Consider the following 115,343-nt stretch of genomic DNA (forward strand, 5'->3'; position numbering starts at 1 on the left):
TACTTGGCGTAACTCATTGAAATGATTAATTAACAACCACGCATCCGCACCCATTGCATACAAACGCATTAGCTGATATTCACCGCCGGTTGAGCCCGCCACTTTTTGATATTGTGCGGATGTAGCTTCTTTGAAGAACGGAATATCACTAAATTGTACGCCATTCATTTGTGTTACATATTCAGCTGAATTACTTGCTGAGTTCGAGCGTGAACTTGCGTAGATTTTTAAATTTGGCGCACTATTGGCAAGATAACCTTTAATTTCAGCCAATTCATCAGGTGATGCAACGGCATAAAGTGCGGTTGAATTTGATGCATTTTCTTGTAAGAAATAAGGCACATCCGCCGGTAAATTATAGTAGCGAATATTGGCATCCGTGGAAGCTAATTGCTGCCAACGCACATTAAAGGCATTGCCCACGCGCTGACCTAATTCATTTTGTGGCATAGCGACAACAGGGGAGCGAACGCCATCATTCCACATTTTGGTTGCAGCTGATTCCGCTTCATCTTCCGGCGATAAACCGTAGTAACATATTTGATTAATTGCACGGGCATTTGGTGTGGCATTTAATGCCAATACATCCATACCTTGTACTGATACAGGGTTGTTAATGATTGATTCGACATTTTGTTTTAAAAGCGGACCAACTAAGGCTTTCACACCGGCTTCTTTTGCCTGTGCGGTGATTTCATCGATTGAGTAGATAGCAGAATCAAAAATTTGCACAGGAATAGTGGAATTACCTTTAGCATCATTAAAACCGGATAAAATGGTATTACCTAATATTTGACCATCACCGCTGATTGGTAAAACTAAACCGATTTGCGCAAGATTTGTTTGTTGGAAATTTAACAAACTTTGTAATTCTTTTGGAAAAAGGGTAGCTGCCGCATGATTTGGATAAGCATTTTTCCAATTTTGTAGGGCTTGGCTTAATTGAACGGGCTGACGAATATTGTCGTTATAGGCTTTAATTAAAGTAAGCCAGCCACCTAATGCCACATTGCCGTCATCCAGTGCATTGTTGATCACGCCTGTATTTGCCGCACGTAATAACGCCCAAGTTTTATCCACATTGTTTTGCCGACGTTGTACATCGGTGAGATTTTCATCCATTTTGATGCGCGCTTTTACTGCTTCAATCATATCTTTACGATTTTCAAAAACAGTTGCTTGCGTTTCATAATAACGAGATTTTTGAGAGACACTTAGTTTATTTAAATCAATTAAACGCAATTGGCTTTCCGCTACTTCATTTGCCCCTTTGGCGGCTGAAAGACGGGCTTCAATTAATGTGCGATCAAGTTTTTGTGCATCATTTAATTCGCCTAATTCAGATAATATTGCCTCGGATTGGGCAATTTTATTCTCTACAATAAATGCACGTGCAGCGAATAATTTATAGGTTTCTTTATCTTCAACATTCTGGGTTTGTTCTAATTTGTTCATATAAAATTCAGAACTGGCATTGGCATCGCGTTGAAGTGTTTCAGTAAAGCTGCTGCCGAATAAATTGGAACAGCCGGCTAACGCGACGGATAATAAAATTGGCATTAAACGTTTTTTAAAACCTGCGCCTTGTAATAGAATAGACATATTCGCTTTTGCTCCATTATGAATGAGTCAATAATGGCGTGATCTTACTTATCTCAAACCTTAAAAGCAAACAAAATGAATAATGTAACCGGAATTTTATATATTGTGGCAACACCGATTGGTAATCTACAAGATATTACTCAACGTGCTCTGGAAACCTTTTCCCAAGTGGATTTAATTGCGGCAGAAGATACACGCCACAGTGGTTTATTGCTCAGTCACTATGGCATTAAAAAGCCGTTTTTTGCGTTGCATGATCATAATGAGCAAGAGAAAGCCTCTGTTTTGGTAGAAAAACTGAAACAAGGGGTGAATATTGCATTAATATCCGATGCCGGTACACCTTTAATTAGCGATCCCGGTTTTCACTTAGTGCGTCAATGTCGTGAAGCGGAGATCCGTGTAGTTCCTTTGCCGGGAGCTTGCGCGGCAGTTACGGCACTTTGTGCTTCTGGTATCGCCTCAGATCGTTTTTGTTTTGAAGGTTTTTTACCGGCGAAAAGTAAAGCGCGTAAGGATAGATTGGAAAACATTGTGGAAGAAGACCGCACTTTGATTTTTTATGAATCTACCCATCGTATTTTGGATACCCTTGTAGATATGCAAGAGGTACTTGGTCAAGATCGTTATGTTGTATTGGCGCGAGAGCTCACTAAAACGTGGGAAACTATCGTTGGTGATACCGTGAAAAATTTACGTCAATGGCTAGTCGAAGATCCAAACCGGACCAAAGGTGAAATGGTATTGATCGTAGAAGGCAAACCTAAACAGGAAAATGAGACAGAGTTCGCCCCTCAGGCAATTAAAGCCCTCACCTTACTTACACAAGAGTTACCCCTTAAAAAAGCGGCGGCGATTGTGGCGGAATTATATGGTTATAAGAAAAATGCCCTATATCAATTTGGTTTAGAGCATTTATAAGCGATTTTATTTCACAAAACTGCACGGTATTATGTAATAGTTGCACAAAGCTGGTTTTTGTTGTGGAGACACACGGCGTGTGCCCTATATTTTGTTGAAATTTCTGTTTTTGTGCATTTGTTACATAATACCGAAAACTCGCTGTTTTTTGACCGCACTTTTAGATAAATTTTATAGACATCGTCTATTTACGGAGAAGAATATGTTAAAACAGGTTTCGGAAAGCTTACTAACTCCAAGCCATTTATCCACGAAAGAATTATTGAATATTTTTGATGTAATGTCGCATCGCAATATTGATTATGCCGATTTATATTTTCAGCTCAGTCAAGATGAAAATTGGGCGTTGGAAGACGGCATTATTAAAGAGGGCGGCTTTCACATTGATCGTGGGGTAGGGGTACGTGCCGTATCTGGTGAAAAAACCGGTTTTGCTTACTCAGATCAAATCAGTCTTGCCTCACTGCAACAATGTGCCAATGCGGTGAAAGGGATTGCGCAAAGTAAACAAGGCAACATTATTGTGCCAAATGCACTCAATGCCGTAAGTCCTATAATGCGTTATGCTTCCATTAATCCGTTGGAAAGCCTTTCTAAAGAAAAGAAAATTGAATTATTACATTTGATTGATCGCACTGCTCGAGCGGAAGATCCGCGTGTAACCCGTGTTTCTGCCGGTTTAAGTGCTGTTTATGAAGAAGTATTGGTGATGGCAACGGACGGCACATTGGCGGCAGATATTCGTCCACTGGTACGTTTGTCAATATCTGTGTTAGTGGAAGAAAACGGTAAGCGTGAACGTGGAAGTTGCGGTTCAGGCGGACGTTTTGGATTGGATTGGTTCTTTGAGACCGTTGATGGTGATATTCGGGCAGTAAATTTTGCGAAAGAAGCGGTTCGTCAAGCTTTGGTAAATTTAAGTGCTATCGCTGCACCGGCTGGGTTAATGCCTGTTGTATTAGGCGCAGGATGGCCGGGGGTGTTATTGCACGAAGCGGTGGGGCATGGCTTGGAAGGGGATTTTAATCGTAAAGAGAGTTCTTTATTTACGGGTAAAATAGGCGAATTAGTTACCTCTCCACTTTGTACCATTGTGGATGATGGTACGATTGCTCATCGTCGTGGCTCTATCACTATTGATGATGAAGGTGTACCAAGTCAATGTAATGTACTCATTAAAGAGGGTATTTTGCAGGGTTATATGCAAGATAAAACGAATGCACGTTTAATGGGCGTGAAGCCTACCGGTAACGGTCGTCGTGAGTCTTACGCTCATTTACCGATGCCTCGTATGACAAACACTTATATGTTGGCGGGGCAGAGTAAATTTGAAGATTTAATTGCTTCGGTGGATCATGGTGTTTATGCACCGCACTTTGGCGGCGGTCAAGTGGACATTACTTCAGGTAAGTTTGTATTTTCCACCTCGGAAGCCTATCTGATTGAAAAAGGGAAAATCACTAAGCCGGTAAAAGGTGCAACGCTAATCGGTAGTGGCATTGAGGTGATGCAAAAAATCTCTATGGTTGCCGATAAAACCGAGTTGGATTTAGGTATTGGTGTTTGTGGTAAAGACGGACAAAGTGTTCCGGTCGGTGTAGGACAACCGGCATTGAAAATTGATGAAATCACGGTAGGTGGTACAAATTAATTCTAAAAACAACCGCACTTTTTGTTTAATTAAAAGTGCGGTTAATTTTTCCATTGGATTTCATTGTCCTAAGTTTATAAGCCCAAATTAATTTATAAAAAATCGGATAAAACCGTGAGGTTTATCCGATCTTTGTTTAGACATACTTTAAAGGATTAATTATGCCCAATATTTGTCAATTTCGGCCCGAATAGCTTCTGCGGTTGCTTTGCCTTTTTCTCCGACTAATGCTCTGCCGGCAATAAAGGCTTTAGCATTTTTGATCTCTTTGAATAAATGAATATCTTCCGGCACAATACCACCGGTGATGGATAGCTCTAGTCCTAGAGCAGATAATTTTTTCATTAATTCAACATCTTCTGATGTCCAACCTTTACCGGCTAATTCTGCATCGCGTGAACGGTGGTAGATTGCTTGTTTCACACCCAACTCAACCCATTCTTTAGCATCTTTTTCCACAGTCCAATTACCGTAGATCTCAATTTGAATTTCTTTTTTGATTTTTAATTCAGGGTGAGCGGCATTGAATTCATCTGCCACTTTTTTGCAAGCCGCTTTGGTGGCTGGGTGAGCTGCCGCAGAAACTGTCAGCCAGTCTGCCCCGGCTTCAAATGCCATTTTTGCTAAGATTGCGCCACCGTCAGTCGTTTTTAAATCGCAAACAATAATATGGTTTGGATGTAAAGCACGCAAAGTACTGACTGCTTTCATTCCTTCCGCACAGGCGAGAATAGTACCGACTTCAACGATCTCCACTAAATCTTCTGCTTGTTTAGCATCGGCAACAGCTTTTTCTAGAGAAAGAGAGTCAAGCGCAATTTGTAATAATGGTTTGGACATAGTGATTATTCCTTTTGTTAAATTGAAATAGGGGAAAGTGCGGTCAATTTTAACCGCACTTTTATTCAAATAAGATTAGCCGTTTAATACTTTATCAATCGCAGCATAGACTTCATCAGCACTGTTGCAGTTGCGGAAACGGTTTAAATCTACACCATCATCACTATCCGGATCATCAAGCACTTGAGTAATTTCCATTAGGCCTTGCATATGCTGATCGGAATCGCTACCCGCAAGAGTAATCAATACATAGACCGGTTCATTTTCACCGTCAAAATAAATCGGCTCTTTTAAGGTAACTAACGCAAATGCTGTTTTAATTACCCCTTCCTCCGGACGGGCATGAGGCATGGCAAGACCTGGTGCAAGAATAATGTAAGGCCCCATTTTTTCGATATTGCTGATAATTGTATCGTAATAACGGGGTTCAATAGCTCCTGAAGCCTCCAATAAATCCGTACCGATTTTGATCGCCGCTTTCCAATCTGAGGCGGTTTGATTGAGTTTAATGGAATTGTTAGCGATAAGCGATTCTTTTAACATATTAATGTCCTTAACTATGTAGTATGAAAGTAGCGCGGTAAATTTTCACCGAAAATCAACCGCACTTTATGGGGGATTATTTATTATTTTGGAATTTGTTAATCAATTCGATTAATTCATCGCCAAAAGAGTTCGGGTTAAGCATATTTTGTACACCTAATACAAATTTACCTTCGCCCACTTGAATTTCACCGGATAAATGTTTAGACGAAACAATAATATCCGTGCTATCTAATTTACCTTTATAGTCTGTAACCGCACAAGAATCCATAATGTTTGGAATACCACGTTTATCTAAATAGCCTTTGATCTTCATTTTCATCATCATTGAAGAACCTTGACCTGAACCACAGACAGCAAGAATACGAACCGGTTTAACCGTTTCATCGGAAACGTCGTCATTTTTGACCGCACTTTGAGCCGCTTGTTCTTGGGAAACGATCTCTTCCTCGGTTTCATCAGCGCCATAGCCGTCCATTTGCTCAAGGGTTTTACCTGCTGCCGCAGCCGCTGCTTCAGCAGCACGCAATTTTTTCGCGGCAAATGCCATGTAAGTGAATGCAGCCGCTAAGATGACAAAGAAGAAGAACGGAATGCTGACGATACCTTGTAATATCGGTGGGAAGAATAACGCCCAGTCAGCCATACCCATCCAACCATTAAAGGTTGCTCCCTGGGTTGAGAGTAAATGAATAACCCATGCTGAGCCCAATACTTCAATAATCCCCATTACGAAACAGATTTTCATCACTGCACGCCATCCACCGAAATGGTTGGCAAACACACCGATAGTCGCATTAGAGAAGAACATAGGGATGAAACCCGGAATAATTAATACGGACGCATCAAAACCAAGTAATAGGCCGACAGCAACGAATTGACCGATTGCCCCCCACATAAAACCGAATACCATGGCATTTGGTGAGAAAGCATAAATCGCCGCACAGTCAATGGCCAAAACCGCATTAGGAATGACACGCTCGGAAATACCTTTGAAGGCTTCAGATAATTCGGCAACAAACATCCGAACCCCGATAACAATCACTTGAATAGCAACAGCAAATTTTAATCCTGTCTCGAAAATATAAATTGTCCAGTGTGTTTTGCCGGCCATGGTTTGCAGATTATCCAGACCGAAAGAGAGTAAGATAATGCCGAAAAATACGGTCATAACCAATACAGTCGCAGAGATACTATCGTGGAAAATATGGAGCCATTTTGGTAATTTCATATTATCAACGCTGTCTTCTTTGTTACCGAGTTTTGGTGCGAGTTTAACGGCAATCCAAGAGGCAATTTGTTGTTGGTGTCCGATAGAAAAACCGGCTCCGCCCGTTACGGCTTGAGTCGGTTTATACATAATGTTAGAGGAAATTCCCCAATACAATGCCATGATGATTGCCGTATAGATGATGGTTTCCATCATTGATGCACCAATGAGCATATAGAATACGGCAACCAAACCTGCTTGTTGGAACATAATATGCCCGGTGAGCATAATAGTACGGATACCGGTAAAGCGTCTGAATACTACAAGCAAGATATTTAATGCCAATGCGAGTAAGACGGCATAACCTACCCAAGCATAATTGTCCGCCATTGTTTCAATGGTCGCTTGCATACTGGTGTAAGGGTCAATGACTGCACCGGTTAAACCGTGATATTCGGATAATTTTGCAATAATTGGTTTAAAACCTTTTACTAATTCGCCGGCTCCCACTTGAACGAGCATAAAACCAACAATAGTCTTAATCGTTCCTTTAATAATGGTTGTTGTATCCTTACGTAGAAGAATATAGCCAATACAGGCAACAATACCTAGTAATAGCGGTGCTTTATTAAGAACCTGATCCCTAAAAATAATAAATAGATCTAATAACGTTTCCATAACAGAACCTCTGTTGACCTTGATTTAAATGGAAAATACTTAGTGTTTGAATTCGTTCCGAATCATCTCGAAAAAGAAATCGCGCAAATAATAGCAATTATTTTTGATTAAAAAAGATTTTATTTGAAGATTTGTGAGCGATATCACATTTTATTTTTTTCATCTTGATAGATATTTTATTTTTTATAAAACCCTTTTAAATTTAAGTTTTTTATTATGTTATAAGAATGATATTTATTATAAGAAAAAATAATTTAGATCTTGATCACAAATTACAGAAAAAAACGTTTTACAAAATAAAATGATTTGATATGATTTATTTTGATTTTTTTTGTGAGCAAAAGGAGTTAAAAATGAGCAAAATTCAAGAAATTACCCGTGAAAGTTGGATCCTTTCTACTTTTCCTGAGTGGGGAACTTGGTTGAATGAAGAAATTGAGCAAGAAGTTGTGCCGGAAGGTAATTTTGCCATGTGGTGGTTAGGCTGCGTAGGGGTTTGGATCAAAACTCCGGGCGGAGCGAATCTTTGTATGGATTTATGGTGTGGTCGTGGTAAAAGCACCAAGAAAGTGAAAGATATGGTGCGTGGTCACCAAATGGCAAATATGGCTGGTGTGCGTAAATTACAGCCTAACTTACGTGCAGCACCGATGGTGTTAGATCCATTTGCAATTAATGAGGTGGATTTTATCCTTGCCTCTCACTATCATAGTGATCATATTGATGTGAATGTTGCGGCAGCAATTGTAAATAATCCAAAACTTGACCATGTAAAATTTGTTGGTCCGTGGCATTGTGCGGAATTATGGAAAAAATGGGGTGTGCCTGAAGAGCGTATTATTATTGTAAAACCGGGCGATGTAGTGAAATTAAAAGATGTGGAAATCCATGCCCTTGATTCTTTTGACCGTACTTGTTTAGTCACTTTGCCGGTTGAAGGAGCAGAAGAACAAGGCGGTGAATTGGCCGGTCTTTGTCCGTCAGATGAAGAAATGGGACGTAAAGCAGTAAACTATGTGTTCAAAACACCGGGTGGTAATATTTATCACGGTGCGGATTCTCATTTCTCCATTCAATTTGCTAAACATGGTAAACAATTTGATATCGATGTTGCACTTAACAACTATGGTGAAAATCCGGTCGGTATTGCTGATAAAATGACTTCTGTTGATTTATTACGTATGGCGGAAAGCTTACGTTGTAAAGTGATTATTCCGGTTCATCACGATATCTGGACAAACTTTATGGCAAGTACTGATGAGATTATCCAATTGTGGAAAATGCGCAAAGAGCGCTTGCAATATAAGTTCCATCCGTTTATTTGGGAAGTGGGCGGTAAATATGTTTATCCACGTGATAAAGATTTAATTGAATATCATCACCCGCGTGGTTTTGATGATTGTTTTGAGCACGAACCGAATATCCAATTCAAATCAATGTTATAACAAAAAAAGCCACCTTTTGCTTGAAGGTGGCTCGTTTTTTGTTCATTATTCGCATCAGAGAAATAGCAAGGAAAATATAATGAACGAAAATTACCGTCACAGACGACTTTTACAATTGTTACTTGAGAAAAAGGCGCTGTCTACAACAGAAATAGTGGAACAACTTGAGATTTCACCAGCTACAGCAAGACGGGATATTAATAAGTTAGCCCAACAAGGTCGATTAAAGAAAGTGCGTAATGGTGCGGAGTCAATACAGTCCTCTCCGATAGACTATCAATATAGTGCAGCAATCAATAATATTGATGAAAAGCGGCGTATTGCTCAAGCCGCAAGCCTGTTATGTCAAGAAGGTGATTCAGTTATTTTAACTTGTGGCTCAACAATGCAAATGTTGGGTGATCATTTATGTGGAAGAAAATTGCAAATCATCACAAACTTCATTCCTCTTGCCAATAAATTGATCGAAAATAACCATGAAGATATTGTGATTATGGGAGGGCAGTATAACCGAAATAAGGCTATAACCCTTTCTCTTAATCAAAATGAAAGCCCTTATGCTGCCAATATAATGTTTACCAGTGGGAAAGGTTTTACAACCGAAGGATTGTATAAAACCGATATGATCATTGCTAATTCAGAACAACGCTTATCTGCAAAGGCGGGTAAATATGTGGTGTTACTGGATAGTGCAAAATTGGGACAGCAAGTCGGTATGCTATTCACAAAATTACAGGATATTGATTTATTAATTACCGGTAAAAATGCAGAACCTGAGTTTATTCAATTATTACAAGAGAAAGGTTTGTCGGTAATGCTTGTTTAAATAATTCAATACAAAGATTTGTAAATGAAAGAATATTCACTATATTCACAATCGAACATATTATTTATAGCCCAACCCCTGACAGGAGTGTTCAGTGAGAAAACATAAACTCGGCATTTATGAAAAAGCCCTACCTAAAAACATTAGTTGGCAAGATCGCTTGTCTATTGCAAAGGCTTGTGGTTTTGACTTCGTTGAAATATCTATTGATGAAACAGATGAACGTTTGGCTCGTTTAGACTGGAGTAAAAAAGAGCGGTTAAAATTAGTGAAAGCTATTGTGAATACAGGGGTAACTATTCCGTCTATGTGTTTATCCGGTCATCGCCGTTTTCCTTTTGGCAGTCACGATGAAATGACCCGCCAAAAAGCCTATGAAATTATGGAAAAAGCGATTCAATTTGCTGTTGATGCGGGGATTCGTACTATCCAATTAGCGGGTTATGATGTTTATTATGAAGAACAGGATGAAGGCACGCTTCAACGTTTTCAGCAGGGGCTAGAGTGGGCGGTAGAACTTGCAGCCAGCAACCAAGTTACCCTTGCAGTAGAGATTATGGATACCAAATTTATGAGTTCAATTTCCCGTTGGAAAAAATGGGATGATATTATTAAATCGCCTTGGTTTACCGTTTATCCTGATTTGGGTAATCTTTCCGCATGGAATGATAATGTTGCCGAAGAGCTCAAACTCGGCATGGATAAGATTTCCGCTATTCATTTAAAAGATACTTATAAGGTCACTGAAACCTGTGCCGGTCAGTTCCGTGATGTGCCGTTTGGTGAGGGCTGTGTTGATTTTGTCACTTGTTTTAAAACCCTTGCCGAACTAAATTATCGAGGTGCATTTTTAATTGAAATGTGGACGGAAAAAGCGGATGAACCTATTGCGGAAATTATCAATGCCCGTCGTTGGATCGAACAAAAAATGAAAGAAGGAGGTTTCCAATGTTAAAAGAGTTAAGAGAAAGGGTGTTAAAAGCAAATCTTGAGTTACCAAAATATAAATTAGTCACTTTTACTTGGGGCAATGTGAGTGAAATTGATCGTGAGAGCGGTTTGGTGGCGATTAAACCTTCGGGGGTTGAGTATGATTTAATGACTGCTGATGATATTGTGATTGTTGACCTCAATGGTAATCGAGTTTGGGGTGATAAAAAACCTTCTTCAGATACACCGACCCATTTAGAGCTTTATCGCCAATTTAAGGATATTGGCGGTGTGGTGCATACTCATTCTCGCCATGCTACCGCTTGGGCGCAAGCCGGTGAAGATATTCTCGCTTTAGGGACAACGCAAGGCGATTATTTCTATGGTTCTGTACCTTGTACCCGCAGAATGACACCGGAAGAAATTGCTGGTGAATATGAATTGGAAACGGGAAAAGTGATTGTTGAAACCTTCCGCAACCGCAATATTAAACCGAAATCCGTACCCGGTGTATTAGTTCACTCTCATGGTCCTTTCACTTGGGGAAAAGACGGCTTTGATGCCGTGCATAATTCTGTTGTATTGGAAGAAGTAGCGTATATGAATTTTGTCAGCCATCAAATTCGCCCGAATATTGGCTCAATGCAACAAGAATTGCTTGATAAGCACTATCTTCGTAAACACGGAAAAAATGCGTATTACGGACAATAATATTTGTTGAAAATAAGGCGGTTTTTAACCGCCCTTTTTAATCTAAGAGGGATAAAATGAATTATAAAGTCGTTGCCTTTGATCTTGACGGCACATTATTAAATTCTGAAGGGCGTATTCTGACAGAAAATAAATCGGCAATTCAAGCCGCCATAAATAAAGGGATTAAAGTGTTATTGGTGACAGGCAGACATCATACCGCCGTAAAACCTTATTATCATGAATTAGCTTTAGATACGCCGATTATCTGTTGTAACGGCACCTATGTTTATGATGTAGCGACGGATTCCACGCCTTTTTCCAATCCGCTTTCCAAGCAGCAGGCACAATTAATTTATGATGTGGCAGAAAAACATCATTGCCACTTACTAATGTATTCCCGAGATTCAATGAATTATGCGCAACTTAACCCGCATATGGAAAAATTTCTTAAATGGGTGGAAACTTGCCCTGCGGACGTGCGTCCTGACGTACGTAAAGTGGACAGTATTCAAGAGGTGATTGATCATCATAATCCAATTTGGAAATGTGTTATTAGCGCAGAGAATAAAGAGATTATGAATCATGTAGTGAATGAACTGCCGATTTCTCAATTTAGCTGTGAATGGTCTTGGATAGATCGTGTTGATATTGCCAATGCCGGGAATACAAAAGGCGGAAGATTGCTTGCTTTATTAAAAGAGTGGGGAATTGATCCGAGAGAAGTGATAGCATTTGGTGATAATCATAATGACATCAGTATGTTAAGTGTCGTTGGCTTAGGTGTCGCAATGGGCAATGCGGAGGAAGAAGTTAAATCACAGGCAAAATTGGTGACAACATCAAACAATGAGAGTGGTATTGCACAAGTATTAAGAGATACCTTATCACTATAATTTGAGGTTTTAACCTCTCAGAATAAAGGACTTCCATTAAAAAGTGCGGTCAATTTTGACCGCACTTTGAGTAGATATCGGTATTATGCAGCAAATGCGCAAAAGTGCGGTTGATTCTTCTGCTGTTTTATGTTGAGTACTTAGGTTGTTTAAACACCGTCACTTCAGGTACAACTCCCGTATATTTTTCTGCTTGCACAATGCAAGTATTCGGTGAGTTACCTTGCGCTAATTTCGATGTACCTTCATCACGGGTCAGTACGTTCGGGCTACCATTTTTGCACAGTGGTTTTTCACTTTCGCCCGGATCGAGCGGATCATACCACGCACCTTCATGTAATCCTAGCGTGCCTTTAATAATGCCTTCGGTCACGACTGCCCCCGCTAATACCTGACCTCGTGTGTTATGAATACGGACAATATCGCCATCCACAATACCGCGTGCTTTGGCATCTTCAGGGTGAATCAATACGGGTTCGCGATCATTAACCGCATATTTTTGGCGCAATGAGGTATGGGCCAATTGGCTATGTAAACGATAGTAAGCATGAGGCGTGACTAATGCAAGCGGATAGTCTTCCGTGCTATTACCGGCAAATTCTTCCGGTTCCATCCAGGTAGGATGACCTTTGCAATCGTCATAATTCATCTTCGCTACAACATCAGAATAAATTTCAATTTTGCCTGATGGTGTGCCAAGCGGATTGAGCAACGGATCTTCACGGAACTCTGCATAGCGCACCCATTTTTTCGCTACTTCATTGGCCTCAAACATGAAAGGTTTATTTTCTTCCCAGAATCGTTCAAAACGAGGCATAGCAACACGGTTGTTACGTGCGGCGGTGAAGGCGGTTTTATAGAAACCTTCCAGCCATTCCATTTCCGTTTTGCCTTCTGTAAATTCCGCTTCTTTACCTGCGCGTTTAGCAAGTTCGGCAAAAATATCGAAATCGTTTTTCGCTTCAAATTGCGGTGGCACCACTTGTTTCATTGGATATACTGCAAACATAGAGTAATCGCCCCCCATGGTTAAGTCATTGCGTTCGTAACTGGTGGTGGCCGGCAATACAATATCTGCCATACGGGCAGTTGGAGTCCAGTTGACTTCATTGACGATAACGGTTTCCGGCCTTTGGAAGGCTTTGACTAATAAATTTGTATTTTGGTGCTGAGTAAATGGATTACCACCTGCCCAATAGACGACTTTAATATTCGGATAAGTGATTTTTGTCCCATTGTAATCAATGGTTTTGCCTGGATTGAGTAAGGCATCGGCAATGCGTGCCACAGGGAAGGAAAATTTTGCAGCGTCATCCAACCATGTTTTATCACCTGTTCCGCCGGCAGGTGTCGCACTGATTGAACCAATTGTACCACCTGTAGCGGTTGGTACACCACCATTTGCATAGTGATAGCTAAACCCAAAGCCGCCACCCTGTAAACCGATTTGTCCCAACATTGACGCAAGGGTCACTAACATCCAATGGGATTGTTCGCCGTGGCGTTGACGCTGAATTCCCCATCCGCCCATCAACATTGTGCGTTTGCTTACAAAGTCCTTGGCTAATTGTTTAATGATTTCCACCGGCACAGCGCAGATTTTGCTTGCCCATTCTGCCGTTTTAGGTTGACCATCTGTTTTACCCAATAGGTAATCTTCAAATTTGTTGTAACCTGTGGTGTATTTTTTTAAGAAGGCTTTATCGTGTTTGTTTTCGCTAACCAATGTATGGGCGATCCCTAGCATTAATGGCACATCAGTTGCGGTATTCACAGGAATCCATTCTGCGCCAAGCATTTGGCAAGTTTCATTTTTTATCGGATCAATACAGATAATTCGTTTACCTGTGGCTTGGAATTTTTTGAAATATTCAATGCCTTTTTGATCTGAAGACATCCAAGCAATACGTAAGGTAGTGAGCGGATTCGCTCCCCAAAGCACAATAATATCACTACTTTCTAGTAACACTTCCCAGCTGGTTTGCTGTTCATAGACTTCAATAGTGCCAAGTACGTGAGGCATAATCACTTGCGCAGCGCCGGTAGAGTAGTCACCCTTATAACCGACAAAGCCGCCTGTTACATTCATATAACGTTGTAGCAATGTACGAGAGGCATGAAGGGCGCCACTACTAAACCAACCGTAAGAACCTGCATAAATAGCACTTGCGCCATGCTGTTCACGTACTTTATGAAGTTGATTATGCACGAGATCGAGCGCCTGTTCCCAAGACACACGCACCCATTCATCACGCCCACGCATTGTGGTATCACTGTTCCCCGGATTTTCTAAATAGCCTTTGCGTACCATGGGGTATTTCACACGGGTTTCGCTATAAAGCTGATCTGCCACCACGGTTTGTAATTCATTAGGAATAGCAGGTTCAATCGCAGCTCCGGATTTTACCGCTTTGCCATCTTGCACGACCACACCAATCGGCCCCCAGTGTGCGGCTGTTACCACAGTTTTTAATTCAGGCTCTGAAGCGACCGCACTTTTAGATAACACTGCCCCCACCATACCACCGGAAAGTGATGCACCTGCTACGCCAAGAGATGTATTTTTTAAGAAATCACGGCGTTGTTGATTGATATTATTCTTTTTCATTTCGACCTCGTTTTAGCTATTAGAAGTGCATTATTTCGTCACCATATCTTTGGCATTACGTTGTAAATAAATGGTTAAAGCGCGTACTTCATCTTTATTCATAGAAGTACGGTCTTTCATGGAATTCACCACGCCAATCCACTGGTTCGCTGTATAGTGATCGGCACTAATCGCAGCGTGGCAACTACTGCAATTAGCTTGATTTAATTGACTGCCGTATTGATTAAGTGCGGTCAAATCTGAGGACATTTTCTCTTTTGGCACAGAAGTGATAAGGCTCACTTCTTTCCAGTCGGAATCTGTGACTTCATCATGTTTGGTTTGCAACACTTTCATACCTTTACGTGCATCTTCATCTACTAATGCCACGGTAATGCGTTTGCCAAGCTCTTGATAAACCACAGAATCCGCACTGACTTGTTGCCAGCCGTGTAGCATCCCTACTAATTGTTCACCCTTCTCCTGCCAATTGGATATTTCTGCATAAGGCATTAGACGAATATCGCCGCCCTGTTCGCCTTGTGCCGAAGTCATCGCGGTAGAATAAATAGGTGCTTGTTGGATAATATTTCCGCCTAAATTGGTGGTTGATTGTCCTGCTGTATCACCATGATTTTCAGGCAAAAAATGGACGATACCTTTGTGACAATCAATACAGGTCTGTCCATTGGTTTTCGCGCTTATATGGGTTTCTTTTGCTAATTTTGGTTGTGCAGAAAGTTCCATTGCATCAAAACTGTGGCAGCTACGGCAAGTTTCGGAATCCGTTGCTTTCATTTCATCCCATACGCGCTGTGCCATTTGTGCGCGATGAGCCTCATATTTTTGTTTAGAGTTCAATTTGCCTTGCATTTCATACCATACATCTTTTAGTGCGATAATTTTTGCTTTCGTATAGTGCCAAGTTTCTTGTGGAACATGGCAATCAGAACATTCTGCTCGAATGCCCTTTGCATTAGCAAAGTGAGTTGAACCTTCCCATTCTTGCTGTGGATGGCTCATGGAATGACAGCCCACACAAAATGCTGTTGAGCTGGTTTTATGCATAATGGTTTGCATTCCCCACAATGCCAAAGCACCTATCCCCATGAGACAAAGTGCGGTCATAATTTTGGTCGTTTTTGACATAAATACTCCAACTTAGTAAAAAATAGCAAAAGGATAACTATTAATAGTTATCTGCATTTTAGAGAAATTAAATTAATGAGTAATGATCTAAGTCAAGGAATAGGAATATAAGAGGATTTTGGGGTGCTTTTATATCAAATCTTTATATATAACTTTTTATAATGTTATGAATATAAAAAGTGCGGTCAAAAACGTAAGAGATTTTGACCGCACTTTGAAATTACTTGAATGAAATTAGATTATTTTGCTGCTTTCAATTCTTGATAGTATTGTTCGTAGTATTGAATTGCATCACCTACGTCATCTTGCCAGTGGCTGTTTTTTAATATTTCAGCTGTTGGGTAGATTGACGGATCTTCCGTAATTTCTTTTGGTAACGCTTTTTTCGCTTCAATATTTGCTGTTGGGTAACCAATGGCTAATGTTAATTTTTCAGCCGCTTTTGCTCCTAACATATAGTTGATTAGTTTGTGTGCGCCATCCGGATTTTTAGAGGTAGCAGGAATAGCCAGTGTATCTACCCAAAGTACAGGACCTTCTTTTGGAAATACCATATTTAAAGGTGCTTGTTCTTTTTTAGCGATACGCACGGAACCGTTCCATAACTGACCGACTTCTACTTCACCGGAGATGAAAGAGTTTGCTGGATTGTCAGAATTGAAAGAAAGCACATTTGGACGTAATTTCAATAACTCTTCGTAGGCTTGCTTGATAATAGCCGGATCTTGGGTGTTTGGATCTTGACCAATTTTTAACAATGCGATGTTAAATACTTCACGGGCATCGTCTAATAATTGGACTTTGTTGGCAAACTCTGGTTTCCATAAATCTCCCCAAGAAGTGAAATCTGATCCTTTGTAGGCATTGGTATTAAATGCAATCCCCGGTGCGCCTAATAATTGAGGAAGGGAGTATTTATTTCCTTTATCGTAAGGTTTATTGAGCCAATCAGGGTCTAATTCTTTAATGACAGGCAATTTACTGTGATCAAGTTCTTTTAACATACCTTCACGTGCCATTTTAGACACGAAGTAATTTGATGGTGCAATAACATCATAACCGCCGCTCTCACCTTGGGTTTTGAGTTTTGCATACATGGTTTCATTTGATTCAAGACTTGAAACAATCACTTTGATGCCGGTTTCTTTGGTGAAATCATCTAAAAGGCCATCCGGCACATATTCAGTCCAAGTATATAAGTACACAGTATCATTAGCAGTAGCCGGTGAATTTGCATTTTCAGACTTGTTTTCTTTGTCATTACAAGCTGTTAAAGTTGCAGCCACTAAACCGGCAGTAATTAAACCTGCAAATTTTTTCATTTTTGTTTGTTCTCCGTAAAAGAGGGGTAAAAAAACCACCCACAGGAATTGTAGGTATAAAAAAACGCCTTGATTGTGCGTCAAGGCGTATTCTATTTGATATTACAAGGTTTGTGAAACCTTTTATGGTGTCTTAGTAATTATTTTTACGCGTAATGAGTTGGCTTAAAATCACCAGTACTAATGAAAGTACAATCATAATGGTGGCCAGTGCATTCACTTCAGGCGTGACACCGGTTTTTACCAGTGAGAAGATACGCAATGGTAAAATTTCATAGCTGACACCACTCACAAATGAGGAGACGACAACATCATCCAGTGAGATTGTAAAACTTAATAACCAACCTGAAACTATTGCAGGCAATGCAAGCGGGATAATGATTTTGCGTAAAATCGTCAGTTCGCTCGCTCCCAAGTCTTTTGCTGCCTCCAACATTCTAGAATCAAATCCATTTAAGCGGGAGAAAATTGTTACAGTAACATAAGGTAAACAGAAGGTGACGTGCGCCAAGAGTAATGACCAGAAACCTAATGAAATCCCTACAACCATAAACAATGCTAACAAAGACACTGCCATAACGATATCCGGCGACATCATTACGATAAATAACATACCGCTCACTGCCTGTTTACCACGGAAACGATAGCGATACAAAGCGATTGCAGTTAAGCCGCCTACAATAGTTGCCAAAGTTGCTGCAAAAAAGGCGATAGTGACGGAATGAATTGCTGCCTGAATTAAGGTATCGTTATTAAATAAACGTTCGTACCAGTTCCAACTGAATCCTTTCCAGCTCAAACCGTAACGATCGGCATTGAAAGAATTGGTTACCAAAATGATGATTGGGATATACAAATAAGCGTATACCACAAACATAAAGATATTACGTAGTAAACGGCTCATTATTCCAACTCCACTTTTTTGTTTAGTAGTTTATTTGCACGGTAGTAAACGAAAATAAGCAATGCCATCAAAATCGTTAAACCGATACTGATTGCAGAACCGAACGGCCAGTTTCGGGAAATTAAGAATTCGCTCTTAATTACGTTCCCCACTAACAGGACTTTCGCACCGCCCAATAAATCTGCAACATAGAACATTCCCATTGCAGGTAATAGCACCAATAAGCAACCTGCAACAATTCCCGGCATTGTTAATGGTAAGATTACTCGGAAGAAACGTTGGAAAGTATTTGCTCCTAAGTCTCTTGCTGCCTCTAATAAACGTCCATCTAATTTTTCAATAGCGGAGTAGAGTGGCAAAATCATGAACGGTAATAATAAATACACGAGTCCGATGACAACCGCGATCTCTGTATTTAAAATACGGATCGGCTCACTCAAAATCCCCATATCCATGAGCATCGTATTTAACACGCCTTTTACGCCAAGGAATATTTTCATTCCATAAATGCGAATCAGTGAATTTGTCCAAAATGGTAACACCACAAGAAACAATAAGAGCGGTCGATATTTTGGGTGAATTTTGCTGACCATAAAGGCGAACGGATAGCCAATCAGTAAGCAAATAATCGTTGCAATCCCCGACATATACAAAGAATTCCACACGACCTGAGCATAAAGCGGATTAAACAGGTTGATGTAGTTATCAAAGTTGAATGGCAGGGCATAGAAGTTGCTACCATCTCGGGTTAAAAAACTTACCACTAACACCAATAAGTTTGGAATCAGTACAAAGAAGATTAGCCAAGCGAAGATAATTGCAACAGTAATTTTCTGAAATTTGTTATTAATTATCTTCATCGTTGAGTACAACCTCCCAACCTTCGTGCCATGTAATGCCTACACGTTGTCCCACACTGTGATCCATGTGCGGATCGTCTTCATTAAAGAACTCGCTCACAATTACACGCATTGCGTTATGGTCAAATTCTACGGTAGATTCTAATGTCATACCTTTGTAAGTGCGGTCAATAATATGTCCGATAATCGCCTTAGACTGTTCATTTTCATCGAGTTCTTCAATAACAATATCTTCAGGACGCAGAAGAACTTGAAGTTTTTGATCTTTTTCTACTGGCATATCGGTATAAATATCACAGACACGGCCTTCTACATTTGCCAGTACCACATTCTCGGATTTTCGTTCAATCACGGTTGCGTTAAAGACATTAATTTCACCAATAAAACGTGCCACAAACAAGTTTGCCGGCTCTTCATAAATTTCACGTGGCGAACCATCTTGGGCGATTTTACCTTTACGCAACAACACGATGCGATCAGACATAGTGATTGCTTCTTCTTGATCGTGGGTGACAAAAATAAAGGTGATACCTAATTGGCGTTGCAATACTTTGAGTTCGTATTGCATTTGTTTACGTAGTTTATAATCTAGAGCAGATAAGGATTCATCTAACAATAATACTTTCGGTTTATTTACAACTGCACGGGCAATGGCAATACGTTGTTGCTGACCACCTGATAATTGGGTTGGCTTGCGATCAGCCATTTCTTCCAATTGCACCATACGCAAGGCTTCTAGCACACGAGGTTTAATTTCAGCTTCGGGCACTTTTTGCATACGTAAACCAAAAGCTACGTTCTCAAAAATAGTCATATGCGGGAATAGCGCATAACTTTGGAAAACGGTGTTAATGTGACGCTTTTCAGCTGGCACATCGGTGATGTCTTCACCATCCAAAATAATATGACCTGAGTCTAATTCTTCTAGGCCTGCTAACAAACGTAATACTGTTGTTTTACCACAGCCTGAAGGACCAAGAATAGTTACGAATTCACCATTGTTAATGGTTAAGTTGAAGTCGTTAATGATGGTATTAGAACCGTAAGATTTTTTGACTGAACGAAGCTCAATAATAGGCTTGTTTTGAACCGGATTTTCCACTAGCTTTGGTTTTCTCCCTAATTTCACCAATAAGTTGGTACTGAGTAGAAATAAAGACCTGCAAAATTGCAGGGACGACATAAAAAACAAGCGCCTATGATATAGTGAATTGGTTACAATGAAAAGGATTTCATACACTTGAAAGTAAAAAAATTATTAGGGGAAAAATAAGATTAAAAATCCACCATATTTCCTATTTTATGGTTTGATTTTTTGTTGATTACCAGCTATCTTGTTGAAATCCATAACAAAAAAATGACTAAAATAAGAAAATGTAAATTTTGTCTTGATTTTGTAAAGATTTGTAAATATAATCATCGGCGTTTTATCGAGATTCCTTTTGATAAAGCTAAACTTTAGAGATTTTATTCATAAATTCCTTTTTTGTCCCCTGTTCAGGCAGGGGATTTTTTTGTGTGTTTTTGAAAAAGGTAGAAAAAATAACCGCACTTTGATTTTTTCATCAAAAGTGCGGTTAAATTTTCCGTAATTTTATTGATTAGGGAGTGATCCTGAATTCCAACTTTGAGCTTCTACAGGTCGTTTAATTTGCAATAAAAAACGCTGATTTGCCGGCGCTTGAGGCTGAACAACTGTGCTTGACGGGGTAGAGAATGAAATTCCACCTTTCAGCAGCTGTTGAACACTACCGGTGTTAAATTCCGCACCTTTCCAACCCAGACTTAAATCATAGCCGGATGATACCCAAAATTCAGAATTTTTACGCACTAAATGTTGATATTTTGGTGTTATAGCAATATGGATAAGTACTCGATCGCCTAAACTATTGAGATCAAATTTACGTATCGTACCGACTTCGACACCACGATAAAGTACGGGTGAGCCTTCTGTTAAATTCATTGCATCATTTGTTTCAAGAATAAACGGCACGCCGCTGCTGTATTTATTGCGACTCGGCGAAGTTTGTGTAAGATTAAATTGGGTTTTAGTTTTGCCTTTTCCGACTTCCACATCAATATAGGGCTGCAATAAACTCTCTAAGTTTTCAATTGCGCCGGCTGAAATCTGTGGTGAAATAATCTTAAAGGTTGAACCTTCTTTGGCAATCATTCCCATATAATTCGGGTTGATAAGCGCTTGTGCGGTAATTTTACGTGATTTGGGATCTAATGTGATATTTTCTACTTCACCGATGGATAATCCTAGATAACGCAAGCTCATACCTTTGCTCAAATTTGTCGCATCATCTGTGAGCAGGGTAATGGCTTGCCCGGCAGATTTTGCTCGCAGCTCATTTGGATACAATGTTTTATTTTTTCCTGAGCTACTGTTATCAAAACTAATTGCGCCTTTTAATGAGCGGGCAATCGGTGTTGCCTGAATACTAATACCTTTTGGGGTAATATCTACTTGTGCAGCGCTTTCTACCCAAAAGACACTTTTATCCGTAAGTAAATGCTTATAAGGCGGATAAATATAGACATCTACATTGAAATGGTTGGTCTGAGGTTGGATATTAGTAATTTTTCCTACTTCATATTGACGATATAGCACAAGAGAGCCCTTACTGATGCTCGGTAAAGTTGAAGTTTTCAAGGTAATATCAGGTTCGACTAAATTTCCTGTAATACCGGATTCTGCATTTTGTGTATCTTTGTAAAGAGGATAACTTTTGAGTGCATCACCCAAGCCCTTTTTCGCAATAATGCGAACACCTCCTTGCAGCCATTTTTCCGGATGGGCCGATTCAAAACGAACACCGTCTATACCTAGATTTACGTCAAAGTTTGAGGCTGCCACAAAAAGTGTATTTGGGTTAATTAAATTCCGATACGTAGAACTAATGGCTACTTGATATTCTACGCCTTCTACATTAATTTTTTGTTTAACAATTTCACCGATTGCAATATTGTTGTAATACACGGACTGACCTTCCGATACACTGTAGCTTTCCGGCGCTGTGAGTGTAATTACTAGGGTATTTGGCGCTTTCAAGAGTAATTCGTTTTCTTTAATAACATTAAATTGCAATTTTTCTGTTCCATCACCCGGAATGATCTCAAAATAATCGCTACGGAAAAACCGCTGCGGATCGGATAAATCAGCCAAACTCGGTTTTTTACTGCGAAAAACAATATGGGTATTGGTTTTCAATAAATTTACTTGGTTCGGATCAATAAGTAATGTGCCTGTTAAAATGTCTTCATTGTTTTCTGCGATAGTCAGTGCCGAAAGTATGCCAACTTTATGATCTTGATAATATACATCCGTACGTCCTGCTTCTAAACCTGCTATATTTGGAAGCGTGATACCGACTTCAATACCACGTTTAGCGTCTCGTAAACTTGCATAGAGTGTATAAGCTGTGTTCTCGGTCGCACTTTCGCTGTTGGTTGGAGAATCGAAAGAAACGGCACCTTGTACAACAGCATTTACGCTTTCCATACTAAAATTTAAACCGGCAGGGCTAATATTTGCGGTCACACCGCTAATATTCCAAAAGCGAGAATCTTTTTTCACAAAATGCGAATATTCTTTGTCAATGACGACATCAATTTCGACTTTATTATTTTCATTAAAGCGATAATCATAAATTTTACCGACGGGCAATTTTTTGAAATAGACGGAAGAACCGATAGAAATTGACCCTAAATCATCAGCAACTAAATGGATCAATAAATCACCGGGGGAAACTTGGGCAATAGGACCTTTTTCTTGGGCAATAAATTGATCTTCGGTATCACCATCACCCGGCTGTAGTGTAATGTAGTTTCCTGAAACAAGAGAGTCTAAGCCTGAAATACCGGCAAGTGAGACGCTTGGCTTTACAATCCAGAATTTTGTATTTTCACGCAATACATCGGTTGCTTCTGGGTAGATATTGGCGATCACTTCTACTTTCTGCATATTATCAGTAAAGTTTACTTTTTTTACTACGCCTATTTGTAGCCCTTGATAGCGAATAGGTGTTTTATCCGCGACCAAGCCTGAACCGTTTGTAAAGGTAATTTTGATCGTTTTACCTTGTTCTTCGATAATTTGGAAGAAAAGAATCGCACCGATACAAAGAGCGATAAAAGGTAATAACCAAAAAGGCGAAACTTTTCGATTTTTGCGCAAAACGGCTTGAATCGTTTTATATTGTGAATCAACGTTTGTGGCATGGTTCGTTGAATGTTCATTATTCGGTTGTTGTTTTTCAGTCATAAATTTTCCAAATAAGTCGACTATCAAATTGTGAAGTTGAAATCATTGTGAGAAAAACTGCAGCGCCAAAGTAAAAAGCTGCGGGCCCCACTGTGAAATTAATAATTTGTCCACGTGTAACAAGTGACATCATTAAGGCAAGAACAAATAAATCAAGCATAGACCAACGTCCGATAAAATGCACGATATGTAATAAGCGCATTTGCCATTTAATAGAGTGTTGCCATTTGAAATGCACACTGGCAAGCAAATATAGCATAATAAAAATTTTACTAATTGGCACAAAAATACTGGCAAAAAATACAACAAAGGCGACAAAATAGCTCTTCATTTTAATGAATGAAATCACGCCGGACATTAACGTATCCTCGGTTAAAACACCCGTTAAGTAAACACCGGATATCGGCAATAAGTTTGCCGGAAAAAGCATAATAATACCGGCGATCAAAGTTGCCCAAGTACGCTGTAATTTTATTGATTCGGGGAGATCTAAGCGTGAGTCACAGCGAGGACAAACAGAGTTATGATTTATATGTTTTATGTCTGAATGGGGGAACGAATAGTTGCAAGCGGTACATAATTCAATTTTCTCTTTCATTGATGAGTGAATATGGTTATGTTCAGGATAGAATTCGTCCCACAATTCATTTAAATTAATTTTGATAAACAATAAAGTGGTTAAAAGAGCGGTCAGTATAAATGCTGATAAATAGACATCAATTTCCAATGTGGCGTATTCGCGTACCTTAAACATTGATACGCCTAGTGCCACGAGATAGACATCAAACATCACCCAAGGCTTAATGTAGCTTAAAAAAAGTAAAACATTACGTGGTCGAAGATTAAGTAACTTAGCAAACCATAGCATTAAAACTAAAATAGCAAAAGAAATCGGCATTAATACGGCACAAATAAATACTAAAAAAGCTGTGTATTGATAGCCCGAAGTTGCCATTTTCCAGATCCCTTCCCATACAGAAGCATCAACTTTTACACCGAGTAAATCAATGCTCAACAGAGGAAATTTCAAAGCAAAGGGCATTAGTATAAGAATTGACAGTGCAATCATCGCACAACGATGTAATGACCAACGATTTGTTGTGCTTAGTGTATGATGACAGCGAGGACATTCTGCATGTTCATTTTGAGGCAAAGGATAAGGTACCGAGACGACTTTATCGCATTCACTGCAACGAGCGATTTTATTATGGATATTCGTAAAATTCGGTGTGGTTGTCATAATAATGTTTTTGTTTTTTGTTATATATAAAAGTGCGGTCAAAAAGATTAATTATTTTATCCTTATTCCTCTGCGTTTGTGAAGTTTAAATGAACAGACGTTTATTGAAATTGATAGGGTAGTGAACAACTTCATTCCTAAACTTGCTTGGGACATTGTCAAGTCTTATAAAAGTGCGATAAACTATGGGAGTTTTTTATTTTCAATTCTAGGACAAAAACAAAAAATGACAGATTCTCAACTTGATGTTCAGCAGACTGAAGAAGCATCGCCAAATCTACAAAAATTGACGAACAATAAGGAAATTATCGCTTATTTAGCAGAAAAATTTCCACTTTGCTTTATTTTAGAAGGTGAGGCAAAACCCCTAAAAATCGGTTTATTCCAAGATTTAGCTGAGGCTCTAAAAGAGGATGATAAGGTAAGTAAAACACAGTTACGTCACGCTCTTCGCCAATATACCTCAAACTGGCGTTATTTACATGGCTGTCGTGAAGGGGCTGAGCGTGTGGATTTATATGGCAATCCGGCAGGTGTGTTGGATGCCGAACATGTTGCACATGCAGCAGAGCAACTCGCTGAAGCAAAAGCAAAATTTGCAGAAAAACGCAAAGCGGAATTAGCTGAGAAAAAAGCTCAGCAAAAACGCCCGCCGCGTCGTCAAAATAATTTGAAATCGCCACGTAAACCTAAGCCAAAGGTTGAGTTAAGTGCGGTTGATTTATCCACACTTTCTAAAGGAGCAGTTGTTAAGGTAAAAGTAGGCGAGCATGCTAAACGGGGTATTATTGTCGAAATATTAAAAGATTCAGCCCGTGTGGAACTAGAAAACGGCTTAGTAATGAATATTGTGGCTGATCGTTTATTCGCATAATCATAATATTGAGATTTTATCGGGAAAGATTAAATGAAATTGATAATGACCAAAAATATTTTAGCAACTGCTGTATTAAGTGCGTTGTTCCTTCATTCTGGTGTGGGATTTGCCGTCGAATCTAAGTTAAAGTTAGCTGATATTCAAACTCCTTCTGCGACGGAGGAAAATCAACTGGCGGCAAAACGTGCGACAACACGCTTAACGCAGTCTCATTATCGAAAATTTCAACTTGATGATGCCTTTGCTGAGAAGATCTTTGATCGTTATATCAAAAGTTTGGATTATAGCCGTAATACTTTTCTACAATCGGATGTGGATGCATTACGCCAGAAGTATGGAGAGCAGTTGGATGATCAATTGAATCAAGGTGATCTTTCAGCTGCCTTTGCAATTTATGATTTAATGATGAAACGTCGTTATGAGCGTTATGTCTATGCGCTTTCATTATTAGATAAAGAGCCGAATTTAAACGGTAAAGATCAAATTGAAATTGATCGTGAAAAAGCGGACTTTCCTAAGACGGAAGAAGAGGCAAACCGTCTTTGGGAAGAACGTGTAAAAAATGATGTGATCAATTTAAAACTAAAAGATAAAAAATGGTCGGAAATTAAAAATAAATTGGCAAAACGCTATAATTTAGCGATTCGCCGTTTAACGCAAACGAAAGCAGACGATATTGTTCAAGTGTATTTAAACGCTTTTGCACGTGAAATTGATCCACATACCAGTTATCTTTCACCACGCACCGCAAAAAGTTTTAACGAAAGTATGAATCTTTCATTAGAAGGAATTGGGGCAACGTTGCAGTCAGAAGATGACGAAACCAGTATTAAATCTCTTGTTCCCGGTGCACCGGCGGAGCGCAGCAAAAAATTACAAGCCGGCGATAAAATTATTGGTGTGGGACAAGAAAAAGGTGAAATTGAAGATATCATCGGTTGGCGTCTGGAAGATATTGTTGACAAAATTAAAGGAAAGAAAGGTTCTAAAGTTCGTCTTGAGATTGAACCCGCCAAAGGTGGAAAATCGCGTATTATCACCTTGGTGCGTGATAAAGTACGCATTGAAGATCAAGCTGCTAAACTAACTGTTGAGAAAGTAGAAGGGGAAAATATCGGGATAATTAAAATTCCAAGTTTCTACATTGGTTTAACGGAAGATGTAAAAAAATTATTGGTTAAGGCAGAGAAAAAACACGTTAAAGGTTTGATCGTCGATTTACGTGAAAACGGTGGTGGTGCTTTGACGGAAGCCGTGGCACTAAGCGGTTTATTTATTACCGATGGTCCGGTGGTTCAAGTTCGTGATGCTTATCAGCGTATCCGTGTTCACGAAGATGATGATCGTGCAGAGCAATACAAAGGGCCGTTATTAGTCATGATTAACCGTTTTAGCGCTTCTGCTTCAGAAATCTTTGCAGCAGCAATGCAAGATTATAATCGCGGTATTATTGTTGGACAAAATACTTTCGGTAAAGGAACTGTTCAGCAAAGTCGTTCATTGAATTTTGTTTATGACCTAGATCAAACACCTTTAGGTATTTTACAATATACTATTCAAAAATTTTATCGTATCAATGGCGGATCAACACAATTAAAAGGTGTTTCTGCCGATATTCAGTTTCCTGAAGTTATTGATGCGAAAGAATATGGTGAAGAAAAGGAAGATAATGCACTTCCTTGGGATAAAATTCCTGCATCTACTTATTCTGAAACGGGCAATGTGCGCCAATATATTTCAGAATTAGAGAAAAAACATCAAGCTCGTATTGAGAAAGATCCGGAGTTTATTGGGTTGAATGAAGAATTAAAAATTCGTGATGAACGCCGCGATCGCAAGTTTATGTCTTTGAATTATCAAAAACGTAAAGCTGAGAATGATAGCGATGATGCGAGACGTTTGAAAAGTATCAATGATCGTTTTAAACGTGAAGGGAAAAAATTGTTAAAAGATATTGATGCTTTACCTAAGGATTATGAAGCGCCGGATTTCTTCTTAAAAGAAGCTGAAAAAATTGCTGCAGATTTGGTGAAATTAAGTGCAAAACAAGAAAAATTAAATGCACAAACTCAGCAAGAAGCGAATAAAACAGAAATAAAAAAATAATAAATTTTGACCGCTCTTTGAATAAAAGAGCGGTCTGTGTTGTAAATCTTTAAAGGAACTCTTATGTTAAAAGGAACAATTAAGATCACGCAGGCATTATCATTATCAATGTTAGTATCTGGTTGTGCATTAGCTGATTGGGCTAAAGATACACTTTCACATTCTGGTCCTCCAGCGGTTGATATGTCAAAACTTTCTCCTGAAGAACGTGCTAAGTTAGAAGCGGAAATTAAAGAGGATCAAGCCCGTCTGGACGCAGAAAAGCAAGCGATGCTTGAAATGTCTCTTACCCACGAAGTCGGTGAGAAAAATTTACAATTTAAGCCTGTTCTCGCGAAACTTTATGCTGATAATAAATATGCTTTATTATGGCAGGATAAATCTGCAGAAAAACAATTTTTGCGTGAATATTCTGCAATGATTGCGAGCGGTATTTCTAAGCGCTCGGCTAAGTCTTTAGAGAACTTAAGTCAGGCTGAGCAGAACGGCGGTTTAGCATACGATGTTCTTTTGAGCGATGCATTTTTAGACTATATGTATTACAGTAAAAACATAAGCCAGCAAGCGCAGCGTTGGCTGTATGGTTCTAATTCATATAAACCTCAGGCTCCAAGTGACGAGCAAATTCAGCAATGGTTAAGTGCGGTTAAAAATAACGATGTTTTAACTTATGTGGAAAGTTTATCTACCGATAATTCCCATTATCGACAAACTATTCAAGCACTGTCGTCAATGATTTCCGCTTCCGGTTTAACGCCGACCGGTAAAAAATTGGCGATTAATGCGCAACGTTTACGTGTCATTCCTGATTTTCATAATGGTATTTTCGTGAATATTCCAAGTTACCAGTTACAATATTATCGTGATGGGCAATTGATGCTGGAATCCCGTGTTATTGTTGGAAAAGATCAACGTCGTACACCGGTCATGTACAGTAAATTAAGTAATGTGGTTGTGAATCCGCCATGGAATGCACCCACGCGTTTGGTTAATGAAGATATTGTACCGAAATTGAAACGTGATCCTGGTTATGCGGCATCACATGGTTATAGTATTCTTGATAATAAAGGAAATAGCGTTGATCCTTATTCCATAGATTGGAATAAAATCGGCAAAAACTTCCCTTATCGTATTCGTCAAGCACCGGGTGATAGTGCATTAGGTAACTATAAGTTTAATATGCCGAGCTCTGATGCTATTTATTTGCATGATACGCCGAACCGCGGTCTTTTCTCTCGTAAAGATAGGGCGTTAAGTTCAGGCTGTGTCCGTGTAGAAAAATCTTCTCAACTTGCTGATATTTTGTTAAAAGAAGCTGGTTGGTCAGATAGTCGTAAACAAAGTGTTTTAGCCAGTAAGAAAACGACTTCAGCCAATATTCGCTCGGATAATCCGGTTTTCTTATATTATGTCACCGCGTGGATTGAGAACGGTCAAACCAAGGTATTACCGGATATTTATAAATATGACAATACTATTGGCAATAATGAAATTGACTGGAATACCGTAAAAAAATATTTGTAATATTAACCGCACTTTAGTGAACTAAGGTATATCTTTTAAGTCGAAAAACGAAAGAATGAAATAAGAGAGCATAAATGGATAAAATTAATCAAAGCCGGCGGAAATGGCTATCTCTAGGTGGTATCGTATTGGGCGCAACTATTGTACCTAATACTGTTTTGGCCATGGTTTCGACTGCTAAACCCCGTATTTTGGCACTTCGTAATGTTAATACAGGTGAACGTTTAAGTGGCGTGTTTTCACCAAACGGTGGGTTTACTACGTCAATGTTGAAAAAGCTTGATTACTTTATGCGAGATAAGCGAACAAACCAAACTCACAGAATGGATCCGAACTTATTTCTGAAACTTTATCGTATTCAAGGTCATTTAGGATTACAAACTGCTGAAATTCAGATTATTTGCGGTTATCGTTCTCCTGCTACCAATGCAATGCGCCATCGTCAAAGCCGTGGGGTGGCAAGTAACAGTTATCATGTAAAAGGTCAGGCGGTGGATTTTCGTATTGATGGTACACCGTTAGTAAAAATCAAGCAGACGGCAGAAAAACTGAATAATGGTGGGGTCGGGTTTTATCCGCGTAGTAATTTTGTTCATGTGGATACCGGTCCGGTAAGAACTTGGCGAGGCGTATAAAAAAGTCGAAAAATTAACCGCACTTTAGTGCGGTTTTTGTTTGTGAGGAAAGAAGAATGAATATTGAGATTATTCCGGTTACGGCATTTCAGCAAAATTGCTCTTTGATTTGGGATGATGAAAAAAATGCGGCGATCATAGATCCTGGTGGTGAAGCAGAAAAACTGATTCAGCGAATTGAAGAACTTGAATTGAATTTGAAGGTTATTTTACTGACTCATGCTCACCTTGATCATGTTGGTGCGGCAACGCAGTTGAAAGATTATTTCAATGTAGAAATTTGGGGATCACAGGAAGAAGATCAATTCTTATTTGAAAGCTTACCTAAACAGGCAGAACGTTTTGGATTAGCACATATTAATTCATTTTTACCTGATCGTTGGTTACATGAAGGAGAGGTTATTAACGTCGGTGATTTTCAATTTAATATTTTACATTTACCGGGTCATTCACCAGGACATATTGGCTTTATTGAGCAAGAGAAAAAAGCAGCATTTACCGGCGATGTGCTATTTCAAGGCGGAATTGGGCGAACAGATCTTCCTAGAGGAAACTATGAACAGCTTATCTCGTCAATCCGTGAGAAATTATTTAAACTTAATGATGATATGATTATTATTGCAGGTCATGGGCCTTACACGACTATTCAGCGTGAGAAACTCACTAATCCTTTTTTAACGTAAAAATAAAGGCACATTTTCGTGCCTTTTTTGAACTACATTTTGTCAACGGTTTTAATACCCAGTAAATCCAGACCCTGTTTCAAGGTTTTTTCGGTTAGTAGTGCTAATTTTAAACGGCTTAGCATCAGTTTTTCATCTTCGGCATTTAAAATCGGGCAGTGCTCGTAGAAAGAAGAAAATACGCCGGCTAATTCGTATAAATAGGCACAAAGTACATGTGGCATGCCCTCTCTGCCTACAGTTTGTACGGCTTCTTCAAATTGTAAAAGTTTAATGGCAAGCGAACGTTCTTTCTCATCAACCAGCATTAATGGAGCAGTAGAAAGTGCGGTCAAATCTACCTGAGTTTTGTTAAAGATTGAACGAATACGTGTATAGGCATATTGCATATAAGGCGCAGTGTTGCCTTCAAAACTTAGCATATTATCCCAATCAAATACATAATCTGTGGTGCGGTTTTTGGAAAGATCTGCATATTTCACGGAACCAATCCCCACAGCCTCGGCGACAGCCACTTTTTCGGTATCAGATAAATTGTTGCTTTTTTCGTTAATTAATATTGCCGCTCGATCAATAGCTTCATCTAGTAAATCCGCTAATTTCACTGTTCCACCTGTTCGGGTTTTGAATGGTTTCCCATCCTTACCCAGCATCATTCCGAAGTTTTTATGCTCCAATGAAAAGTTATCTGGTACATAACCTGCTTTGCGGGTAATCAGCCATGCCTGTTGCATATGCTGGCTTTGGCGAGTGTCTGAGAATACCAATGCTCGATTGGCTTTCAAGGTTTCATAACGGTATTTTGCCGCGGCAATATCGGTCGTCGTATAAAGGAAACCTCCATCTTTTTTCTGTACGATCACGCCCATTGCTTCGCCTTCTTTATTTTTGAATTCCTCTAAATACACGACAAGCGCACCATCGTCTTCTACTGCCAGCCCTTGTTTTTTTAAATCTTCGACAATACCGGGTAACATTGAATTATAAAGACTTTCGCCCATCACATCTTTTTCTGTTAAGGTGACATTTAGGCGATCATAATTATGCTGATTCTGTTGCATTGTGATATCCACTAAGCGCTTCCACATAGCTCGACAGTATTCATCTCCACTTTGCAATTTCACTACATAATTACGGGCTTTTTCAGCGAATTTCTCATCTTCATCATAGTGTTTTTTTGCTTCTCGATAGAATGTTTCTAAATCTTGTAATTCCATTTCGCTTGTGTGTTCATTTTGCATTTTTTCAAGATAAGCAATCAACATACCAAACTGAGTTCCCCAGTCGCCCACGTGATTGGCACGAATAACTTTATGTCCTAGGAATTCAAGCGTACGGGCTACGGCATCGCCGATAATAGTTGAGCGTAAATGACCGACATGCATTTCTTTGGCAACATTCGGTGAAGAATAGTCAATTACAACAGTTTGTTTATCTTCAGCTTGGATGCCTAAATTCGGTTGGCTAAGTGTGTGAGAAACCTGCTCTGTAATCCAGTTGGAATTTAAGAAAATATTAATAAAGCCGGGACCTGCAATTTCTAATTTTTCCGCAATATCGGAAAGATCTGTATGTGCTAATACGCTTTGTGCAAATTCACGTGGGGATAAATTTAGTTTTTTTGCGGCAGCCATAATGCCATTTGCCTGATAGTCTCCAAATTGAGGTTTTCCTGACTGGCGCACAAGTGCATCACAAGATTCATCGGCACCGGCTGCCATCATCGCTTGTTTAATTTTATCGGATAAAATAGATTGGATATTCACGGTTTTTCCTGTGTTTAAATTGAATATTAAAAATAATGGATTATGATAGCGTTCTTTATTGATTTCTCAAAGGGAGAATATGAAATTAAACGAAAATCTGCTTGTACTTGAAGAGGAATTGGAAGATTTTGAGAGAAAAATTCAAGCACTTGCGAATATGATGTCAATTAATTTATCTGATTATGAAATCGATCATATTGCTTTGCGGGCAAATAGTGAACAAAAAGCAAAAAATTGGCTGACACATTTAGTAAAGTGCGGTAGAATTTTGTCCGATAATATCATTAACGGGCGACCTATCTATTTAATTCAATTAGAAAAGCCGCTAGCCTTTGCCGGGCAATTTGTTGATGTTATTGAATTACCGTTTCCTAAAAATAAACAATATCCTCAAGAAACTTGGGAGCATATTGAGATTGTTGTTCCTTTCCTCGCAGATGAATCAACTGAGGCGTGGGTAGAGCGGGTCAATAAACAATTTTTATGGCAATGATTACCTAAATTAACAACAAAAGTGAGTGAACCTAAAGCGGAAGGAGAGCGTTTACCAAATCCTTCTATTGCGGTTGGTTTCGTTGATAAAAGCGAAAATTATGCTTGTATTAAAGTTCACCCTTATTCTATTAAAAAAATACTCGAGGTTTAGCACAATGAAAAAAGTGACTTTAGCATTGACAGTTTTATTAAGCTTAGGCTTAGCCGCCTGTTCATCAAATAACCAAAAAGATGAAAATGCCTATAAAGGTCAAGTAATTTTTAGTGAAATGAAAGGTGAAAACCTTCAGTTAACTATTCGTAAAAATAATTGTTCTTACAAAGTTGAAGGTGAAACAGAAACGGTTACTCACGCGTATGATTCAACTTTAGTTGTGGGTGCTTGTGTAAAAGTATCTGATAATGGTAACGGCTTAAAAAATATTTCTACTTGGTCTCCAAGAAATCCAATTTAACTTGTAAATTATAAGGTTGGTTAATTATGAAAAAAATGGCAGTAGCATTAACACTTGCTGTTACATTTGGTATCACCGGTTGTGCGAATACTGATATTTTTAGTGGTGATGTTTACTCTGCCGGTCAGGCAAAGGAAGCTCGTTCAATTAGTTACGGTACGTTAGTTTCTGTCCGCCCGGTAAAAATTCAAGCTGATAATCAGGGAGTAATCGGTAGTGTCGGCGGTGGTGTACTTGGTGGTGTTGCGGGTAGCGCAATCGGTGGTGGTCGTGGTCAAGCGATTGCTACGGCTGTAGGTGCGATTGCCGGTGCTATAGCGGGTAGCAAAATTGAAGAAAAAGCGAGCCAAGTTAATGGTGCAGAACTTGTCATTAAAAAAGATGATGGAAAAAGCATCGTTGTAGTTCAAAAAGCAGACCCTAAATTTGTCGCTGGTAAGCGTGTACAAATTGTAGGTGGTTCATCACTCAATGTTTCTGTAATTAACTAACAGATTTTTATTCTAATAAAAAAAGCGAACATTATGTTCGCTTTTTTAGTATTTAGAATACCATATAAAATTTTCCGTATTTATTTAATCTCTAGCACAAATCTTTTCAAATTCTTTAAAAAATGTTGGGAAGGTTTTTGCCGTGCATTGAGGATCAAGAATTGTTACGGGGGTATCCGAAAGTGCTATCAGTGCAAAACACATTGCCATACGATGATCATTATAGGTCGCAATGCTTGCGTGTTGAAATTTGTTTAATGGAAGTGGAGTAATACGAATAAAATCTTCACCTTCCTCAACTTCTGCTCCGATTTTTCTTAATTCAGTTGCCATTGCGGTGAGACGATCCGTCTCTTTCACACGCCAGTTGTAAATATTGCGAATAGTGGTTTTGCCTTCTGCAAAAAGTGCGGTTGTTGCAATAGTCATTGCCGCATCAGGGATATGATTCATATCCATATCAATTCCATGAAGCTCGGTCTTTTCTACCTGAATAAAATCAGCTCCCCAAGTTACTTTTGCTCCCATTTTCTCTAATACTTCGGCAAATAAGCGATCACCTTGTATAGAATTTTTTCCAATACCGGTAATTTTTATTTTTCCTTTGATAGCGGCGGCCGCTAAAAAGTAAGAAGCAGAGGAAGCGTCACCTTCTACCAGATATGTACCGGGTGAAAGATAGGATTGGTTACCTTTAATATGGAAAGTTTTGTATTTATGGTTTGTTACATTGATACCAAAATCTTCCATCATTGCCAACGTGATGTCAATATAAGGTTTGGAAACTAACTCTCCAATAACTTCTATTTCTACATCGTTTTCAGAAAGGGGGGCTGCCATTAAAAGTGCGGTCAGAAATTGTGATGAAATTGAACCATCGATTTTGATTTTTCCGCCTTTTATACCACGATTTCGAATTGCAAGAGGTGGATAACCCTCGTTTTCCAAATAACGAATATCGGCACCGGCTTGGAGAAGTGCATCGACTAAGTGCCGAATAGGACGTTCTTTCATTCTAGGTTCACCGGTGAGAATTACTTCACCTCCTATTTCACCTTTCAAACAAAGTGCGGCACTTAATGGGCGCATTGCCGTACCTGCATTACCAAGAAACAGAGAGAGCCCGCCTTGAACATTAAATGCTCCACCTAGACCTTCAATTTCACAGAAGGTTTTATCCTCAGAAAGTTGGTAATTTACCCCGAGTGCTTTGAGAGCATTCAGCATATGACGAATATCATCACTATCGAGCAAGTTAGTGACTTTTGTTGTACCCTTAGCCAGTGCGGCAAGAAGCAGTGCACGGTTAGATAAACTTTTTGAGCCGGGAAGGTTAATTGTACCTTCAACCATCTTAATTGGCATGAGAGTAATTGATTCCATTACAGCACCACTGTTTTATTTTTATAGACAAAGATTCTATCATGAAGTGCAAGATCAAGTGCGCGGCTGAGTACCGTTTTTTCTACATCTCTGCCGGCATGCATCATCGCATCAGCACTATAAGTATGATCTACATTAATCACATTCTGCATAATGATTGGGCCTTGATCCAATTCATTATTAATAAAATGTGCGGTAGCACCGATAATTTTTACACCCCTCTCATAGGCCTGATGGTAAGGTTTTGCACCAATAAATGCAGGCAAGAAAGAGTGATGAATATTAATAACACGGTTTGGATAGCGCTCTACGAACTCAGGATTAAGTACACGCATGTATTTGGCTAATACAATATAGTCTGGAGTGTATTCGTCAATTTTTGCCGCAAGTAATTTATCATGCTCAATTCGAGTTAAACCTTCATGGCTAATGTAATGAAATGGAATATTAAAACGTTCAACCAGTTCTCGTAAGTTATCGTGATTACCAATAACTGCGACAATTTCTACATCCAGTGCGCCGTAATAATTTTTCATTAAAATATCACCAAGACAATGAGCTTCTTTAGTGACTAAAATGACAATACGTTTACGTTTTGAGCTAATTAATCGACAATTTGTGCCTTTTGGTAAACTATATTTGAGATCTTCAAGTAAAGTTATTTCATTAAAAATCCCTTCAAGCTCTGTACGCATAAAGAAATGCTTTGTTTCAAAATCAACAAATTCATTATTGTGCAAAATATTTAATTGGTGTTTATAACAAATATTTGTAATCTTAGCGATTAAACCTTTATCATCAGGGCAATCGGTGAGAAGTATTTTTTTTTCGATCATAATACTAATGTTTTGATTTTAAATAAAAGAGAACCCATAAAATATATGGGTTCTTAGAGAGAAGGGATAATTAAATTTCAAAGTCAGATAAAGACTTACCTGCATCTAAAGCTTTTTGAATTACGCTTGGAGTACGCCCTTGACCAGTCCAAGTTTTTTGTTCTCCACTTTCAGTTGTATATTTATATTTCGCTGGAAGGGGTTTACGTTTTTTACGAGAACCTGAGGAGAAAGTACCAATAATGGCTTGCAATTCTTCAGCAGTAATTCCTTCCTGTTTAATTAATTCCTTATATTTTGCAATACGTGCTTTACGCTCAATTTCAGCTTGTTGGATTTCTTCCATTTGTACACGTTTTTCAGCAAGCGCTTCTTCAAATTTCTTTAATGCATTCTCAGCTTGTTCTAATGTTAAATCACGTACTGCGGCACGAATACTGTGACGGTTAGTAAATATTTTAGTTAAATCAGCCATAATAAACCTCTATTTTTATGATGTGTAAAAATATAAACTTCAATGCGCCCATAATAACGAAATTAATTCATAAGGTAAATCTTAAATTTAAATAAAATTAAGTATAATGGGATGATGAGTACCATATTTTAAATATTTATTATGTATATTATCTCATTATGATTTTTGGCTAAGTTGAAGTAATTTACAGAATTTATTAGATTTTTTTTCAGTTTTCCTGTAATCTTCCTGCTCCTTACAAAGTAGAGGTGCGATTACTATAAGTATTTTTTCCGAGTGGATAGCGATGACGAAAAAGGAAAGGAGTAGTCGCCGAAATCAGTTAAAAGTCATTTTAACTGGTTGGTAGCGTATCTGAAAGGAACGTTACTGTCATAGTGAATAACTATGGAGCGCTACGGTTAGGTGGGCTGTTATTACCTCATTTTCTGCCGTTGTCTCCATTAATTTTAGGTGTAACTTAATGGAACTTATCGATTATTCTTCTTCAATTTGGTCTATCTCTCCTGCATTACTGGCAATCTTGTTGGCGATTGTAACACGTCGTGTATTAGTATCTCTGAGCTCAGGGATTTTAGTGGGGGCGTTAATGCTTAATAATGCCTCTCTTTTACCTACTTTTATTTATTTGAAAGATAATATTGTTTCTTTGGTGTACAGTGATGGTGCGATTAATTCAAACATGAATATCGTTCTTTTCTTAATTTTGCTTGGTGTTTTGACAGCACTTTTAACCGTATCCGGTAGTAACCGTGCTTTTGTGGAATGGGCTCAAAAGCGCATTAAGGATCGCCGTGGTGCAAAATTATTAGCCGCATCTTTGGTTTTTGTTACGTTTATTGATGATTACTTCCATAGCCTTGCAGTGGGGGCGATTGCTCGTCCTGTAACCGATCGTTTCAAGGTATCTCGGGCAAAATTAGCTTATATTCTTGATTCTACCGCTGCACCAATGTGTGTGATGATGCCGGTTTCAAGCTGGGGGGCTTATATCATAACCTTAGTAGCGGGTTTATTAACCACCTATTCTATTACTGAATACACACCAATTTGGGCATTTATGGCAATGAGCGCAATGAATTACTATGCGATCTTTGCATTGCTTATGGTATTTTTTGTTGCCTATTTCTCATTTGATATCGCTTCTATGGCTCGTCACGAAAAAGCTGCAATGACACGAGAAAATCAAGAAAAGGAAGAACAGTTAGGCGTAGAAGGTCACGTTCGGAATCTTGTTTTCCCTATTTTGATTTTGATTGTAGCTACGGTGTCAATGATGATATATACCGGTGGGCAAGTTCTTACTGAAGCAGGATCGCCATTTTCTGTATTAGGTGCTTTTGAAAATACTAACGTGGGTGTTTCTCTTGTTGTTGGGGGGGGAAGTGCGGTTATTATATCGACAGTTTTGATTATGTTAGATGGGCAGATAAGTTTTGGGGAATATGCACGCGCATGGAAATTAGGTGTTAAATCTATGTCAGGGGCAATTGCAATTTTATTCTTTGCTTGGACAATCAATAAAGTTGTCGGTGATATGCAAACGGGTAAATATTTATCTTCCTTGGTCTCTAATAACATTCCTGTTCAATTTTTGCCGGTTCTCTTATTCATTCTTGCTTCGGCGATGGCGTTTTCGACGGGGACAAGTTGGGGTACATTCGGTATTATGTTACCTATTGCTGCCTCAATGGCAACGAATGCAGCACCGGAATTAATGTTAGCCTGCCTTTCGGCTGTAATGGCAGGCGCAGTATGCGGAGATCACTGTTCACCGGTTTCGGATACTACGATTCTTTCTTCTACTGGGGCAAAATGTAACCATATGGATCACGTAACGACCCAATTGCCTTATGCTTTAACGGTTGCGGCAGCAAGTTGCATCGGCTATATCACAGTTGGTTTTACAGAGTCCGGTGTAGCAGGGTTTGTGGCAACAGCCGTATCCTTAGTTATACTCGTTTTTATCGTGAAAAAACGCTAAAAATGTGATCCGATTCAAAAAAACAAATAAAAAATAAAATTTTTATATTTTTATAAAATGCGACATAAAGTCGCATTTTTTGTTTTTTTAAGCATTTTTATTTTATTTTATTCTTTATTTTTAATGATTGTTGGTTTTTTATTTTTGTATTTTATGGCTTTGATGCTGTCAAGGTGTCTAGACAAAGATTTTTTTGTCAGTATGATGAAATAAATCAAGAAAATATCAGTTAATAATCAATTAAAGTGCGGTCAATTTTAGGAGTAAATTATGAAAAAATTATCCGGTGCCGAAATGGTAGTGCAATCACTACGTGATGAGGGCGTAGAGTATTTGTTTGGTTATCCGGGAGGTGCGGTACTCGATATTTATGATGCGATTCACACCCTTGGTGGCATTGAACATATTCTTGTTCGTCATGAACAAGCCGCTGTCCATATGGCGGACGGTTATGCGCGCGCAACAGGTAAAGTAGGTTGTGTATTGGTGACATCAGGTCCCGGTGCGACTAATGCTGTCACAGGTATTGCCACCGCTTATGCGGACTCAGTGCCGATGGTCGTAATTTCAGGACAGGTGATGAGTCATTTAATCGGTAGCGATGCTTTCCAAGAATGCGATATGGTGGGGATTTCACGCCCTGTAGTAAAACACAGTTTTATTGTGAAAAAAGCGGAAGATATCCCGGAAACAATCAAAAAAGCCTTTTATATTGCATCTACCGGTCGTCCCGGTCCGGTTGTGGTTGATATTCCAAAAGACACGGTAAATCCGAATCATAAATTCCCTTATGAATATCCAAAATCTGTTGAAATGCGTTCTTATAACCCGACAGTGAATGGACATAAAGGACAGATTAAAAAAGCATTAAAAGCTTTATTAGTGGCAAGGAAACCTGTGTTATTCGTAGGCGGTGGTGCGGTTGCCGCAGAATGTAGTGAAGCATTAACCCAATTTGCCCAACGTTTGAATTTACCGGTGACGGCATCGCTGATGGGATTAGGTGTCTATCCGAGTACGGATAAACAATTTTTAGGGATGCTTGGTATGCACGGAACCTATGAAGCCAATAATGCGATGCATGAAAGTGATTTAATTCTAGGTATTGGTGTGCGTTTTGATGATCGCACGACAAACAATCTTGAGAAATATTGCCCACATGCAAAAGTTATTCAAATTGATATTGATCCGACATCAATTTCTAAAAATGTCCAAGTGTCGATTCCAATTGTCGGTAGTGCGAAAAATATTTTAGATGAGTTTTTAAGTTTATTAGGTGAGGAAGGGGGGAATCGCCCACAAAATCATCTTGAAGAGTGGTGGAAACAAATTAATGAATGGAAAGCCAAAAACTGCTTGGATTTCGACCGCACTTCAGGCGTGATAAAACCGCAGCAAGTGATGGAAGCTGTTTACCGTATTACTAATGGTGAAGCTTATGTAGCTTCAGATGTAGGGCAACATCAAATGTTCGCAGCATTGCATTATCCCTTTGATAAACCGCGTCGTTGGATCAATTCCGGTGGATTAGGCACGATGGGCTTTGGTTTGCCTGCCGCATTAGGCGTAAAACTTGCCCAACCAAACGCCACAGTGGTGTGTGTGTCCGGGGACGGCAGTATTCAAATGAATATTCAGGAATTATCTACAGCAACACAATATGGCATTCCTATTGTCATTATTTGTTTGAATAACCATTTCTTAGGTATGGTGAAACAGTGGCAAGATTTGATTTATTCGGGACGGCACTCACAAACCTATATGAATTCTTTGCCGGATTTTGTGAAATTAGCAGAATCTTACGGGCATGTAGGAATTAAAATTGCCACGCCGAATGAGTTAGAAAGTAAATTAGAAGAAGCGTTTAAACTTAAAAACAAGCTGGTATTTGTCGATATTAATGTCGATGAGGGTGAACACGTTTATCCAATGCAAGTGCGTGGCGGTGCAATGAATGAAATGATTTTAGGTAAAACAAAAGGGGAGAATGAGTAATGCGTAGAGTTTTGTCTGTTCTATTAGAAAATGAATCCGGTGCGCTATCACGCGTGGTGGGGTTATTCTCTCAACGTGCATTTAATATTGAGAGCCTTACCGTTGCACCAACGGATGATCCCACATTATCACGAATGACGATTGAAGCCGTAGGCGATGAGCAAGTGCTTGAACAAATTGAAAAGCAACTACATAAGCTTGTTGATGTGTTTAAAGTGATTAATTTAAGTAATCATGAACACGTTGAACGTGAAGTTTTACTGGTAAAAATCCGCGCAACGGGGGCATCACGTGATGAAATTAAACGTCTCACCGATATTTTCCGTGGTCAAATTGTGGATGTCACGCCTAAATCCTACACTGTTCAATTAACCGGTACAAAAGATAAGTTAGATGCTTTTGTTGCGGCAGTAAAGGAAGAAACAACATTGCTTGAAATTGTTCGTTCTGGATTAATCAGTCTTTCTCGTGGCGAGAAAAACATTCTTTAATTCATTCCTTCATTAATGAAAAGTCTGTACTCATAATGAGTGCGGATTTTTTATCGTTCTTTGTGTTAAGTGATGATTTTCTTAGGAATGGGAAGAAAGAAAATTTTATAAGTAAAAATAAAAGATAAAAAGGAAACTATCTGGTTTCCTTTTTCTATTTAGATTAATTCACTTATCTTTGTCGCATTGCAGGAAACAGGATTACATCACGAATAGACGGGGCGTTTGCATAAAGCATTGCGAGGCGGTCGATTCCTAAACCTTCTCCGGCAGTCGGCGGTAATCCATGCTCCAATGCAACAACGAAATCTTCGTCTTTAAACATAGCTTCATCATCTCCCGCTTCTTTTGCAGCAACTTGCGCATCAAAACGTTCATTTTGATCTTCTGCATCATTTAATTCTGAAAAACCATTACCGATTTCACGTCCGCCGATAAATAATTCAAAGCGGTCGGTTACATCTGGGTTTTCATCATTGCGGCGGGCAAGTGGTGAAATTTCTGCCGGATGTGCCATTAAGAAGGTTGGCTGAATTAAATGGTGTTCCGCCACCTCCTCAAAAATAGCATTCACGATACTACCTAATCCCCAAGATTTTTGTACTTCAATACCTAAACGTTCCGCAGTTGCTTTGGCACGATCGAAATCGTATAAATCTTCTTTCACAATGCCTTTATCTGCGCCATATTTGATGGTTGCATCATGCAGGGTAATGCGTTCGAACGGCTTACCAAAATCAAATTCGAATTCACCGTATTTCACAATGGTCGTTCCAAGAATATCAATGGCTAGTTTGCGTAATAATTCTTCAGTATTGTCCATTAAATCGTGGTAATCCGCATAGGCTTGATAATATTCCAACATAGTAAATTCAGGATTGTGACGAACGGAAACCCCTTCATTGCGGAAGTTACGATTTAATTCGAATACGCGTTCAAAACCACCTACTACTAAACGTTTTAAGTAAAGTTCGGGCGCAATACGCAGATACATATCCACATCAAGTGCATTATGATGGGTGACGAAAGGACGTGCAGATGCACCACCCGGAATTGCTTGTAGCATTGGTGTTTCTACTTCCATGAAACCTTTTGAAATGAAATATTCACGAATTCCTGCGACGACTTTTGATCTAATGATAAAAGTACGGCGGGATTCCTCATTAGAAATTAAATCCAAATAACGTTGGCGATAACGCATTTCTTGGTCAGTTAAGCCGTGGAATTTATCTGGTAACGGACGAAGTGCCTTAGTTAATAATTGAACTTCAACCGCTTTAACAGTAAGCTCTCCGGTTTTGGTTTTAAATAATGTGCCTTTAACACCGACAATATCACCTAAATCCCATTGACCGACATCATCTTTATACACACCTTCCGGTAGATTATCGCGTGCCACGTAAAGCTGAATTTTACCGCTCATATCTTGCAAGGTGATAAATGTCGCTTTCCCCATTGCACGGCGGGTCATAATACGGCCTGCAACAGCGACTTCAATATTTTTTTCTTTTAAGGTTTCCCCCTCTTCCGATTCATATTGATTATGTAAATCCTGTGCAAGAGAATCGCGGCGGAATTGGTTCGGAAAAGCATTGCCTTTAGTACGTAAGGCGGCTAATTTTTCACGGCGAACAAGCATTTCGCCATTGAGATCGAGTTCTTTTATTTCTTGTTCTGACATTTTTTCTTTACCTTTGATTGTGAAAATTGGGTTGTAAAATTCTGTGGAAAATGACCGCACTTTATAGCCCTGCTTTCAAACTGGCTTCAATAAAGCGATCCAAATCGCCGTCAAGTACGGCTTGTGTGTTGCGATTTTCTATACCGGTACGCAAATCTTTAATACGTGAATCATCCAGCACATAAGAGCGAATTTGGCTGCCCCAGCCTATGTCGGATTTATTGTCTTCCATAGCTTGTTTATCGGCATTTTTCTTTTGTAGTTCCAGTTCATACAATTTCGCTTTTAACTGCTTCATTGCCTGATCCTTATTTTTGTGTTGAGAACGATCATTTTGACACTGCACCACAATACCGCTTGGCATATGGGTGATTCGTACCGCACTTTCGGTTTTATTAACGTGCTGACCACCCGCACCGGAAGCGCGATAAACGTCAATACGTAGATCTGCCGGGTTGATTTCAATGTCAATATCATCATCAATTTCAGGATAAACAAATACGGCACTGAAAGAGGTATGACGGCGGTTATTGGAATCGAATGGGCTTTTTCGAACCAAACGATGAATGCCGGTTTCCGTGCGTAACCAACCGAAGGCATATTCACCGCTAATTTTAATGGTTGCAGATTTTAAACCTGCAACATCTCCATCGGAAACTTCCATTAATTCCGTTTTAAAGCCTTTGCTTTCAGCCCAACGTAAGTACATACGCAATAACATTTCTGTCCAATCCTGTGCCTCAGTGCCGCCGGAGCCGGCTTGCAAATCGACATAGCAATCAGAGGCATCATGTTCGCCACTGAACATACGACGAAATTCCAATTGCGCCAGCTGCATTTCAAGCGTTTCTAATTCTGCGACGGCTTCGTTAAAGGTGTCTTCATCTTCAGCTTCTACCGCAAGCTCAAGTAGCCCGCCCACATCTTCCAAGCCTTGTTCTAAATTTCTGATGGTGTTCACGACTTGTTCAAGGGCTACCCGCTCTTTTCCTAGAGATTGTGCTCTGTCCGGATCGTTCCATACTTCGGGCTGCTCTAATTCTGCATTGACTTCTTCTAAACGTTCGACTTTAGCGTCAAAGTCAAAGATACCCCCGAAGCACCGAAGTGCGGTCGGAAAGATCAACGATTTTATTTTTCACGGGGTTTATTTCAAACATAGTAAATTTGCTTTAACTGTAAGTTGGCGAATTATATGTTATTTTCTTATTTTTGGGTAGCTAGGGTTGCAGAAATTGCTAATTTATCTATAATCTCGGATTCGCCTTTAGCAAATTTAGGAATGAAAAATGAAGAAAATTTTAACCGCACTTTTATGTGCTACGGCAGCAAATGCAATGGCGGATGATTCAGCTATCAAAAGTAAATTACAAGCACTTGGTGCGAAAAATATTGACATCAAAAGCTCTCCTGTCAGCGGGGTGAAAACAGCTGTAACCGATGAGGGCATTATTTATGTAACAGAAGACGGTAAATATGCTTTTCAAGGGAAACTTTATGAATTAACAAATAAAGGTCCTGTTGATGTGGCTGGTAAATTGTTAATGGATAAACTTAATTCTTATAAAAATGAAATGATTGTTTATCCGGCAAAAAATGAGAAATACGTAGTCACCGTATTTATGGACATTACTTGCCACTACTGCCATTTATTACATCAACAATTAAAAGAATATAATGATCTCGGTATTACCGTGCGTTATTTAGCCTTCCCTCGTGGTGGTATGAAAAGTGAAACTGCAAAACAAATGGAAGCTATTTGGACAGCCAAAGATCCTGTTTTTGCTTTAAGTGAAGCTGAAAATGGCAGACCGCCAAAAGAAGTTAAAACGCCTAATCTTGTAAAAAAACACTATGAATTAGGTATTCAGTTTGGTGTAACCGGCACGCCGAGTGTTATCACCTCAAGCGGTGAGATAATCGGTGGATATTTAAAACCGGCAGATTTATTAGCAGCGCTGAAAGAAAGCGAATAATAATTTAGTACTAAAAAAACAATGTTGTATTTTATAAAAGAGCTGTTGGTTTAACAGCTCTTTACTTATGAATTAATCGCCCGTGAATAAACTCATTAAACGCCGTGAAATTCCAACCGGAGGTTCTGTTTCAGAACATCCGTTACTGGATCGCCTTTATCGCGCACGTCATATTAAAAATAAGCAAGAATTAGACCGCACTTTAAAATCTATGTTAAATCCGAACCAATTATATGGTGTTGCCCAAGCCGTAGAGTTGTTGGTATCGGCTTATCAAACGCAACAAAAAATTGTCATTGTGGGGGATTTTGATGCGGACGGTGCAACGAGTACGGCATTGGCGATATTGGCACTTCGTCAGCTTGGTTTTACAAATATTGATTATTTAGTACCAAATCGTTTTGAACAAGGCTATGGGTTGAGTATTCCCGTGGCGGAAATGGCGATTGAAAAAGGCGTGCAGTTACTGATGACGGTAGATAATGGCGTGTCTTCCTTTGAAGGGGTGGCTTTTTTGAAAGAAAAAGGTATCCGCGTTTTGGTGACGGATCACCATTTACCCTCAGATACCTTGCCACCGGCAGATGCCATTGTGAACCCGAATTTAAACCAATGCGGTTTTCCCTCAAAAGCCTTAGCCGGTGTGGGAGTAGCATTTTATTTAATGTTGGCGGTACGGTCTAAATTTCGTGAGTTGGGGATTTTTACTGCGGAAAATCAACCTAATTTTACAGAATTACTTGATCTCGTAGCACTGGGTACTATTGCTGATGTTGTGCCGCTTGATCAGAATAATCGTATTTTGGCTTATCAAGGTTTAATGCGAATTCGTGCTAAATATTGCCGACCTGGCATTATCGCCTTAGCAGAAGTGGCGAATCGTAATATTGAGCGGTTTTCGGCAAGTGATCTTGGTTTTTCCATTGGACCGCGTTTAAACGCGGCGGGGCGATTAGACAACATGTCTCTTGGTGTAGAATTACTGCTTGTGGAAGAGATGCAAACCGCACGAGAACTTGCTTTAGAACTTGATCAACTTAACCAAACACGCAAAGAGATTGAAGCGGGAATGAAACTTGAAGCATTGGAAATTTGCCGAAATCTCACCGCACTTTTCAACGAATTACCAAGCGGTATCGTGCTTTATCAAGCAGATTGGCATCAAGGGGTGCTAGGGATTGTTTCGTCCCGTATTAAAGATCAATATCATCGTCCGGTTGTTGCTTTTGCACAAGATGAAAAAGGCGTATTGAAAGGTTCTGCCCGCTCTATTGAAGGGGTTCACATACGGGATCTATTAGAACGAATTCATTCTCAATATCCCGATATGATCTTAAAATTTGGCGGGCATGCAATGGCGGCGGGTTTAAGCATTCGTGAAGAATGTTTTACGCAATTTCAACAAATTTTTAATCAAACGGTATTAGATTGGTTGGATGAATCGCATTTACAAGGCATAATTTGGACAGATGGTGAGTTAGAAAAGAGTGAATTTACCCTTGAAACGGCGGAGTTACTAAAAAATGGTGGTCCTTGGGGGCAGGCATTCCCTGAACCTTGCTTTGACGGTGAATTTAAAATCTTGGATCAACGTGCAATTGGGCAAGGTAAAAATCATTTAAAAATGTTAGTTGAACCGATGCAGGGGGGACCGCTTTTAGATGCCGTTGCCTTTAATATTGATATCCGATTATATCCCGATTTATCTGTTAAACAGGCTCGTCTAGCCTATAAATTAGACATAAATGAGTTTCGTGGTAATCGTAATATCCAATTATTAGTAGATCATATTGAACCAATAGATGAGTAAAATAATAAAGTGGCGATGGGGCAATCTTGCGTTATTTGGTATTGCAACACAATTTGCCTTTGCAGAAACGAATCCGAAAGATTTTTCTGTACAAAACCAACCGCACTTACCTTCTGCAAATACGTTAAGATTTGAAGATGGACGTGATTATTTTTCCTATAAAGAACCGGTAGCCCATCCTTTGCGTGCAGATAAAAAAATCCGTATTCAATTCTTTTTTGATTATGATTGTAGGGTGTGTTCGTCTGCACAAGATATTTTGGAATTTTATAGCCAAATGCGACCTGATAAAATTGTTTTGGAACAATATCCGGTGGCAACCACAGAAAACCAATTTAGTGCGAAGGTGTTCTATACACTAAAAGCATTAAAAGCTGAGGAATTATCTGATGTATTATTATTTGAAACGGCAGAAAAATCACGTTATGTCGAACTGGCATCACCGGCAAAAATGATAAAATGGGCAGAGCAACAAGGGCTTGATAAACAAGTTTTTGTTAAAGTCGAAAATTCTTTGGATATAAAGGAAAAGGTAAAAGATTCTATTGAATTAACGGAAGAATATGGTGTTTTTACTTATCCTTATGTGGTGATTGGCGGAAAATATGTGCTGACGGCGAGTACACTTTATAACGATGATTACAGCGTGGCTGTATTAGATTATTTAGTGAATAAATTGGAAAAGGAGAGAGGAAAATGAAGATCGGTATTGTTGGTGCAATGGCACAAGAAGTCGAAATTCTGAAAGGATTAATGGCGGATAAAATCGAAAAAAAGGTTGCAAGTGCGGTCATTTTCGAGGGAAAAATTAATGGAAAATCCGTTGCCCTATTGCAATCGGGTATCGGTAAAGTCGCTGCAGCAATCGGCACGACTGCTTTACTGCAATCGGCAAAACCGAATGTGGTGATCAATACGGGGTCTGCCGGTGGTGTGGTGAAAGGATTAAAAGTAGGTGATATTGTAATTTCTGATGAAACCCGCTATCACGATGTAGATGTTACGGCATTCGGCTATGAAAAAGGACAACTTCCGGCTAATCCCGCTGCATTTTTATCTGATGCGAAATTAGCGGATTTAGCCCAAAAAATTGCTGAAGTGCAGGGACAATCGGTAAAACGCGGGTTAATTTGTTCCGGTGACAGCTTTATTAATAGTGAAGATAAAATTGCTGAAATTAAAGCAGATTTCCCAAATGTGACTGCGGTTGAAATGGAAGCTGCGGCAATTGCACAAGTGTGTCATGCGTTTAATGTGCCTTTTGTTGTCGTACGTGCAATTTCTGATGGCGGCGATGGGGAAGCAACTCTTTCTTTTGAAGAATTTTTACCGCTCGCAGCAAAACAATCTTCAGCATTAGTTTTGGGTATGTTAGACAAATTATAGGATTTTTTATGGGAACAATTATTACTGTTGATGGGCCAAGTGGTGCAGGGAAGGGGACATTGTGCTACGCATTAGCAGAAAAATTAGGTTATGCGTTATTAGACAGTGGGGCAATTTATCGCGTCACGGCATTGGCAGCAATAAAAAGTGCGGTTGATTTATCTGATGAATTTGCTTTGGGTGAATTGGCTCGTAATTTGGATATTCAATTTATTCCGCGAGATGGAGAAGTAAATATCTTATTAAACGGCGAAAATGTGAGCCATTTAATTCGCACCCAAGAGACAGCGGATGCTGCATCAAAAATTGCCGTTTTTCCACAAGTTAGAGTGGCATTACTACAACTTCAGCGAGATTTTGCGAAAAATAATAACCTCATTGCGGATGGACGCGATATGGGAACAGTTGTGTTTCCTGATGCACAAGTGAAACTCTTTTTAGATGCGAGTGCCGAAGAACGTGCAAAAAGGCGCTATAAACAGTTGCAAAGCAAAGGAATTAGTGGTAACTTTGCACAGATTTTAGCCGAGATAAAGGAGCGGGATTTTCGTGATCGAAATCGTGAGGTCGCACCGCTTAAACCGGCTGAAGGTGCGTTGTTACTTGATAGTACAACATTGAGCATTGATGAAGTGATTGCTCAGGCGATGGCTTATATTCAACAACGCAAAAATACTTAACTTTGTTTATTCAAGGATGAATGGACACTTATTCTCAACCCCACATCTTACGGATGAAATGTGGATGTTATTAACTTTTAAAGAAGATTATTTATATGTCAGAATCTTTTGCTCAACTCTTTGAAGAATCATTAAAAGGCCTTGAAACCCGTCAAGGTTCAATCGTTAGCGGTACTGTAGTAGCTATTCAAAAAGGTTTCGTCCTTGTTGATGCCGGTTTAAAATCTGAATCTGCAATTCCGGTTGCTGAGTTCCTAAATGCACAAGGCGAACTTGAAATTCAAGTTGGTGACATGGTAAATGTTGCATTAGATGCAGTTGAAGATGGTTTCGGTGAAACTAAACTTTCTCGCGAAAAAGCTGTTCGTCACGAATCTTGGATTGAATTAGAAAAAGCTTACGAAGAAAAAGCGACCGTTATCGGTTTAATCAACGGTAAAGTAAAAGGCGGTTTCACAGTTGAGCTAAACGGTGTTCGTGCATTCTTACCGGGTTCTTTAGTTGATACTCGTCCGGCACGTGATGCGGATCACTTGTTAGGTAAAGAATTAGAATTCAAAGTTATCAAATTGGATCAAAAACGTAATAACGTTGTTGTTTCTCGTCGTGCAGTGATTGAATCAGAAAATAGCCAAGAACGCGAACAAGTGTTGGAAAACCTTGTTGAAGGTTCAGAAGTTAAAGGTATTGTTAAAAACTTAACTGACTACGGTGCGTTCGTTGATTTAGGCGGTGTTGATGGTCTATTACATATCACAGATATGGCTTGGAAACGTGTTAAACACCCAAGTGAAATCGTGAATGTCGGTGATGAAGTAACTGTTAAAGTATTAAAATTTGATAAAGATCGTACTCGTGTATCTTTGGGCTTAAAACAGCTAGGTCAAGATCCATGGGTAGCTATCGCTGAAAACCATCCGGTGAACAGCAAATTAACCGGTAAAGTAACTAACTTAACCGATTATGGTTGTTTTGTTGAGATTTTAGATGGTGTTGAAGGATTAGTTCACGTTTCTGAAATGGATTGGACTAACAAAAATATTCATCCGTCTAAAGTGGTTAGCCTAGGCGATGTTGTTGAGGTAATGGTATTGGAAATTGACGAAGAACGTCGTCGTATTTCTTTAGGTTTAAAACAATGCAAACCTAACCCATGGACTCAATTTGCCGAAACTCACAATAAAGGTGATAAAGTAACCGGTAAAATTAAATCTATTACTGATTTCGGTATCTTTATCGGTCTTGAAGGCGGAATTGATGGTTTAGTTCATTTATCTGATATTTCTTGGAACGTATCAGGTGAAGAAGCCGTCCGTAACTACAAAAAAGGTGACGAAGTTTCTGCAGTAGTGTTAGCAGTAGATGCAGTTAAAGAGCGTATTTCTTTAGGTATCAAACAACTTGAAGAAGATCCATTCAATAACTTCATCGCTATCAATAAAAAAGGTGCCGTAGTTTCTGCAACTGTTGTTGAAGCTGATGCAAAAGGTGCTAAAGTAGAATTAGTAGGTGGGGCAGAAGGTTATATCCGTGCAGCTGATCTTACTGATGAAGTTGTGGCAGGAGATGTTGTTGAAGCGAAATACACTGGTGTAGATCGTAAAGCTCGTATTGTTCACTTATCTGTAAAAGCAAAAGCTCAAGCTGAAGAAGCTGCGGCAGTTGCAAGTGTGAATAACAAGCAAGAAGAAGTTACTATTCCAAATGCAATGGCTGAGGCTTTCAAAGCAGCTAAAGGTGAATAATTAATTTATTCTATCAGGCTGGGTTTGTCCCAGCCTTCTTTTTCTTCAAGTTTTATTGATAATTCATGTAATAATGAATTATCAATAAAACTTATTGTCATAAACGTACTAATAATAGAAATAAAGGAGAAATATGATGACTAAGTCGGAACTTATTGAGAATTTATCTGTTAAACATCCTTCTTTATCTATAAAAGAAATTGAAGGTGTTGTGAAAGATATTTTAGAGCTTATTGCACAATCGTTGGAAAATGCAAACCGTATTGAAATTCGAGGGTTTGGTAGCTTTTCTCTTCATTATCGTCAACCCCGTCTCGGTAGAAATCCGAAAACAGGGGATTCCGTGAAATTAGACGCTAAATGTGTACCTCACTTTAAAGCAGGTAAAGAGCTGAGAGAACGGGTAGATATATTCTCTTAGAAATAAATAAAATAGCGACACTTAGGTGTCGTTTTTTATTGGAAACTTTGGCATAATAAAAGGAAAGTTTTTTAAAGGATCTTGTGATGATTAAATATATTCTAGGATTTATAATTGCTTTAGCTATTGTGCTTGTCGCCGTTACAATTGGTGCAAATAATGATCAAATCATTACTTTCAATTATATTTTTGCAGAAAGCCAATTCCAACTTTCAACTCTTGTTGCTATTTTATTTGGTTTAGGATTAATTTTAGGTTGGTTTATTACCGGTTTCTTTTACTTAAAATTGAAACTAAAAAATATGTCACTTAGCCGTCAAATTAAACGCCAAACTTTACAAATTAACGAATTAACAACCACCCGTGATAAGGCTAAGGCAGAATAATGCTTGAATTGCTCTTTCTGCTTTTACCTATCGCTGCTGCTTATGGGTGGTATATGGGGCAGCGTAGTGCTAAAAAAGATCAGGAAGATATTAGTAATAAACTCTCCCGTGATTATGTTACAGGTGTCAATTTTTTACTTTCTAATCAAACAGATAAAGCGGTTGATTTGTTTTTGGATATGTTGCAAAAACAAGAGGTTGAAAATGAGATAGAAAGCCGCTCACAATTTGAAGCAGAATTAACCCTTGGTAATTTATTCCGTTCTCGAGGCGAAGTCGATCGGGCATTGCGTATTCATCAAGCGCTTGATCGTAGCCCGGATTATTCTTTTGAGCAAAAACTTCTTGCTAAACAGCAGCTTGCACGTGACTTTATGGTCATTGGCTTTCTTGATCGCGCAGAAAATCTTTATATTTTATTAGTAGATGAACCTGAATTTGCTGAAAACGCACTACAACAGCTTTTGTTAATTTATCAAAAAACGAAAGAGTGGAAAAAAGCGGTGAATATTGCGGAAAAACTAGCAAAAATCCACCCTAAGGATAATAACATTGAGCTAGCTCAATGTTATTGTGAATATACTCAAAGTTTGAATATAGAAAGTGCGGTCGAAAAACGTCGTATTTTACAAAAAGCGCTGCAAGTTTCTTCAACATGTGTTAGGGCTTCAATGTTATTAGCAGATTTAGATATTGAAGAAAACGCTTATCAACAAGCAATTAACTCGTTAGAAAATGTGCTTTATCAAAATCCCGATTATATCGGAGAAGTTTTATCTACTTTAAAATATTGTTATAAAGAATTAAATCAGCTAGATAATTTTGAATTATTCTTGATACGAGCTGGGCAAGTTGCTAAAAATGATGAGGTTGATTTAGCACTTGCAAAATTAATTGAAGAAAAAGATGGAAAATCTGCTGCACAAGCGAATCTTTACCAACGATTAACAAAAAATCCAAGTACACTTATTTTTCATCGCTTTATCCAATATCAAATTGATGATGCAGAAGAAGGTAGAGGAAAAGAAAGCCTTATTTTGCTCCATAAGATGGTAGGAGAACGTGTCAGACAGAGCGCAGTTTATCGCTGCTCAAATTGTGGTTATCAACTTCATAAATTACTTTGGAATTGCCCATCTTGTCGTCATTGGGAAACGATTAAACCATTATCCGCACAGGAACATCATTAAAGAGGAAAATTATGACTAACAAAGTTATTGTTGCACTTGATTATGAGACGGAAGCAGAAGCGCTTACGTTAGTTGATCAAATTGATCCGAGTTTATGCCGTTTAAAAGTTGGCAAAGAAATGTTTACCACTTTGGGAACGAATTTTGTAAAACAGTTACATCAACGTGATTTTGATGTTTTCCTTGATTTAAAATTCCATGATATTCCAAATACAGTGGCAAGAGCGGTTCGTTCTGCCGCAGATTTAGGTGTATGGATGGTGGATGTTCACGCCAGTGGCGGTTTGAAAATGATGGAAGAGGCGAGAAAAATTCTTGAGCCTTATGGTAAAGATGCGCCGCTTTTAATTGCTGTGACTGTTTTAACCAGTATGGAAGATCTTGATTTACTTCAAATCGGCATCAATGCTTCCCCGATGGAACAAGTGTTGCGCCTTGCACATTTAACGCAGCGTGCAGGATTAGACGGTGTGGTTTGTTCACCACAAGAAGTAGAAATTTTACGTAATAGCTGTGGTGCTGATTTCAAATTAATTACTCCCGGTATTCGTCCAATTGGTGCTGATTTTGGTGATCAACGTCGTGTTATGACGCCATCTGCAGCAATCCGTTCAGGCTCGGATTATTTAGTGATTGGTCGTCCGATTACACAAGCAGAGAATCCGGCAGAAGTGCTTCGTTCTATTAATGCTTCTATTGCACAGTAGTTATGTCTGACTCTGTTTTGGTTTATTCCACGGAAAGTGGGAGAATTAAAGAAGAAAAGGCACAGCCACCAAGAGCCAAAGGTGATGGTATTGTGCGTATTCAACGTCAAACCAGTGGTCGAAAAGGGGCGGCTGTTTCTGTTATTAGCGGATTAGATTTACCGGATGACGAATTGAAAAAACTTGCTACAGTACTTAAAAAACGCTGTGGTACAGGCGGTTCAGTAAAAGGTGGCAATATCGAAATTCAAGGTGAAAAACGAGATTTGCTCAAACAATTACTGCAAGAAAAAGGTTTTACAGTTAAGTTGGTAGGCGGTTAGGAAAAAATCCATCTGATGAAGATGGATTTTTGATATTTGACTTTAGTGAATGTAAGCGATGAGAATTGTACCAATAAAGCTGACTAGAGCAAGCAGTAAAAATATTGGATTTGCTTTTGTGGCTTTTCTGCTGAAGAATTTTGCTGAAAAAACAACATACAAAATGAGCAGACAGAATTTAGCGATAAGCCAAGCCTCTAATTCAAAAGGCAATAGGAAAAATATAGTCAAGCCACTTACAATTAAAAGTGTATCTGCTAAGTGCGGTAAAATTTTTAATAATTTTATGGCTCTCCAATCTTTCCCTCTTAATTGCATTATGCCGCGAATAATTAAAAGCCCCAAACTTAAAAACGCACAAAAAACGTGCAAAGAAATTAACATAATCACTCCTAAATAGATGCTATATTTCTATTTAATTTCGTAAACAGTCACACCGCACTCACGATCTGAGCTTATTGGTGCAACCTCATAGTCTTTACCGGCTTCAGGAGTAAAGGTGACAATGTTTCCTTTACAGCTTTTTCCTTTGATGACGGTAGTGATTTTTTCAGTTGCTGTGTAGTGTGTATGGGTGCTGTCCATTGGAATAATTTCATTGGTTACTTGCACTTCGGTGTTAGCCGGAATAACAAATTCTTTAAAAAAGATACTTGATAATAATTTTGAATGTGCCGATGGATTTTTACTTAATGATGTTTCGGGCATTCCAATACTCTCGTTACCTTTAGCACCAACCATTGAACTAAATGCTTGTCCTAAACCACCGCCAACAGTCACTTTTTCTTTTTTACCATCAATATTTACTGTTAGAAAAGATGGTCGTCCATTTTGTCCGTATAAACGAATCCTGGCATCTTTTGTTGCATCATAAGGGATATTTTGATTAGAGAGCTCAGTTGAAACACAGGCTGTCGCTCCTAATGTCATGATTGAAATGAGCAATAAATTTTTCATTTTGACTCCTTAAATTTATAAAGTGCGGTCAAAATTAACCGCACTTTTCTTCCTTTTTATTTCGCAATACGTTTATATTTCATACGATGTGGCTGCAATGCTTCTGCACCAAAGGTTTTCTTTTTCCACTCTTCGTAGTCGGAGAAGTTACCTTCGTAGAAGGTGACTTTACCTTCATCGCCATAGTCCAAAATATGGGTCGCAATACGGTCTAAGAACCAACGGTCGTGCGAAATAACCATTGCACAGCCCGGGAATTCCAAGATAGCATTTTCTAATGCACGCAAGGTTTCTACGTCAAGATCGTTGGTCGGTTCGTCCAGTAAGAGTACGTTGCCGCCTGCTTGCAATAGTTTAGCTAAATGTAAACGGCCACGCTCACCACCGGAGAGTTCACCCACCCGTTTTTGTTGATCAACGCCTTTGAAGTTGAAGCGTCCCACATAGGCACGGCTTGGAATTTCAAAGTTGCCGATAGTGAGAATATCTTGTCCATTTGACACTTCTTCCCACACGGTTTTCTTATCATCCATTGCATCACGGAATTGATCTACGGAGGCGAGTACAACTGTTTCCCCCATTGTGATTGAACCGCTATCAGGTTGCTCCTGTCCTGAAAGCATACGGAATAGAGTGGATTTACCCGCACCGTTTGCCCCTATAATCCCTACAATCGCTCCTTTCGGGATAGAGAATGAAAGGTTATCAATCAAGGTGCGATCACCGTAAGATTTTGTGAGGTTTTGAACTTCGATCACTTTATCGCCTAAGCGTGGACCGGGTGGAATAAAGAGTTCGTTAGTTTCATTACGTTTTTGATATTCGCCGGAATTGAGTTCTTCAAAACGTGCCATACGCGCTTTGCTTTTCGCTTGACGACCTTTCGGATTTTGGCGCACCCATTCCAACTCTTTCTCAATGGATTTTTGGCGGGCAGATTCTGCTGCTTGTTCTTGAGCAAGGCGTTTTTCTTTTTGCTCCAACCAAGAAGAGTAATTTCCTTGCCAAGGAATCCCTTCACCACGGTCAAGCTCTAAAATCCAACCGGCAACATTATCCAAGAAGTAGCGGTCATGGGTAATGGCTACGACGGTTCCCTCGTAATCGTGGAGGAAACGTTCTAACCACGCCACAGATTCCGCATCTAAGTGGTTAGTCGGCTCGTCTAATAAGAGCATATCCGGTTTTTCTAACAAGAGGCGACAAAGTGCCACACGACGGCGTTCACCACCCGATAAGTGTTCAATTTTTGCCTCCCAATCAGGCAAGCGTAGCGCATCGGCGGCACGCTCTAGTTGATTATCTAAATTATGCCCATCTTGTGCTTGAATAATGGCCTCTAATTTTGCCTGTTCTGCGGCAAGTTTATCAAAATCCGCATCAGGATCAGCATAAAGTGCATAAACTTCATCAAGACGAGTCAGGGCATTTTTTACGTCGGATACCGCCTCTTCCACCGCTTCACGCACAGTTTGCTGTGGTTCAAGTTTTGGTTCTTGTGGCAGATAACCGATTTTAATCCCCGGCTGTGGACGGGCTTCCCCTTCGATCTCTTTATCAATCCCCGCCATAATGCGAAGTAGGGTGGATTTTCCCGCTCCGTTTAAACCGAGTACCCCGATTTTCGCGCCAGGGAAAAAGCTCAGGGAAATATCTTTCAAAATATGCCGTTTCGGAGGCACAACCTTCCCGACACGGTGCATAGTATAAACAAATTGTGATGACATAATCGTCCTTTCTAACGAGTTAAAAAAGTGCGGTCATTTTACTTGATGTTTAGCAAATAAGCTAATGAGAAGGCAAAAAAAAACCACCCAAATAGGGTGGTAGGAAAGTAGTTTAGCTATATTTATGATTATTTTATTTAGGAACTTTATGAATATCAAGCAATCACTTGACGGACTGAATAGTACATAAAACGTCTTCAAAAATAAAACCCAATCTCATTGTTTATTGATATAAGTCAATAAATTTCGGTGATTTCCTTACTTTTGTTTATAAAGTAAACGTTTTTTAGAATTTTTTTGTCTATGCTAGAATGATCGATCTTTTTTAGTTGAGGGCTAAACATGAAAAAATTATTACTCCTTTCTTTATTTTATACAGGGGCTGCATTTGCCCATCCTCATGCGTTTATTGAAATGCAAACAAAAGCATTGGTTGAACAAAATCAATTGGTTGGGTTTTCCATGAAATGGATGTTGGATGAAGCGAGTTCTTCAGCGGTATTGTACGATATGAGACAGGCTAGAGGAGAAGCGGAGAAACAAAAATTGATTGATGAAGTGATGAATAATGTAGTGAACGAACATTATTTTAGTTATTTTTTTGATAAAAATAACAACAAGATCAAATATAAAAAACAGGTGAAAAATTATGGAGTAAGCAAAGAAGGAGCAAAAGTTCAGTATTATTTTGATTTTTTGTTAGCGCAGCCTAAGCAATTAGAAAATAATGAATTTACACTAATGACGTACGATCGCACTTACTATGTTTCAATGTATTACCCTGAGGACAAAAGTGCAGTCGATTTTTCGGGACTTCCGGCAAATTGTAAGGGACATATTGAGGCTCCCAATGTAAATGAAAAAACGCGATCTTACGCCGCTTCTTTAGATAAAACACAAAAAGATGAAGATGATTCTTTAGGTGTGATGTTTGCCCAAAAAGTCAAAATTCAATGTGAGTAGATAATGAAACCTATTTTTCCATTCAAATGGCTCATCGCCTTCTTTGTCGCATTAATTGGTATTTTCTGGTTTTTTCCTTGGCTTTTTGCGAAAACTGTTGCGTGGCAACAGTTGTTTAATCAGCTGATTTCTGAAAACCTTCATGCTATTCAGCATCATTCTGTTTCATCTGGTATGTTATTGATTACGGTGAGTTTTCTGTATGGCGTATTGCATGCAGTCGGGCCGGGACATGGCAAGTTTATTATTGCAAGCTATTTATCTACGCACGAAAGCGAACTGAAACAAAGTGTGAAATTAAGCCTGCTTTCCTCACTCATGCAAGGTATCGTGGCAATTACGGCAACTTCTATTGTTGTTGTGATTTTGAATCTTTCCTCTCGCTATTTCAAATTAAGCCAATTATGGTTGGAGCGGAGTGCGTTGATTCTATTAATGGGATTAGGGTGCTATTGGATTTATCAGGGCATACGCAAACCACCGGTTTTTCGTATTAAATCTATTCAGCCAACTCATTTGCCGTTACAAAGTGCGGCTAAAATTAACCGCACTTTTAAAATGGATTGCCCCTGTGGGCATCAACATTTGCCGAATGCCGTTCAATTAAAGGGCGCTAAGACTTGGAAAAGCCAATTTCTGGTGATAATGAGTATTGGTTTACGTCCTTGTACGGGGGCTATTTTTGTACTTTTCCTTGCTTACATGATGGAGCTTTTCATCTGGGGCATTTTTGCTACACTGGCAATGTCAATTGGCACAGGGCTTATGCTCTCTCTTTTTGCTGTTTTAGTGCGTTACGCTAAACGTATGGCAATACAGTTAGGGCAATGGTATGGGGCGAGAGCATTAAATCGGTATAGCGGACAAATAGTGAAAATCGTTGCAGGAATCATGATGATTTTTTTTGCATTGGCTTTATTTTATGGGACTACTCTTGAAGTGAGCGGTGGAGCAGTGCTGTTTGGAAAGTAAAAAAATAAAACCCATCAAATCCGATGGGTTTAAAATCTTTTGGTTGCTAATTTAGAATTCGTAAAAGGAGACAAACAAATTCTAAACCAAAAGAGAAATTGGCTCCTCCTGCTGGACTTGAACCAGCGACATATGGATTAACAGTCCACCGTTCTACCGACTGAACTAAGGAGGAATAATTCTATATCACAGTGAATCGGTCGCGAATTTTAATGATCGGACAATAGTTTGTCAACGGGTAAAATAAAAAAATTCAAAAAATTTTTAACGTATTTTCTATCCACAAATATTGTGGATAACTTTGTGGATTAAAATAGAATAAGCTCCTCTAATGCTGATAAATACTGGGATTGTAGAATGCAGGCTAATAATTGATTGCAAAATGACATTCCTTTATTTATCAATTAATTAGGTAAAGTCCAGCAAAAAATATAAAAAAGTTTCAGATTTTGTGAGGTTTTTCTCTTGACATTGCTAACACTGTGTAAAACTTAGCTTTTTTACTCTATCCGGAGTAAGAAATATGCTAGAATAGCGCCAATAAAAACTCATCGAATTTTAACCGCACTTTTATGTCAGAAAAAATTAACAGTAAACCTTTTATTCTTCATTCTGATTTCAATCCTTCCGGCGATCAGCCCCAAGCCATTGAAAAACTTGCTGAAAATTTAGAAGACGGGCTTGCCCATCAAACGCTTCTTGGAGTAACGGGATCGGGTAAAACTTTTACTATCGCCAACGTGATTGCAAACCTGAATCGTCCGGCGATGTTGCTTGCACCAAACAAAACTCTTGCTGCCCAGCTTTATGCAGAAATGAAGGCTTTTTTCCCTGAAAATGCGGTGGAATATTTCGTTTCCTACTATGATTATTATCAGCCCGAGGCTTATGTGCCGAGTAGTGATACTTTTATTGAAAAAGATGCGTCCATTAATGATCAAATTGAACAAATGCGTCTTTCTGCCACCAAATCTTTTTTGGAGCGCCGTGATACGATTGTGGTGGCTTCGGTTTCTGCTATTTACGGCTTGGGTGATCCCGATAGTTATTTAAAAATGATGTTGCATCTGCAACAGGGGGCGATTATCGATCAACGCCAAATTCTGGCAAAATTGGCTGAATTACAATATACACGCAACGATCAAGCGTTCCAACGGGGAACTTTCCGAGTACGTGGTGAAATTATTGATATTTTTCCAGCAGAATCTGACGACATTGCTGTCCGCATTGAATTATTTGATGATGAAATTGAGCGTTTAAGCCTGTTCGATCCGCTGACAGGACACCATTTAGGCTCAGTGCCACGCTATACAGTATATCCAAAGACCCACTATGTCACGCCACGTGAACGCATTTTAGCTGCCATTGAAAAAATCAAAGCGGAGTTGGTACAACGCCGTGAATATTTCATCAAAGAAAATAAATTGTTGGAAGAACAGCGCATTAGCCAACGTACTATGTTTGACATTGAAATGATGAATGAACTGGGTTATTGCTCTGGCATTGAAAATTACTCACGCTATCTTTCCGGTCGAAATGAAGGAGAACCGCCACCGACATTATTCGACTATATGCCCTCTGATGCCATTTTGATTATTGATGAATCCCACGTGACCGTACCACAAATCGGGGGGATGTATCGTGGCGACCGTTCCCGTAAAGAAACCTTGGTGGAGTATGGTTTTCGTTTGCCTTCTGCTTTAGACAACCGCCCGCTACGTTTTGAAGAATTTGAACGACTAGCACCGCAAACCATCTATGTTTCCGCCACACCGGGACCTTATGAATTAGAAAAATCCGGTGATGAAATTATCGATCAAGTGGTGCGCCCGACAGGCTTGCTTGATCCGGAAATTGAAATTCGCCCTGTTGCTATTCAGGTGGATGATTTGCTTTCCGAAGCACGCCAAAGAGCAGACAGAAATGAGCGGGTTTTAGTGACCACTCTTACCAAAAAAATGGCGGAAGATCTCACAGATTATCTGGATGAACACGGTATTCGGGTGCGTTATCTCCATTCGGATATTGATACTGTTGAACGGGTGGAAATCATCCGTGATTTACGTTTAGGTGAATTTGACGTGCTGGTCGGCATTAACTTATTGCGTGAAGGCTTGGACATTCCGGAGGTTTCCCTCGTGGCAATTTTAGATGCGGATAAAGAAGGGTTCTTGCGTTCCGAGCGTTCGCTTATTCAAACTATTGGACGTGCCGCACGTAATCTGAAAGGAAAAGCGATTTTATATGCCGACAGCATCACTAAATCCATGGAAAAAGCCATCACGGAAACCAACCGCCGCCGTGAAAAGCAAATGAAATACAATGAAGAGCACGGCATTATTCCACAAGCCTTAAACAAAAAAGTGGGTGAGTTATTGGACATCGGTCAGGGGGGGGCGAATAAAGGGAGAGGCAAATCACGAGCCAAAACTGTGGCAGAACCGACCGCACTTTATTATGCTCCGAAAAACGCCAAGGAATATCAGCAACAAGTCAAGAAATTGGAACAACAAATGTATAAATTTGCTCAGGATCTGGAATTTGAAAAAGCTGCTGCTATTCGGGATCAACTTCATCAATTAAGAGAACAATTTGTGATGAGCGAATAGGGCAAGTCGGAAAATACTGTGTTTTACATCGGGAAGTAATAGAGTATTAAGCTGTATAATGTTAATGTGATTATAAAACTGGGTATTATTTTTTTTGTTACGATGGTCATGATAAATGTCCCTAACAATAAAAATAATATAATAATAGTTTTTGGGCTAAAATCATTGAATATACTTACTATATCCTTCCCTGAAAACGCACTGTTAAAGACAATTATTCCAATCATGGCTTGTGCACTATAACTTATTGACTTATATATAAATCCATCTTTATTGTTTAAATGTTTATTATCCTTTAAAAAGAAAGGGGATATTCTAAAGATGAAAATAGTTATTGCAGAAAATAATATTAAAAAAAGAATATTTGTCATTTTTGTTTACCTATATAATCTAAAGTCGCGAATGAAATGCCAATTAAAAATGGCGCAATAATCATTGTGTATTCTTTGAATAAGAATAGAAATACAGGTGCTAATAACAATCCTATCCAATATGCACTAATATCAAGATAATCCGGCCAATGTTTTGCGGCTAAGGCGGTAAATTGTAACGGTAAAACAATTTTAACGATTTCATAAAATAAAGGTGAGCTAATCTCAGAACCCGTATAATAGCCAATAAATGTGGATAAAACAGATACAAAATAGATAGGTAGTCCTACACCTAAGAAATATAAAAAATAATCTTCTTCCTTATTCTTGAATTTAGAAATACAGGCTGAAAAAACAGAAGGAACAATTAGGACACTTGATAAGAATATCTTTCTATATGAAATGTTTTTAAAATACCCGGATAATGCGGATGACATTAAAATAAATCTGGAATTTAATGCCAAAATTATTGGTATTAGAGATATTCCAGCACCATAACTCTGAATAAGCATAAATTGTAACGGTGTTGAAAAGATAAAAATACTGGTAGCCATCACTTCGGATAAACCTAAACCTTGGCTAGCACCTAAAGCCCCAATAGGTACATATAGAAAAATAAATGCAAGCCCAAAAGATATTGAATCTTTTAGACCCGCATTAAATGATTTATTTGAAAATAATTCCATTAGATGTATCTCGCTTGTTCTATACTAAAAAACCGTTTTCAAGAACGATGGTATAGATCAAGAAAAATGTCAATGGTTTTGTTAATGAAATGTTAAAGTTGTGAGTGGGATCACAATTTACATCATTGTTCGGAAAACAACACAGAAGACTTTAGCTGCACACTTTATGTGATATTCGCGATTATAATAAAAGGGCAACGCATTATTGCCCTTTTATTTTGTGAATTTATTTATATTCTACTAAGATATCGCTTTTAGTCACACTATCGCCGTAAACCGGTAGCAAGGTTTTTTCGTAGGCTTGTTTGAGTACGCCTTCTTTTGAAAGTTTTTCAATTTCAGTGTTGAGCCAATTTAATAAATCCGGCGCATCTTTACGAACGGCAGGCGCAATTACATCTTGCTCACCGAAACTTTTTACTCCCACGGTATAGTCCGGATTTTGTTTTACCCAAGCGAATAAGAAGGTGTTATCGTTTGATAGGGCATCCCCTCTGCCATCTCGTAAAGCCTCAAAGGTTTCCGTGTTTTGTTCAAATTTCAATAATTTGATATTCGGATAATTCTTGGTGAAGAAAATATCCGCTGTAGTGCCTTTATCAACGATAAGTGTTTTGTCTTTTAATTGCTCAAGATCCGTAATGACTTCACCATTTTTTGAAACCACGCCAAGAGCCACTTTCATATAAGGATTGGCAAAATCCACCACTTCTTTCCGCGCAGCGGTTACGGTGAAATTGGCGAGGATAATATCCACTTTTTTGGAAAGCAAATATTCCACACGATTGGCGGCATCCACCAATACAAATTCCGCTTTATTTTCATCACCTAAGAGATCTTTGGTGATGGCTTTGCCTATTTCTACATCAAAGCCTTGGTTTTTACCTTGAGCATCTACATAGCCGAAAGGTGGTTTGTCGCTGAATACACCAATACGGATTTTGCCGGCTTGTTTCAATTGCTCAATGGCTGAAACAGATTGTGAGGCTTCTTTGTTTGGCGTATCGTCATTGCAGGCGGTAAGCCCTAAGGCTAGGGTCACAGTGGCAAAAAGTGCGGTTAAATTTTTAAATGTTTTCTTCATAGTTTGTTCCTCTCGGTTCATAGTTTAAGATGTTTAAAAATGTTTTCGCCCGATCCGTGGTGGGATTGGTGAAAAAATCTTCCGGTTTGGTTTGCTCAATAATTTGTCCTTTATCCATAAAAACAATGCGATTTGCCACTTGGCGGGCGAACCCCATTTCGTGGGTCACGATCAACATCGTCATCCCTTCTTTGGCAAGCCCTAAAATCACATCAAGTACCTCGCGTACCATTTCGGGATCGAGGGCAGCAGTGACTTCGTCAAACAACATAATTTCAGGGTTCATACAAAGCGCACGGACAATCGCGATCCGTTGTTTTTGCCCACCGGAAAGTTCACGAGGGTAGGCATTTTTTCGATCAAATAATCCCACTCGTTTTAATAATTCATCCGCTTGTTTTTCGGCTTCCACCCGATCACGTTTTTGAACCTTTAAAGGCCCGAGCAAAATATTGTCGATCACCGATAGGTGGGCAAATAATTCATAGCTTTGAAATACCATTCCAATTCGTTGACGTGCATTGACCCAAGTTATGTTTTTGCCAAGCTCGCCGGCATTTTGAAGCAATAATTGACCGCTCTTTATGGGCTCTAAGCCGTTTAATGTGCGGAGTAATGTGCTTTTTCCACAGCCGGACGGGCCTAAAATCACCACCACTTCGCCTTTTTCTATGGAGAGATTAATGCCTTTTAATGCTTCAATCTCACCATAGTTTTTAACTAAATTTTTTATTTCTAATAATGCCATAGGTATTCCTTAGCTTTCCCAACGGGTTTCTAAATGACGGGAAAATAATGAGAGCGGATAACAGATCATAAAATAGAGCAAGAAAATGACTCCATAGATCCAAAGTGCCGCCGATTGATTGCTAAAAAGTGAATGTTCAATAATTTGCTGACCCACTTTAATCACTTCTATTACACCGATTAACATCGCAAGGGAGCTGGTTTTCACCATACGGGTGAAAAGATTAATGGCACTTGGGGTAACACGTTTTAGACTTTGCGGCAGCAAAATATAAATAAAGGTTTGAAAAGGTGTTAAACCTAAAGCGTAAGCGGATTCAACCTGATGTTTTTCAATGGAAGTCAAGGCGCCTCGCACAAGATCGCCCATTTCTGCAGTGCCCCAAAAAATAAATACCCAAATGCAGACAGTGATGGCATCTAAGTGTATGCCAAGCCATTTCGCCAACCCAAAGTAGGTGATAAACAGTAGTACGAGCAAAGGAATGATGCGGACAAATTCCAAATAAACTTGGCAAATCGCTTTAATTACGGCATTTTTGCTTGTCATCACCACACCTACAATCACACCGAAAAGACAGGCAAAAAAGACAGAAACGAAGGCAATTTCAGCGGTCACCCAAAGACCACTTAACAGCCTGGTGAAATTATTGCCTTGGAACAGTAATTCAAATTCCATATTTTGCTCTCCGTGCACGCTGTTCTAAATAACGAATAAAAATTGAGATAGGTAGCAAAATGATTAAATAAAACACCACTAATAAAAATAAGGCTTCGTTGGTTTTATAATCCATCCCGATAATTTCTTTTGCCATAAACATCAGCTCTACCACCGCAACAGCACTAATAACAGAGGTTTCTTTCATTAAAAATAGACAGTTCGCCCCAATCGCCGGTATGGAAATCGCCAATGCCTGTGGAAAAATGACGTAACGAAAGGCTTGAAAAGGGGTTAAACCGATACTGATCGCAGACTCAATCTGACCTTTGGAAACGGCTTCTAAACCACCACGAATTGCTTCTGCCATATAGCTTCCGCCCAAAAAGGCTAAGCCGATTACACCGCACATAAAACCGTCTAATTTGATGCCGACTTTTGAAAGTCCGAAATAAAGGAAGAAAACTTGAATTAATAATGGAGTATTGCGAGAAAGCTCAATATAGCTTTTTACCAACCAATTTAATGCTTTCAGGTTATAAGTAGTGATGACGGCGCAAATCGTACCAATAATAAACGAGAATAAAATTCCCCAAAACGAGAGGGCAAGCGTCATCAATGTTGCATCAACAAAGCGCGGTAACACGCTGATAATATAATCCCAATTCATCTATTTTTTCATCACGTAATCGTTTTCGTTACCATATGGTAGAAAAGAATTTTCTCATCAGGAAAGAATTGAAACGAATTAATTATAATGAAATGGAATAATGACTACTTAATTCTGAGATTGAGAAATGTTTTACCCCAAATTAGGTGAAGCAAGAAAATTGTCATAATTTCCTTTACAAAGCGTGGTTAATTTTGGCATTATTTTTTCATAGTTGCAAAAATGATGATGAGACTTAAAATCAAAGCACGAGACTTTGGCGAACACCGATATAACTCAATACCGATATAGCCCTAAGGGTCGTGTTTTTCTGTTTCTTATATATGCGTTCCTAGAAAATTTCGAAGGTTTTCCGGTCCGTTACATGTTACCGCCTAAAGTATGGAAACCGCAGCGGTAGTCTTAATAATTTAATTTTGAGGCTATTAGCGATGAACTATCTATTCTGTGGCATTTCATATCAAACTTCCAATAAACCTTATCTTCACTTACATATTGTGGCGGATAATGTTCCCCAAACATGGAATTATAGGTTAATTCCAATAAGACGAATCAGCTCAAAATATTACTCTATTACCTCTATTTCCAACCGTACGGAGGTGGTTTATGCCTAAAATCCCAACCCATTGCGCTTTATCAATGGAAAATACAAGTAAAGTTCACACCGCAATTCGAAAAGCTAAAGCCATTTTGACTCTTATTCAAAACGATGGCGTGAATAATGACGAATTAGAAGGATTTTTTAGTAGTGAAAAAGTAATTAGGGAGGCATTAAGAGTTGTGAAGGATCTCCTTGAACAAGCCGAACAATCATCAAAAGTTGATTTCTATTTCGTGAAAGAAGGAAAAATATTAGCTGATGTAACGAGGGAAGAAGGTTTATCTACAAAGTTACGTGATAGAAATATTAAAAGGCTGCTTGAAAATAATTGAGGGGAATATATACATCTCATTTTGCTGAGTATCTTGTGAACCCCAATTTGATTAATTATTCTTATTGCTCTCAACACTTGGAAAGTACGAGATCATAGTAAAGAAAACGATGGCTAAAAGTGCGGTCGGTTTTGGTTAGGTTTTAATTTAGTAACTGGTGAAAGGCTTTGACTAATTGCTAATCGTTTTGAATTGAATAAACTGTTTGGCTTTGGTGCGCTATTATCAATTTTAATGAGTAGTTTCATATTTTTGTCTATCGTATAATGTGTTTGAGCAACCATAAGCGTACTCCAATAATCTAGCTTGGTGTGGCTTTCAGTTGAAAGTGTGCTTATCTTAACATAATCCTTAATATCTGTTGATTCTAACACAACTTGTGTTATCTGCTTTTTCTTCAAGATTAGGATTTTTCGGATTAAAATCCCAGTTACGTTTCATTTTATTTCTCCTAATTTTAGATATAAAAATAGCCCCGCAGAGCGGAGCTTATTTATATGGTTTGGTTTCTATTCCGTTACACAGCTAGAAAGGATAGGTTTATTATCTCCCATAAGCGTGGCGGTATTACCTTTTGTAAGAAGCTCGTAGGTGTAATTTTTATTAATTGCTTTGTAAATTGCCCCTGAAGCACTTTGTTGAATTTGCATCGGAATTAATTCGTTCATCTCGTTCATGATTGCGTAAGAGCTTTTATCAGTATTAACAAAGACAACATCCAACGTTTTATTATCTTCACAAACATAAACAATTTTAGTTAGTTCATCTGTAGAGCTATCTTTCATAATTGTAGCTTGAGACGCTAGCGGTATTAGAGCAGCTGCAGTTAATGCAATTATGTTGGTTTTATTAAGTTTCATATTTTTAACTCCTAGTCTTGTGTATGACACGTACCATTCGACTAGGCTGGTTGTAAAAAAGTTCATTATTTATAAGTTGTTCTTTAATTTTGATAAAAAACTCACTTATAAATATGTGAGATATGCCTCAAAATTAAAATGTTGAAGATGAAAATCACTTTGCGACTTTTCTCACTACGATGTATCTTTCACCTGAATATGAATTGATTGCATAATAATAGCGGTCAAAGACGATTTAATGCGAAAAGTTACGATAAGAGAAAGTGCGGAAAAGCCTTGTAAACACTGGATAAAACAAAGCCCTGCGTTAAGTTCCGCAGGGCTGTGATAGGGATATATGGTGCGACTAGCTGGACTCGAACCAGTGACCCCCACCATGTCAAGGTGGTGCTCTAACCAACTGAGCTATAGTCGCGTCGAATGCGGTGGATGATAAACAGTTTTTTTTATGAAGACAAGTAATTTTCTTTAATGACTATTTTAAATGATAAAAAAATAACCAGAATGGAAGGTTGGGGTCGGGAAGTCTTTTTTGATTTTGGCGTCTTTTAGGCGTATAATGCGCGCCGATTTATATCGCTCAAAAAAATATTTGGGTGAGTGGTGTATTTAAAGTTAGCGAAATATTTACGGAGTAGAATGATGTCTAGAAGGCTAAGAAGAACGAAGATTGTATGTACTATGGGTCCAGCAACTGATCGCGATAACAATCTTGAAAAAATTATTGCAGCAGGTGCAAATGTAGTTCGTATGAACTTCTCTCATGGTACCCCTGAAGATCATATTGAACGTGCTGATCGTGTTCGTTCTATTGCGAAAAAACTGGGTAAAACGGTAGCAATTTTAGGTGACCTGCAAGGTCCTAAAATTCGGGTTTCTACTTTTAAAGATGGAAAAATTTTCTTAAATGTTGGTGACAAATTCATTCTTGATGCTGAATTACCAAAAGGTGAAGGTAATCAGGAAGCGGTAGGTCTAGATTACAAAACTCTTCCTCAAGATGTTGTTCCCGGTGATATTCTCTTATTAGATGATGGTCGTGTTCAATTAAAAGTACTATCAAGCGAAGGTGCGAAAGTGTTCACAGAAGTTACCGTTGGTGGTCCATTATCAAATAATAAAGGGATTAACAAATTAGGTGGTGGTTTATCTGCTGATGCATTAACTGAAAAAGACAAAGCAGATATTATTACTGCAGCACGTATCGGTGTTGATTTCTTAGCCGTTTCTTTCCCTCGTTCAAGTGCAGATTTAAATTATGCGCGTGAACTTGCTAAACAGGCAGGCTTAAATGCGAAAATTGTTGCTAAAGTTGAACGTGCCGAAAGTGTAGCAAGTGATGAAGCAATGGATGATATTATTTTAGCTTCAGATGTAATTATGGTTGCGCGCGGTGACTTGGGCGTTGAAATCGGTGATCCTGAATTAGTCGGCGTTCAGAAAAAATTAATTCGTCGCTCACGTCAACTAAATCGTGCAGTAATCACCGCAACACAAATGATGGAATCCATGATTAGTAACCCTATGCCGACCCGTGCAGAAGTCATGGACGTAGCGAATGCGGTATTAGATGGTACTGATGCGGTAATGCTTTCAGCTGAAACGGCAGCCGGTCAATATCCGTCAGAAACTGTTGCTGCAATGGCACGTGTTTGTTTAGGGGCGGAAAAAATGCCTAGCATCAACGTATCCCGTCATCGTATGGACAAAGAGTTTGATGATATTGAAGAAGCTGTTGCGATGTCTGCAATGTATTCTGCAAACCATATGAAAGGTGTCGCAGCAATCATCACTTTAACTCATAGCGGTCGTACTGCGCTATTGATGTCCCGCATTAGCTCAGGTTTACCGATTTTTGCTTTATCCCGTAATCAAGACACTTTAAACCTTTGTGCATTATATCGTGGTGTTACTCCGGTATTCAGCGATGCTGAATCTCGTAGCTCAAATGGCGCACAAACAGCCATTGCTTTATTAAAAGAAAAAGGCTATTTAAACTCTGGCGATTTAGTGTTATTAACTCAAGGTGATGAATCAATGAAACATACTAATGTATGCCGTACTTTAATCGTTGAGTAATGAACAAATGAGAGTAAAAAGAACGGTGGGTTTTCCCACCGTTTTTTATTTTTCTATTTAGGAATAAAAAAGTACTCGAGGAAATCTCCTGAAAATTATTCATAAATCACTAAAGTGATTTATTCACTTCTTCGGAGTCGTTGGCAAAGACAACGTTCAAAAAACTTTGTTTTTTGTGACCGCACTTTTTTCTTAAACCTCCTCTCTATTTGCGGTATCATAAACGCCAATTCTTTTTGTATTTCAAACTATCTATGGCCTCGAAACCGCAAATTACCTCATCAGATAAACAAACCGCACAAGTTAGCATTCCTCCTCATTCTCTTGAAGCTGAACAAGCAGTATTGGGGGGGATTATGTTGAGTAACCAACATTGGGATGGTATTGCTGAACGAGTGATTGCCGATGATTTTTACACCTTTGCACATCGCGCAATTTTTCAAGCAATGGAAGATCTCACCCGAAATCAATCGCCCATTGATTTGATTACGCTTGATCAGGCACTAAAAAATAAAGGGATCAGTGAAGAAGTGGGAGGCTTTGCTTATCTCGCCGAGCTGTCGAACAATACGCCGAATGCCATCAATATTTTAGCGTATGCGGATATTGTTCGAGAAAAAGCGATCTTACGGGAATTAATTTCCGTGGGAAATCGCATTGCGGAAAAAAGCTATTCGCCAAAAGGGCAGGATATCAAACTCATTTTAGATGAAGCGGAGCGGGAAGTTTTTGCTATTGCAGAAAAACGCAGTTCTTCCAGTGAAGGTCCGCAAAATGTCATTAGTGTGTTACAGAATACGATTGAACGCATTGATACGTTAAGTAAAGTAAATAACCATTCAGGCGTGACCGGTGTGACGACGGGATTTACGGATCTTGATAGAAAGACGGCGGGTCTTCAGCCTTCAGATTTAATTATTGTCGCAGCTCGACCTTCTATGGGGAAAACGACTTTTGCGATGAATTTATGTGAAAATGCAGCGATGGCAAGTGATAAACCCGTGTTAGTGTTTAGTTTAGAAATGCCGGCGGAACAAATTATGATGCGTATGATCGCCTCCCTTGCCCGTGTGGATCAAACGAAAATTCGTACCGGTCAAGGGCTGGATGAAATTGAATGGAATAAAATCAGTAGCGTGTTCGGTATGTTTAAACAGAAAAACAATCTTTATATTGATGATTCCTCTGCTTTAACGCCGACGGAAGTACGGTCACGCGCACGGCGTGTTTATCGTGAAAACGGCGGGCTGAGCCTCATTATGGTGGATTATTTGCAACTTATGCGTGCACCGGCGTTTTCTGATAACCGTACTTTAGAAATTGCGGAAATTTCTCGTTCATTAAAAGCCTTAGCGAAAGAACTGGAAGTGCCGGTCATCGCACTTTCTCAGTTAAACCGAACCCTAGAACAACGGGCGGATAAACGTCCGGTAAACTCGGATTTACGTGAATCAGGCTCTATTGAGCAAGATGCCGATTTGATTATGTTTATTTATCGTGATGAAGTTTATAACGATAATTCTGAAGATAAAGGTGTAGCAGAAATTATCATCGGTAAACAAAGGAATGGTCCTATCGGTCGTGTACGCTTAAAATTTAACGGACAATTTTCACGTTTCGATAATCTTGCAGAACAGCGGGAATATCATGATGACTATTAAGGAAAAATAATGAATGTAAAACCGGCAACCGCGAAAATTAGTTCACGAGCTTTAAAACAAAATTTAGCGGTGATTAAACAAAAAGCCCCTCATAGTAAAATCATTGCCGTTGTTAAAGCCAATGCTTATGGGCATGGTGTAGTGTTTGTCGCATCGACCTTAGAAAAAAATGTTGATTGTTTTGGTGTGGCGCGTTTAGAAGAGGCTCTTGCATTACGCTCAAACGGTATCACAAAACCTATTTTGTTATTGGAAGGTTTTTTTGATGAAAAAGATTTGCCGGTTCTTGCGGTAAATAATATTGAAACGATTGTTCACAATCATGAGCAACTTGAGGCATTAAAACGAGCAATTCTGCCAAGCCCAATTAAAGTGTGGCTTAAAATTGACACCGGAATGCACCGTTTAGGGGTTGCGCTTGATGAGGTAGATTGGTTTTATCATGAACTTAAAAAACTCCCTCAAATTCAACCGCACTTAGGGTTTGTCAGCCATTTTAGTCGGGCGGATGAACTTGAATCCGATTATACCCAACTTCAAATTAATCGCTTTTTATCCGTGACCCAAGATAAACAGGGCGAACGCAGTATTGCCGCGTCGGGGGGGATTTTGTTTTGGCAAGAATCCCACTTAGATTGGATTCGTCCCGGTATTATTATGTATGGTATTTCGCCAACGGATACCGTGGGAGCTGAATTTAATTTAACTCCCGTAATGAATCTGACGTCTTCTCTTATTGCCGTACGAAATCATAAAAAAGGCGAGCCTGTGGGCTACGGGGGGATTTGGACAAGCCTGTGTGATACGAAAATTGGCGTTGTCGCCATCGGTTATGGCGATGGTTATCCGCGCGATGTGCCGGAAGGTACGCCCGTCTATTTAAATGGACGTATAGTACCGATTGTAGGACGTGTATCCATGGATATGCTCACCGTAGATCTAGGTGTGGATAGCCAAGATCAGGTTGGTGATGAAGCGATTTTATGGGGTAAAGAATTACCGATTGAAACCGTAGCCAAATTTACCGGCATTTTGAGCTATGAATTGATTACAAAATTAACACCGCGTGTCATCACCGAATATGTGGACTAGATTTTAAATTAATAATTGGAGGAAGTACTATGACTATGGAAAATATCAATCCGACCATGACTAACGCTTGGAAAGCATTAGAAATTCACCAAACCGAGTTGGCAAATATCACTATTCAAGATTTATTCCAACAAGAAAAGGATCGCTTTAAAGATTATTCATTAACCTTTAAGGAGCAAATCTTAGTGGATTTCTCAAAAAACAATATTAATCAACAAACCCTTTCACTTCTTCGTCAGCTAGCTCAAGAATGTTCGCTGGATTGGGCGAAAGAAGCAATGTTTAACGGTGAAAAAATCAACCGTACCGAAAATCGCGCCGTATTACATACCGCACTTCGTAATCGGACCAATTCACCAGTGGTGGTGGATGGCAAAGATGTAATGCCGGAAGTGAATGCGGTTTTAGCCAAAATGAAGGATTTTTGTCAATGTGTGATTTCCGGGGAGTGGAAAGGTTATACCGGAAAAGCGATTACTGATGTGGTGAATATCGGGATTGGCGGCTCGGATTTAGGCCCTTATATGGTCACTGAGGCACTGCGCCCTTATAAAAATCATCTCACAATGCACTTTGTTTCTAATGTAGATGGCACACATATTGCAGAGACACTGAAAAAAGTGAATCCGGAAACCACGCTTTTCTTGGTGGCTTCTAAAACCTTCACTACCCAAGAAACCATGACCAACGCTGAAAGCGCACGTGATTGGCTATTGGCTTCTGCAAAAGATAAAAGTGCGGTAGCGAAACATTTTGCGGCACTTTCTACCAATGGAAAAGCAGTGGCTGAGTTTGGCATTGATACCAATAATATGTTTGAGTTTTGGGATTGGGTAGGCGGGCGTTATTCCCTATGGTCTGCCATTGGTTTATCCATTGCACTTTCTATTGGTTTTGAGAATTTTGAGCAATTATTAAGCGGTGCTCACGAAATGGATCAACATTTCCGCACCGCACCAATCGAACAAAATATTCCAACCACTTTAGCCCTTGTGGGATTGTGGAACACCAATTTCTTAGGTGCGCAAACGGAAGCGATTTTACCTTATGATCAATATTTACATCGTTTTGCCGCTTATTTCCAACAAGGCAATATGGAATCAAATGGTAAATATGTAGATAGAAACGGTAATGCTATTAGCCATTACCAAACCGGGCCGATTATCTGGGGCGAGCCGGGTACAAACGGTCAGCACGCCTTTTATCAATTAATTCATCAAGGCACAACCTTAATTCCTTGTGATTTTATTGCTCCGGCACAAAGTCATAATCCATTAGCGGATCATCATAACAAATTACTGTCTAACTTCTTTGCACAAACGGAAGCCTTAGCATTCGGAAAAACAAAAGAAGAAGTGGAAGCGGAATTTGTTAAAGCGGGTAAATCCTTAGATGAGGTAAAAGATATTGTTCCATTTAAAGTGTTCACCGGTAACAAGCCGACCAATTCTATTTTAGTGCAAAAAATCACCCCATTCACATTGGGAGCATTGATTGCCATGTATGAACACAAAATCTTTGTTCAAGGCGTGATTTTTAATATTTTCAGCTTTGACCAATGGGGCGTGGAATTGGGTAAACAACTGGCTAACCGTATCCTGCCGGAATTGGCGGGCAGCGAAAATGTATCAAGCCACGACAGCTCAACAAATGGGCTGATCAATCAATTTAAAGCATGGCGATAAATAAATTTGCGTAAAAGTGCGGTCGATTTTGACCGCACTTTTTTAATGCAAGAAATTATTTCTCTTTCCAATAGCCGATCCATTCTTTCAATAATTGCATATTTTTTGCTAATGCACCGCCTTGCGGAACAAAATGCATCATAGTTAAACCGTATTCTTTTGGTGTAATACCTTCACCGACACTGGAGGGCAAGACGTCAAATCCCTGTTGCTGGAAAAGTAATCTGGCACGTTGCATATGCCATTCATTGGTAACCAGAATAATTTTGTTGATTTGCTCTTTTTCCAATATTTGCTTGGTAAATTGCGCATTTTCCTTGGTGGTTAAGGCGTTAGGTTCTATCCATTTTGTTGGCACATGAAAGAACTGTTGTAATTCCTCCGACGCCACTTTTGCTTCGATTGCACCGGTAGGGCTTGCACCTGTAATAAGAAGCGGTAAACCGGTTTCTTTTTGTAAGTACGCCGCATAACGTAAGCGTTCAAGCTGAATAGCAGTAGAAGCAAGAGGAGCATAAAGCTCTTTACTATCCCGTAATCCTCCGCCCAATAACACAATGGCTTGTGCATTTTTGTAGTCATTGAGGGTTAAATGATCTTCCGTCACTAAACTATCTTTTAAAGTTTGAGCAGTAAAAGGAATACTCAATATATAAAGTAGGGTAATTCCAAGTGCGGTCGAAATTCGGCTTAATTTTTTGAAATTGAATTTTGCCAAAATCAATGCTAAAAGCCATAAAATTAAAACATTAAATGGCGGCAATATCATTGTAGTGATGAGTTTTTTGATTTCCATCATTTTTTATCAATTTCCACAAAATCAATATTTTTCGTCCATAAATTGGCATAGCCGGAATTTTTACCGTAAGCGTTATCACATACTCGGTTTGGAATTTCCAGTAGGCAGGAGAAAATATGACCGTGTAATCTTGTGGTAGTTACCCGATCATTTTGCAAAAATACTGCTGCAACACGTTTCACAATATGTTTGGTGTAAGCAAACCAAAATTGATGGAAAAGATTTTTCAGCCAGCCCCAATTTTGTTGATTGGCAAATTTACTTATACGCCAGCTTAGTGCCAAAACGATACTGTCTAAGCGAGTGAGAATATCCTCCCAATCTTTCACATTTGAATTTGCAGGCAGAGTGGTGAGGATATTTTTTTCCACTTCGCTGGCTTCAATGTCTTTGCGTAAAAAGTAAAGCTGTTTGCCTGTGTTGTCTTGTGTTGTTGGCAACGTGCCGTAAAGTTGGTGTGCCATATCCGGCGATAAGGCAACATTTGAAGAAAAGTGTTTAAAGGCTTCAGCCGTGCGTTCATCACGGGCAAGTAAGTGGCAATCAGCATGCTGATTAAAAAGTGCGGTTGAGTTTTCGAGATTTTTTTGATCTTTAAAATACAAGGTTTGCGGTAACACGATGATACGGTTATTGGGAAAATGTTGAATCATTGCCTCACGAATTTTTTGGTGTTGTGGGTAGAGATCCCCAAAATTGCCACCACCGTGTAACAAAATCGTGGTATTTGGGGTAATCTTTTGTTTTACCTCATTTATATCCAGATCAAACTCACAACGTTTTAACGTCACATTGATGTTGTGATCTTTAAAAAATTGTTCTGTTCCGTGATAGATCAATAAATCCCCCACATTCAAATGTAATGGATAGTCAAAGTAAAACACATTGTTTTTATCTTTGATTAAATCTGCAATGGGAGCGAGTTGTTGCTTTAGAGAAACTAAAGTTGAATTCATTTTTTTACCTTTTTCAAAATATAGCCAAATAAGAAGGTTTTTTCTGTGCGATTTAAGCCGAATAATAAAATCACGGCAATCAGCCCAAATTCTAATAATATGGACTGAGTGATAAATTCATAGAACGTATAAATACGCTGTGTATCCGACAAGTAAATAAGCCCGATTAAGAGAACAAATATAATGCCGATATTAGATAAGTATGTGACAAATTCCTTGCGGTTAAATTTAATTTTTTTATTAATAAAATAGAAACGGTAAATTTGCATTAAAAGTGCGGTGGAAAATCTGCCGATAAAAGCATAGATCGGGCTATAACCGAGGGTAAATAAAAAGTAGGCGAGGGGAACAGTACAAAGATCAATCATTGCAACCACAATATTATATTGTTTAATTTTGTTTGTTCCGATAGCCAGTGCAGTCATCCAAAATGAGCCCGCCATTGCACTAATCAGTGAGCAGAGAAGAGTGGTTTGCACTAATTGTGCCACATATTGCGGCAAGTTATCGCCCAGCCAAAAGGTGAGTAATGTGTGGGTAAAATAAAGTACCGGTGCAGACAAAATCGCAATAAGATAAAAGGAATATTTGGATGTACCGAGAATGAGCTTTTTATTACGTTCATAATCTTTCGCAGCATAAGATTGCACAAGTTGCGGGTTAAATGCCACTTGAAAGTTATTCACAAAGCTGTAAATAGCGGTATCCACTTGGGTGGCGATCCCCACTGCCGCATTAACGGTGACGCCAAAAAACAGGTTGATAACCATATTTAACCCCTGTGTTGAGGCGACATAAGCCGTTTGCCCGAGTAACATCCAACCGGAAAAACTTGCCATCTCTTTTGTTTTACTTAAATCTTTGTAGAAACGAAAGCGGGTTTCGCTGTAAAAGGCACGGCGGGTAAAATTAAAATAAAGCAAAAATACGAGCAAGCTCACACTAAGTAACAATAGGCTATAACTGATTAATTTATCGTATTGTTCAATCTGCATCAAAATAAAGACAGCAGAGAGTTTAAATGCCGTTTCACTCAAGCCAAGCCAAGCATAAAATGCCATTCGCTCATGGGCGACAATCATCGCGTTAAAGGGAACTTTAATAATTTCAATCAAGGCAATGAGAAGGGCAATTTGATACACAATATTGGCGGCGTGCATTCTTTCCATTGGAATATTAAGTTTATGGTTTAAAAACCAAAGTCCCACGGTTTCTGCTAATATCGCCACCACAAACATAATAAAGAGATGATTTAAAAGACTGATATTAAAAATAATATTGACACGGCTTGAATCATTGGCGGCTTTTTCCACATTAATAAAACGTTGCGTGGTTGCCGTCATCGTACCGTTAAAAAACGAAAACAAAATCACCACGCCCATGACAATGTTATAAATCCCGAAATCTTCTACCCCCAACACGTGTAATACAACACGGGAGATATAAAGCATTGCCCCCATATTAAAGAGCATGCGGATGTAAAGAAACAGGGTATTTTTAGCAATGGTTTTGTTCGACATTATGACTTATTTTTGCCTTAAAATTGGTGGGGAATTATAGATTTCTTTAGTATAATCGGCAATCTTTTATGCAACTATTTCCCATTTGATTAATCAAATAGACGATACCATTTTAGTTGAGAGAATAATGAATAAATATTTGATTTCCCTAGATAAAGATGAGCAGCGTCGGGTGCTTTTCTTTTCTCAACCCGATACGGCGGATTTTTGTGTATTTTCTGCAATCAATACGATGCTACGTGAATGGGCAGAACTGGCACAACAGTTTGATTTGGTTCAATTTGAACATCGTTACGGGCGTAAAGTGACCAAAGGCGAAATCGGTTGTACGCTTAGTCATCTTGAAGTGTATCGTTTGATTGTGGAAGATGAGTCGGTGGTAGACGAGGATTATGCCTTGGTGTGCGAAGATGATGCTCTGTTTGCGGCAAATTTCCAACAAAATTTGACAGCACTTTTAGCGCAGAATAATACAATGCCGATTGTTCTCATCGGACAATCAAAAATTGCTCAATTTAATGATATTGAGCTGGAAATTAATTATCCTACGACGTTTTCATTTTTATGTCATAAAGCCGGTGATATGGCTTATGCTTATCCTTATAAAAGTTATTTTGCCGGTACAGTGGGTTATTTAATCAAAAAATCTGCCGCACGGGCATTTCTCAAACAACTTGAACAAGGGAAACCTTTTTGGCTTGCCGACGACTTTTTGTTATTTGAAACACAATTTACTTTGTCGAATCAAGTGGTTCGTCCATTAATGGTAATTGAAAATCCGCAATTGGTGAGTAATCTTGAGGCGATTCGAGGTTCGCAGTCGAATAATCTTGCGAAAAAACTGGTGAAATATCCGCTGAAAAAAATGATGGCGATTCAGAAAAATTTAGGAAAATAAATGACCGCACTTTTTAACCTTTTTTATATTTATGATCCGTGGTTTTTCCATGTTATGCGTATGTCCGTTATTGTGGGGGGGGGCGCATTTGTTGTTTTAATCTACCGTTATGTGAAAAAGCAAAATAGGCAAGGCATTATTGTGCCAATGGATAGTTTAGCTGTACTTTTAGGGCTAATTTTATTTAGTGTAATTCCTCTGTTGATTAATGGTACAAGGGATTTTTCAGTGATTGCTATGTATGTGAAATCACTGATTTTATTTATTTTCGGCATTGGGTTTTATAACGCCTTCTATGCGATACCAAGCAGGCAACAACGGCTTGTGCGTGATTTACAAATCGGGGTGGCGGTGCAATTTGTGTTCGGTGTATTAGCTTTGCTTGGTGTTTCCTTTTTGGTGGATTTTTTACTTTCAACCAATGCGATTTTGCCTGCACGATTTTATGGTTCGGAGCAGGAATACCGCCTGTATAACATCACTGCGACAGCCTTTTTCCAACTCAGTTTATTTTACTTAATGCTGTTCCATTTTTTATTGGCGTATAACGCAAAACATAACAGTATGCCGAGTATTTTGGTGTTTTTGATGCTCTGCATCGGATTGATTTCCGGCAGAACCTTTTTATTGCTTTCCGTGGTGAGTATTACTCTGTATTTTAAATGGCGATATATACCATCGTTGATTGCATTTTTGCTGGTAGTGCTAGGATTGGCTTTTTTTATGCCAAAAAATCCTTATGTCGCTCATGCGTTAGAGCCTGTTATTAATTTATTACACGGTGCCGGTTTTGCCAGTTCTTCTACGGATACCTTGGTCAAAGATCATTTATTTATGCCGACTTTAAAACAATTTATCAGCGGTGATGGAATGTATATGACAGGGCAGTTAGACGTGGGGCGTTATTATGGCAATACGGATTCCGGTTTTTTACGCCAAATTTTATACGGTGGTGTGGTTTATGCGTTGGTTTGTTTTTTCGTTACCTTTTATTTTGTACGCAAAGTAGCATTAAATTGGTTTGACGGCAGCTGGAAATTTATTCTTTCAGCCTTTGTGATTCTTGCTGCCTGCAATATCAAAGCCGATACCTTTGCTTTTCCGGGCATTATGTTTGTGATGTTGATGTTTTTGTCATTATTTGGCGTTCACGGTAAACAACGTATTTTCTTAGTACAGAATGAGGAAAAAAATGTTTAGTATCATTGTACCGTCTTACAATCGAAAATCGGAAATTCCCGCTTTATTGGAAAGTTTAAATCACCAAACCAATAAAGATTTTGAGGTGGTGATTATCGATGACAACTCACAAGATCCTGTTGTGGTGGAGAAATTTTATCCCTTTAAGGTAAATGTAATCCGTAATGAAACCAATCAAGGCGCAGCGGAAAGTCGAAATATCGGAGCCCGTGCGGCAACGGAGGAATGGTTGTTATTTTTAGATGATGATGATCGTTTTGCCGAGAATAAATGCGAGCGATTGGCAGAAGAGATTAACAAACATCCCGATATTAATTTTATTTACCACCCAGCAAAATGTGAAATGGTGAATGAAGGTTTTACCTATGTGACCAAACCGATTCTACCACAAGAAATTAGTGTAGAACGGATTTTACTTGCCAACAAAATTGGCGGTATGCCGATGGTGGTGGTAAAGAAAGATCTTTTTTTAAAAATTGGCGGATTATCTACCGCACTTCGTTCTTTAGAAGACTATGATTTTTTGTTGAAATTAGTCAAAGACCCCACTTTTAAACCCCATAGAGTGGATGAGCTTTTGACCCATTGCACTTTCCACACCAAACGTTCCAGCGTTTCAACGGATACCACCAATACGGAAAAAGCCATTGATTATATTCGTGAGCATTATGTGGAAACGGAAAAACAGGCACATAATTTCAACATTAACGCCAGCTATATTTTGGCTTATCCGCACATTATGAATTTGTCACGCAAAGCAGCATATTATTATTTTGATATTTTTAAACAAACCAAAAGTATTAAACAATTAGTGATTGCGATGATTGTGCTTATTTCGCCGGAACTGGCACTGAATTTGAAACGGTTTATGTAATAGAAAGGATAGTCATGAAATTTTCAGTTTTAATGTCTTTATATATTAAGGAAAATCCACGATTTTTACGGGAATGTTTTGAAAGTTTAGCTGCTCAAACCCATCAGGCGGACGAAATCGTTTTAGTATTTGATGGTGCGGTTACTGAGGAGCTAGAAGCGGTTGTTTCTGAATTTGAAAAACAGTTACCATTAAAATTAGTGAAATTACCGAAAAATCAAGGGCTAGGCAATGCCTTAAACGAGGGCTTGAAACATTGCTCATATAACTGGGTATTCCGTATGGATACGGATGATATTTGCGTGCCGGAACGTTTTGCAAAGCAAGTGACATTTATTGAAAAATACCCCGACACGATTATTTTTGGCGGACAAATTGCCGAGTTTGGTGAGAATGTGAATGATATTGTGGCATATCGCCGTGTGCCGGTAGAAGCGCAAGATATTGTGAAATTTACCCAAAAACGTTGCCCTTTTAACCATATGACGGTGGCATATCAGAAAAGTGCGGTGATAAATTGTGGCGGTTATGAGGATCTGCAAGAGGATTATTACTTGTGGATTAAACTCGTTGCACAAGGACAATCTGTGGCAAATTTACCGGATATTTTGGTTTACGCTCGGGTAGGAAACGGTATGGTGGGTCGGCGTCGTGGTTTAAATCAGGCTAAAGCAGAATGGCGGCTATTCAAATTAAAATATCGTTTAGGCATACAAAATTTAGCCTCAGGCTTATTTATTTTTATTTTACGATCCGCTTCCCGTTTATTACCGACCTCATTATTAAAGGCGGCTTATAATCAATTTTTAAGAAAATAAAATGATGTTAAAAGAAGGAAAGTAAATGAAAAAAATCTCGATATTATCCACCGCACTTTTATCTTGTTTACTCGTGGGATGTTCTAGCGGTAGTCAAAGTTCATCGCTTAAAAACATTCCGATAATTAGTCGTAATGCGGTTTATTCCAAATCACGTACACCGGATAACTTTTATGATTATGTGCAATTTTTAAAAGGCAAAGCGGCAGCAGAAGGCGTTTCTCTTGCGACCTTAAATGCACAAAATAATATTCATTATGTGGAAAAAGCCGTAGCGTTAGATCGGGCTCAAGCTGGGCGTCTGGTAAGACGTGAGCCAAACCGCCCTCCCGTGTTGAATCCAAACGGCACGACCAATTACCTCAATAAAGTCTTAACCAATAATAAAGTGAATGTGGCGGAAGAGCGTTATTGGGAAGTTCAAGTACCTCTTCAACGGGCAAGCCGGCGTTATGGCGTACAACAAGAATATATTCTTGCGTTATGGGGTATGGAAAGTAGTTTCGGGCATTATCAAGGAAGCTATGATGTGCTATCCGCCTTAGCGACCCTTGCCTTTAATGGAAGACGTGAAGCCTTGTTTGGCAAAGAGTTCATCAATGCGATGAAAATGTTGGATCGAGATCATATTCAACGCGCTCGAATGTTAGGATCTTGGGCGGGGGCAATGGGACAAACCCAGTTTATGCCAAGTGCTTTCTTAAATTATGCGGCTGACGGCAATGGTGATGGTGTGAAGGATATTTGGACAAATCAATTTGATGCCTTTGCTTCTATTGCAAATTATTTACACACAGTAGGTTGGGACGATAAATTGCCTTGGGGAATCGAAGTGACTTTAAACCAACCGTTTGATTTATCCCTTTCCGGTATTGAGAAAAATAAAGCCCGTTCTTTGCGTGATTGGCAAGCCCAAGGTGTGATGCCATTAAGTTTTAGTGCGCAAGAACAAGCAAAACTGACAGCACTTTCTCATGCGGATCTCTGGCTTGTCCGTCCGGATAAACAGGTGGGGAGAGCATTTTTAGTTTCTAATAATTTCCGCACGATTTTAGATTGGAATAAATCCAATTATTTTGCCGTAAGTATTGGTATGTTTGCGGATCAAATTAAGGAAAGGGTCGGATTATAAGGGTACTATGTAGCAAATGCACAAAAAACAGCGGTCAAATTGACCGCTGTTTTTTTGCTTGTTTAGCGAAAATATTATTTTGCTGCCGGTTTTTCTGCATTAGGAGTTGCAGGTTGAGCTGGAGCTGGGTTGAATTTAGCTTCAATTTGTGCGCCGAGTTCAGCTAGAGATTGCATTTTGTTTTGTAATTCTAGCGCTTTTTCAGCGTAAGCTTTTTGATCTGCTTCCGTTTTCACATTTGCTTGAGCAACCAATAATTGGCTCGCAAGAGTCAATACTTCTTTGGTTTGATTTTTTGCATTACTGATTAAATCGGATTTCACATCAAGAGCATCTAAACTTGCAATGCTTGTTTGAACACTCTTGTTAAATTCTTCAACGGCTGCTTTTGCTTTATTTTCATCTTTGGATTCAGCTGCAGCACTTAATGCTTGCTGTAATTTTTGTTGATTTTGCGCTTGCACTGCACCTTGTTCTTGATTCCAAGCGACTAATTTTTCATAATCTGCTTTTTCTTGTGCTTCTGCAGTCATTACCGGTGCTGTTGCTTCAGCAGGTTTAGCAGTATCTGCCGTTTTGTCCGCCGCTTTATCACAAGCAGCTAAGAATAAAGTAAACAATGCAGTTGCAGTAATTTTTGTCAATTTGTTCATAAGTAATCCTTTGAATTGGAAATTAAAAAAGTATCTCTTGGATGATTAAATCCACGATTCCCTAGGACCGTCTATTTTCGGATTAGTTCAAAATTTTTTCAAGAAATTTATTTTAAGGTTGGCACAAACTCGGATAAGGCTTTTATTTCCTCTTCGGTTAAACGCTGTTTTGCCGGATTTCCGGCACCGATAACATTTCCCTTTTTACGTTCAAAAAGTGCGGTTGAAATATCTTCTGTTTTTAATTGATTGATGACTTTAGATTCGCCCATCGCCGCTCTCTCGCCTTTTTTTCCATGGCAAGTGGCGCAAGAGCGTTTATAAATTTTTTCTGCTTTAATGAAATCAGGATTATTAGGTACTTCGGCTTGAGCAGAAAAAGAAATACAGAACAGGCTACCGAGAAGTAAGTAAAACAGTTTCATTGAGAATCCCTAACCGTCTATTTTTTGAATAACTTATCTAATTCTTGTTGAGGAATTTTACCTTCAAATTTCGCTTGAATATAGCCCTTGTCATCAATAATGAAAGAGGTGGGCGTACCCACTAATTGATACCGCTCGGCGGTGATTTTCATTTGATCTTTAATCACCGATTGGGTGAGTTGGTGTTTGGCGACAACTGCTTTGGTATCCATATTTTCACCGTCAACATTAATGGCGATAAGCTGAACTTTATTCGGATAAGCTTCATCAAGTTGCTCAAATGTTTTTAATTCCGCCATACAATGACCACAGGTTTCCGACCAAAAAGTGAGTAGTCGGGTGCCTTGCCAATCCTTTAAGCTCACTTGTTTTCCTTGAAGATCATAGGCAGCAATTTCCGGAGCAACGTTGCCAAGGCTTGCCGTTTCTTCTTTACAGGAAACAGAGCCGAAAACGACCGCACTTAAGCAGAGTGATTTGAGTAAAAGTTTAACGTTCATTTCGTTCCTCCCGTAAAAACTTACCATGTTGAAGATAAATAGTGCGATCAGTGAGTTCGCCCAGCTCCGGATTATGGGTTACCATGACAATGGTTCTGCCTTGGCGGTTTAATTCTTGCAATAAATTTAGGATTAGAGCCTCATTTTTCTCGTCTAAATTACCGGTAGGTTCATCGGCAAAAATAACGGGAGGCTGATTGACAAGGGCGCGAGCAATACAAACACGCTGTTGTTCTCCACCGGAAAGTTGGCTTGGTCGGTGATCAATACGATGCCCTAACCCCACTTGTTCTAATACGGCTTTTGCCGCCGTCTCGTCAATAACGCTGTGATAATGTTGAGCGAGCATCACATTTTCAAGTGCGGTTAAGTAGGGAATTAAATGGAATTGTTGGAACACCAAGCCGATTTTTTCTGCACGAAAACGTTGGCGACCGATTTCATCTAATTGAGCGGCATCAATACCATCTAAAATAACTTTTCCTTCACTGGCGGTATCCAGACCGGTGAGAATATTCATCAAGGTAGTTTTTCCTGAGCCGGATGCACCCATGATAGCAATAAATTCCCCCTGTTTAATTTGAATGTTGATGTCTTCAAGTGCGGTGACTTGGTCGAACCGTTTGTATAAATGTTCTGTTTCAATAACAAATTGAGTCATAGCTTTCTCTTTTATTTTTTAAGCAGATTTGTTTAATTCACAATACTTATTCGCCTTTTAGTACATTCGCTGTCTGAATGCTTAATGCACGGCGTGTCGGAATAATGACGGCGATAAATGCGACCAGTAAGGAGAGTACAAGGGTAATAGGGAAGACCGGTAAACGCATATCAATATAAGATTTAAAGACGGTTAAACCTAAAACTTGTGCAAGTAAATAGCCCAACAGCAATCCAACGAAAATTGCATAAGTGGCGATAATCAGAATTTCTGTACAGATTTGCTTAATAATATCAGACTGTTTTGCCCCTAACGCTTTTTGGAGGGCAAATTCTTTGGATCGTTCTCCTACTATTGCAATCAATGTTGTGTTCACACAAAGGGTCGATAACACTAAAATCACCAAAGAAATCAGCCCCATTAACCCTTTTATTTTGTTTAAAATTTGTCCTTCAGAGGCGGAAACTTTGCGAATCGGGCGGGCGGTGAGGTCCTGATATTGTTGCATAATATTTTCAGCGAATTGATCCACCTGACCCAGTTCATTTCTGACATTGAGTAGGGCATTGTTGGCAAGCCCTTCTTTTTCCAACCAACTTTGCGCAAAATCAAGATTGACGATGAGCATATTGTCTGTGGCATCACCGGCTTCTACAATGGCTTTAATGGTAAATTGATGTTTTTCTATCGCATTTTTTGAAAGTTGTAGTTTGTCACCGATTTTTAAATTGAGGCGTTCAGCAAGGGTTTTCCCAATCATCGCATTACGATCATCAAAATTCACATTAATGGCGGAGCCGTTAATTTGCCAATAAGGGGCTAAAACCCGCATATCTTCAAAGCGAACGCCCATAATGATGATTTTTTCCAATTCACTGCGTGTTATGCCATAAAGATATGGACTGGCTGCCGTAACTAATCCCTGTGGAGATTGTCGTAAAATCTCATCAATTTGATTCACTGAAAGCATCTCGCCTTTTGTCGAACCGATATAGAAATTTGCCCCAAAGGTACGAAGTTCTTGGCTCATTTTGGTGTTAATGTCGAAATAGACGGCTGCCATGGCTGTCACAATGCCAGCCCCCACCGTTAAGGCTGTGAAAATAATCATCACTCGCTGTAAGCGCAGACGAAGTGCGCGGAAAATCAATCGCCAAAACATACTTTTATTGTCTGCCATAAAGCACCTCAATAGGATAAAGTTTGGCTATGCGATGAGCGGGAAACCAAGTGCCAATAAGTGCAATAATGATTGACAGTGTGAGGACGCAAGGGATAACGATCCACGCAAAACTGAGTGGCGCGCCAAAAAGGGTCATGCCAATAAATTTGGCCAAGCCCCAGCCAGCTAAACATCCCAAGATACCGCCAATTAATGCACTCAACACGGCTTCGCAATAGAACAACAAAACGATTTGCCATTGGTAGGCACCCAAGGCTTTCATTAAACCGATTTCTTTGCTTCGTTCAATAATACTGGAATTCATCAGCGAGGCGATACCCATTGCCGCGGCAATGAGCGCTGCCAGTGTAACTACTGAGAGTAATAATTGGATTTTGCCGATCACCACGCCTTCGGAGGCGGCGACTTGCCAAATCGGGCGTACAATGGAACCGGAAACGGCTTCTTCCAGTTGGTGAGATATTGAAGACACATAAGCGGTGCAATACCAGCGATCATATTCTTCCGCATCAAGGCTATCGGTGTTAGCGCGTGCTTTACGGGAGAGGGCATTTTCCGGTACTGTGAGGGCGGACACTTTCACGGATTGGACTTTGCCTTCTAAACCAAGTAGAGCTTGAGCAGCACTTAACGGCATCACAATCTGACTATCTTCCGCTCCGCCAGTGGTTAAAACTCCTTGAATTTTGACCGCACTTTGAGCGGAAAAATCTTTTTTTTGATAGGTTAAATGAAGGGTATCACCAATTTTCCAGTTGTTTCCTTTGGCAAGCTGCACGCCCACAAGAACAGGAATTGTCTCACTTAAATTATCATTTTCATCATTCACCCAATCGCCTTGCACCTGCCAATAAGGGCTGATAATGCGTTGTCCTGTGTGATAATCTTCTTCATCAGGAATCGCAATGTGGTGATCAAAAAAAGTACCTAGAATTGAAACGGATTCCGAAAGTGCGGTGGATTTTTCCTCTGTTTTGGTTACATTTACTTTTACCGTTAGTTGGGGGGCAAAGCCGACAATATTATTACGCCAAAAAATATCTTTAATGTTTGGTAGCTCTTTTTCATCAATAAAATCTTGACCGGAAAGGGCGATATTCGAATTGAGTTCGTTAGGCAACGCTGCGTTACTTGCCGGTTCAATCAAAATATTAGCGCCATAAGATTTCAGCTCTTTTGCCATTTTATCGCCAATGTCAATGGAAACCGCAAGCAAAGCGGAGACCAAACCTGCCGCCAAAAAAATAGTCACAATCGCTAATAATTTACGCTTAATACCAAAACGCCAAGATTGAAATAACATTCTCGCTAACATCGTCATTCCTCTTTCTCATTTCCGCTGCTCAAATATTTTTCAGGATTATTGCGGAACTGTTCAAGATTTCCTTCATTTTCAAAGAAGAAAGTACGGTTTTCGTAGCTGTATTTATGTTCTGTTTGAGTATTTTTTAATTTTTTACCGCTAATCGGATCCTGCACGTCGATTTCTATGATAGTGCTGAATAAATTTAGCCCGTCTTCCAATGAAGTGCGGCGAATAATAATCTCATTTTCTGTTTGTTGCCAATCTTCGATAGGTACGGGATTACATCCCCCCGGTTTGCCAATAGACGGAATGAACATATGTACGCCACAGCCTACGCAGACAACCTGATTTCCCTGCATCACATAGCCTTGATCACCGCATAATAAGCAGGCATCAAAGACGGCAGCGAGACTGAGTTTATTCGGCTGACGATTGATAATAAAAAAACGCACGGCTTTCCCATCATCGGCAATCCACACAAAGCGATGGAGTTTTCCGTCTTTTACCTGCTCAATGGGAATACGCACTTGTTGGGTTTGATCAAGAGTGACCGGTATGGCTTCGGACAATTGCGGTGGACGTGAAGCAACCTGTTCCCAATAAATCTGAGCCGTTGCGATAAGTACCATCGCCAATATCCCCCAATAGATAAGGCGTTTTGATACTTGTGCCAATGCCAATTTTTTGCGTTTTTCGATAGTATCTTGCTCAATTTTTGCTTGTAAAGTCCGTTTAAAGTGAGTTTGAAAAATGAAAATGCTTAGGTTGATGAACATAACCGCAAGGCAGATGAAATTGAGCCAAGTGGTGATAGCCGCCGATTTTGCTACAAAACTTAATCGTGCTTTGGTGAGGTCAATGATCTGTAATTTCATCAAAATGAGGAGTAATTCGCCTGACAGTGGAAGCACTAAAAGGAACCAAAGCACAAAACTCAGTGCAAAAAGTGCGGTAGATTTTCCTTTTGTTTTTTGCTGTTGTTTAAGTAAGAAATAGAGCCACATTGATATGGTAAAACATAAAATGACACCGAAAATAACCGCACTTAGATTCAAAATAAAATCGGTATTAATAATATCCGTATTGGTGAGGGCGGTGATATTCGGATCTTTTGCCCAAGTCGCGCCGGCAATCAGCATTAAGATAAATTGCCAACACAAGGCTAATTTGCTTGAAGTTGTCCATTGACTGAAGGCAAAAAGTAAAAATGCGCTTAAAAAAATGATGGTAAGGACAAGATTCGCCAGTTGGCTATTTGGCAACATAAAACGCAGTATAACACCGCTTATTAAGCCGAAAAGACTCAGCCAAATGATCGTTTTTGAAGAGATCGTAGTTGGTTTTATTGCCCATGAGGCGCCGAGTAAAATTGAAATGGGTAAGAGCGATTGGAGTAGAAAAACGAAAAAGTAAGTCATAAGTCAAGAAATATCATCGTGATAAAATGCGCCAGCACAATATATTGTTTTGTTAAGCGTTTAAGGTACGCAAATTTGTGCGTGAATATAAGCTATTCACGCACATTGTAAAGAATTATTTAATTCCTGTGAATTTAAATTCATAATTCACATCAAAAGGTTTCCACCAACGACCTACGCCGGTTTCGCCATCTGTATGGCGGTGCATACCGGCTTTTGATGGAGGATCGATATGATAGGTTAATTTGTAGTTACCTACGCCCATCATTTTTACGTTTGAACCATAATGAGGGCCGTCACCGGCTACCATTGGCATAAATGTACCTTCTTGTTTTTCGCCTGTATCAGTATTAACTAAGGTGTAATTGATGGTGAGGTAAGGCATCCATTCGCCATCGCCAAAGCCATTTTTATTACCTTTCATTGCGTGAATATCCGCTTCTAAGTGAATGTCGGATTTTGCTGCAGGTAAGCCCATGCCACGAGGTTCCATATCAATTGGTTTCAGATAAACGGCGGCAATTTCCATACCATTCATTGTTACCGCTTCGCCTATCGGGTATTCGGTAAAAGCTTGTGCGCTTGCGGCAAATAAGCCGGCAGAAAGTGCGGTCGCAATAAGTGCTTTTTTCATATTAGATCTCCTGAGATTTAAGGTTATGCTGTTTTTTTACTTTGGTATTTCATAACGGCTAAAGCAAAAAGTGCAGCGATGATTAAAATTCCTTGTGGAATTAATGTTTCCAGATAAGGGTAAATACCCAACCATGAAATTTCCGGTATGCCGTTCATTAAGGTCGGCTCAAATAATTTTCCTTCAATAAGTTCCAAGATCGATTTTCCGGCAAAGACAAATGCCATGACATACATAAATGTGCCGGTGAACATAAAAAATGGTTTGAGGGGAAGTTTCACTACGCTATATCGCATAATGAAGTAGCAAATCGCCAGTAGGAATACGCCGACAAGGAAACCCGCAAAAAGATATGCCAAACCGACCGCACTTTTGGCATCACTTGCCAGAGCGTAATAGAACAAGACGGTTTCCGCCCCTTCACGATAAACCGCTAAAAAACTGGTGAGCCATAACCCGGCTAAGGAGCCTGCGGTTAATGCCGTAGAGAGTTTGCCTTCTAGATAACGTTTCCAATTTTGAGCTTCCACTTTGGAAAGCAACCAATAACTCATCATAAAAAGCATAACAACGGCAATCATCATGGTGAAACCTTCCAGCAATTCTCGGTTTTGACCGGAATTTTCAAAAATAAGTTGGAAAATAAAGGCGGTGATAACACTTGCGCCCAAGGCAACATAGACCGATTGACGAATTGTCGGCAATTTATCTTGATGATTATTTTTGACGAGGTACGCCACAATAGCGGCGACAATGAGTAGGGCTTCTAATCCTTCCCGCAGAATGATTAACAAACTATATAAAAATAACGACCAATCACTTTGTTCACCACCTTGCAACATTCCAACAGCTTTGGATAAATTCTGGGCTAATCCCTCTGCTTGAGGTTGCAATTTGTCCTCTTGATTAGCTTTCATTAGGCTCACCATTCTGGTGAAATACCCTTCAATTTCTGCTTTGAAGTTACTATCGCGAGAGCCGATTTTATTTTCCATTCCACTGTTTTCAAACACATCAAAATAGGTGTCTTGCACGGCAAGAATGGCTTTTTTCTGTTCGCCTTTTTTATAAAGTGAAATGGCTTGTTGAATACCTTGATTAACTTGATCAGCAATTTTTTGCCAATCTTGTTGTGCATTTTCCCCTGATTGTGCCACATTATCTTGTTGGTTTTGTTCTTCACGGGTAGTCGGTAACGCCGGCAATAATTCTTCAATATCTTGTAGAAGATTGGTGCTTTGGTAGGCTATCTCTGTCATTTGGTCCGCTTGTTCGCTTAAACGAATTAAATTGTAGAATTGTTGATTGATGGCGGCGGATTGCTCGGAAGAGCGATGAGTACGAACAGCCATCTCCATTTCTGAATTTTTATAGCCGTCATACTGTGCTTGTTGGAATGATTGTTTGGCTTTGGTGAAATTTCCTTGCTCATAAGCCTCAATCGCTTGTGCGAGCAAATCATCAATGGTTTTAAAACTTTGCTGCCAGTAAGGTAGAATTTGGGTGTTTTGATAAACGCTATGCTGTCCGTCCGCATCGAGTTTATGGCCCTCTGCTAGAGCGGGCAATACTTCTTGCAATGCCTGTTTTAAACCATTAATTTTCGTTTGAATTTCATCAAGGGGTTTACCTTCTCCAATCATTTTACGAATTTCACCAAAGGTCGCTTCCATTTGATAGCTTTTTTGTGCCGAAAAATTAATACGGATAGGGCCTTCTAAATTCTCAAAGACTTCAAAATACGCCATCTGCACTTCAGTGCGGGCATCATCAGGATTATTTTGTTGAAGGAGTGCGGCTGTTTTGTCCAACCGTGTTGTAATATCTGCTACCCATTGTTGATAGTTATCTTGTGCTAAAACGAGTTGAGAAAAGAAAAAAGTAAATAATACTGCGCCATAACGCACAATACGCAACATTGAAATCTCCAAATGCAATTTATTCTTATTTCTGCGTATTATCCTATAATAAGAAAAAATCTCAACTATGATTTTCTCATTTTGTGATGAAGGTCAAGTTTGGGAGAAGGGATAAAACACCTCATTTTTTTACCGCACTTTGTTTAATGAGTCACTCAAATTTTTTTGAGTTCCATTTTTTCAGGGTTGTATTTATAAACATTAATGCTACCGCCGTGGGCTTGTCCGGTAACGAAGATATGGGCTTGAGGGGAAGAGGCGAATGTTTTGCTGTTAAAATAGTTATTTGCCGAAATCATGGGGGAAGAACCTAAATCGACATAGCCTTTTATCCATGGATCGCCGATGGTATAGATGGGGGCTATTGTTGCATTGGCTTCATCATCATAAGTGTATCCTACGCGAATAAAATCGGTTTCAGTTAAAAAAGCATAAGCAACTGTTTTTTCAAGCATCATGCGTTGAAATTGTTCTTTAGTTAATGGGATTAATCTAGTTTTATCATATTCTTCAGTGAATAAATTAAAAATACCGTTGTAGGGATTGGATAGTAGGCAAATTATTTATATTCCACAATATGTTATGTTCATTACTGTCTCCAGTTATAATCCAATTTTCATTCGGGCTAATGATACCTGTTGTTTCTCCTGCATTTTACCAGACTGTTTAGCGTATTTATGAATAAAGAACGTAATAACTGCAAATTTTGCATTTGATGTATTTGTTGATAAATACGAATCTTGTTTTGTGCTAACTCCGGATTGGTCGCATAAACAAGTAAAATTGATTTTTCGTTATTTAATTCAGTTGTCGTAATAAATACATCAATGGCATAAATTTGATTTGTTGTATTCATAAAAAAGCATAAAAAAATGCGGTCAAATTTGACCGCATTTTTAGCTGATTAGTTAAACATTGCCGATATGGATTCTTCGTTACTGATACGGCGAATAGATTCTGCCAGCATAGAAGAAAGGGTAAGAATACGTACTTTACCAAGGGCTTTCATTTCAGCTGAAAGAGGAATTGTATCGGTGACTACAATTTCATCAATCGAGTCGCTTGCAAGGTTTTTTGCTGCCGCACCGGAGAAAACAGCATGAGTTGCGTAAGCAAATACGCGTTTTGCTCCGCGCTCTTTTAGAGCTTCCGCTGCTTTGCATAATGTGCCACCAGTGTCGATCATATCATCTACAAGAATACAATCACGTCCTGCAACATCACCAATGATATGCATGACTTGGGCGACATTTGCATGTGGACGGCGTTTATCAATAATCGCCATATCGGTGTCGTTTAATAATTTTGCTACCGCACGTGCGCGTACTACACCACCGATATCCGGAGAAACCACAATCGGATTTTCAAGATCGGTTTTTTTCAAAATATCATGAATGAGTACCGGTGAGCCGAATACGTTATCGACAGGTACATCGAAGAAACCTTGGATTTGTTCCGCATGGAGATCACAGGTCAGAACGCGATCGATACCGACAGTGGAAAGCATATCGGCGACAACTTTGGCGGTAATCGGTACGCGGGCGGAACGTACGCGGCGATCTTGGCGTGCATAACCGAAATAAGGAATCACAGCGGTAATACGACCGGCTGATGCACGGCGTAAAGCATCTACCATGACAACCAATTCCATTAGGTTGTCGTTAGTCGGAGCACAGGTTGATTGAATAATGAAAACATCCGCACCACGCACATTTTCGTTAATTTGAACTTGAATTTCACCATCACTGAAACGACCTACTGTCGCATCACCAAGGGAAATATATAAACGTTCGGAAATGCGTTTTGCAAGTTCAGGTGTTGCATTCCCCGCGAAGAGTTTAATGTCTGGCATTGGTTTATAACCTCAGGTTAGATTGTAGATGAATTAGGGAGATTGTGGTGTTTCAACAGTTGATATAACGGTGAAACATTGAGTCCTTTCGCAACAAAACCGAATAATTCTTTTGGTTTTTGTTGAAAGCATGCTTGGGCATCTGCCTCGTTGTTAAATTCAGCGAATACGCAAGCACCAGTTCCGGTTAATCTTGCCGGTGCATATTGTAGCAACCAGTTTAGGGCTTTTTCAACGTCTGGATAGTGATTTAGCACAATTTTTTGGCAATCGTTTTCGTAAGGCGAATTAAGTAGCTTGTTTAAAGCTTTTTTAGGCGTGTTACGCGGTAGATCTGGATCATTGAAAATCACGGCGGTGGAAATTGAACTTTCCGGTTTTAATACAACAAACCATTTTTCTGTTGGGGTACAGTAGGTGATTTTTTCTCCTACTCCTTCAGCAAAAGCGGCGTGACCATGTATAAAAATAGGTACATCCGCACCTAAGCCCAATCCTATCTCAGCCAGTTCATCAAGGGATAAATTGGCATTCCAAAGATAATTTAACGCAACAAGTGTGGTTGCAGCATTGGAAGAACCACCACCGACACCGCCTCCCATAGGAAGAATTTTATCTAAATGAATGGTGGCACCCTTTGTGATGTTGGCTTTTTCCTGCAAACGTTTTGCCGCTCGGTAAATTAAATTATCTTCGGGTTTTAAATGAGGAATGTTAGGTGTGATAATAATGTCGCTGTTTTGTTCACAAACTTCAATGTCAAGCCAATCGCCAAAATCAAGAAATTGGAATAGGGTTTGTAATTCGTGGTAGCCGTTTGGCAATTTTCCGTTGATATAAAGGAATAAATTAAGTTTTGCAGGACTTGGAAAATGGTGAGGTTTTCCAAGTAAAGGTTGTGAAGAAAGTGCGGTCGAAAATTGATATGTTTTCATTAAAATGCCCACTCAACCACACGGATTTTTAGGGTTTGGGAGGTATTTTGATTTTTTAGTAAAATATTTTCCGGCATGGAATTTTCAGTATGGTAAGTTAAATAATCCGCCGTCCAAGTCGAATCGTCAAAGGGATAACTGAATGTGCCGAGTAAATGATTCATCCCGACTTTATAATCAGAATTGACAGCAGGTTGTCCTTTCATCCAATACGCAAGATGTTCTAAGGGAATATTCATACCGATCATCTCTTGTAGCAATAATTTTGCATTGCGTGCGGACTGTCGATTCCCGTTGTTATCCGAAATCGTCATACCTTGTGGCTGCATTTCAATCAGTAAGGTGGATTTACTGATGAGAGAGTAAAGTTTAAGTGTATAGGATTGTGGATTTTGATATTGCCATTCAAAACGGCTGGAAAAACGTTCTGACGGGCTAATATAACCGATTTGACCTCTGGCTCGATATTGTTGGATTTTTTCTATTTTTTGCAAATGTTGTTGCCAAGTAGCATCGGTTTTATCAAGGTATTGCATATTGGTTGGGCGCTCTGCATCCAATGTACAGGCGGTAAGAATCGTTGTGATAAAAAGTGCGGTTAAAAATTTTAATGATTTCATAGATTATGCTTAGCCCCGAAATTGGGTTATTGTAAGAGGTCGTCTCTATTTAGTAAAGCCTGTTTTTATTGAGTTTGATAGGCTTTTTTTCATCTCACTGATTACGTTGATTCGACGACGATTTAACTCATCTCGAATTCCTTGTTTTTCAAATCCGTCTGCGATCACTTGTTGAACATCGACTTTTTTAGCCGCTTTTAATAAGGCGTTGATATAATCCCGTTGTGGGTATTCCCGCATTTCAAAACCGGTTCTCCCTCTTGTATCAGCAAGACAAACTAACAGGAATTCTTGGAAACGTTGCGGTTTACGCCATACATCAAAACGATTAAAGAGTTTCATCACCGTTTCCGGACGAAGTTCAAAGGCTTTATGAATATGGGTGTGATATTCACAGGTCAATTCGGCGAGTTCTTGAACGTAACTTGGTACTTTTAAGCGTTTACAAACAGAGTGGGTTGGTTTTACGCCTGCCAGTTCATGCCCATAATGATGAGGAAGGATTTCCTTGGGAGTTAGGGCTTTGCCAAGATCATGACAAACAGCAGCAAAACGAACCGCACTTTGGTTTAGGTCAGGATGGTTCTCTGTGAGTTTTACGGCTTGTTGCAACACTAACATCGTATGCACAAAGCTATCAATTTCCGGATGGTGCTGTGGCGGATTCGGTACACCATAAAGGGCGTTCAGTTCAGGAAAAAGGATATTTAATGCGCCAATCTTACGTAGTATTTCAAAGTAAATTTCAGGATGTTTTTCATTTAATGCTTTTTCTGTTTCAAGCCAAACTCGTTCTGCCGTTAAATGTGATAGTTCACCGCTTTGTGTGAGGTTTTTCATCAACTGAAGGGTTTCCGGTGCTATTTTAAAATCAAAATGATGGAAACGAGCGGCAAAGCGGGCAACGCGTAAAACCCGTAGGGGATCTTCTGCAAAAGCAGGAGATATATGGCGTAAAATTCGATTATCTAAATCGCTTTTACCATGATAGGGATCGTGAAGATTGCCTTGGTCATCAATTGCCATGGCATTGATTGTGAGATCACGTCGAATGAGATCTTGCTCTAATGTGATGTTTGGAGAAAAATCGCAAATGAAGCCCGTATAACCCTTGCCGGATTTACGTTCTGTACGGGCAAGAGCATATTCTTCTTTAGTATTGGGATTAAGAAAAACAGGAAAATCTTTGCCGACTTGTTGATAGCCTTTGAATAGTAGCCTTTCAGCGGTTGCTCCAACGACAACCCAGTCGCGATCTTTTACCGGTAACCCTAATAATTGATCTCGAACCGCACCGCCAACCAAATAAATTTCCATTGATTTTCCTTAAAAAAAGAAACACCGAACATTTGCTCGGTGTCATTGATTATGCCCAACCGTCACGGCGTTTACGTCTTGGTAAAATATGCGGAATAATTAAGCCAAGTAACAGTCCGACACCAAGCACCGAACCACCGTAAATAAACCATTGGATCGCAATTTCACGTTTGCTGACATCAAGCATGGCTTCTAAGTCGCGATTTTTATTTTTAGTAATTTCTAACTCACGTTTGAGTTGAGAATTCTGTTCCAATAATTCGCTGCTTTGTTGCTCAGATTGTTTGGTACGACGTTGCATTTCTACGGTGCGCTGTTGCCAATCACCATCTAACTGATTGAGTTTTAATGTTAATTCTTGAATTTGAGCCTTTAATTTGGGATTTTCAAGTTTACTGCTTGGCGTGTTGCTTAATTCGGAAGTTAATATCCAAGCCTCGCGATTTTTACTGTCTCGAATGAGGCTATACTTTCCTTGTTTTTCCAATACATTGACCTGCTCTCCGGCTTGAATGGCACCGGCAATTTTAAATTGATCACCGGCACCACGGCGAAGATAAGTATTGAGGTTTTCTGTCACATATTGGGTTTCTGCGTAAGCGATAGTGACTGTTGAAATGAGTAAAACACTCGGGAATAAAAGCTTAATAAGTTTTAACATAGTTTTTGGCATACTCGCTCTTAAATTTTTGGACCTTACTTACAGACCTCAATTTAGAAAAAAAGTGCGGTTAAATTTAACCGCATTTTTTAATTAAAGAAAAATTGCACGTAAAATATAGAAAATTACGATAGCAAAGAATGCACCGGCAGGCAGTGTGATTACCCATGAGCTGATAATATTGCGGATAACGGTTAAGTTCAACGCGGCAATACCACGTGCAAAGCCAACACCTAATACAGCACCAACAAGAGTTTGTGTAGTAGAAATAGGTAAGCCGGTTCCTGAGGCAATAACAACCGTAATTGCTGTTGCAAATTCAGCAGAGAAACCGCGACTTGGTGTTAGATCGGTAATCCCTGTTCCGATTGTTCCCATTACTTTATAGCCCATAGCAGCTAAACCAATTACAATACCTGTTGCCCCTAATGGTAAGATCCACCAAGCTAAAGTACTTTTCGTTGTAATTTCACCACCACTTTCTACGATTGACACTACGGCAGAAAGTGGACCAATCGCATTGGCAACATCGTTAGAACCGTGTGCAAATGCCATTGAGCAAGCGGTTAATAGCATTAAAATACTAAATACTTTTTCAACTCCGCCAAAAGTACCGCCTTGCACACGATTTTTGAAAGCTTCGCTGCGGAAGTAAAAATAGCAGAAGACGATCGATATGAGGCTGATAGTTGCTGCAATTGTTACGGTTTCAGTGATTGTAAAATGTAAGCCAACGTGTTTTAACCCCTTTGTCATTGTTACGATGCTGAGGATAAAACTGGTTAATCCCATATAGTACGGACCGAATTTTTTTGCGTTTTTTAAAGGATCTTCTGTATCGAAAATGAGTTTTTGCGTACTGGTAAAAATGGCATAAGAAACAATACCAGATACGACCGGCGTAACAAACCAACTTCCAACAATACCACCAATGCTTTCCCAACGGACTGCGTCCGAACCAATTGTTACACAGGCGAAACCAATGATTGCACCGATAATTGAGTGTGTCGTTGAAACAGGCCAACCCATGTAAGAAGCAATGAGTAACCATACCCCTGCGGCACATAAGGCCGACATCATTCCTAATACTAAAATATCAGGGGAATCAACAAATTGTGTCGGATCAATAATACCGCTTTTAATCGTTTCGGTTACTTCACCACCGGCGAGATAAGCACCGGCAAACTCAAATATCATGGCGATTAAAATAGCCTGTTTAGCTGTGATCGTACCGGAACCGACTGAAGTTCCCATAGCATTTGAAACGTCATTTGCACCGATACCGAACGCCATTAATAAGCCAAAAATAGCAGTTATAATGATAAATAATGACCCATATTGATTAATAAGTTCCATCGTGTTTTCCTATTTTTTATTGGCAATAAACTATGAGCGGGCAAGCATTAATTCAATACGTGAACCAACCCGTTGGGCTTGATCGGCAAGTACGCCAATCCATTCCATAATTTTATATAGAAACATGACATCAATTGGATTGTAATGATGTTCAATAGCCAGTAACATTTTGCGTAATTGAATTTGCATTTGATCCGTATCGTCTTCAATCGAATCCAATTCTTGGATCATATTATTAACCAACTTCAATTCACGGCCTTTAAAGCCGGTTTCGAGTAATTCATCCATTTGTTCAATGGCTAAATGGGCTTGATGGATAGAATCCAAACTACGTTTCACATAGCTGAGGAAATCTTCTTGCATTTCTTCTGGGATACCAAATTGACGACCAATCATTCTGCCGGAAATATCTTTAGCAAAGTTCGCCAATTTGTCTTGTTGCGTCACCAATTCCAATAAATCGGTACGATCAATAGGTAAGAATAAACCACGAGGTAATTTCAAACGGATTTCTCGTTTGAGCGAATCTGCTTCGCGCTCACATCGGGAAATCTCCAAACGAACATTTTCCGCTCCTTCCCAATCTTTTAAAAAGGTTTTTTCAAAAAAAGGAATTAAAAGATCGCAACACTCAGTGACCTTGTCAGAATGTTTTTGCAAAGGTTTTAAAGGCGAGTGGGCAAATAATCCAAGGATATTATTCATTGCCATATCTCATTTACTCCATATAAGGGGTTGAAATTCGTGCGCATATTACCTGATTTTTACTTGAAATAGAATTGATTTTATAGATAACGATCATAGATTCATTAATTAATGTTTTAACCCTATGTAGATGAATCTACTAAGGTAGAAATAACCGTCAGGCTTTGAGAGTGTGTATGTAGTTAGTTGTAATGAGCCGATATTAAACTATTGTGTGTCGTTCGGATGATGGTATAAAAAATGTGTAAATCCTCTTAACAGGAAAATTGTTGATGAATATTTTTATATAATTTGTTATGGTAATCCCTTTTTTAAGGAGAACTTATGCTACTCATTAATATTATTTTTGTTATCATTCTTAGCCTTCGTTTTTACACCTTATCCATTTCTATTCGTAATGAGAGGTCTTTAATTGCTAGGGGCGCTGTTCAATATGGTAAAACTAATTCAATGTTGTTATCTGTCGCTCATATTGCATTCTATGTTGCCGCAATCTGCGAGGCTAACTACCGTTTAATTGGGTTTGATTTTGTTTCACAAATAGGCTTGGCAATACTGGTTTTCGCAATAGCGATGTTATTTTATGTCATCTATGAGCTTAAAGAGATTTGGACAGTAAAAATCTATATTTTACCTAACCATAAAATCAATCGCTCTTTTTTATTCAGATACGTTCGTCACCCTAACTATTTTCTTAATATCATTCCGGAGCTAATTGGACTAAGCCTGTTTTGTCATGCTATCAATGTCGCAATAATTGGACTGCCAATTTATCTTGTTATTTTAGCCGTCCGAATTAAACAAGAAGAAAAAGCGATGGTACATTTGTTATAAATAGAAAATCTTCTCAGATGACTGTACTTTTTCACAAAGATGCCTATGGCTTAAAGGATAAAGACTATTTTTTGCCCCATTAAAATAATATATAGGGTAATTTTACGTTTGATGATATCAGTGTTCTTAACGTAAGTTGCACATAAAAGTCTTGGTTTTTTTGTATATTTAACCAGTTAAATTAATAAGGATTCATTCTCGTGAGCAATGAAATAGAACTCAAACTTGCTGTTTCACCGGAAACATTTCACTTACTTGAAAAGCACCTTCAACAATTTAACCCATTAGATCGTAAAAGCATTTGCTTAGGTAACACCTATTATGATTATCCTGATCATTTTCTCGCTAGGCAAAAAATGGGTTTGCGTATTCGTCAAGAAAATCAAGCGTTTACATTAACCCTAAAAACGAATGGGGAAGTAGTCGGCGGCTTGCATCATCGCCCTGAATATAATCTACTCTTAGATAAAAAAGAAGCACCAACAAACGAACAATTACGCACTTTATATCCTTTTGAGCAATTGCCGGTGACTCCGCTAAAACCGATTTTCTCCACGGATTTTAACCGCACTTTATGGCTGATAGCATTTCGTAATTCCAAAATTGAAGTGGCGTTTGATCAAGGGGAAGTTGTAAGTGGTGGGCGTTCACAACCTATTTGTGAAATTGAGTTTGAATTAAAAGAAGGGAAAGTCAGCGATCTTTTCTATTTCGTGGAAGAATTGCCCGTTTTGACCGATATTTATTTTAGTAGTGCGAGCAAGGCGAAGCGTGGCTATCAACTTAGTAGCCCCGTAGTTTTAACGGATTGGCTGAATAAATGGCGTGATTTCTTGAGCAAAGATAGAGAAGAAAGTGCGGTGGATTTTAACGCGAAATTTCATCAAATTTTAAAAATGGAGCAGGAATTAGTAGAAGAAACCCTTTCTTTGCCAAGTTCATTTTTTCATCACGATTTTATGAAAACTGTGGAGCGGGTAGGGGCATTTTTCAATTTGTACCATTATTATGATGAAAACAAGATGTTGTTTGAACGGGTGTTGGAACAAAAAAGCGGAAACCCGATCATAGAGGATGATGTGTTGCCACAATTACTCGAAAGTAATCAAACCTTCCTTAACGAAATTCAGGCGTTGATTCGTTTCCACAGTGAAACCAAGGATAATAAAAAAACTATTGAAAAATTGACCGCACTTTTTACTACACGTTTGTATTTTGAACGAATGATTAAATTAATGCGTTTAGCGGTATCGGGCGAATCAAGTGTATATCATTAAAGTATCGTTTTGATATTACGTGTTTGAGACAGTCTTATTTTATGGAGAAATAGCATGGCGAAAGCCCCTAAAACGGCTTATGTGTGTAATGATTGTGGTGCGGAATTTTCCCGTTGGCAAGGGCAATGTTCCGCTTGTAAAGCTTGGAATACGATTAGTGAAGTGCGGTTGATTTCTACGGTAAAAAGCAAAAATGATCGTTTCAGCGGTTATGCCGGTGAAACACAAGCAAAAATTCAGACCTTATCGGAAATCAGTTTGCAAGAAACTCCTCGCTTTACCAGTGGATTTAAAGAGCTTGATCGCGTATTAGGCGGAGGAATTGTACCGGGCAGTGCAATTTTGATTGGGGGGCATCCCGGTGCAGGAAAAAGTACGTTATTGTTGCAAGTGATGTGTGGTTTGGCACAAAAAATGACCGCACTTTATGTGACGGGCGAGGAATCCCTACAACAGGTTGCTATGCGGGCTAATCGTTTAGGTTTACCGAATGATCAGCTCAATATGCTTTCTGAAACTTCGGTAGAGCAGATTTGTAATTTGGCAGATCAGCTCAAACCGCAAATTATCGTGATTGATTCCATTCAAGTGATGCATTTGGCGGATATTCAATCTTCCCCGGGGAGTGTTGCCCAAGTGAGGGAATGTGCTTCTTTCCTCACCCGTTATGCGAAAACCCGTCAAGTGGCGATTATTATGGTGGGGCATGTTACTAAGGATGGTACTCTTGCCGGACCTAAAGTATTAGAACATGCGATTGACTGTTCCTTGCTTTTAGAGGGGGAAGCGGATTCCCGTTATCGTACCCTACGTAGCCATAAAAACCGTTTTGGTGCGGTGAATGAATTGGGTGTATTTGGTATGACGGAACAAGGTTTACGCGAGGTGAAAAATCCTTCCGCAATCTTTTTGAGCCGTGGCGATGAGCAAACACCGGGGAGCTCAGTGATGGTTTTATGGGAGGGAACCCGCCCGCTATTAGTAGAAATTCAAGCCTTGGTGGATCATTCAATGTTGGCAAACCCGCGCCGTGTTGCCGTAGGTTTGGAACAGAATCGTTTAGCATTATTACTTGCCGTATTGCATCGCCACGGTGGGTTACAAATGGCGGATCAGGATGTGTTTGTTAATGTTGTGGGGGGCGTGAAAGTCACGGAAACCAGTGCAGATCTTGCCTTGTTGTTGGCGTTAATTTCCAGTTTTCGTAATCGTCCCTTGCCACAAGATTTGGTGATCTTTGGGGAGGTGGGACTTGCCGGTGAAATTCGTCCTGTACCGAGTGGGCAAGAACGTATTAGTGAAGCGGCAAAACACGGATTTAAACGTGCCATTGTACCCTTCGGTAATAAACCGAAAAGTGCGGTCGAAAATATGCAGGTTTTTACAGTGAAAAAATTAGCAGACGCATTAGATGTACTGGATAATTTTTAGAAATTCATTGTCATACTGAAAACTTCGGTAAAATTCGCTAAAATATGCCCGTGTAAGTAAAAAAGGACGGCGAATAAAATGGAAAAAAAATTACATAAAGCGTTGGACGCGATTGATATTAAAATCCTTAATGAACTACAACGTAACGGAAAAATTTCGAATATTGATCTTTCCAAAAAAGTCGGATTATCACCTACGCCTTGTTTAGAGAGGGTAAAACGTTTGGAAAAGCAGGGCGTGATTATGGGCTACCGTGCTTTGCTTAATCCTGAGTTACTTGATGCGCCGCTTTTAGTCATTGTTGAAATTACCCTTATACGAGGGAAACCCGATGTATTTGAAGAATTTAATGAGGCGATTCAAGCCCTTGATGAAATTCAAGAATGTCATTTAGTTTCGGGTGATTTTGATTATTTGTTAAAAACGCGAGTAGCAGATATGGCGGCTTACCGTAAATTGCTTGGTACAACCTTACTTCGTTTACCCGGCGTGAATGACACTCGCACTTATGTGGTGATGGAAGAAGTCAAACAAACCAATTATCTTGTTTTAAAATAAAAATGATTAAACGAATTACTGAACGATTTACACCGAAACAATATCTCGGTGAATTAATTTTAGGCTTGACCGCACTTTTGGGGCTATACCTGATTGTTGCGTGGTCGAGTTACACACCTTTAGATAATTCTTGGTCAACGGCCAGCTTTCAAAGAGAAACGATTAATAAAGCCGGCGCTTTAGGGGCATGGATCATAGATGCTTTCTTTGTTTTCTTGGGCTACATGGGGCATTTACTGCCCTTTCTGATTTTTCTTGTTCCTATTTTTTTATTAAAAACAAAAGCAGTTCGTTCTTTATCTCTTACTAAAATTGTCTTGCGTAGTTTTGGCTTTATTACGTTATTAATCGGCTTAACTATCATGGCAACTTTACTACTTTCTAACACGAATTACTATTTATCCGGTGGCGTATTGGGCGGTAGTGTGGTGATTTCACTTTATCCGACTTTAGGAAAATTTGGTTGTATTCTTGCAGGTTTGGGGCTAGCTATTATTGGTTTCATTTTCTGTTCGGGGGCTTCATTAATTCGCTTGATTATGCGTTTTTATAATTGGCTCACGATGAAAAATGATATTCAGCAAGATGTAGAGCAATCGACTGAATCCGTTGAAGAATTGGAACAAATTGTGATTCGGAAGCCATCAAATTTAGAAAAAGAAGAAAATAAATTAGTGGAAAAGTCAGAGGAAGATAAAAACGAATCTTTCAAGGTAAGTGAAGAAAGTCCGGATAATCCATTAGTTCAACCTGAAACGCTGATCAATATCAGTGGTTTATCGCCATCACTGAAGCTCCCTTCTGATGCCCAACAAACAACATCTGAATTTAACGAGAATTTTGATACGTTCAAAACAGAAACCTTAGATGAGTTACCTAAAGTAAGTATTGGTACTTATGGTGAAACCTCACCGCACACAACCGTTCCAATTTGGGAAAGTGCAAACCAACAAAGCCATCTTAAAGAAGAGCAAAGTGCGGTTGATTTTTCCATTGTTTCAGGATTAAACGAACCAACAATACCAACAGTGAGCCTTGCATTGCAAAATTCATCGCAAAAAACGACCGCACTTTCTGAAGAGATGAATGATGAAATGGATGATTTGGCACGTCAATTTGCCGAACAAGAGCAACAACGTCTTGCTGAAATGGAGATACGAGCCAAAGCTTTAAATGCGGAAGAGGCGTTAAAAGTTATTTTGACCGAACCACAAACAGCGACTCAAGAAATGAAAGAGAAAGAGGCTACACCGATTTATAAACCTTATGGTGATTCGTTGATTCATCCGGCATTTCAGCAACCGACAACAAAACGTGAGAAACCGAGTACGCCATTACCGAGTTTGGCGTTATTGGAATATCGCCCGACCCAAGCGCAGGATATTACCCGAGAGGAAATTCATGATACCTCACAACGTATTGAACAGCAACTTCGTAATTTTAATGTTAAAGCGACAGTAAAAGATGTACTTGTGGGGCCGGTGGTGACTCGTTATGAACTGGAATTACAACCCGGAGTAAAAGCCTCGAAAGTAACCAATATTGATTCGGATTTGGCACGTGCTTTGATGTTTCGTTCTATTCGTGTGGCGGAAGTGATTCCGGGTAAACCTTATATCGGTATTGAAACGCCAAATGCCCGCCGTCAAATTGTGCCGTTGCGTGATGTGTTAGACAGTAATGAATTTCGTGATTCTAAAGCGCTTTTACCTATGGCATTGGGGAAAGATATTAGTGGTAAACCTGTTGTGGTGGATTTGGCAAAAATGCCGCATTTATTGGTAGCGGGTTCAACGGGTTCCGGTAAATCTGTTGGTGTGAATACTATGATTCTTAGTTTGCTTTTCCGTGTCCAGCCGGAAGAAGTGAAATTTATTATGATCGACCCGAAAGTCGTGGAGCTTTCCGTCTATAACGATATTCCACATTTGCTCACACCTGTTGTCACCGATATGAAAAAAGCGGCGAATGCGTTACGTTGGTGTGTGGATGAGATGGAGCGCCGTTATCAGCTACTTTCCGCCCTTCGTGTACGGAATATTGAAGGTTTTAACGAAAAAATTGATGAATATGAGGGAATGGGGATGCCGATCCCGAATCCGATTTGGAAACCGGGTGATACCATGGATCAAATGCCGCCGGCATTGCAAAAATTAAGCTATATTGTGGTGATTGTGGATGAATTTGCTGATCTCATGATGGTGGCAGGGAAACAAATCGAAGAATTTATTGCCCGCCTTGCTCAAAAAGCACGCGCGATTGGGATTCATTTGATCTTGGCAACCCAACGACCATCCGTTGACGTAATTACCGGTCTTATCAAAGCGAATGTACCAAGTCGTATCGCCTTTACGGTGGCTAGTAAAATTGACTCTCGTACGATTTTGGATCAAGGTGGTGCCGAAGCATTATTAGGGCGTGGTGATATGCTTTATTCAGGGCAAGGATCGTCCGATCTGATTCGTGTACATGGCGCATTTATGAGTGATGATGAAGTGGTGCGTATTGCCGATGATTGGCGTGCCCGTGGAAAACCGGATTATATTGATGGTATTTTGGACAGTACGGATGAGGAAGAAAATACAGAAAAATCGGCGGGAAGCAGCGGAGAATTGGATCCATTGTTTGATGAGGTTATGGAATTTGTATTAACCACCGGGACGACTTCCGTTTCAGCCCTTCAACGGAAATTTAGCGTAGGCTTTAACCGTGCTGCCAGAATTATGGATCAAATGGAAGAACAAGGTGTTGTAAGTGCCATGCAAAATGGTAAACGTGAAATTCTTGCACGTCGTCCGGATTATTAATTTCTCTTTAAAAAGGAAAGTAAAATGAAAAAAACATCGTTAAAATTATTCACAAACTCGCTCGCTCGTTTGTTCACCTATCACGAGGCCGTTGGCAAAGCCAACGTTCAAAAAACAACGTTTTTTGTGACCGCACTTGGTTTGGCTGGATTGGGGTTAATTGGATTTTCCAATACGGCGTTTGCCGATGCCGCAAGCGAGTTACAATCACGTTTAAGCCAAGTGAATGTATTAAGTGCCGAGTTTTCCCAAACGGTGACTTCCGCCGGTGGGAAAAATGTGCAACAAGGTAGTGGAAAAATCCAAATTAAACGCCCGAATTTATTTAGAATGGATACCAAATCGCCCCAAGAAACACAGATTATTGCAGACGGCAAAACCCTTTGGTATTACGATCCTTTTGTACAACAAGTCACGGCACAATGGGTGAAAGATGCTGTAAATAACACGCCTTTTGTGTTGCTGACCAGTGATGATAAAAGTCATTGGAACCAATATTCGGTGTCACAACAGGCAGATACTTTTGTGTTAAAGCCTAAATCGACGAAAAGTAATATTAAACAATTTGATATTCGTGTGGATGCCAGTGGTGTGTTGAGAAATTTCAGCACTACGGAAAAAGACGGGCAAACCAACCTTTATGTATTACGTAATATTACTAATCAAAGTTTGCCGAATAACTTGTTCCAATTTAATCCTCCAAAAGGTGTTGAGTTGGACGATCAACGTAAAAAATAAGGTTTGGGGCGTAATTGACTACGCCCTCAATTTTTATTTCAAATGCTTTAATGGAAAAAATAATGGCGAATCTTGATTTTGATTTTTCGGAAAATGATTTTCGTCCCCTTGCCGCCAGAATGCGCCCGACCAATCTCGATCAATATTTTGGTCAATCACATCTTATCGGTGAAGGTAAACCGCTACGCAAAGCGATTCAAGCGGGTCATATTCATTCTATGATTTTTTGGGGCCCACCCGGCACCGGCAAAACCACATTAGCAGAAATTATCGCTCATCAAATTAATGCGGATGTCGAACGTATTTCAGCGGTTACCGGTGGAATAAAAGAAATTCGTGACGCCATTGATCGTGCCAAACAAAATCGTCTTGCCGCCCGAAAAACCGTTTTATTTGTGGATGAGGTTCATCGTTTCAATAAAAGTCAGCAGGATGCCTTTCTCCCCCATATTGAAGACGGCACTATTATTTTTATCGGTGCGACAACAGAGAATCCTTCTTTTGAACTCAATAACGCCTTGCTTTCCCGTGCAAGGGTATATGTGTTGAAATCTTTAACTATATCTGAAATAGAATCTGTGCTTCGACAAGCGTTACAAGATCCGGTGCGTGGATTGGCAAAAGAGCGGTTAATTTTAGAAGAGAATTTATTACAAGCTCTCGCCGAATATGCCAATGGTGATGCCCGTCTCGCCTTGAATTGTCTTGAATTGATGGTGGATATGGCAGATGAAACGGAAAACGGCAAAAAAATTGACCGCACTTTACTTAAAACCGCACTGGGCGAGCGTCAAGCCCGTTTTGATAAGCAGGGCGATCGTTTTTATGATCTGATTTCTGCCTTGCATAAATCCGTTAGAGGCTCAGCCCCGGATGCTGCATTATATTGGTATGCTCGAATTTTAACGGCAGGGGGCGATCCTCTTTATGTGGCAAGACGGCTGTTAGCCATTGCCTCGGAAGATATTGGAAATGCCGATCCCCGTGCAATGCAAGTGGCACTGGCGGCTTGGGATTGTTTTACCCGTGTGGGGGCTTATGAAGGGGAGCGAGCCATTGCACAAGCCATTATTTATCTTGCGGTAGCGCCAAAAAGTAATGCGGTTTATACCGCGTTCAATACGGCGAAACAGCAAGCTAAAAGCTTGCCTGATTATGACGTGCCACCTCATTTACGCAATGCACCGACTAATCTGATGAAAGATCTCGGGTTTGGGGAGGAATATCGTTATGTCCATGATGAACTCAATGCTTATGCAGCCGGTGAAAACTATTTCCCTGAAGAACTCAAGGATGTGCAGTATTATTTCCCAACAAATAGGGGAATGGAAATTCAAATTAAAGAAAAACTGGAACGATTGCGTGAACAAGATAAAAGTGCGGTGAAAAAACGCTACAAATAGAAAATGCGTGAATTTCCACGCATTTTTCCTAGAACATACTCCGTCCACTTTCTGTTTTTTCAGGGACAGCTTGAATCACATCCCAATGCTCCACAATTTTGCCTGCTTTATCAAAACGGAAGATATCCACAACCGCTTCACCACGATCTTCATCATTTAACTGGCTATGCACGTGCAGAGCAACCAAATCGCCGTCAGCCAATACACGTTTTACAGTCGCTTTTGATTTTGGATGGGCTTTTAAAAAGGGTGCAAAAGCGTCAATAAAGGCTTGCTTACCGTCTGCTACGGTTGGATTGTGCTGTAAATATTCCTTGCCGATATATTTATCACTGGCTTCTTGTAGTTTATGTTGGTTAAACACCATTTCATAGAAATCAAGTGCGGCTGCTTTGTTCTGTTGTGGTGTTGAGGCAAATAACGTGGTTGAAAAGGCGAAAAGTGCGGTCGTTAAAATGGCTTTTTTCATAAAAATTCCTTTATATTCTATTAGAAAGGCTAGGAATTATAATGAAACCATATCTTAAAACTAGTCTGCTGTTTGGAAATGGACTTTTTCTTATTATGAAATAATAAAAGACCGGAAATGGAGTGAAAGGGAGGAGGGGATTCGTCAAAAGATTACGGGGTTGGCTGATTAATTCATATTGAGTGCTTTTTAATTTTTTTATACGCATAAGTGCGGTTAATTTTGCTTATGTTTTAAAACACCTTCAATTTTAACCGCACTTTTTCGGTATTATGTGGCAAATGAACAAAATGGGAATTTAACCGAAATGTAGTGTTTCCTCGTTGATAAACAAAAACAGGGTTGTGTAACTGCTCATTACACCGCTCTTTTCGCTACACAATACAGACTTCCAATTTTAGTTGCTTATTGTGAAATTGTTGGAGTGTATTGCGATGTCCGATACTGAGGATAATCATATTCGGTAAGCGTTCCTTAATGATTTTATACAGTTGATATTCGGTTTCTTCATCAAGGGCGGAAGTGGTTTCATCCAAGAAAACTACGTCCGGTTTTGTGAGCAGAATGCGAATGAAGGCTACACGTTGTAATTCACCGGGGGATAAAATCGCTTGCCAATCGTTTTCTACATCAAGCGCATTGATATATTTTTCTAAGCAACAATCAGTCATCGTTGAAATCAGAGCGGGGTGATGAGGATTGATATTCGGATAGCAAATGGCTTCACGTAACGAACCTTGAGGTATATAAGGCCGTTGTGGTAAGAATAGACTTCCCATACAAGGATGTTCCGCAATACCAATGGTTTCAAAAGGATAGATCCCTGCAATGGCTTTGAGCAGGGTTGTTTTACCCGTGCCTGATGCCCCTTGAATAAGCAACGCATCGCCATTTTTGAGGGTGATATTAATATTATTGAGTAAAATACGCCCTTGTTCATCTTTTATACCAAAATCTTTCAGCGCCACATGATTTGAACATCGGTAGGGTTGGCTGATTTCGGTGTGATCCAATTCATCCAGTTTTGTGATAAACCCATACAAACGATTAAGGCGTGCTTGGTAGAGGGTGAATTCTTCATAAAATAATCGGAAGAAAGAGAGTGCAGTCATCAGTCGATTAAAGGCTTGGACCGTTTGGTGCATATCGCCCAGTTTGATTTGTCCGGTAAAAAAGCGTGGAGCTTGTAACATCAAAGGTAATAATTTGGCAAAACGGGTAACACCGTTATTAAATCCATCCAAACCAAGCATTTTTAATACAATCGCCCAACGGTTCTGAATAATTTGAGAAAATTTATTTTTGAGTAAAATTTGCTCTTTCGGTTCGCCATGATAAAAAGCAATGCTTTCCGCATTATCACGCACACGAATTAAGGAATAACGATAATCGCCGTTGAGTTTTTCTTTATTAAAATTGAGTTTTATCAGTGGATAGCCAATCCAAACGGACATCAGCGTGGCAAAAATAATAAAGGCATAAATAAAGAACACCACACCTTTTTCAATATTCAAACCAAAGACATTTAACATACCTGAAAGCGACCAAAGAATAATCGTGAATTCAATGGTGGTCAGAACTGAATTAATCATTCCACGAACAATCTGTACGGTGCAGGTAATAAATTCCCGAGCATCTTGTTCAATACGCTGATCGATATTATCGGGAAGCTCCCGTTCATATTTGAGGCGGTAATAGTTTTTATTTTTCAGCCAGCCTTTGATTAAAATCCCATTAAGACTTTCTAACCAACGAATTTCAAAAACTTGGCGTAGAAAATAATCAATAATGGTATGTAACACTTGCATAAGCACTAAAATTGCGTTGAGTTTCGCAAAGAACCAAAATTTATCTGCATTCAATTCTTGCATTGAGCTATATAAACCATTGTAAAAAAAAGAATTAAGTACACTAAAGCGCACTTCAAGCAAAATCATCAGGAAAAGTAACAGCAGTATGGCGATTAGCTTAAGTCGATTTTTCTTTGTGATAGAGGGGGACGTAATTCGCCAAAATTTCTTGCCTAAAGCTGTTTGCTTGAGTGCCAGCATAGTGAGAGTAAAACAGATCACCACCCAGAAAAGTGCGGTCAAAATCCAGCTTAAACTATTATTGAGTTCGGTTTGCCAGTTCATAAATTTCCATAAACGAAAAAAGGGCGAAATGGTTTCGCCCTGATAATATGCAGTAAATTAGAATGAATATTCTACATTAGCCCAATAAGTACGTGGCATACCTAGCACGGCGAAACTACGATCATATAACCCTCGTTGCACTTGCCAATAGTATTTATTAAAGGCATTTTCAATACCCGCTCGCAAGGTTACATTTTGTTTTTCCCCGACTTTCACTATATATTTTGCACCAAAATCTACGGTTGTATAGGAAGGTAAACGGTAGTTTGCGGCAGCATCCTGATAAGACTTGCCATAGTATTGAATAGCACTATTTAGTGTTAAATTTTTAATGAAAGGGGTATCCCATTCAATTGCAGCTTTTGCAATCCAGCGAGGACTCGTAACCTGAATTCCGTTGACAATTTTGTCTGCATAAGTCGGAAAATTAATGAGTTTTGCTTGGTTATAGGTGAAACCAAATGATGGTCGCAAAGTGCCTTCAAGTAGGTTTGCGTAAGCATTGAACTCAATACCGCGGTTGCGTTCTTTACCTTGTTCTTTCCCGGACATAGCTTCCAATGCCGAATTTTTTTGACCACGTACAATGCCGGGACGACGAATTTCATAAATGCTTAATGTTGTGGTTAGCAATTCGCTCCAATTTTTTCTAACCCCTAATTCAAGTTGGCGGCTCACACGAGGACTATTCATTTCTCCGGTATCCGGATCGGCTTTGCCCGGCTCAAGATCTTCCAAGTAGTTACCGTAAATGACTAAATTTGGATTTGGCACATAGGCTAATGCGATCATTGGGCTGAAACGATCGGATTTAAGTTCTGTTCCCGTCGTTTTATCTAATTGTTTAATCCATTGGAAACGTCCACCAATTGTTAAACGAACAGTATTATCAAAAATGCTCATGGTGTCGGAAACAGCCAAGCTACGAGCGGTAAGTTTATTATTCGTTCCTTGGGTATTTGCCGTAAGATCGAAATTATTTGGTGACAATGCACTAAAATTAGGTTGATAGATTGACCCACCTGAAATTCTACCGTTTGTGCGACTGCTTTGATGATGATCTCGTTCACGCATAACATTATCAAATGCCAAATTCCAAGAATGTAATAATGGACCGGTTTCTAATTCACCTTGTAATTTCAAGTTACTGCTCGTTGTACGAGAGAGAAAATCAATTCCACGGATACCTGTGATATCAAAATCACCGTTAGATTGAATTCGAGTAATTTGACCAAAAGCACCCGAATATTGGGATTCCATATAACCGATTCCACCGGATAGCATCATATTGTAAGGGAGGTCATATTCAAAAGTTCCCATGATAGTTTGGTCTTCGGTGGTTTGACCGATCCAGTGAGGATTTAAGTTCGTTTTACCATTAGGAGCGCTTGGTAGGCGATAAGTTAAGTTTTGTATGTCTTGTAAACGTGCACGTCCACCATGGGTTGCCCGTTTGTTATACATATAATCTATGCCAATGCGTAATTTATCACCGCGATAATCTGCCCCAATGGCAAATTCTTTATTACGTTCATCATAATCTCTACGTGGGGTATCGCCATCACGATATTTTCCATTTACTCGTACACCCCATTCGTTATTCGCACCAAATCGGCGACCGAAATCAAAAGTTTCTTGTAAACGATTGTTACTATACCAAGCAAAACCTAATTTATTGATTGCATCATCAGTTGCTCGCTTGGTTTCGATATTCATTGAAGCTCCGGCAGAACCCTCAGGATCCATTCCTGTTGTTGCAGTAGAAGCTCCTTTAATTAATTGGGCAGAGGAAACAGCGGCAGTGGGTGAATTATAGGTTGAGTATAAACCGGCTAATCCATTCACACTAACCTGACGCATATCAAGTTGTAAATTTCTTATATATAAACCGGAAAGCGTATTTGTCTCACCACCAAAATTCATTACTGAAGGATCGATTTTAGAAATAGCATCAACGACATTGCGCGGTGATTTATCTTCAAATGCTTTTTCATCGTAATTAACCACTGAGATAGGTGCGGTAAATGCAGTTTGGTGACCAAGTAGGCTAAGGTTGACAATTTCTTTTTGTTTTTCTCCGGCAGCTTTGGCTTTTTCTAACTCGGTAATGACATTCACTTGATCTAATACTATTTCAGAATCTATGCCCGCATCAGTTTGCAGCTCGGTTTTTGCCAACGCCGAAACCGATATTCCGGTGAATAGTACGGAGTAAAGAATGCTGTGTTTAAACATCATCGTTGCTTTCCTTAAAATTAATGAAATAAAAAAGAATCGCAAGTATAACTGAAAATAATTAATTCTCTCAATAGGAATAATTTGTATTTGCTATAAATAAAATATGGTGAAAAACAACCGCACTTTTGCTTGTTTTTTCTTCAAGAGCAGTATAGACTCTTACAAAATTTAGTCGGGGTGCCACAATGTGGCTGAGATAATACCCGTGAACCTGAAACAGTTAGCACTGACGTAGGAAACTAATATGCCAAAATATCCTTTCATTTCTTATTTTATTTTCTATTTTTTATTCTCGTCTGCTCAAGTCTCCGGTTGATTCCTGAGAGGTGGGTGATGCTACATATCCAGAATTTAAGTCTTAATTTCGGTGATCAGGCACTATTTGAGTCGCTTCATTTGTCCCTTTTTCAAAAAGAGCGGGTAAGTCTATTCGCTTCATCGGACGTGGGTAAACCGACATTGTTATGCTTGATCGCAGGCATGGATTATCAAGGCTCGGTTCAAGGGCAAATCAATATTGAAGCCAATATATTCATACTGGCTTAATAACAAACTTATTTTAGTGGTAAATAAAGACCAATTAGACCCTGCAAAATATTTAGATTTTTGACCGCTCTTTAGTAGGTGACAGCCTATTTCATTAATAATAAGGAGGAGACAAGATGATTACTCAACTGATTGAAAATGCACAACCTTATTGGCAAAACTATATTGAACATCAATTTGTGCAGCAACTGGCTCAAGGTACGTTACCTAAATGCGCTTTCCAACATTATTTAAAACAAGATTATCGCTATCTTTTCCATTATAGCCGTGCTTTTGCATTGGCTATTTTTAAAGCAAAAAACTTTGCGGAAATGGCTGTACCACGCAAAACGTTGGATATTCTTAACCAAGAAATTCAATTACATCTCAATTATTGCAAGCAGTGGGGGATAAGCGAACAAGAGATGATAAATACACAAGAAAGCGCTGCTTGTGTGGCTTACACCCGCTATTTATTAGATGTTGGAATGGTAGGAGGATTAGCTGAACTTTATGCCGCCACTACGCCTTGCACGGTTGGTTATGCCCAAGCTGCTCGCTACATCACAACGCATTATCCACGCTTGGCGAATAATCCTTATCAGTCTTGGATCGAAACTTATGCAAGTGCTGAGTTTCAACAAACCGCAACAGAAACGGCGGATTTTTTAACCGCACTTTGTCAATCACTAAACTCAAATCAACTTGCCCATATTCAGAACATTTTTACCACCGCAACGCGTATGGAAATTAATTTCTGGCAAATGGGCTTAGATTTATCTTAACCACACAAAGGAGACCACAGATGAAATCTATTTATCTTTCAAAAATTCGTGAGCAAAATCCACTCATACATAATATTACCAACATTGTTGCGGCTAATTTTAATGCCAATGGATTATTGGCATTAGGGGCTTCACCTATGATGTCGGCGAGCGAAGAGGAAATGGTCGAAATGCCCAATTTAAGCCAAGCCCTCGTGATCAATATCGGTACGTTAATTGGCAAAGAGCAAAAAGCTATGTTGCTGGCGGGGAAAACGGCAAATGCGAAGGGAATTCCTGTTGTGCTTGATCCTGTGGGGGTGGGGGCAACAAGTTATCGCCGAGAGACTGTTCGTCAGCTCTTGTCTGAAATAAAATTTGCGCTCATTCGTGGTAATGCCGGAGAGTTGGCAACAATTGCAGGCGAAACGTGGCAAGCAAAAGGCGTGGATGCGGGGCAAGGTAATGTGGATTTGAAAGCCGTTGCTCAACGTGTTGCCAAACAGTACGGCTGTGTTGTTTTGATTAGCGGTGAAGTGGATGTGATCAGCGATGGTTCACAAACCGCAACCGTGCGTAACGGCACACCGTTGTTCCCTAAAGTGACGGCATCGGGCTGTTTACTCAGTGCAGTTTGTGGCGCTTTTTTAGCCGTAGATTCGGGCGAACATTTTGCAGCAACCCTAGAAGCCTGTGTGGCTTATACCGTTGCGGGTGAACTTGCGGCTCAAACTCTGACGACTCAAGTCGGTCAATTTCAAATACGTTTATTAGATGAACTGGCGGCACTTAGCCCGGAAACGATAGCACAAAAGGGGCGTATCAATGAATAACGTCCCTCAAGTGCTAACGATTGCAGGCTCGGATAGTGGCGGTGGTGCGGGTATTCAGGCAGATCTGAAAACTTTCCAAATGCAAAGGGTGTTTGGTACTTCTGTGGTGACTGCGGTAACCGCTCAAAATACACAAGGGGTATTTGATATTCATACTATTCCTCTAAAGATGATTCGTTCACAACTGCAAGCAATCAAAGACGATTTCAACATTGCAAGCGCGAAAATTGGTATGTTGGGGACGACAGAGATAATTGAATGTGTGGCGGAATGCCTTAAGGAGCGTCCATTTGGCAACGTGGTGCTTGATCCTGTGATGTTTGCCAAAGGCGGTGCAGCGCTATTACAGCCACAGGCAGTTTCAGCACTTATTGATCATTTACTCCCATTGGCTGATGTCATTACGCCTAACCTGCCTGAAACAGAAGCCTTAACGGGTGTGGCGATTTACGATGAAATTAGCATTCAAAAAGCGGCAAAATCCCTACAAAAGCAAGGGGTGAGTAATGTGATTATTAAAGGCGGGCATTCACCTAATTCGCAGAGTGAACAGTGTCAAGATTGGGTTTTCCTTGCCGATGGGCGTGATTTTGTATTAGAACGTCCACGTTTTCATACACCACATACGCACGGTACAGGTTGCACCTTTTCCGCTTGTTTAACTGCAGAATTAGCGAAGGGAGAAACATTACAAAGTGCGGTTGAAATTGCCAAAGATTTTATTACAGCAGCGATTAGCCACCCGCTCAATATCGGTCATGGACATGGACCGACAAATCATTGGGCTTATCGTGATTTTATGTACTAAGGGGAATGATGAAATGCAAAAAATTCGAGAAATTCTACCGCTTTACTTTGTTGCAGGAACGCAGGACTGTCGGCATTTAGGGGAAAATAGCGAACAAAATTTACTTTCGGTGTTAAAACAGGCGTTAGACGGCGGTATTACCTGCTTTCAATTTCGGGATAAAGGTAAATTTTCTGAACATTCTCCCTCGGCGCAAAAAGCGTTAGCCATTGCTTGTCGGGATATGTGCCGTGAATACCGCGTGCCGTTTATCATCAATGATAATGTGGATTTAGCCTTTGAGCTTGAGGCGGACGGTGTCCACGTTGGGCAAACGGATATGGCGGTAGAGGTTATTCGGGCAAAAGCGAATAAAGAGATGATTGTAGGTTGGTCGGTTAATTTATTGGAAGAAGCCAAAATCGGGGAAGCGATGGCGGAAATTGATTATTTTGGCATTGGGCCGATTTTCCCCACGTATTCAAAGGAAAATCCCAAACCGACACGCGGTATGGTGTTTGTTCAACACTTGCGACAGTCGGGCATAACGAAACCGCTTGTTGCGATTGGTGGTGTGAAGCGGGAACATGTTCGCACTTTGCGGGAATTTGGTGCAGATGGTGTGGCGGTGATTTCAGCAATCTGCCGGGCAGAAAATGTGAGGGAAATGACTCGTGTGTTGAGGAGCGTGAGCCAAGAGTTTAATAGCTAAAATTTGCCCTCTCCATTTATGGAGAGGGCGTGAGGTCATAGAATGGGGAAATATAAAAAACTTAATGAAAAGTAACCGCTCTTTGTTGCCTAAGTTTTTGATATTTTCATTAATAAACTGAAAGAGGAAATTTTAGATGGAAGTAGAATTTCCTTATTTCAGTTTTTCTAATCGAGCCATCAACACATCATTATTCAAACTTTGTATTTTTCTCATTCGATAGAATAATAACACTGCGGCGAAGGTCAGAGAAACGACAAAGGCAATCCAGAAACCTTGAGCGCCAATGTTTGGAATAAGTAAATCGGTTCGTGCGAGCGTATAGCCTAACGGTACACCAATTACCCAATAAGCAAAAAGGGTAATATAGAGGATAACTTTTGTATCTTTGTAGCCGCGTAACACGCCACTCACAACTACTTGAATGGTATCGGAAAATTGGTAAATAGCAGCAAGTAAGAGTAAACCGGTTGCCATACTAATGACAATTTCATCTGTCACAAAAATGGAGGCAATTTCATAGCGGAAAAAGATCGTGATAAATGCGGTGATGGCAGTGATTGTTAAGCCGAGTATTAAGGCTGCATAGGCGATATTTTTGGCTTTTTCAGGCGAGGCTGAGCCTAATGCTTGCCCCACAAGGATTGTGGTTGCCATGCCGATTGACATCG

General features: G+C 39.5%; 107 protein-coding genes, 2 tRNA genes, 1 pseudogene and 2 riboswitches (2 of these 112 cut by a window edge). Of the genes and pseudogenes, 55 read left to right on the plus strand and 55 right to left on the minus strand.

The window, feature by feature from the left end:
- Nucleotides 1-1,602: the 5' portion of a penicillin-binding protein activator gene (locus A3GE_RS0108040; protein WP_018356748.1), read on the minus strand. 120 nt of this gene lie to the left of the window's left edge; 1,602 of the gene's 1,722 nt are visible here — the first part of the coding sequence; the start codon lies at nt 1,600-1,602; its stop codon lies off the left edge, out of view.
- A gap of 75 nt (nt 1,603-1,677) precedes the next feature.
- Here A3GE_RS0108040 and rsmI point away from each other — a divergent pair, with 75 nt between their 5' ends.
- Nucleotides 1,678-2,523, plus strand: coding sequence for a 16S rRNA (cytidine(1402)-2'-O)-methyltransferase (gene rsmI, locus A3GE_RS0108045; protein ID WP_018356749.1), 846 nt, complete (start codon nt 1,678-1,680; stop codon nt 2,521-2,523).
- Between the two features lie 202 nt (nt 2,524-2,725).
- A complete protein-coding gene (tldD, locus tag A3GE_RS0108050; RefSeq protein ID WP_018356750.1) occupies nt 2,726-4,174 on the plus strand; it encodes a metalloprotease TldD in 1,449 nt (482 codons plus the stop codon).
- A gap of 159 nt (nt 4,175-4,333) precedes the next feature.
- Here tldD and A3GE_RS0108055 read toward each other — a convergent pair whose 3' ends face one another.
- From A3GE_RS0108055 to A3GE_RS0108065, 3 genes are all read right to left on the minus strand, one after another.
- Nucleotides 4,334-5,014 (minus strand): 3-keto-L-gulonate-6-phosphate decarboxylase UlaD, encoded by a 681-nt coding sequence (locus A3GE_RS0108055; protein WP_018356751.1) that lies wholly within the window; start codon nt 5,012-5,014, stop codon nt 4,334-4,336.
- A gap of 75 nt (nt 5,015-5,089) precedes the next feature.
- Complete coding sequence (locus A3GE_RS0108060; RefSeq protein WP_018356752.1) at nt 5,090-5,557, minus strand: PTS sugar transporter subunit IIA; 468 nt, start codon at nt 5,555-5,557, stop codon at nt 5,090-5,092.
- Between the two features lie 76 nt (nt 5,558-5,633).
- Nucleotides 5,634-7,445 carry a PTS ascorbate-specific subunit IIBC gene (locus tag A3GE_RS0108065; RefSeq protein WP_018356753.1) on the minus strand — a complete coding sequence of 604 codons (1,812 nt, stop codon included), beginning with the start codon at nt 7,443-7,445 and terminating at the stop codon, nt 5,634-5,636.
- A gap of 353 nt (nt 7,446-7,798) precedes the next feature.
- Here A3GE_RS0108065 and ulaG point away from each other — a divergent pair, with 353 nt between their 5' ends.
- The 5 genes from ulaG to A3GE_RS0108090 all read left to right on the plus strand — a co-directional run bounded on the left by ulaG (nt 7,799) and on the right by A3GE_RS0108090 (nt 12,232).
- Nucleotides 7,799-8,890, plus strand: a complete 1,092-nt coding sequence (gene ulaG / locus A3GE_RS0108070) for an L-ascorbate 6-phosphate lactonase (RefSeq protein ID WP_018356754.1) — start codon at nt 7,799-7,801, stop codon at nt 8,888-8,890.
- 79 nt (nt 8,891-8,969) lie between these two features.
- Nucleotides 8,970-9,716, plus strand: coding sequence for an HTH-type transcriptional regulator UlaR (gene ulaR, locus A3GE_RS0108075; RefSeq protein ID WP_018356755.1), 747 nt, complete (start codon nt 8,970-8,972; stop codon nt 9,714-9,716).
- Nucleotides 9,717-9,810: 94 nt separating this feature from the next.
- Nucleotides 9,811-10,671, plus strand: a complete 861-nt coding sequence (locus A3GE_RS0108080) for an L-ribulose-5-phosphate 3-epimerase (RefSeq protein WP_018356756.1) — start codon at nt 9,811-9,813, stop codon at nt 10,669-10,671.
- Nucleotides 10,665-11,357, plus strand: a complete 693-nt coding sequence (araD, locus tag A3GE_RS0108085; protein WP_018356757.1) for an L-ribulose-5-phosphate 4-epimerase — start codon at nt 10,665-10,667, stop codon at nt 11,355-11,357. Before A3GE_RS0108080 ends, araD begins: the two co-directional genes overlap by 7 nt.
- A gap of 56 nt (nt 11,358-11,413) precedes the next feature.
- On the plus strand, nt 11,414-12,232 hold the full coding sequence (locus A3GE_RS0108090; protein ID WP_018356758.1) for a pyridoxal phosphatase: 819 nt from the start codon (nt 11,414-11,416) through the stop codon (nt 12,230-12,232).
- A 127-nt stretch (nt 12,233-12,359) separates the two neighbouring features.
- Here the strand turns inward: A3GE_RS0108090 and torA are convergent, their stop codons facing one another.
- The 8 genes from torA to A3GE_RS0108130 form a co-directional block, all read right to left on the minus strand.
- Complete coding sequence (torA, locus tag A3GE_RS0108095) at nt 12,360-14,840, minus strand: trimethylamine-N-oxide reductase TorA (protein WP_018356759.1); 2,481 nt, start codon at nt 14,838-14,840, stop codon at nt 12,360-12,362.
- Between the two features lie 30 nt (nt 14,841-14,870).
- Nucleotides 14,871-15,968, minus strand: a complete 1,098-nt coding sequence (locus A3GE_RS0108100; protein ID WP_018356760.1) for a NapC/NirT family cytochrome c — start codon at nt 15,966-15,968, stop codon at nt 14,871-14,873.
- 239 nt (nt 15,969-16,207) lie between these two features.
- Nucleotides 16,208-17,290, minus strand: coding sequence for an extracellular solute-binding protein (locus tag A3GE_RS0108105; protein WP_018356761.1), 1,083 nt, complete (start codon nt 17,288-17,290; stop codon nt 16,208-16,210).
- A gap of 133 nt (nt 17,291-17,423) precedes the next feature.
- Nucleotides 17,424-18,194 carry a spermidine/putrescine ABC transporter permease PotC gene (gene potC, locus A3GE_RS0108110; RefSeq protein WP_018356762.1) on the minus strand — a complete coding sequence of 257 codons (771 nt, stop codon included), beginning with the start codon at nt 18,192-18,194 and terminating at the stop codon, nt 17,424-17,426.
- Entirely contained in the window at nt 18,194-19,054 is an 861-nt protein-coding gene (gene potB, locus A3GE_RS0108115; protein WP_018356763.1) for a spermidine/putrescine ABC transporter permease PotB, read from the minus strand. Before potB ends, potC begins: the two co-directional genes overlap by 1 nt.
- Complete coding sequence (gene potA, locus A3GE_RS0108120; protein WP_018356764.1) at nt 19,041-20,156, minus strand: spermidine/putrescine ABC transporter ATP-binding protein PotA; 1,116 nt, start codon at nt 20,154-20,156, stop codon at nt 19,041-19,043. Before potA ends, potB begins: the two co-directional genes overlap by 14 nt.
- A gap of 492 nt (nt 20,157-20,648) precedes the next feature.
- Entirely contained in the window at nt 20,649-23,324 is a 2,676-nt protein-coding gene (locus A3GE_RS0108125) for a PqiB family protein (RefSeq protein ID WP_018356765.1), read from the minus strand.
- The gene (locus tag A3GE_RS0108130; RefSeq protein WP_026215442.1) at nt 23,317-24,564 is read right to left on the minus strand and encodes a paraquat-inducible protein A; all 1,248 of its coding nucleotides are present in this window, start codon (nt 24,562-24,564) and stop codon (nt 23,317-23,319) included. The genes A3GE_RS0108125 and A3GE_RS0108130 overlap by 8 nt, the downstream gene beginning before the upstream one ends.
- A 226-nt stretch (nt 24,565-24,790) precedes the next feature.
- Between A3GE_RS0108130 and proQ the strand changes: the two genes are divergently transcribed.
- The 5 genes from proQ to A3GE_RS0108155 all read left to right on the plus strand — a co-directional run bounded on the left by proQ (nt 24,791) and on the right by A3GE_RS0108155 (nt 30,389).
- The gene (gene proQ, locus A3GE_RS0108135; RefSeq protein ID WP_018356767.1) at nt 24,791-25,438 is read left to right on the plus strand and encodes an RNA chaperone ProQ; all 648 of its coding nucleotides are present in this window, start codon (nt 24,791-24,793) and stop codon (nt 25,436-25,438) included.
- A 33-nt stretch (nt 25,439-25,471) separates the two neighbouring features.
- A complete protein-coding gene (gene prc, locus A3GE_RS0108140) occupies nt 25,472-27,547 on the plus strand; it encodes a carboxy terminal-processing peptidase (protein ID WP_018356768.1) in 2,076 nt (691 codons plus the stop codon).
- A 63-nt stretch (nt 27,548-27,610) separates the two neighbouring features.
- A complete protein-coding gene (locus A3GE_RS0108145) occupies nt 27,611-29,071 on the plus strand; it encodes a L,D-transpeptidase family protein (RefSeq protein ID WP_018356769.1) in 1,461 nt (486 codons plus the stop codon).
- Between the two features lie 74 nt (nt 29,072-29,145).
- A complete protein-coding gene (gene mepK, locus A3GE_RS0108150) occupies nt 29,146-29,706 on the plus strand; it encodes a peptidoglycan L,D-endopeptidase MepK (RefSeq protein WP_018356770.1) in 561 nt (186 codons plus the stop codon).
- A gap of 56 nt (nt 29,707-29,762) precedes the next feature.
- On the plus strand, nt 29,763-30,389 hold the full coding sequence (locus tag A3GE_RS0108155; protein ID WP_018356771.1) for an MBL fold metallo-hydrolase: 627 nt from the start codon (nt 29,763-29,765) through the stop codon (nt 30,387-30,389).
- A 32-nt stretch (nt 30,390-30,421) separates the two neighbouring features.
- On the opposite strand, the gene argS is transcribed toward A3GE_RS0108155, so the two are convergent.
- Entirely contained in the window at nt 30,422-32,155 is a 1,734-nt protein-coding gene (argS, locus tag A3GE_RS0108160; RefSeq protein ID WP_018356772.1) for an arginine--tRNA ligase, read from the minus strand.
- A gap of 79 nt (nt 32,156-32,234) precedes the next feature.
- Here argS and A3GE_RS11490 point away from each other — a divergent pair.
- The 3 genes and pseudogenes from A3GE_RS11490 (at nt 32,235) to A3GE_RS0108175 (ending at nt 33,596) form a co-directional block, all read left to right on the plus strand.
- Nucleotides 32,235-32,801, plus strand: a pseudogene (locus tag A3GE_RS11490) (VOC family protein).
- 4 nt (nt 32,802-32,805) lie between these two features.
- Nucleotides 32,806-33,105: a hypothetical protein gene (locus A3GE_RS0108170; protein ID WP_018356775.1), complete on the plus strand. Its 300-nt coding sequence runs from the start codon at nt 32,806-32,808 to the stop codon at nt 33,103-33,105.
- Between the two features lie 26 nt (nt 33,106-33,131).
- Nucleotides 33,132-33,596 carry an outer membrane lipoprotein gene (locus A3GE_RS0108175; protein WP_018356776.1) on the plus strand — a complete coding sequence of 155 codons (465 nt, stop codon included), beginning with the start codon at nt 33,132-33,134 and terminating at the stop codon, nt 33,594-33,596.
- An 84-nt stretch (nt 33,597-33,680) separates the two neighbouring features.
- Here A3GE_RS0108175 and aroA read toward each other — a convergent pair whose 3' ends face one another.
- The 3 genes from aroA to A3GE_RS0108190 form a co-directional block, all read right to left on the minus strand.
- The gene (aroA, locus tag A3GE_RS0108180) at nt 33,681-34,979 is read right to left on the minus strand and encodes a 3-phosphoshikimate 1-carboxyvinyltransferase (protein ID WP_018356777.1); all 1,299 of its coding nucleotides are present in this window, start codon (nt 34,977-34,979) and stop codon (nt 33,681-33,683) included.
- A complete protein-coding gene (gene purU / locus A3GE_RS0108185; RefSeq protein WP_018356778.1) occupies nt 34,979-35,815 on the minus strand; it encodes a formyltetrahydrofolate deformylase in 837 nt (278 codons plus the stop codon). Before purU ends, aroA begins: the two co-directional genes overlap by 1 nt.
- Nucleotides 35,816-35,885: 70 nt before the next feature.
- Nucleotides 35,886-36,290: an H-NS histone family protein gene (locus A3GE_RS0108190; protein WP_018356779.1), complete on the minus strand. Its 405-nt coding sequence runs from the start codon at nt 36,288-36,290 to the stop codon at nt 35,886-35,888.
- 235 nt (nt 36,291-36,525) lie between these two features.
- Nucleotides 36,526-36,696, plus strand: a riboswitch (Lysine riboswitch).
- A 57-nt stretch (nt 36,697-36,753) separates the two neighbouring features.
- On the opposite strand from A3GE_RS0108190, the gene A3GE_RS0108195 reads away from it, so the two are divergent.
- The 3 genes from A3GE_RS0108195 (at nt 36,754) to ilvN (ending at nt 40,760) form a co-directional block, all read left to right on the plus strand.
- Nucleotides 36,754-38,274 carry a Na+/H+ antiporter NhaC family protein gene (locus tag A3GE_RS0108195; RefSeq protein ID WP_018356780.1) on the plus strand — a complete coding sequence of 507 codons (1,521 nt, stop codon included), beginning with the start codon at nt 36,754-36,756 and terminating at the stop codon, nt 38,272-38,274.
- A 270-nt stretch (nt 38,275-38,544) separates the two neighbouring features.
- Complete coding sequence (locus tag A3GE_RS0108200; RefSeq protein ID WP_018356781.1) at nt 38,545-40,269, plus strand: acetolactate synthase 3 large subunit; 1,725 nt, start codon at nt 38,545-38,547, stop codon at nt 40,267-40,269.
- Nucleotides 40,269-40,760, plus strand: a complete 492-nt coding sequence (gene ilvN, locus A3GE_RS0108205) for an acetolactate synthase small subunit (protein WP_018356782.1) — start codon at nt 40,269-40,271, stop codon at nt 40,758-40,760. Before A3GE_RS0108200 ends, ilvN begins: the two co-directional genes overlap by 1 nt.
- A gap of 172 nt (nt 40,761-40,932) precedes the next feature.
- On the opposite strand, the gene lysS is transcribed toward ilvN, so the two are convergent.
- Together lysS and prfB are read right to left on the minus strand one after the other, a co-directional pair.
- The gene (gene lysS, locus A3GE_RS0108210; protein ID WP_018356783.1) at nt 40,933-42,441 is read right to left on the minus strand and encodes a lysine--tRNA ligase; all 1,509 of its coding nucleotides are present in this window, start codon (nt 42,439-42,441) and stop codon (nt 40,933-40,935) included.
- 61 nt (nt 42,442-42,502) lie between these two features.
- A protein-coding gene (gene prfB, locus A3GE_RS0108215) for a peptide chain release factor 2 (RefSeq protein WP_123809003.1) occupies nt 42,503-43,601 on the minus strand; the annotation gives its coding sequence in 2 pieces (ribosomal slippage) (nt 42,503-43,525 and nt 43,527-43,601; 1,098 coding nt in all).
- Between the two features lie 129 nt (nt 43,602-43,730).
- Here prfB and dsbC point away from each other — a divergent pair.
- The 11 genes from dsbC (at nt 43,731) to yciH (ending at nt 53,065) form a co-directional block, all read left to right on the plus strand.
- The gene (gene dsbC, locus A3GE_RS0108220) at nt 43,731-44,417 is read left to right on the plus strand and encodes a bifunctional protein-disulfide isomerase/oxidoreductase DsbC (RefSeq protein WP_018356785.1); all 687 of its coding nucleotides are present in this window, start codon (nt 43,731-43,733) and stop codon (nt 44,415-44,417) included.
- An 82-nt stretch (nt 44,418-44,499) separates the two neighbouring features.
- On the plus strand, nt 44,500-46,227 hold the full coding sequence (gene recJ / locus A3GE_RS0108225) for a single-stranded-DNA-specific exonuclease RecJ (RefSeq protein ID WP_018356786.1): 1,728 nt from the start codon (nt 44,500-44,502) through the stop codon (nt 46,225-46,227).
- The gene (locus A3GE_RS0108230) at nt 46,220-46,927 is read left to right on the plus strand and encodes a thiol:disulfide interchange protein DsbA/DsbL (RefSeq protein ID WP_018356787.1); all 708 of its coding nucleotides are present in this window, start codon (nt 46,220-46,222) and stop codon (nt 46,925-46,927) included. The genes recJ and A3GE_RS0108230 overlap by 8 nt, the downstream gene beginning before the upstream one ends.
- Complete coding sequence (locus A3GE_RS0108235) at nt 46,924-47,613, plus strand: 5'-methylthioadenosine/adenosylhomocysteine nucleosidase (RefSeq protein WP_018356788.1); 690 nt, start codon at nt 46,924-46,926, stop codon at nt 47,611-47,613. The genes A3GE_RS0108230 and A3GE_RS0108235 overlap by 4 nt, the downstream gene beginning before the upstream one ends.
- An 8-nt stretch (nt 47,614-47,621) precedes the next feature.
- Nucleotides 47,622-48,293: a (d)CMP kinase gene (gene cmk / locus A3GE_RS0108240; protein ID WP_018356789.1), complete on the plus strand. Its 672-nt coding sequence runs from the start codon at nt 47,622-47,624 to the stop codon at nt 48,291-48,293.
- 95 nt (nt 48,294-48,388) lie between these two features.
- Nucleotides 48,389-50,038 carry a 30S ribosomal protein S1 gene (gene rpsA, locus A3GE_RS0108245; RefSeq protein WP_018356790.1) on the plus strand — a complete coding sequence of 550 codons (1,650 nt, stop codon included), beginning with the start codon at nt 48,389-48,391 and terminating at the stop codon, nt 50,036-50,038.
- Nucleotides 50,039-50,174: 136 nt separating this feature from the next.
- Entirely contained in the window at nt 50,175-50,459 is a 285-nt protein-coding gene (locus A3GE_RS0108250) for an integration host factor subunit beta (RefSeq protein WP_018356791.1), read from the plus strand.
- 86 nt (nt 50,460-50,545) lie between these two features.
- Entirely contained in the window at nt 50,546-50,845 is a 300-nt protein-coding gene (locus tag A3GE_RS0108255) for a LapA family protein (RefSeq protein WP_018356792.1), read from the plus strand.
- Nucleotides 50,845-52,035 carry a lipopolysaccharide assembly protein LapB gene (gene lapB / locus A3GE_RS0108260; protein ID WP_018356793.1) on the plus strand — a complete coding sequence of 397 codons (1,191 nt, stop codon included), beginning with the start codon at nt 50,845-50,847 and terminating at the stop codon, nt 52,033-52,035. The genes A3GE_RS0108255 and lapB overlap by 1 nt, the downstream gene beginning before the upstream one ends.
- Before the next feature lie 11 nt (nt 52,036-52,046).
- Entirely contained in the window at nt 52,047-52,742 is a 696-nt protein-coding gene (gene pyrF / locus A3GE_RS0108265; protein WP_018356794.1) for an orotidine-5'-phosphate decarboxylase, read from the plus strand.
- 2 nt (nt 52,743-52,744) lie between these two features.
- The gene (gene yciH / locus A3GE_RS0108270; protein WP_018356795.1) at nt 52,745-53,065 is read left to right on the plus strand and encodes a stress response translation initiation inhibitor YciH; all 321 of its coding nucleotides are present in this window, start codon (nt 52,745-52,747) and stop codon (nt 53,063-53,065) included.
- Nucleotides 53,066-53,107: 42 nt separating this feature from the next.
- Here yciH and A3GE_RS0108275 read toward each other — a convergent pair whose 3' ends face one another.
- Genes A3GE_RS0108275 through ettA form a run of 3 tightly spaced genes read right to left on the minus strand, consistent with a single transcriptional unit; the run spans nt 53,108 to nt 55,749 of the window.
- A complete protein-coding gene (locus tag A3GE_RS0108275; RefSeq protein WP_018356796.1) occupies nt 53,108-53,449 on the minus strand; it encodes a SirB2 family protein in 342 nt (113 codons plus the stop codon).
- Between the two features lie 27 nt (nt 53,450-53,476).
- Nucleotides 53,477-54,022 (minus strand): hypothetical protein, encoded by a 546-nt coding sequence (locus A3GE_RS0108280; RefSeq protein WP_018356797.1) that lies wholly within the window; start codon nt 54,020-54,022, stop codon nt 53,477-53,479.
- Between the two features lie 56 nt (nt 54,023-54,078).
- A complete protein-coding gene (ettA, locus tag A3GE_RS0108285; RefSeq protein ID WP_018356798.1) occupies nt 54,079-55,749 on the minus strand; it encodes an energy-dependent translational throttle protein EttA in 1,671 nt (556 codons plus the stop codon).
- Between the two features lie 342 nt (nt 55,750-56,091).
- Here ettA and zevA point away from each other — a divergent pair, with 342 nt between their 5' ends.
- Nucleotides 56,092-56,712 (plus strand): zinc transporter binding subunit ZevA, encoded by a 621-nt coding sequence (zevA, locus tag A3GE_RS0108295; protein ID WP_018356800.1) that lies wholly within the window; start codon nt 56,092-56,094, stop codon nt 56,710-56,712.
- 3 nt (nt 56,713-56,715) lie between these two features.
- On the plus strand, nt 56,716-57,684 hold the full coding sequence (gene zevB, locus A3GE_RS0108300) for a zinc transporter permease subunit ZevB (RefSeq protein ID WP_018356801.1): 969 nt from the start codon (nt 56,716-56,718) through the stop codon (nt 57,682-57,684).
- A 99-nt stretch (nt 57,685-57,783) separates the two neighbouring features.
- On the opposite strand, the gene A3GE_RS0108305 is transcribed toward zevB, so the two are convergent.
- A tRNA-Asn gene (locus A3GE_RS0108305) sits at nt 57,784-57,859 on the minus strand.
- Nucleotides 57,860-58,256: 397 nt separating this feature from the next.
- Here A3GE_RS0108305 and uvrB point away from each other — a divergent pair.
- Nucleotides 58,257-60,293, plus strand: coding sequence for an excinuclease ABC subunit UvrB (gene uvrB, locus A3GE_RS0108310; RefSeq protein ID WP_018356802.1), 2,037 nt, complete (start codon nt 58,257-58,259; stop codon nt 60,291-60,293).
- Between the two features lie 23 nt (nt 60,294-60,316).
- Here the strand turns inward: uvrB and A3GE_RS12550 are convergent, their stop codons facing one another.
- The 6 genes from A3GE_RS12550 to A3GE_RS0108340 all read right to left on the minus strand — a co-directional run bounded on the left by A3GE_RS12550 (nt 60,317) and on the right by A3GE_RS0108340 (nt 64,509).
- Nucleotides 60,317-60,664, minus strand: a complete 348-nt coding sequence (locus A3GE_RS12550; protein ID WP_018356803.1) for an AzlD domain-containing protein — start codon at nt 60,662-60,664, stop codon at nt 60,317-60,319.
- Entirely contained in the window at nt 60,661-61,350 is a 690-nt protein-coding gene (locus A3GE_RS0108320; protein ID WP_018356804.1) for an AzlC family ABC transporter permease, read from the minus strand. Before A3GE_RS0108320 ends, A3GE_RS12550 begins: the two co-directional genes overlap by 4 nt.
- Before the next feature lie 226 nt (nt 61,351-61,576).
- Complete coding sequence (locus A3GE_RS0108325; protein WP_018356805.1) at nt 61,577-62,434, minus strand: cysteine ABC transporter substrate-binding protein; 858 nt, start codon at nt 62,432-62,434, stop codon at nt 61,577-61,579.
- On the minus strand, nt 62,418-63,182 hold the full coding sequence (locus A3GE_RS0108330) for an amino acid ABC transporter ATP-binding protein (RefSeq protein WP_018356806.1): 765 nt from the start codon (nt 63,180-63,182) through the stop codon (nt 62,418-62,420). The genes A3GE_RS0108325 and A3GE_RS0108330 overlap by 17 nt, the downstream gene beginning before the upstream one ends.
- Nucleotides 63,183-63,191: 9 nt before the next feature.
- A complete protein-coding gene (locus A3GE_RS0108335; protein ID WP_018356807.1) occupies nt 63,192-63,860 on the minus strand; it encodes an amino acid ABC transporter permease in 669 nt (222 codons plus the stop codon).
- Nucleotides 63,850-64,509 (minus strand): amino acid ABC transporter permease, encoded by a 660-nt coding sequence (locus tag A3GE_RS0108340; protein WP_018356808.1) that lies wholly within the window; start codon nt 64,507-64,509, stop codon nt 63,850-63,852. The genes A3GE_RS0108335 and A3GE_RS0108340 overlap by 11 nt, the downstream gene beginning before the upstream one ends.
- A gap of 431 nt (nt 64,510-64,940) precedes the next feature.
- On the opposite strand from A3GE_RS0108340, the gene A3GE_RS12050 reads away from it, so the two are divergent.
- Nucleotides 64,941-65,123, plus strand: coding sequence for a hypothetical protein (locus tag A3GE_RS12050; RefSeq protein WP_136125915.1), 183 nt, complete (start codon nt 64,941-64,943; stop codon nt 65,121-65,123).
- Nucleotides 65,116-65,442 (plus strand): hypothetical protein, encoded by a 327-nt coding sequence (locus tag A3GE_RS11285; RefSeq protein WP_018356809.1) that lies wholly within the window; start codon nt 65,116-65,118, stop codon nt 65,440-65,442. The genes A3GE_RS12050 and A3GE_RS11285 overlap by 8 nt, the downstream gene beginning before the upstream one ends.
- A gap of 113 nt (nt 65,443-65,555) precedes the next feature.
- Here A3GE_RS11285 and A3GE_RS12125 read toward each other — a convergent pair whose 3' ends face one another.
- From A3GE_RS12125 to A3GE_RS0108365, 3 genes are all read right to left on the minus strand, one after another.
- A complete protein-coding gene (locus A3GE_RS12125; protein WP_018356810.1) occupies nt 65,556-65,726 on the minus strand; it encodes a hypothetical protein in 171 nt (56 codons plus the stop codon).
- 225 nt (nt 65,727-65,951) lie between these two features.
- Nucleotides 65,952-66,302 carry a c-type lysozyme inhibitor gene (locus A3GE_RS0108360; RefSeq protein WP_018356812.1) on the minus strand — a complete coding sequence of 117 codons (351 nt, stop codon included), beginning with the start codon at nt 66,300-66,302 and terminating at the stop codon, nt 65,952-65,954.
- Nucleotides 66,303-66,640: 338 nt separating this feature from the next.
- A tRNA-Val gene (locus A3GE_RS0108365) sits at nt 66,641-66,717 on the minus strand.
- 227 nt (nt 66,718-66,944) lie between these two features.
- On the opposite strand from A3GE_RS0108365, the gene pyk reads away from it, so the two are divergent.
- The 4 genes from pyk to pgi all read left to right on the plus strand — a co-directional run bounded on the left by pyk (nt 66,945) and on the right by pgi (nt 72,819).
- Nucleotides 66,945-68,381, plus strand: a complete 1,437-nt coding sequence (gene pyk, locus A3GE_RS0108370; protein WP_026215445.1) for a pyruvate kinase — start codon at nt 66,945-66,947, stop codon at nt 68,379-68,381.
- A 254-nt stretch (nt 68,382-68,635) separates the two neighbouring features.
- The gene (locus A3GE_RS0108375) at nt 68,636-70,042 is read left to right on the plus strand and encodes a replicative DNA helicase (RefSeq protein WP_018356814.1); all 1,407 of its coding nucleotides are present in this window, start codon (nt 68,636-68,638) and stop codon (nt 70,040-70,042) included.
- A gap of 9 nt (nt 70,043-70,051) precedes the next feature.
- The gene (gene alr, locus A3GE_RS0108380) at nt 70,052-71,134 is read left to right on the plus strand and encodes an alanine racemase (protein WP_018356815.1); all 1,083 of its coding nucleotides are present in this window, start codon (nt 70,052-70,054) and stop codon (nt 71,132-71,134) included.
- Between the two features lie 35 nt (nt 71,135-71,169).
- Nucleotides 71,170-72,819: a glucose-6-phosphate isomerase gene (gene pgi / locus A3GE_RS0108385; protein WP_026215446.1), complete on the plus strand. Its 1,650-nt coding sequence runs from the start codon at nt 71,170-71,172 to the stop codon at nt 72,817-72,819.
- A 55-nt stretch (nt 72,820-72,874) separates the two neighbouring features.
- Here the strand turns inward: pgi and A3GE_RS0108390 are convergent, their stop codons facing one another.
- The 3 genes from A3GE_RS0108390 to A3GE_RS0108400 are packed head-to-tail and all read right to left on the minus strand — an operon-like array spanning nt 72,875 to nt 76,094.
- On the minus strand, nt 72,875-73,618 hold the full coding sequence (locus A3GE_RS0108390) for a YdcF family protein (protein ID WP_018356817.1): 744 nt from the start codon (nt 73,616-73,618) through the stop codon (nt 72,875-72,877).
- The gene (locus A3GE_RS0108395; protein WP_018356818.1) at nt 73,615-74,574 is read right to left on the minus strand and encodes a polysaccharide pyruvyl transferase family protein; all 960 of its coding nucleotides are present in this window, start codon (nt 74,572-74,574) and stop codon (nt 73,615-73,617) included. Before A3GE_RS0108395 ends, A3GE_RS0108390 begins: the two co-directional genes overlap by 4 nt.
- On the minus strand, nt 74,571-76,094 hold the full coding sequence (locus A3GE_RS0108400) for a lipopolysaccharide biosynthesis protein (protein ID WP_018356819.1): 1,524 nt from the start codon (nt 76,092-76,094) through the stop codon (nt 74,571-74,573). The genes A3GE_RS0108395 and A3GE_RS0108400 overlap by 4 nt, the downstream gene beginning before the upstream one ends.
- Nucleotides 76,095-76,221: 127 nt before the next feature.
- On the opposite strand from A3GE_RS0108400, the gene A3GE_RS0108405 reads away from it, so the two are divergent.
- The 5 genes from A3GE_RS0108405 to A3GE_RS0108425 are packed head-to-tail and all read left to right on the plus strand — an operon-like array spanning nt 76,222 to nt 81,016.
- The gene (locus A3GE_RS0108405; RefSeq protein WP_018356820.1) at nt 76,222-76,992 is read left to right on the plus strand and encodes a glycosyltransferase family 25 protein; all 771 of its coding nucleotides are present in this window, start codon (nt 76,222-76,224) and stop codon (nt 76,990-76,992) included.
- Nucleotides 76,993-78,192 carry a hypothetical protein gene (locus A3GE_RS0108410; protein ID WP_018356821.1) on the plus strand — a complete coding sequence of 400 codons (1,200 nt, stop codon included), beginning with the start codon at nt 76,993-76,995 and terminating at the stop codon, nt 78,190-78,192.
- The gene (locus A3GE_RS0108415) at nt 78,185-79,066 is read left to right on the plus strand and encodes a glycosyltransferase family 2 protein (RefSeq protein ID WP_018356822.1); all 882 of its coding nucleotides are present in this window, start codon (nt 78,185-78,187) and stop codon (nt 79,064-79,066) included. Before A3GE_RS0108410 ends, A3GE_RS0108415 begins: the two co-directional genes overlap by 8 nt.
- A 14-nt stretch (nt 79,067-79,080) precedes the next feature.
- Nucleotides 79,081-79,884 (plus strand): glycosyltransferase family 2 protein, encoded by an 804-nt coding sequence (locus tag A3GE_RS0108420; protein ID WP_018356823.1) that lies wholly within the window; start codon nt 79,081-79,083, stop codon nt 79,882-79,884.
- Between the two features lie 25 nt (nt 79,885-79,909).
- Nucleotides 79,910-81,016, plus strand: coding sequence for a lytic murein transglycosylase (locus A3GE_RS0108425; RefSeq protein WP_018356824.1), 1,107 nt, complete (start codon nt 79,910-79,912; stop codon nt 81,014-81,016).
- A gap of 74 nt (nt 81,017-81,090) precedes the next feature.
- On the opposite strand, the gene A3GE_RS0108430 is transcribed toward A3GE_RS0108425, so the two are convergent.
- The 17 genes from A3GE_RS0108430 to A3GE_RS0108510 all read right to left on the minus strand — a co-directional run bounded on the left by A3GE_RS0108430 (nt 81,091) and on the right by A3GE_RS0108510 (nt 97,167).
- Nucleotides 81,091-81,669 (minus strand): hypothetical protein, encoded by a 579-nt coding sequence (locus A3GE_RS0108430; RefSeq protein WP_018356825.1) that lies wholly within the window; start codon nt 81,667-81,669, stop codon nt 81,091-81,093.
- A 107-nt stretch (nt 81,670-81,776) separates the two neighbouring features.
- Nucleotides 81,777-82,094: a c-type cytochrome gene (locus A3GE_RS0108435; RefSeq protein WP_018356826.1), complete on the minus strand. Its 318-nt coding sequence runs from the start codon at nt 82,092-82,094 to the stop codon at nt 81,777-81,779.
- A 17-nt stretch (nt 82,095-82,111) separates the two neighbouring features.
- Complete coding sequence (locus tag A3GE_RS0108440; protein ID WP_018356827.1) at nt 82,112-82,594, minus strand: TlpA family protein disulfide reductase; 483 nt, start codon at nt 82,592-82,594, stop codon at nt 82,112-82,114.
- Nucleotides 82,584-83,255, minus strand: coding sequence for an ABC transporter ATP-binding protein (locus tag A3GE_RS0108445; protein WP_018356828.1), 672 nt, complete (start codon nt 83,253-83,255; stop codon nt 82,584-82,586). The genes A3GE_RS0108440 and A3GE_RS0108445 overlap by 11 nt, the downstream gene beginning before the upstream one ends.
- A gap of 46 nt (nt 83,256-83,301) precedes the next feature.
- Nucleotides 83,302-84,435 (minus strand): ABC transporter permease, encoded by a 1,134-nt coding sequence (locus A3GE_RS0108450; RefSeq protein WP_018356829.1) that lies wholly within the window; start codon nt 84,433-84,435, stop codon nt 83,302-83,304.
- Nucleotides 84,422-85,753 carry an ABC transporter permease gene (locus tag A3GE_RS0108455; protein ID WP_018356830.1) on the minus strand — a complete coding sequence of 444 codons (1,332 nt, stop codon included), beginning with the start codon at nt 85,751-85,753 and terminating at the stop codon, nt 84,422-84,424. The genes A3GE_RS0108450 and A3GE_RS0108455 overlap by 14 nt, the downstream gene beginning before the upstream one ends.
- Nucleotides 85,754-85,755: 2 nt before the next feature.
- Complete coding sequence (locus A3GE_RS0108460) at nt 85,756-87,162, minus strand: Fe-S-containing protein (RefSeq protein ID WP_026215447.1); 1,407 nt, start codon at nt 87,160-87,162, stop codon at nt 85,756-85,758.
- A gap of 115 nt (nt 87,163-87,277) precedes the next feature.
- Nucleotides 87,278-87,796, minus strand: coding sequence for an iron transporter (locus tag A3GE_RS0108465; RefSeq protein WP_018356832.1), 519 nt, complete (start codon nt 87,794-87,796; stop codon nt 87,278-87,280).
- 23 nt (nt 87,797-87,819) lie between these two features.
- Nucleotides 87,820-89,715, minus strand: a complete 1,896-nt coding sequence (locus tag A3GE_RS0108470) for an FTR1 family protein (protein WP_018356833.1) — start codon at nt 89,713-89,715, stop codon at nt 87,820-87,822.
- Between the two features lie 155 nt (nt 89,716-89,870).
- Nucleotides 89,871-90,173 (minus strand): hypothetical protein, encoded by a 303-nt coding sequence (locus tag A3GE_RS11625; protein ID WP_018356834.1) that lies wholly within the window; start codon nt 90,171-90,173, stop codon nt 89,871-89,873.
- Between the two features lie 446 nt (nt 90,174-90,619).
- Nucleotides 90,620-91,567, minus strand: coding sequence for a ribose-phosphate pyrophosphokinase (locus A3GE_RS0108480; RefSeq protein ID WP_018356835.1), 948 nt, complete (start codon nt 91,565-91,567; stop codon nt 90,620-90,622).
- A 17-nt stretch (nt 91,568-91,584) separates the two neighbouring features.
- On the minus strand, nt 91,585-92,502 hold the full coding sequence (gene ispE, locus A3GE_RS0108485; protein ID WP_018356836.1) for a 4-(cytidine 5'-diphospho)-2-C-methyl-D-erythritol kinase: 918 nt from the start codon (nt 92,500-92,502) through the stop codon (nt 91,585-91,587).
- Nucleotides 92,502-93,122, minus strand: a complete 621-nt coding sequence (gene lolB / locus A3GE_RS0108490; protein ID WP_018356837.1) for a lipoprotein insertase outer membrane protein LolB — start codon at nt 93,120-93,122, stop codon at nt 92,502-92,504. The genes ispE and lolB overlap by 1 nt, the downstream gene beginning before the upstream one ends.
- A 45-nt stretch (nt 93,123-93,167) precedes the next feature.
- Nucleotides 93,168-94,439, minus strand: a complete 1,272-nt coding sequence (locus A3GE_RS0108495) for a multifunctional CCA addition/repair protein (protein WP_018356838.1) — start codon at nt 94,437-94,439, stop codon at nt 93,168-93,170.
- Between the two features lie 49 nt (nt 94,440-94,488).
- Nucleotides 94,489-95,100, minus strand: coding sequence for a TIGR04211 family SH3 domain-containing protein (locus A3GE_RS0108500; RefSeq protein ID WP_026215449.1), 612 nt, complete (start codon nt 95,098-95,100; stop codon nt 94,489-94,491).
- 93 nt (nt 95,101-95,193) lie between these two features.
- Complete coding sequence (locus tag A3GE_RS0108505; protein ID WP_018356840.1) at nt 95,194-96,456, minus strand: inorganic phosphate transporter; 1,263 nt, start codon at nt 96,454-96,456, stop codon at nt 95,194-95,196.
- A gap of 30 nt (nt 96,457-96,486) precedes the next feature.
- Entirely contained in the window at nt 96,487-97,167 is a 681-nt protein-coding gene (locus tag A3GE_RS0108510; RefSeq protein WP_018356841.1) for a TIGR00153 family protein, read from the minus strand.
- A 318-nt stretch (nt 97,168-97,485) separates the two neighbouring features.
- Here A3GE_RS0108510 and A3GE_RS0108515 point away from each other — a divergent pair, with 318 nt between their 5' ends.
- The 7 genes from A3GE_RS0108515 to A3GE_RS0108545 all read left to right on the plus strand — a co-directional run bounded on the left by A3GE_RS0108515 (nt 97,486) and on the right by A3GE_RS0108545 (nt 106,209).
- On the plus strand, nt 97,486-97,995 hold the full coding sequence (locus A3GE_RS0108515) for an isoprenylcysteine carboxyl methyltransferase family protein (protein ID WP_018356842.1): 510 nt from the start codon (nt 97,486-97,488) through the stop codon (nt 97,993-97,995).
- Nucleotides 97,996-98,195: 200 nt separating this feature from the next.
- Nucleotides 98,196-99,272 carry a CYTH domain-containing protein gene (locus A3GE_RS0108520; RefSeq protein WP_018356843.1) on the plus strand — a complete coding sequence of 359 codons (1,077 nt, stop codon included), beginning with the start codon at nt 98,196-98,198 and terminating at the stop codon, nt 99,270-99,272.
- A gap of 54 nt (nt 99,273-99,326) precedes the next feature.
- Nucleotides 99,327-100,703, plus strand: coding sequence for a DNA repair protein RadA (radA, locus tag A3GE_RS0108525; RefSeq protein ID WP_018356844.1), 1,377 nt, complete (start codon nt 99,327-99,329; stop codon nt 100,701-100,703).
- A gap of 78 nt (nt 100,704-100,781) precedes the next feature.
- Entirely contained in the window at nt 100,782-101,261 is a 480-nt protein-coding gene (lrp, locus tag A3GE_RS0108530) for a leucine-responsive transcriptional regulator Lrp (protein ID WP_018356845.1), read from the plus strand.
- 2 nt (nt 101,262-101,263) lie between these two features.
- Complete coding sequence (locus A3GE_RS0108535) at nt 101,264-104,068, plus strand: DNA translocase FtsK (RefSeq protein WP_018356846.1); 2,805 nt, start codon at nt 101,264-101,266, stop codon at nt 104,066-104,068.
- Between the two features lie 24 nt (nt 104,069-104,092).
- The gene (gene lolA, locus A3GE_RS0108540) at nt 104,093-104,806 is read left to right on the plus strand and encodes an outer membrane lipoprotein periplasmic chaperone LolA (protein WP_018356847.1); all 714 of its coding nucleotides are present in this window, start codon (nt 104,093-104,095) and stop codon (nt 104,804-104,806) included.
- A 62-nt stretch (nt 104,807-104,868) separates the two neighbouring features.
- Nucleotides 104,869-106,209 (plus strand): replication-associated recombination protein A, encoded by a 1,341-nt coding sequence (locus A3GE_RS0108545; protein ID WP_018356848.1) that lies wholly within the window; start codon nt 104,869-104,871, stop codon nt 106,207-106,209.
- A gap of 28 nt (nt 106,210-106,237) precedes the next feature.
- Here A3GE_RS0108545 and A3GE_RS0108550 read toward each other — a convergent pair whose 3' ends face one another.
- The 3 genes from A3GE_RS0108550 to A3GE_RS0108560 all read right to left on the minus strand — a co-directional run bounded on the left by A3GE_RS0108550 (nt 106,238) and on the right by A3GE_RS0108560 (nt 111,051).
- Nucleotides 106,238-106,678, minus strand: a complete 441-nt coding sequence (locus A3GE_RS0108550; protein WP_018356849.1) for a nuclear transport factor 2 family protein — start codon at nt 106,676-106,678, stop codon at nt 106,238-106,240.
- 374 nt (nt 106,679-107,052) lie between these two features.
- Nucleotides 107,053-108,813: an ABC transporter ATP-binding protein/permease gene (locus tag A3GE_RS0108555; protein WP_018356850.1), complete on the minus strand. Its 1,761-nt coding sequence runs from the start codon at nt 108,811-108,813 to the stop codon at nt 107,053-107,055.
- 57 nt (nt 108,814-108,870) lie between these two features.
- Complete coding sequence (locus A3GE_RS0108560; protein ID WP_018356851.1) at nt 108,871-111,051, minus strand: TonB-dependent receptor; 2,181 nt, start codon at nt 111,049-111,051, stop codon at nt 108,871-108,873.
- A gap of 163 nt (nt 111,052-111,214) precedes the next feature.
- Nucleotides 111,215-111,306: riboswitch (TPP riboswitch) on the plus strand.
- 78 nt (nt 111,307-111,384) lie between these two features.
- On the opposite strand from A3GE_RS0108560, the gene A3GE_RS0108565 reads away from it, so the two are divergent.
- The 5 genes from A3GE_RS0108565 to thiE all read left to right on the plus strand — a co-directional run bounded on the left by A3GE_RS0108565 (nt 111,385) and on the right by thiE (nt 114,672).
- Nucleotides 111,385-111,597 carry a P-loop NTPase family protein gene (locus A3GE_RS0108565; protein ID WP_018356852.1) on the plus strand — a complete coding sequence of 71 codons (213 nt, stop codon included), beginning with the start codon at nt 111,385-111,387 and terminating at the stop codon, nt 111,595-111,597.
- Nucleotides 111,598-111,713: 116 nt separating this feature from the next.
- Nucleotides 111,714-112,361 (plus strand): thiaminase II, encoded by a 648-nt coding sequence (gene tenA, locus A3GE_RS0108570; protein ID WP_018356853.1) that lies wholly within the window; start codon nt 111,714-111,716, stop codon nt 112,359-112,361.
- A gap of 20 nt (nt 112,362-112,381) precedes the next feature.
- Entirely contained in the window at nt 112,382-113,173 is a 792-nt protein-coding gene (thiM, locus tag A3GE_RS0108575) for a hydroxyethylthiazole kinase (protein WP_018356854.1), read from the plus strand.
- Nucleotides 113,166-113,981: a bifunctional hydroxymethylpyrimidine kinase/phosphomethylpyrimidine kinase gene (gene thiD / locus A3GE_RS0108580; protein ID WP_018356855.1), complete on the plus strand. Its 816-nt coding sequence runs from the start codon at nt 113,166-113,168 to the stop codon at nt 113,979-113,981. Before thiM ends, thiD begins: the two co-directional genes overlap by 8 nt.
- A gap of 13 nt (nt 113,982-113,994) precedes the next feature.
- Nucleotides 113,995-114,672 (plus strand): thiamine phosphate synthase, encoded by a 678-nt coding sequence (gene thiE, locus A3GE_RS0108585; protein WP_018356856.1) that lies wholly within the window; start codon nt 113,995-113,997, stop codon nt 114,670-114,672.
- Nucleotides 114,673-114,825: 153 nt separating this feature from the next.
- On the opposite strand, the gene A3GE_RS0108590 is transcribed toward thiE, so the two are convergent.
- Nucleotides 114,826-115,343 carry the 3' end of an MATE family efflux transporter gene (locus A3GE_RS0108590; RefSeq protein ID WP_018356857.1) on the minus strand. The gene runs 877 nt beyond the window's last position, so 518 of the gene's 1,395 nt are visible here — the last part of the coding sequence; its start codon lies off the right edge, out of view — the gene reads right to left on this strand; the stop codon is at nt 114,826-114,828.

This window comes from Rodentibacter pneumotropicus DSM 21403 (assembly GCF_000379905.1).
Classification (GTDB): domain Bacteria; phylum Pseudomonadota; class Gammaproteobacteria; order Enterobacterales; family Pasteurellaceae; genus Rodentibacter; species Rodentibacter pneumotropicus.

Excerpts from the sequence above, each read along its gene's own strand:
- mepK (WP_018356770.1), top strand. The coding sequence starts at position 29,146 with ATGGATAAAATTAATCAAAGCCGGCGGAAATGGCTATCTCTAGGTGGT.
- lysS (WP_018356783.1), bottom strand. The coding sequence starts at position 42,441 with ATGTCAGAACAAGAAATAAAAGAACTCGATCTCAATGGCGAAATGCTT.
- A3GE_RS0108545 (WP_018356848.1), top strand. The coding sequence starts at position 104,869 with ATGGCGAATCTTGATTTTGATTTTTCGGAAAATGATTTTCGTCCCCTT.
- A3GE_RS0108060 (WP_018356752.1), bottom strand. The coding sequence starts at position 5,557 with ATGTTAAAAGAATCGCTTATCGCTAACAATTCCATTAAACTCAATCAA.
- lapB (WP_018356793.1), top strand. The coding sequence starts at position 50,845 with ATGCTTGAATTGCTCTTTCTGCTTTTACCTATCGCTGCTGCTTATGGG.
- A3GE_RS0108125 (WP_018356765.1), bottom strand. The coding sequence starts at position 23,324 with ATGACTGAAAAACAACAACCGAATAATGAACATTCAACGAACCATGCC.
- A3GE_RS0108460 (WP_026215447.1), bottom strand. The coding sequence starts at position 87,162 with ATGACTTACTTTTTCGTTTTTCTACTCCAATCGCTCTTACCCATTTCA.
- A3GE_RS0108100 (WP_018356760.1), bottom strand. The coding sequence starts at position 15,968 with ATGTCAAAAACGACCAAAATTATGACCGCACTTTGTCTCATGGGGATA.
- A3GE_RS0108435 (WP_018356826.1), bottom strand. The coding sequence starts at position 82,094 with ATGAAACTGTTTTACTTACTTCTCGGTAGCCTGTTCTGTATTTCTTTT.
- A3GE_RS0108415 (WP_018356822.1), top strand. The coding sequence starts at position 78,185 with ATGTTTAGTATCATTGTACCGTCTTACAATCGAAAATCGGAAATTCCC.
- A3GE_RS12125 (WP_018356810.1), bottom strand. The coding sequence starts at position 65,726 with ATGGTTGCTCAAACACATTATACGATAGACAAAAATATGAAACTACTC.
- thiM (WP_018356854.1), top strand. The coding sequence starts at position 112,382 with ATGAAATCTATTTATCTTTCAAAAATTCGTGAGCAAAATCCACTCATA.
- potB (WP_018356763.1), bottom strand. The coding sequence starts at position 19,054 with ATGAAGATAATTAATAACAAATTTCAGAAAATTACTGTTGCAATTATC.
- A3GE_RS0108480 (WP_018356835.1), bottom strand. The coding sequence starts at position 91,567 with ATGCCAGACATTAAACTCTTCGCGGGGAATGCAACACCTGAACTTGCA.
- thiD (WP_018356855.1), top strand. The coding sequence starts at position 113,166 with ATGAATAACGTCCCTCAAGTGCTAACGATTGCAGGCTCGGATAGTGGC.
- pyrF (WP_018356794.1), top strand. The coding sequence starts at position 52,047 with ATGACTAACAAAGTTATTGTTGCACTTGATTATGAGACGGAAGCAGAA.
- A3GE_RS0108420 (WP_018356823.1), top strand. The coding sequence starts at position 79,081 with ATGAAATTTTCAGTTTTAATGTCTTTATATATTAAGGAAAATCCACGA.
- A3GE_RS0108425 (WP_018356824.1), top strand. The coding sequence starts at position 79,910 with ATGAAAAAAATCTCGATATTATCCACCGCACTTTTATCTTGTTTACTC.
- A3GE_RS0108550 (WP_018356849.1), bottom strand. The coding sequence starts at position 106,678 with ATGAAAAAAGCCATTTTAACGACCGCACTTTTCGCCTTTTCAACCACG.
- A3GE_RS0108445 (WP_018356828.1), bottom strand. The coding sequence starts at position 83,255 with ATGACTCAATTTGTTATTGAAACAGAACATTTATACAAACGGTTCGAC.
- A3GE_RS0108430 (WP_018356825.1), bottom strand. The coding sequence starts at position 81,669 with ATGAACAAATTGACAAAAATTACTGCAACTGCATTGTTTACTTTATTC.
- torA (WP_018356759.1), bottom strand. The coding sequence starts at position 14,840 with ATGAAAAAGAATAATATCAATCAACAACGCCGTGATTTCTTAAAAAAT.
- potC (WP_018356762.1), bottom strand. The coding sequence starts at position 18,194 with ATGAGCCGTTTACTACGTAATATCTTTATGTTTGTGGTATACGCTTAT.
- zevB (WP_018356801.1), top strand. The coding sequence starts at position 56,716 with ATGAAACCTATTTTTCCATTCAAATGGCTCATCGCCTTCTTTGTCGCA.
- alr (WP_018356815.1), top strand. The coding sequence starts at position 70,052 with ATGAATGTAAAACCGGCAACCGCGAAAATTAGTTCACGAGCTTTAAAA.
- A3GE_RS0108470 (WP_018356833.1), bottom strand. The coding sequence starts at position 89,715 with ATGTTGCGTATTGTGCGTTATGGCGCAGTATTATTTACTTTTTTCTTT.
- rpsA (WP_018356790.1), top strand. The coding sequence starts at position 48,389 with ATGTCAGAATCTTTTGCTCAACTCTTTGAAGAATCATTAAAAGGCCTT.
- A3GE_RS0108455 (WP_018356830.1), bottom strand. The coding sequence starts at position 85,753 with ATGTTAGCGAGAATGTTATTTCAATCTTGGCGTTTTGGTATTAAGCGT.
- A3GE_RS0108500 (WP_026215449.1), bottom strand. The coding sequence starts at position 95,100 with ATGTTAAAACTTATTAAGCTTTTATTCCCGAGTGTTTTACTCATTTCA.
- lolB (WP_018356837.1), bottom strand. The coding sequence starts at position 93,122 with ATGAAATCATTAAAATTTTTAACCGCACTTTTTATCACAACGATTCTT.
- thiE (WP_018356856.1), top strand. The coding sequence starts at position 113,995 with ATGCAAAAAATTCGAGAAATTCTACCGCTTTACTTTGTTGCAGGAACG.
- A3GE_RS0108250 (WP_018356791.1), top strand. The coding sequence starts at position 50,175 with ATGACTAAGTCGGAACTTATTGAGAATTTATCTGTTAAACATCCTTCT.
- A3GE_RS0108395 (WP_018356818.1), bottom strand. The coding sequence starts at position 74,574 with ATGAATTCAACTTTAGTTTCTCTAAAGCAACAACTCGCTCCCATTGCA.
- tldD (WP_018356750.1), top strand. The coding sequence starts at position 2,726 with ATGTTAAAACAGGTTTCGGAAAGCTTACTAACTCCAAGCCATTTATCC.
- A3GE_RS0108055 (WP_018356751.1), bottom strand. The coding sequence starts at position 5,014 with ATGTCCAAACCATTATTACAAATTGCGCTTGACTCTCTTTCTCTAGAA.
- A3GE_RS0108560 (WP_018356851.1), bottom strand. The coding sequence starts at position 111,051 with ATGATGTTTAAACACAGCATTCTTTACTCCGTACTATTCACCGGAATA.
- ispE (WP_018356836.1), bottom strand. The coding sequence starts at position 92,502 with ATGAAAACATATCAATTTTCGACCGCACTTTCTTCACAACCTTTACTT.
- A3GE_RS0108155 (WP_018356771.1), top strand. The coding sequence starts at position 29,763 with ATGAATATTGAGATTATTCCGGTTACGGCATTTCAGCAAAATTGCTCT.
- A3GE_RS0108375 (WP_018356814.1), top strand. The coding sequence starts at position 68,636 with ATGGCCTCGAAACCGCAAATTACCTCATCAGATAAACAAACCGCACAA.
- A3GE_RS11625 (WP_018356834.1), bottom strand. The coding sequence starts at position 90,173 with ATGATGCTTGAAAAAACAGTTGCTTATGCTTTTTTAACTGAAACCGAT.
- A3GE_RS0108505 (WP_018356840.1), bottom strand. The coding sequence starts at position 96,456 with ATGGAACTTATTAATCAATATGGGTCATTATTTATCATTATAACTGCT.
- A3GE_RS0108465 (WP_018356832.1), bottom strand. The coding sequence starts at position 87,796 with ATGAAAAAAGCACTTATTGCGACCGCACTTTCTGCCGGCTTATTTGCC.
- A3GE_RS0108340 (WP_018356808.1), bottom strand. The coding sequence starts at position 64,509 with ATGAATTGGGATTATATTATCAGCGTGTTACCGCGCTTTGTTGATGCA.
- A3GE_RS0108555 (WP_018356850.1), bottom strand. The coding sequence starts at position 108,813 with ATGAACTGGCAAACCGAACTCAATAATAGTTTAAGCTGGATTTTGACC.
- lolA (WP_018356847.1), top strand. The coding sequence starts at position 104,093 with ATGAAAAAAACATCGTTAAAATTATTCACAAACTCGCTCGCTCGTTTG.
- A3GE_RS0108360 (WP_018356812.1), bottom strand. The coding sequence starts at position 66,302 with ATGAAACTTAATAAAACCAACATAATTGCATTAACTGCAGCTGCTCTA.
- proQ (WP_018356767.1), top strand. The coding sequence starts at position 24,791 with ATGACAGATTCTCAACTTGATGTTCAGCAGACTGAAGAAGCATCGCCA.
- radA (WP_018356844.1), top strand. The coding sequence starts at position 99,327 with ATGGCGAAAGCCCCTAAAACGGCTTATGTGTGTAATGATTGTGGTGCG.
- A3GE_RS0108255 (WP_018356792.1), top strand. The coding sequence starts at position 50,546 with ATGATTAAATATATTCTAGGATTTATAATTGCTTTAGCTATTGTGCTT.
- A3GE_RS0108330 (WP_018356806.1), bottom strand. The coding sequence starts at position 63,182 with ATGGCATTATTAGAAATAAAAAATTTAGTTAAAAACTATGGTGAGATT.
- A3GE_RS0108065 (WP_018356753.1), bottom strand. The coding sequence starts at position 7,445 with ATGGAAACGTTATTAGATCTATTTATTATTTTTAGGGATCAGGTTCTT.
- araD (WP_018356757.1), top strand. The coding sequence starts at position 10,665 with ATGTTAAAAGAGTTAAGAGAAAGGGTGTTAAAAGCAAATCTTGAGTTA.
- lrp (WP_018356845.1), top strand. The coding sequence starts at position 100,782 with ATGGAAAAAAAATTACATAAAGCGTTGGACGCGATTGATATTAAAATC.
- A3GE_RS0108145 (WP_018356769.1), top strand. The coding sequence starts at position 27,611 with ATGTTAAAAGGAACAATTAAGATCACGCAGGCATTATCATTATCAATG.
- A3GE_RS0108440 (WP_018356827.1), bottom strand. The coding sequence starts at position 82,594 with ATGAACGTTAAACTTTTACTCAAATCACTCTGCTTAAGTGCGGTCGTT.
- A3GE_RS0108090 (WP_018356758.1), top strand. The coding sequence starts at position 11,414 with ATGAATTATAAAGTCGTTGCCTTTGATCTTGACGGCACATTATTAAAT.
- A3GE_RS0108170 (WP_018356775.1), top strand. The coding sequence starts at position 32,806 with ATGAAAAAAGTGACTTTAGCATTGACAGTTTTATTAAGCTTAGGCTTA.
- A3GE_RS0108200 (WP_018356781.1), top strand. The coding sequence starts at position 38,545 with ATGAAAAAATTATCCGGTGCCGAAATGGTAGTGCAATCACTACGTGAT.
- A3GE_RS11285 (WP_018356809.1), top strand. The coding sequence starts at position 65,116 with ATGCCTAAAATCCCAACCCATTGCGCTTTATCAATGGAAAATACAAGT.
- ilvN (WP_018356782.1), top strand. The coding sequence starts at position 40,269 with ATGCGTAGAGTTTTGTCTGTTCTATTAGAAAATGAATCCGGTGCGCTA.
- uvrB (WP_018356802.1), top strand. The coding sequence starts at position 58,257 with ATGTCAGAAAAAATTAACAGTAAACCTTTTATTCTTCATTCTGATTTC.
- A3GE_RS0108390 (WP_018356817.1), bottom strand. The coding sequence starts at position 73,618 with ATGATGGAAATCAAAAAACTCATCACTACAATGATATTGCCGCCATTT.
- purU (WP_018356778.1), bottom strand. The coding sequence starts at position 35,815 with ATGATCGAAAAAAAAATACTTCTCACCGATTGCCCTGATGATAAAGGT.
- A3GE_RS0108275 (WP_018356796.1), bottom strand. The coding sequence starts at position 53,449 with ATGTTAATTTCTTTGCACGTTTTTTGTGCGTTTTTAAGTTTGGGGCTT.
- tenA (WP_018356853.1), top strand. The coding sequence starts at position 111,714 with ATGATTACTCAACTGATTGAAAATGCACAACCTTATTGGCAAAACTAT.
- A3GE_RS12550 (WP_018356803.1), bottom strand. The coding sequence starts at position 60,664 with ATGACAAATATTCTTTTTTTAATATTATTTTCTGCAATAACTATTTTC.
- pgi (WP_026215446.1), top strand. The coding sequence starts at position 71,170 with ATGGAAAATATCAATCCGACCATGACTAACGCTTGGAAAGCATTAGAA.
- A3GE_RS0108510 (WP_018356841.1), bottom strand. The coding sequence starts at position 97,167 with ATGGCAATGAATAATATCCTTGGATTATTTGCCCACTCGCCTTTAAAA.
- prc (WP_018356768.1), top strand. The coding sequence starts at position 25,472 with ATGAAATTGATAATGACCAAAAATATTTTAGCAACTGCTGTATTAAGT.
- A3GE_RS0108325 (WP_018356805.1), bottom strand. The coding sequence starts at position 62,434 with ATGAAGAAAACATTTAAAAATTTAACCGCACTTTTTGCCACTGTGACC.
- A3GE_RS0108565 (WP_018356852.1), top strand. The coding sequence starts at position 111,385 with ATGCTACATATCCAGAATTTAAGTCTTAATTTCGGTGATCAGGCACTA.
- aroA (WP_018356777.1), bottom strand. The coding sequence starts at position 34,979 with ATGGAATCAATTACTCTCATGCCAATTAAGATGGTTGAAGGTACAATT.
- pyk (WP_026215445.1), top strand. The coding sequence starts at position 66,945 with ATGTCTAGAAGGCTAAGAAGAACGAAGATTGTATGTACTATGGGTCCA.
- A3GE_RS0108535 (WP_018356846.1), top strand. The coding sequence starts at position 101,264 with ATGATTAAACGAATTACTGAACGATTTACACCGAAACAATATCTCGGT.
- A3GE_RS0108410 (WP_018356821.1), top strand. The coding sequence starts at position 76,993 with ATGACCGCACTTTTTAACCTTTTTTATATTTATGATCCGTGGTTTTTC.
- A3GE_RS0108105 (WP_018356761.1), bottom strand. The coding sequence starts at position 17,290 with ATGAAAAAATTTGCAGGTTTAATTACTGCCGGTTTAGTGGCTGCAACT.
- A3GE_RS0108405 (WP_018356820.1), top strand. The coding sequence starts at position 76,222 with ATGAATAAATATTTGATTTCCCTAGATAAAGATGAGCAGCGTCGGGTG.
- rsmI (WP_018356749.1), top strand. The coding sequence starts at position 1,678 with ATGAATAATGTAACCGGAATTTTATATATTGTGGCAACACCGATTGGT.
- A3GE_RS0108450 (WP_018356829.1), bottom strand. The coding sequence starts at position 84,435 with ATGGCAGACAATAAAAGTATGTTTTGGCGATTGATTTTCCGCGCACTT.
- A3GE_RS0108280 (WP_018356797.1), bottom strand. The coding sequence starts at position 54,022 with ATGAAAAATTTATTGCTCATTTCAATCATGACATTAGGAGCGACAGCC.
- yciH (WP_018356795.1), top strand. The coding sequence starts at position 52,745 with ATGTCTGACTCTGTTTTGGTTTATTCCACGGAAAGTGGGAGAATTAAA.
- A3GE_RS0108130 (WP_026215442.1), bottom strand. The coding sequence starts at position 24,564 with ATGACAACCACACCGAATTTTACGAATATCCATAATAAAATCGCTCGT.
- zevA (WP_018356800.1), top strand. The coding sequence starts at position 56,092 with ATGAAAAAATTATTACTCCTTTCTTTATTTTATACAGGGGCTGCATTT.
- ulaG (WP_018356754.1), top strand. The coding sequence starts at position 7,799 with ATGAGCAAAATTCAAGAAATTACCCGTGAAAGTTGGATCCTTTCTACT.
- cmk (WP_018356789.1), top strand. The coding sequence starts at position 47,622 with ATGGGAACAATTATTACTGTTGATGGGCCAAGTGGTGCAGGGAAGGGG.
- A3GE_RS0108400 (WP_018356819.1), bottom strand. The coding sequence starts at position 76,094 with ATGTCGAACAAAACCATTGCTAAAAATACCCTGTTTCTTTACATCCGC.
- A3GE_RS0108190 (WP_018356779.1), bottom strand. The coding sequence starts at position 36,290 with ATGGCTGATTTAACTAAAATATTTACTAACCGTCACAGTATTCGTGCC.
- dsbC (WP_018356785.1), top strand. The coding sequence starts at position 43,731 with ATGAAGAAAATTTTAACCGCACTTTTATGTGCTACGGCAGCAAATGCA.
- ulaR (WP_018356755.1), top strand. The coding sequence starts at position 8,970 with ATGAACGAAAATTACCGTCACAGACGACTTTTACAATTGTTACTTGAG.
- A3GE_RS0108515 (WP_018356842.1), top strand. The coding sequence starts at position 97,486 with ATGCTACTCATTAATATTATTTTTGTTATCATTCTTAGCCTTCGTTTT.
- A3GE_RS0108495 (WP_018356838.1), bottom strand. The coding sequence starts at position 94,439 with ATGGAAATTTATTTGGTTGGCGGTGCGGTTCGAGATCAATTATTAGGG.
- A3GE_RS0108230 (WP_018356787.1), top strand. The coding sequence starts at position 46,220 with ATGAGTAAAATAATAAAGTGGCGATGGGGCAATCTTGCGTTATTTGGT.
- A3GE_RS12050 (WP_136125915.1), top strand. The coding sequence starts at position 64,941 with ATGAACTATCTATTCTGTGGCATTTCATATCAAACTTCCAATAAACCT.
- A3GE_RS0108235 (WP_018356788.1), top strand. The coding sequence starts at position 46,924 with ATGAAGATCGGTATTGTTGGTGCAATGGCACAAGAAGTCGAAATTCTG.
- A3GE_RS0108320 (WP_018356804.1), bottom strand. The coding sequence starts at position 61,350 with ATGGAATTATTTTCAAATAAATCATTTAATGCGGGTCTAAAAGATTCA.
- ettA (WP_018356798.1), bottom strand. The coding sequence starts at position 55,749 with ATGTCATCACAATTTGTTTATACTATGCACCGTGTCGGGAAGGTTGTG.
- A3GE_RS0108195 (WP_018356780.1), top strand. The coding sequence starts at position 36,754 with ATGGAACTTATCGATTATTCTTCTTCAATTTGGTCTATCTCTCCTGCA.
- A3GE_RS0108175 (WP_018356776.1), top strand. The coding sequence starts at position 33,132 with ATGAAAAAAATGGCAGTAGCATTAACACTTGCTGTTACATTTGGTATC.
- A3GE_RS0108335 (WP_018356807.1), bottom strand. The coding sequence starts at position 63,860 with ATGGAATTTGAATTACTGTTCCAAGGCAATAATTTCACCAGGCTGTTA.